The sequence below is a fragment of the Amycolatopsis sp. NPDC049688 genome (assembly GCF_040674975.1).
Lineage (GTDB): Bacteria > Actinomycetota > Actinomycetes > Mycobacteriales > Pseudonocardiaceae > Amycolatopsis.
Genome location: NZ_JBFANY010000019.1, coordinates 1 through 112,765 on the forward strand (window position 1 = coordinate 1; position 112,765 = coordinate 112,765).

Here is a 112,765-nt window from a genome sequence, read left to right on the forward strand (position 1 = left end):
CTTGCCCACCCCGTCGCTCTTCCTCTCGCGCCCCCCCCCCCGCCGCCGCCCGCGCGGGGGGGGGTTTGGGTTAGGGCGAGTCAGAACCCGCCTTACCACTCCCGAGGCCGCGGCCGGGTGGATCGCCACGGTCGCGGCCTTCACCGAAAGAGTCACCGCCGAGCCGGGCTCGAGGGCGAGCTCGGCCACGGCGGCCGGGGTGAGGTCGGCGGTGAGGCCGTGGGCCCAGCCGTCGCCCTCGGCCCGGAGGCGGATCACCGGCCCGTGCGGCTCCAGGGCCGCGACGACGGCGTCGGTCGTGTTGCGCGGGCTGCCGCGGTGCTCGCCGTCGTGCGGGTAGACGGCGACGGCGTTCGGCGGGAACACCGCCACCGCGGATTCGCCCGGCACGACGTCGTCCGCCGGGAGGCCGCTGACCACCTCGCCGGACGCCGTCCGCAGCCCCTCCGGGACCGCCGTGCCGGCGACGAGGTTGAGCCCGGCGATCCGCGCGGTGAACGCCGTCCGCGGTGCCGAAAGCACCTCACGGGTCGGGCCGCGTTCGACGACGCGGCCGTCGTTCAGCACCGCGACGTGGTCGGCGAGCGCGAGCGCGTCCAGCGGGTCGTGCGTGACCAGCACGGTCGTCGGCCCGGTTTTCAGCACCCGCCGCAGCAGTCCGCGGATAGCCGGGGCCGCGTCGACGTCGAGGGCGGCGAACGGCTCGTCGAGCAGCAGCAGGTCCGGTTCGGCGGCCAAGGCCCTGGCGATCGCGACGCGCTGGGCCTGGCCGCCGGACAGCTGCCCCGGCCGCCGGCCGGCCAGCGGAACGGCGTCCACTTCGGCCAGCCAGTAGAAGGCGCGCTCCCGGGCGGCGCGGCGGCCGGCGCCGGTCGAGCGCGGCGAGAAGGCGACGTTGTCCGCCGCCGAGAGGTGCGGGAAGAGCAGCGCGTCCTGGGACAGCAGCCCGATCCCCCGGCGGTGTGGCGGCACGCCGGCCAGCGCGCGGCCCGAGACGGTGATCTCCGCCGACGCCGGCGTGATCAGCCCGGCGAGACAGCCCAGGACCGTCGACTTGCCCGAGCCGTTGGGGCCGAGCAGGGCGAGCACGTGGCCGGTGGGCACGTCGAGGTCGACGTCGAGGGAGAACGAGCCGCGGACGGCGGTGATCCGGGCGGTCAGGCTCACCGCAGGCCGCCTTCCCACGAGCGCGGCCGCGCGACGGCGATCACGGCGACCGCCACGACGATGAGCAGCAGGGACAGCGCGACGGCGCTGTCGATGTCCACTTCGGCCTGCGTGTAGACCTCGAGCGGCAGGGTGCGGGTGACGTCTTCGAGGCTGCCGGCGAAGGTGATCGTCGCGCCGAACTCGCCGAGCGCGCGGGCGAAGCTGAGCACGACGCCGGAGCCCAGTGCGGGCAGCAGCAGCGGGAGCGTGACCCGGCGGAAGACGGTCCACGGGCGCGCGCCGAGCGTCGCGGCGACCTGTTCGTACCGGTCGCCGGACCCGCGCAGCGCGCCTTCGAGGCTGACCACGAGGAACGGCATGGCGACGAACGTCTGCGCGATGACCACGGCGGTCGTGGTGAACGGGACGGACTCCCCGGTCAGCGTCGTGATCAGCATGCCGAGGAAGCCCTTGCGGCCGAGCAGGTAGAGCAGCGCGAGCCCGCCGACGACCGGCGGCAGCACCAGGGGCAGCAGCACGACCGAGCGCAGCAGCCGGACGCCCCGGAACCGGGCCCTGGCGAGCACGACGGCCAGCGGCACGCCGAGCAGCACGCAGGTCAGGGTGGACAACGCGGCCGTGAGGAGCGACAGCCGCAGCGCGTGCCACGACGACGGCGTGGCGATCAGCGACGGCAGCCGCGTCAGGTCCGAGCGCACCAGCAGGCCGACGACCGGCAGCACGACGAGGGCCAGCGCGAGGGTGGCCGGGACGGCGAGCACCCACGGAACGCGCGAGCGGCCGGCCGGGACGGATCCCGGCCGGCCGCTCGCGACACGCCTACTGCGCAGGGCCGAACCCGACCTTCGTCAGCTCGGTCTTGCCCTCGGCGCCGAGGACGAAGTCGTCGAACTCCTTGGCCAGCGCGCTCTGGCCGCCCTTGACCACGGCGATCGGGTAGCTGTTGATCGCCTGGGTGGCCTCCGGGAAGTCGACCTTCTCGACCTTGCCGGCGGACGACGTCGTGTCGGTGACGTAGACCAGGCCCGCGTCGGCGTCGCCGGAGGCGACCTTGTTCAGGACCTGCTTGACGTCCTGCTCCTCGCTCTTCGGCTTGAGCGTGACGCCGGTGGCCGTCTCCACCTTCTTGGCCGCCGCACCGCACGGCACCTGCGGGGCGCAGGTGATCACGGTCAGGCCCGGCTTGTTCAGGTCCGCGAAGGACTTGATGCCCTTGGGGTTGCCCGGCGCGACCGCGATGGCGAGCTTGTTGGTCGCGAAGACCGTCGGCTGGCCGTCGATCACGCCAGCCTGGACGGCCTTGTCCATGTTGGCCTGGTCGGCGGAGGCAAAGACGTCGGCCTTCGCGCCGTTGGTCAGCTGCTGGACCAGGGCGGACGAACCCTGGAAGCTGAACTTCACGCTGGTGCCGGGGTGCTTGGCCTCGAACTCCTTGCCGAGCGCGGTGAACGACTCGGTGAGCGACGCGGCGGCGAACACGGTCAGCGTGCCGCCACCACCGGCGTTGCCGGCCCCCTTGGGCGCGGGCGCGGTGACGGACGACCCGCCGGTCTGCGTGCTGGGCTCGTCCGAGCTGCTGCACGCGCCCGCGAAGAGGGCAACGGCCGCCACGGCGAGAGCGAGCTTCTTCATCTACTTCCTTCCGGTGTCTCCACCACAACAGTGGTCGCTTTGACCACCGCGACCGCGAGCACGCCGGGGCGCAGGCCCAGCTCGCGGACGGCTTCGGTACTCATCAGGGACACCACGCGGTGCCCCCCGCACTGCAGTTCCACCTGCGCCATCACCTTGTCGGCGATGACCTCGGTGACCAGCCCCACGAACCTATTGCGGGCCGACCGGCCGACCGCCGAGGGGTCGTCGGGGGCGGCGGCCTGCGCCCGGGCGAACCCGGCGAGCTGGGCGCCGTCGACGACCTTGCGGCCGGCGGCGTCGTCGGTCGCGGTTAGCTGCCCCGCGCGCACCCACCTCCGGACGGTGTCGTCGCTGACCCCGAGGAGGCGCGCGGCCTCGGACAACCGAAATTGCGGCATGCCGCAGAGATTATCTCCGCAGTTGAGGAAACGCTACGCGGGGCGCGAATTGTCCATGACTTCGGCGCGCAGCTCTTCGAGCATGACATTCTGATAACGCTCGATCACTTTTCGCTCGGCCGGGGAGAACTGGGCGAGCAGGTCGCGAAGGGCCCCGAAGGCCGACTCGAAGAGCGGGGCGAAGCGCTCGGCCGCCCCCGGCACCACCTCGACGAGGACCTTGCGGCGGTCGTGCGGGTCACGCACCCGGCGCACCAGCCCGACCTTCTCCAGCCGGTCGACCACGCCGGTGACAGCGCCGGTCGACAGGCCCGTCAGCTCGGCGATCCGGCCCGCGGTGAGCGGGCCGCCGGCCTGGATGACCAGGTCGAACGTCTTGTGGTCGGTGCCGGACAGGCCCATCCGCTCGGCGATCCTGGCGTGCCGCAGGACGGTGAACGTGCTGCCCGCGCGGCCCAGTTCCGCGAACCGGAAGAGCTCCTCTTCCGTGACCGGGTAAGTCTTTTCCGTCACAAGCCCTCGTTAGTTCGGCGGCTGAACCACTCACTGCGCAAAGTATCCTAGAGAAGAGGCCGGTTCGCCCGTTCCGGAGCTACTCTGGGCGTAATGACGGCAGTGGATCTCGGGTTTCCTCGCGTCCCCGGCACACGAGGGTCATCTCGCGTGCCCAGGCCCGCGAACCCGCACCTCATCGACACCTTCGGCCGGGTGGCCACCGATCTCCGGGTCTCCCTGACCGATCGGTGCAACCTGCGCTGCACCTACTGCATGCCCGCCGAGGGCCTCGACTGGATGCCCGGCGAGCAGGTGCTGACCGACGACGAGCTGGTCCGGCTGATGCGGATCGCCGTCGAGCAGCTCGGGATCACCGACATCCGGCTCACCGGCGGGGAACCGCTGCTGCGGCCGGGCCTCGAAGACCTCGTCGCGCAGATCACGGCACTGTCGCCGCGGCCGCGGTTGTCCATGACCACCAACGGGATCGGGCTCGCCCGGCGGGCCGCGGGCCTCGCCGAGGCGGGGCTGAACCGGATCAACGTCTCGCTCGACACCGTCGACCCCGAGACGTTCAAGACGATCACCCGCCGCGACCGGCTCTCGCACGTGATCGCCGGTCTCGCGGCGGCGCGGGACGCCGGGATGGCGCCGGTGAAGGTCAACGCCGTGCTGATCCGCGGGCTCAACGAGACCGAGGCCGTGCCGCTGCTGAAATTCTGCCTCGCCGAGGGCTACCACCTGCGGTTCATCGAGCAGATGCCGCTGGACGCCCAGCACGGCTGGAACCGCGGCGAGATGATCACCGCGTCCGAGATCCTCTCGATGCTTTCGGCCTCCTTCGAGCTGACGCCGGCCTCGGAGGCGCGCGGCGGGGCGCCCGCCGAGCGCTGGCTGGTCGACGGCGGCCCCGGCGACGTCGGCGTGATCGCGTCGGTGACCCGGCCGTTCTGCTCGGCCTGCGAGCGGACGCGGCTGACGGCCGACGGGGCGGTTCGCTCCTGCCTGTTCAGCAACGACGAGACGGATCTGCGATCCCTCGTGCGCGCGGGCGCGCGCGATGAGGAGGTGGCGGACGCCTGGCGGGCGACGATGTGGGGCAAGCTCGCCGGCCACGAGATCAACGACGCCGGATTCGCACAGCCGATCCGGCCGATGAGCGCGATCGGCGGTTGAGATGGGTCCCGTGACCATCGTGGTGCGGTACTTCGCGGCGGCCCGCGCCGCCGCGGGGACGGAAGAGGAGAAGGTACAGCTCCCCGACGGCGCAACGGTCGCCGACGCGGTGGCCGAGCTGCGCCGCCGCCACGCCGAGCGTCTGCCGCGGATCCTGGACGCGGTCAGCTACCTGCTGGACGGGGTGGCGGTCCGCGACCTGAGCCGCCCCCTGACGGACGGCGCCGAGCTCGACGTCCTCCCCCCCTTCGCCGGCGGCTGACCCACCCCACCCTCCCCGCTCTCGTACCTAGTCGGACGACACGCGCACCTGGACGGTCGGCCCGCGTCCCCGAAGGGTCGACTCGCGTCCCCAGACGGTCAGTCCGCGTGCCTGAAGGGTCGAATCACGTGATTGGCGGGTCGACTCACGTGATTGGCGGGTCGACTCACGTGATTGGCGGGTCGACACGGCGCCGGGGCGCCCGCCGCAGCGTGTCGACCCTCTGATCACGTGTGTCGACCCTCTGATCACGCGTGTTGACCTCCTGATCACGTGAGTCGGCTCTCTGATCACGTGGGCTGACTGGCCGGGGACGCGGGCCGACTGGCTGGGGACGCGGGCTGACCGTTCAGGTACGCCCTGCCCCTTGGGGGATGGGGGTGGGCCGTCCGGTGGAGGGGGCGGGAGTTCGTTCTTCCTGTATCTCGGTGACCGCTCGGGTACGGCGGCCGACCGCTCGGCGACCGGCTTTCCGGGGTCTCGGCGTGGCGCGTCACCGGTTCCGGGTTTTCGCGGGAAGCTGGTCGCGGCCGGGCACCACCCGTCCGGTGACCTGTTTCACCTGGTCCGGCGCCCGGCGTCGGACCCGGGGAGCGATGGCGGCCACCGGCGTCGCTCCGGGCGTGGCCGCAAACCCCTCGAACAGGTGGGACTACTGTGACTCCCGGGGCAGGTGGGGCAGGATTGTCAAGTCTGGCGCCGTCCCGCCGGTGGCCATAAGATGCGCGCTTCAATCGCGATCCGGACGTCACGAATGGTCCATTCGCTACGCGAAACACGTGATGCAAGCCTCACGATCCGTGTTTTATCTCGGCCAGGAAACGGGCAGATAACGGCCCGCTGACCTGCGCAAACACCGGTATCGGAGGGGGTTGCGTGTCGTTACTGTGACGTAGGTCACGCCCCGAATAATTTCCGATCACGGCCATCGTTACGTACCGTCGCTTTTCGGTTGGCCCCGACCGACCGCGCAAGACCGGGAATCCGTAGCGCCTAGCCCTGTCCGACGGATCCCCGGACCCATACCCCGAGCGAAAGCATTTCCGGACAGGGACGAGGGGACGAAGATGACGCGCCGTGCGTCGGACTCGTCTGCCGGTCTGAGACGGCCGGCGCCAGGACCCCGATCCTGACCCTCACCACCGAGTCGTAGGCGCTGGAAAACCGAGATGCATTCAAATGTCTTACCGAGGCAAGCACCGCAAGATGTCCGCTGCCACCCGCACCGTCGCTCGCGTCGCCATCGCGGGCATTGCGGTCGGCGCGCCCCTCGCGATCGCCGCGACCCCCGCGTCGGCGACCAACTGGGACGCCATCGCGCAGTGTGAGAGCAGCGGCAACTGGAACACCAACACCGGCAACGGCTACTACGGCGGCCTGCAGTTCTCGCAGAGCACCTGGAAGGCCTACGGCGGTTCCGGCAGCGCGGCGAACGCTTCCCGCGAGGAGCAGATCGCCGTGGCCGAGCGTGTCCTGCAGGGTCAGGGCATCGGCGCGTGGCCGGTCTGTGGCAAGAAGGGCGGCAGCGGTTCGTCGGCCCCCAAGGCCACCGGCAAGGTCACCAAGAAGGTGACCCCGAAGAAGAGCACCTCCGCGCCCGCCCCGAAGAAGGCGGCCCCGGTGGCCCAGGCGGCCCCGGTGGCGACCGGCGTGAGCGGCTCCAACCCGGCCGGTGACTACACCGTCGTGGCGGGCGACACCCTGTCCAAGATCGCCAAGCAGTTCAACGTCCAGGGCGGCTACCAGAAGCTGCAGGAGCTGAACGCGAAGTACATCCCGAACGCGGACCTGATCCTCGTCGGGCAGAAGATCGCCACCAAGTGACGATCACGCAGTGATGCGCGAGTCCGGCCTCGAGCCGTGACCTGAAAGGGCTCCCACCGCCGATCCCCCGGGCGGTGGGAGCCCTTCACGCGTTCCACGGCGAGGTGCAGGGGCCGCGCAGGTCCAGGCGCCGTCAGGGCGAGTTGACCCACTCGTCCGTGCCGTCGGTGAAGTGCTGGTGCTTCCACACCGGCAGGCGCGCCTTGACCTCGTCCACCAGCTCCGAGCACGCCGAGAACGCCTGGCCGCGGTGCTCCGCCGCCACCGCGCACGCCAGGGCCACGTCGCCGATCGTCAACGCGCCCAGGCGGTGGCTCACCGCCACCGCTCGGACTCCCGTCCAGCGGGCCGACAGGTCCGCCACCACCTCCGCGATCACCTGGCCCGCGCTCGGGTGGCCTTCGTACGTCAGGTCCCGGACGCCCTTGCCGCCGTCGTGGTCGCGGACCACCCCCGAGAACGTCACCACCGCGCCCGCCGCGTCGTCCTCGACCAGGCGGGCGTGCTCCTCCACCGACAGCGGCTCCTCGGTCACCACCGCCCGCGCCACGCGCACCTCAGCGCGCGGAGAGACCCGCGGGTGGTCGCCGCCCGCCAGCTGGTCCACCGCGTGCTCCAGGATGCCCTCCAGCACGCCCAGACCGTCCCTGACGCCGCCGCTGGAGCCCGGGAGGTTCACCACCAGGGTCCGCCCCGCCACGCCCGCCACACCGCGCGACAGCACCGCCGTCGGCACCTTCGGCAGGCCCGCCGCGCGGATCGCGTCCGCCACGCCCGGGAGCTCGTGGTCCAGGACCGCGCGGGTGACGTCCGGGGTGCGGTCGGTCGGCGAGATGCCGGTGCCGCCCGTCGTGAGCACCACCGCGACGCCGTCGGCCAGCGCGGCCCGCAGCGCCACGCCCACCGGGTCGCCGTCCTCGACGACGACCGGCGACGGCACGTCGTACCCGCGTTCGGTCAGCCAGGCCGTGATCACCGGGCCCGTCTTGTCTTCGTAGACGCCCTTCGCGGCGCGGTTGGACGCCACGATCACGCGCGCGGTGCGCTTCACGGCCGCTCCCACGTTCCGGTCTTGCCGCCGTCCTTGCGGAGCAGGCGGACCTCGTCCAGGGTCGCCGCCGGGTCGACGGCCTTGATCATGTCGTGCAGGGTCAGCCCGGCGACCGCCACCGCGGTCAGCGCCTCCATCTCGACGCCGGTGACGTCGGTGGTCTTCGCCGTCGCGCGGATGCCCACCTCGGCCTCGCCGAGGGTGAACTCGACCTTGACCCCGGACAGCGCGATCTGGTGGCACAGCGGGATCAGCTCGGGCACCCGCTTGGCGCCCATGATCCCGGCGATCCGGGCGGTGGCGAGCGCATCACCCTTCGGGAGGCCGTCGGTGGCCAGCAGCCGGAGCACCTCGGCGGTGGTCCGCACGGTGCCGGCGGCGAGCGCGGTGCGCGCGGTCGCGGTCTTGCCGGAGACGTCGACCATCCGGGCGGCGCCGGTTTCGTCGACGTGGCTGAGTTCACTCACGTCCCGAGGCTACTTCCGGCGCCGGGCCGAGGCGGGCCGGGGCTGCTGCACCTCGGTGATCGTCGCGGTCCCCGCGACCGGCGATCGTTCGTGCATGGTGATCGAGTCCCCTGGGGCCAGGTGACGCCAGTTCGGCGGCACGAGCGGGGCGAGGCGGACGGAGCCCTGTCCACCGGGCTCGAGGGCGGGGGCGAACTCGACCCAGATCCGCGCGACGTGCAGGTCACCGCGCCCTCCGGCGACAGACCGGCCGAGGGCCCACATCGGCCGCAGCTGCCCCTCCCCGGGAACCGGGGTGCGACGGCCGCCCGCTTCGGGGGCGACCAGCCGGAGGTCGGCCCGGATGATGCCGTGGCGGGTTTCCCAGCCCCGCCACTGGCACCAGGCGACCTTCCGGTGGAGGAACAGCTGCCGGGCGGCCTCCTCGAGGAGCTCCCAGTATTCGACGGTCTGCCACCGGACGCCGCCGAAGTCCTCGAGGATGTCGAGCGCGAACTCCCAGTCGTCTTGGCGGAGACAGTCGTGCACGTCGGCGGCCCCGAACCCGGCGCCGCTCCGGGCGTCGTCCGGGACGAGGCCGGCGGCGCGCCGGAGCAGCTCGGTGGTGTCCATGAGCCGATGCCCGGCTCAGCGCTCGGCGAGCACCGCCTTCCGGACCGCCTCCGCCACGGCCGGCGCCACCGCGCTGTCGAACACGCTCGGCACGATGAACGACGCGTTCAGCTTGCCGTTGTCCACCACGTCCGCGATCGCGTCGGCCGCCGCCAGGAGCATCGAGTCGTCGATGTTGTGCGCGTGGGCGTCCAGCAGCCCGCGGAACACGCCCGGGAACGCCAGGACGTTGTTGATCTGGTTCGGGAAGTCGCTGCGGCCCGTCGCCACCACCGCGGCGTGCTTCTGGGCCTCCAGGGGGTCGATCTCCGGGTCGGGGTTCGCCAGCGCGAAGACCACCGCGTCGGACTTCATCGTCGCCACCTGCTCGGCGCCGAACAGGTTGGGCGCCGACACGCCGATGAACACGTCCGCGCCCGCCAGAGCCTCGTGCAGCGTGCCGCTGATCTGCTCCTTGTTCGTGTGCGAGGCGATCCACGCCAGGTTGTCGTCGAGGTTGCCGCGGGCCGAGTGGACGATCCCGTCGATGTCCGCCGCCACGATGTCGCCCGGGTTCTTGTGCAGCAGCAGGCGGATGATCGCCGAACCGGCCGCGCCGACGCCGCTGACCACGATCTTGCAGTCCTCGATGTTCTTGCCCACCACGCGCAGCGCGTTGCGCAGCGCCGCGACCACCACGATCGCCGTGCCGTGCTGGTCGTCGTGGAACACCGGGATGTCCAGCTGCTCGCGCAGCCGCTTCTCGATCTCGAAGCAGCGGGGCGCGGCGATGTCCTCGAGGTTGATGCCCGCGTACACCGGGGCCAGCGCCTTGGCGATCATGATGATCTCTTCGGTGTCCTGGGTGTCCAGGCAGACCGGCCACGCGTCGACGTCGGCGAACTTCTTGAACAGCGCCGCCTTGCCCTCCATCACCGGCAGCGCCGCGGCGGGGCCGATGTTGCCGAGGCCGAGCACCGCGGACCCGTCCGTCAGCACCGCGACGGTGTTGCGCTTGATGGTCAGCCGGCGCGCGTCCTCGGGGTTGGCGGCGATCGCCTGGCAGACCCGGGCGACACCCGGGGTGTAGGCGCGGGAGAGGTCGTCACGGTTGCGGAGCGCGACCTTCGGGGTGACCTCGATCTTGCCGCCGAGGTGGATCAGGAACGTCCGGTCGGAGACCTTGCGGACCCGGACACCGGGCAGCGAGTCCAGCGTCTGCGTGATGTCGTTCGCGTGGTTCTCCGACAGCGCGTTGGCGCTGATGTCGACCACGATCGAGTCGGAGTGGGACTCGACGACGTCGAACGCGGTCAGCACGCCGCCGACGCGCCCCACCGCCGTGGTCAGGTCACCGGCCGCGGTGGACGAGGCCGGGGCCTCGACCCGGACGGTGATCGAATATCCGGGACCGGGAACCGGCATGGCACTTACCCCCGCATGGGAAAGGTGGCTGGGACGGGAGGGAACCTACTCCCGTGACCGCCCTCACGAGGGGCCGATACCGGTACTGACCAGTAACTCTGCCGCTGGAACCGGTCAGCGGTTGATCTCGGTCTCCGGGTGCACGTAGGGCACCGTGTCGAGGGGGAAGGTGATGTCACCGAACGGCGACAGCGCGCCCTGGCGGTCGGACGCGAGCTCGGTCACGGGGTGCTCGCCGTCCTCGCCCGGCCAGGTCGGGTCGATGCCCTTGTGCTTCTTCTCACCCTTGGCCACAACGTCCTCCACAGCCGCACGACGGTCTTACGGGGACAGTCTGCCTGAGGCCGGGCAGTCCGGCGCAACCGCCCGGTACCCTGGTCTTCTATGCCCGCGACCTCTTTGGCGGACTGGCTGCGTGCGGAGTCCGACGACGCACTCGCAGAGCTGCTCCGCACGCGGCGCGACCTGTCCACGCCCCCGCCGTCCGACAGCACGGTGCTGGCCACCCGGGCCGGCACGCCGGGCTCGGTCGCGCGCGCCTGCGAGGACCTCGACACCGTCACCCTCGCCGTGCTCGAAGCCTGCCTGCTCGCCAGCGCCGACCGGGATCCGGTGCCGGTCGAAGACGTCGCCAAGCTCGTCGGGGCCGACATCAGCGGGCAGCTGGCCTGCCTGCGCGCGCGGGCGCTGGCCTGGGGCCCCGACGACGCGCTGCGCGTGCCGCCCGCCGCCCGTGAGGCGCTCGGGCCGTTCCCGGCCGGGCTGGGCGCGTCGGCGCCGTCGCTGGCCGGTGAAGACCTCGGAGCCCGGCTCGCCGAGCTGCCCGAAGACGAGCGCGGCGTGCTGAACGCCCTCGCCGCCGGGCCGCCGATCGGGCGCACCCGCGACGCCGGGCGGGACTTCTCCCTGGAGAAGGCCGAGACGCCGGTGCAGAAGCTGCTCGCCCGCGGCCTGCTGCTGCGGCGCGACGACCAGACCGTCGAGCTGCCGCGCGAGCTCGGGATCGCGCTGCGCGGCGGGGTGTTCGCGCCGGGTGCGCTCACCGAGCCCGAGCTGCCGGTCCACCCGCACCAGCCGTCCACTTTGGACGAGGCGGCGGCCGGTGAGGCGATGGAGTTCCTGCGCCACACCGAAGCCCTGCTGCGCGCGTGGTCGGCCGCTCCGCCGCCGGTGCTCAAGTCGGGCGGCCTCGGCGTGCGCGAGCTGAAGAAGCTCGCCAAGGACCTGGAGATCGACGAGACGCAGGCGGTCCTGCTGGCCGAGCTGGCCGTGGGCGCCGGGCTCGTCGCCGACAGCGAGGCGACCGTGCCCGAATGGGTGCCGACGACGCTGACCGACTCGTGGCTCGCCTCGCCGACCGCGCAGCGGTGGATGACGCTCGCCCAGGCGTGGCTGGAACTGCCGCGCCTGCCGGGGCTGGCCGGCGGCCGCGACGCCAAGGACAAGCCGATCGCGCCGCTGTCGGAGGAACTGCGCCGCCCGCTGGCGCCGGTCTCCCGGCGGCGGGTCCTCTCGGCGCTGGCCGACCTCCCGGCGGGCGCCGGGGTGAAGAGCGTCGACGAGCTCGTCGCGGTGCTCGCCTGGCGCGCCCCGCGGCGGGGCGGGCGGCTGCGGGACGAGACCGTCCGCTGGACGATGGCCGAGGCGAGTGCGCTCGGGATCGTCGGGCTGGGCGGCCTCACGACGGCGACGCGGGCCCTGCTCGCCGACGACCGGCCGGCCGCGGTCGAGGCGATCCTCGACGCGCTGCCCGCGCCGGTGGACCGCGTGCTGCTGCAGGCCGACCTGACGGTCGTCGCGCCGGGGCCGCTGGAGCCGGAGCTGGCGGCAGAGATGGCGGCGGTGGCCGACGTCGAGTCGGCGGGGCACGCGACGGTCTACCGGATCACCGAAGGCTCGGTGCGGCGGGCGCTGGACACCGGGCGCACGGCCGACGAGCTGCACGCGCTGTTCAAGGCCAAGTCGGCGACCCCGGTGCCACAGGGCCTGAGCTACCTGGTCGACGACGTCGCCCGGCGGCACGGGCGGCTGCGCGGCGGCACGGCGGCGTCCTTCCTGCGGTGCGACGACGAGGCGTTGCTGGCCGAGGTCCTGGCCCACCCGGTCGCGGCCGAGCACGCCCTGCGGCTGATCGCGCCGACGGTCGTGATCAGCCCGGACCCGCTGCACGAGGTCCTGGCGGGCCTGCGCGGCGCCGGTTTCGCGCCGGCGGCGGAGGGCCCGGACGGCCGGGTGGTCGACATCCGGCCCGGCGGCCGCCGGCTGCCGGCGAAGGCCCGGGCGGCCCGCCGCAGCCCCGGCGAGCAGGCGGTGCTGACCGAGGACCAGGCGGCCCGGATCGTCTCCAACCTCCGCGCGGGTGACGCGGCGACGGCCCGGCGGCGGGGTTCGGCGGTACGAGCGCCGGTCGGCGGCGGCGCGGACACGTCGGCGACGCTCGAGCTGCTGTCCCGGGCCACCCTCGAACGCCGTGAGGTCTGGATCGGGTTCGTGGACTCGAAGGGGACGGCGAGCCAGCGCGTGGTCCGGCCGGTCCGCGTCGGCGGCGGGGTCCTCGAAGGCGACAACAACGAGCGGTATTCCCTCCACCGCATTACCTCCGCAGCGCTCGTGGAGGATTGACCGCCGCCGGATCCGGTGAATCCCCGCCCGGCCGGGCGGGCAGGTGGTAAGCCTGATCCATGAAGTGGGGAACGCGCGTGACCGCGGTGGCGGCCGCGACCGTCGTGGCGGGAGCGGCAACAGCCGCCACGGCCGACGCCGCCGGGCCGCCGGTCTACTCGAAGTACACCGTCACGGGGTCCACGCACATCGCGAAGCCGGGCGCCGACCTGGACCTCGGGCCCGGGAAGTTCGACATGTACACGCTGATCGGGCCGTACACCTTCACCGGCACCTTCACGCTGCCGTCGGCGAAGGTCACCCGGTCGGTGCCGGGGGTCGGCCGGGTGAGCGGCACCGTCACGTTCGGCCCCGGCCACGCCGAGGGGTCGGTCTTCAGCGGCTTCTCCGGCTCAGCCACCTGGCCGGTGGCGATCTCCGACGTCCGCGTCAACGGCGTCCCGTTCGACGTCGGCCCGGACTGCGGCACGGCCGAGCCGGTGACGACCAAGCTCACGTCGGACGACTTCGCCGGGGGCAACGGCGGCGGCCGCCTCGAATCGACCTACGAGATCGGCGCCTTCGAGAACTGCGGCGCGGCGACGCCGCTGATCAACGGGTTCGTGCCGGGCCCGGGCAACACCCTCGCCCTCGACCTCGCCGGTTAGAGCGCGCGCAGGCCGGCCAGGACGCGTTCCATGAACTCGCGGGACGACCGGTCGCCGAGGATCAGCTCGGTCTGGTGGATCAGCACCAGGCCGATGTCGGCCATGTCGCCGACCAGCACCTTCACCACGCCCAGCGGCAGCCGCAGGTGCGCGGCGATCTCCGCCACGGACCGGGTGTCCAGGCACAGGTCGCAGATCCGGCGGTGCTCGACCGAGCGGACCCCGCGGTAGCGGCGCCCGTCGTCGGACGTCGAGACCAGGGCCTCCAGCGCCAGGTTGTGGTCGGACCGGGTGCGCCCGCCCGTGCGGGTGTACGGGCGGACCCGCGAGTTGACGACGGGCACCGGGCTCGCGACACGGGCGCGCTCGTTCCAGGGCGGCTCTTCCCACGCCTCCGGCTGCGGGACCCAGCGGGTCTCCGGGTCCGGCGGGGGCGTCCAGTCGGCCGGCGGTGGCGCCCAGGCGGGCGGCGGCGCGGCCTGCGACCGCGGGGCGGGCGGGCGGGGCGCCGGCGGCCGGGGAGCCGGGTGGCGCGGCGGAGCGGCCGGGCGCGCACCCCGCGGCGGGGTCCACGCCGGCTCCAGCGGCGGGGGTTCCGGCTGGTAGGCCTCCTCGTCCTGCCACTCCGGCTCGACGGGGTCGTAGCCGTCGTCGGCGTACTCACGCGCGGCCGTCCCCGGGTAGACCGGCGGCTCCGGACGGGCGTAACCGTTCTCGGCGTACTCACGCCCAGCCGTCCCCGGATAGCCCGACGGCTCCGGGCGGGCGTAACCGTTCTCGGCGTACTCACGCCCAGCCGTCCCCGGATAGCCCGGCGGCTCCGGACGGGCGTAACCGTCGTCGGCGTACTCCGCCGAACGCCGGGCGGAGTAGCCCGTGGGCCGGGCGTAGTCGTCTCCGGTGAATCCCTGCGGCCGGCCGGTGGCCTCGGGGGCGGCGTACTCCTCGCCCTCGTCGGCCGACGAGCCCCACTCGCGGGTGTCCTCGTCGGTGTACCCCTGCGCGTCCGGCTTCGGCCGCGACGGCTTGCGCTTGGGCATGATCATCGACAGCGTCGACATGTCGAACTTGCTGGGCGAATCGAAACCCTCGCGCTCGGTGCCGCGGTGCAGTGCGTCCCAGCCGCTGGAGTCAGGATCGTCGAATCCCGAAATCCTCATCTCGTCCTACCCACGCACGCCGCCCTGGAGCTGCGCGCGCAACTCGGGGGTGATCTGCTGGCCGACCCGCTCGACGAGCAGGGTCATCTCGTAGGCGACCGTGCCGATGTCGCACGTCGGCGCGGCCAGCACCGCCAGCGACGAACCATCCGAAACCGACATCAGGAACAGGTAACCGCGCTCCATCTCGACCACGGTCTGGTTGACACCGCCCGCCTCGAAGCAGCGCGCGGCCCCCGCCGTCAGGCTGATCAGCCCGGAGGCGACCGCCGACAGCTGCTCGGCACGTTCCTGGGGCAGCCCTTCCGACGGCGCCAGGAGCAGCCCGTCCGCGGACACCAGAACGGCGTGCGCGGCGCCGGGCACCCGGCGCACGAAGTCCGTGATGAGCCAGCCGAATGTGCCCTGGCCGGAAGCCGTCACTACTGCTCCTCCTTGCTCGTGCGGCGCCGCGCGCCGCACCCCGGAGCGCCCGGCACGGCCGGTCGGCGACGCCACGGTAAAGCGTATTCGCACCACCGGCGGTGTCGAGCCCGCCACCGGCAGGCCGCTGCGCACCCTACGTGTGCAGACGGCCTTGTTCCGCGCCGACCCGGCCCGCGACCCCGGTCCGCACGTCACTCCGCGGCGTCGCCCGTGATCCGCACCGACACACTGTCGGTGCAGGTCAGAGCCCGTGGCAGCGACCCGGATGGGTGAGGTTGCCCCGGATGGCCGCAGGCAAAACCCACCGGATCTTCCTTCGGACGGGGGTAGCACTCCCCGAAGTGGGTGAAGCACGCGGAGTTCACTCCAACGGCCGCATCCGGCTCCGGGCGTCATGGGCTAGCCCGCGCGCAACGCCGTATCGTGCGCGATCGCGTGCTGGACGACCGAGATCAGCACCTGCTTCGCGGACTCCCGCTCGCGCGCGTCGCACGCCATGATCGGGACCGACGGCGCGATGGTGAGCGCGTGCCGGACGTCCTCGATCTGGTGGTGCAGCAGCCGGTCGAAGCAGTTGATGGCCACGACGTAGGGCAGCTTCCGGTTCTCGAAGAAGTCGATCGAGGGGAACGCGTCGGCGAGCCGCCGCGTGTCCACCAGCACGACCGCCCCGATGGCACCGACCGCGAGGTCGTCCCACATGAACCAGAACCGGTGCTGACCCGGGGTGCCGAACACGTACAGCACCAGGTCCGAGTCCAGCGAGATGCGCCCGAAGTCCATCGCCACGGTCGTGGTGGTCTTGTTGGGCGTGGCCGAGGTGTCGTCGTGCCCGACGCTCGCCTCGGTCATCATGGCCTCGGTGGTCAGCGGGTCGATCTCGGAGATCGCCCCGACCAGCGTTGTCTTCCCCGAACCGAACCCGCCGGCGACCACGATCTTGGCCGACGAGGTCGGACCCGTCACCTGCGGCGCGTTCGCGTCGGAGTCAAATTCTCCGAAGCCCACTGAGCACCCTTTCCATGAACTCGATACTCGGGCGGTCGCCCACGGTCGGGCTGCTGGAGTGCACCAGCACCAGCCCGAGGCCCGCCACGTCACCAATCAACACGCGCACCACGCCGAGCGGCAGGCGCAGCAGCGCCGCCACCTCGGCCACCGACCTGGTGTCGAGGCACAGGTCGCAGATCGACCGGTGCTCGGGCACCCGGACCCGGTCGAGCATCCGGCCCTGTTCGCTCGTCGAAATCAGCGCCTCGATCGCCAGGTCGAGGGTCGCCTTCGTCCGGCCCCGGGTCCGGAAGTACGGCCGGACCAGACCCGAGGTCTCCATCTCGGTCGGCGCCGGCGCGTCGACGTACTCCTGGTGGGCCTGCTGCGGCAGCGCCGCGGCCAGCTCACCCGAGTCCGGGCCCGCCCCGAAGTCGCGCTCGGTCGTGTACGCCGCGAAGTCACGCGCGTCGTACAGCGGCCCGCTCGACCCGCCGAACAGCTCCGCGCCCGGACCGCCGAGCAGGCGGTCACGGTACTCGGTGCCGCCGGCGATCGGCCGCAGCGGCTCCTGCCCGGCATTGCTGTCGGTCAGCCAGTTCGGCGGCTCCCGCACCGGGTCGCTGTCGGAGGCCTGCACCCGCCGCGCCCGCCACTCCCGGTCGACGCGGTCCCGGAACGACTGCCAGTCCTCCCGGCCGCCGTCCGCCTGCTCGGACCACCCACCGGAGAAGTCGTCACCGAGCCGGCCATCACCCCTCAAGCGCCCGTCGTCCACGGCTCTCTCCTCGGTTCCCAGGTCCTCAGCGGCGGACGGCCGCGCCCTGCAGTTGCGCCCGCATCTCCGGAGTCAGCTGCTGGCCGACCCGCTCCACCAGCAAGGTCATCTCGTAGACGACCAGGCCGATGTCACTCTCCGGCGACCCCAGGACCGCCAGGCACGAACCGTCGGAAACCGACATGAGGAAGAGGAAACCGTTGGCCATTTCGACCACGGTCTGCGCCACCGTGCCGCCTTCGAACACCTTGGCCGCACCGCGCGCGAGGCTGGTCAGCCCCGACGCCACCGCCGCCAGCTGGTCGGCCCGGTCCTTCGGCAGGCCACGCGAAGCCGCCAGGAGCAGGCCGTCGGCCGACACCACGACCGCGTGGGCCGCGCCGGGCACCCGGTGCACGAAATCCGTGATCAGCCAAGCGAAGCTGCCGGCATTGTTCGCCTTGGCATGCGCCTGGCCGTTCGGCTGCGCGGAGCCACCCGGCTGCATTGCACCCGCCCGTGTCACTTTCACTCCTCACTGCTGTCTGTGGTGTGGCCACTCACCGGGACCTCATCGCCCGGTCGCTCCTTCAACGCGTGCCGTCCCGAGGTGTAGCCACGTTGGAAGCTTGCCATCCGGCTCCGCGCCGCGGACGCGGAGCGGGTGATCGCACCCGTTCCGGGCATTCCTGCCGTGGCGTCCGCGAAGTTGTTCTGGGCCGGTGCCTCGGGCGTGGAGCTGGGGCTGCTGATCGATCCCGGCACCAGGTAGGCGTTCGGGATGCGCTTGGGCAGCCCGGCCGGGGTGATCTCCTCGTTCTTGGACTCCAGCAGCGACTGCGCCGCCTGCCAGCCGTCGTCGGAGGCGCTGTGCCAGCCGTCGTCGGGCGGGAGGAGCGGGTGCCGGGTCGCGGCGGTCGGCTGGAGCTCGTCCCGGGGCGCCTCGGCGACCGGCGCGGCCGGCACCGCCGGCTCGTCGGAGCCGGTGAGCGGCGGCAGGTTCGGGTCGTCGCCCTCGCCCTGCGGGGCCACCGGGTCGGCCGCCGAGTCGTCGCCTTCACTGAACCAGCGTGACAGCACCGACTGGTAGATCGGCAACCGCCGGGTCGGTACGTCGTCTTCGAGGGCCGACGAACCGACCTCGGCGACGGGCGCCGGCGGTGGCGGAGGCGGCTCCTCCGGCGGGACGAACTTCGGCTCCCGCTTGGGCAGCACCAGCGGCGCGAACTGCGTGTCACCGGCCCGCGAGCTGGCCCCGTCGCCGTTCGACGACGGCGTCAGCGGCGCCAGGTCCTCGGCGGTCGGCCAGGCCGGCGTCTCCGGCTTCGGCAGCTCCGGCGACAGGAACGGGCCCGCCGCGCGGCCGCCGCTGACCAGGTCGTCCAGGCTGATCGGCTGGTCGAGCGGGACCAGGCCGCCCTGGTTCGCCACGGGTTCGTGCACCGGCGGCGGGGGCGGGGGTGCCGACGGCGGCGGCGGTGTCTGCGCGAACGTCTGCGTCTGGTCGAAGTCGGACCGGGCGGCCGGGATCGGGATGCTCGGCAGCGACATCGACGTCTCGGACCGGTTCGCCGGCGGCGGCGTCTGCTGCCGCTGCATGCCCGGGCGGAGCTGGGTCAGCAGCTCGGCCGGGACGACGACCCGGGCGATCACGCCACCCTCGATGTCCTCGTTCTCGCGCAGCCGGACCTCGATGCCGTGGCGCTTGGCCAGCCGCGAAACCACGTACAGGCCCATTCGCCGGGTCACCGACACGTCCAGGTCCGGCGGGTCGGCCAGGCGCGCGTTGACCTCGGCCAGCCGCTCCTCGCTCATGCCGACACCGTGGTCGGTGACCTGGATGGCCAGCGCCTTGCGGCGGGTGACCACGGCCCGCACGATGACCTTCGTCTCCGGCTCGGAGAAGTAGGTCGCGTTGTCGAGCAGCTCGGCGAGGACGTGCACGAGGTCGTGGATCGCCAGGCCCTGGACCGCGACGTCGGGCACGATGCCGACCTCGATCCGGGCGTACTGCTCGATCTCCGACACCGCGGCGCCGATGACGTCGGCGGCGGGCACCGGCTTGGGCACCGACTTCGCCAGGCCGGCACCGGAGAGCACCAGCAGGGACTCACCGTTGCGCCGCAGCCGCGTCGCGAGGTGGTCGAGCTCGAACAGGCTGGCCAAGTGGTCCGGGTCCTGCTCGTCGGCTTCCAGCCGGTCGATGACGCCGAGCTGGCGTTCCACCAGCCGCTGCGACCGGCGGGACAGGTTCACGAAGATGCCGTTGACGTTCTCGCGCAGGAGGGCCTGCTCGGCGGCCATCTTGACGGCCTGTTCGTGGACGATGTCGAACGACCGCGCGACCTCGCCGATCTCGTCGCGGGAGGTGACGGGCACCGGCTGGACGGCCTTCTTGGAGGCGCCGACCGGGTCCGGGTCGTCGAGGATCGCCTGCACGGTTTCCGGCAGCCGCGTGTAGGCGACGTCCAGCGCGCTCTTCCGCAGCACCCGCAGCGGGCGCAGCATCAGGCGGGCGACGATGAGCATCAGCGCGATCGCGGCGGCCAGCGCGGCGAGCACGCCGGCACCGCCGAGCCAGGCCGAGTTGACCGCCGCCGTGGCGAGGTCGTCGGCGCGGGTCTTCAGCTGGGCCAGCAGGTTCGACTCGACCGCGTGCAGCTTGTCGGCCGACACGGTGCTGTCCTTGCCGAGCGCGGTGGTGTCGATGCTCGGCGGGTCGTTCTGCTGGGCCAGCGAGAACGCGTTGGTCTGGATCCGGCGGCGGTCGTCGACCTCCGGGCCGGAGTAGGTGTCGTTGTAGAGCTGGCGCTGGTCGTCGTCGGCGTTCGCGAGGAACGCCGCGACCGAGGCGTCCGCGCTGGAGGCCGACGCGTGCGTCTGGTCCAGGAGGTCGCCGGGGAAGACGCCGCGGAACGCGGCGATCTGCAGCTGGGCGTCGGCGCGGGTGGTGAACTCCTTGGCCTCGCTGATCGCCTGCGTGCTGGTGCCGAGGCGCAGCACGTCCCGGTCGGTGACCGCGGTGGTCACCTCGCGGCCGAGCTCGATGAGCGAGTCGAGGATGCCCGAGTAGGCCGTCAGCACCGTGATGTCGGGGAGGCCGCTCTGGGCGTTGAACGCCGCCCGCAGCGGCCGCAGCGCGTCGAGGCGCTGGAGACCGCGGGTGTAGCGGTCCTTGGTCGCCTGGTCGTCGTACTGGAGGCTGCCCGCCGCGTTGCGCAGGTCCGAGACCTCGCGGTCGACCTTGGCGATCTGCGCGTCGAGGCCGGTCTGCAGCAGCTGGTTGCTCGACGCGATCCGCGCGACCGCGAGGGACCGCTCGTTCTGCAGCTCGTGCACCACTGTGGTGACCTTGACGGCGAACGCGACCTGGTCGGCGGTGCGCTGGAACTCGGCCGCCTCCCGGGCGTCGTCGACCACGCGCAGCGCCCCCAGCGCGAGCGCGGTCAGCGTCGGGATGATCAGGACGGCGGCCAGCTTGGAGCGCAGCCGCCAGTCGCGCATGCCGGAGAAGAACCCGGCCTTCCTGCCCGGACTCTCACCGGGTGACTGCGCAGGGGCCCCTCCCACCCCCGCGGTGTCTTCGTTCGGCACCGCCGCACCACCATCATCGTTCGTGCTCGTGAAGCCCTGGTCGGTCCAGCGCCCGCCAGGGCGCATCGCGTTCTCCTCAGTCACTCGTCTGCACGCTCCCGGCGCTCCGGCGCTCCGGCCGATCGGAAGGAGCGCAGCGCAAGACGCTACCCGTACGGGTGAAAAGATCGTCTTCGGCGGGCGTTCCTGAACCCCGTCCGGCCGGACGGAATCGGTTCAGCTCGAGCATCACGGTCGGGTCCCTGCGCTGGTCTTGCATCGTCTGTTGGTCCGGCCTAGCCCACCGGCGCGGCGGCTGTGGCCGGCCGGGCAGTGGCCAGTGCGGGGAAGTTTCTCTCAGGAAAAGCACAGCCTGTCCTGGTAAACCGAAGGTCGGTTGGCTCGGCCATCCAGGCACTCTCTCTCACTACATCGGAGGTTGTTACCTCCCCGCAGGTGCAGAGGGTAGCGAACGCCCGGGGAAGATGTAACCCTCCCGACTCGACCCGCTCGATGTTGCACAGCGTTCGCTCAGCCGACACACAGCTGGTCATCCCCGATTCCGAACCTGCCCCCTACGCTGGGTGAACCGTTACGGCGAGTGGAGCAGTGGGTCTAGACCAGAGGCCGCGAGAGTGACGTGCGCCACTCTATCCGGTAGTGATTCCACCCATTGTGAGCAAGCTGTCACGTTCTCTACAGTGGCCCGCGTGGTTCCGAGAATGAGTCACGCACTTCCACTGAAATCGGTTCCCCAACCGTCACTTTTCTTCAAGGAGCAGGCCTTGCTTGGAAACGCCATGAGCAGTGGCCGGGTTCGCACTCGCCGCGCCGCGCTCGGGCTCGCCCTCACCGTCGCAGCCGCCACGGCCCTCACCGGCTGCAGTGCGCTCGGCTCGGACAGCTCGAACGCCTCGTCGAACGGGGGCGGCCTGGAGAAGTCGAAGATCAAGGTCTCCATCATGCCGACCACGGACCTGGCCCCGTTCTGGCTGGCCCTGGACGGCGGCTACTTCAAGGCCGAAGGCCTCGAGGTCGAGCAGATCATCGCCAAGAGCGGCCAGGAGTCGATGCAGAAGTCGACGTCCGGCGAGGCCGACATCGCCCTCTCGACCTACACGCCGTTCTTCGTGGCCAAGAGCAAGGGCGCCGCGGACATCCAGCTCGTCGCCGACGGCACGTCGGTGAACGCGAAGAGCAACGCCATCGTCACGGTGCCGACCTCGAACGTGAAGACGGTCAACGACCTGGCCGGCAAGCGGATCGCGATCACGGCCAAGAACACCGCGTCGGACATCCTCACCAAGTCCGTCATGAAGGACCACGGCGTCGACTTCAGCACCGTCCAGTGGACCCTGGTCGCGCTGCCGAACATGGCGGCGGCGCTGAAGGACAACCAGGTGGACGCGGCCTACATGCCGGAGCCGATGCTCTCGCAGGCGGCGAAGACGGTCGGCGCGACACCGGTCATCGACATCAACACCGGGGCCAGCCAGGACTTCCCGCTGACCGGCTACGGCGCGACGACCAAGTGGGTGCAGGCCAACCCGAAGACCCTCGCGGCCTTCCAGCGCGCGATGAAGAAGGCGACCGCCGACGCGATCAACGACCGGTCGAAGGTCGAGCCGCTGCTGGTCAAGTACGCGAAGATCGACGAGGACACGGCCAAGCTGCTCACCCTGCCCGGCTACGGCTCCACCCTGGACGCCCGGCGCCTCCAGCGCGTGCCCGACCTGCTGCTGCAGATGGGGGTCATCACCAGCAAGGTCGACGCCGCGCCGATGATCGCCCCCCAGGCGACCAACTGACCGCACTGACGTGAAGAAACTGCTCCGCGGCCTGGCCGGCCTGGTCGGCTTCCTCCTGCTCTGGGAGGTCGTCGTCCAGGTCGGCCTGGTCAGTAAGACGTTCACCCCGCCGCCGAGCGTCGTCCTGGTCACCGTCTGGGACCTGCTGGGCGACCCCGAGTTCGTCCGCGACATCGTCGCCACCATGCTGGCCTGGCTGATCGCCATCGCCATCGCGATCGTCGTCGGCGTCCCCGCCGGGCTGCTGCTGGGCAGCGTCCCGGCGCTGCGCTCGGCCACCTCCGCGATCGTCGAGTTCCTCCGGCCGATCCCGGTCACCGCGCTGATCCCCCTGGTGCTGCTGGTGATCGGCTCCGGCCCCGAAGCGAAGATCACCCTCGCGGTGTACGCCTCCCTGTGGCCGATCATGTTCAACACGATCTACGGCATGGGCGAGATCGACCCGGTGCTGATGGAAACCGCCCGCGCGTGCGGGACCAGCCGGTTCCGCCTCCTGTCGTCGGTCGCGCTGCCGCAGACCGCGCCGTTCGTCTTCACCGGCGTCCGGCTGTCGGCGACCATCTCCCTGATCGCCGTCGTCAGCGTCGAGTTCCTGGCCGGTTCCCAGCTCGGGCTGGGCAGCTTCGTCCTGGTCGCCAGCACCGGTTCGGTCCGGTTCGACCTGGTGCTGGCCGGCACGGTGGTCGCGGGCACGCTGGGCTACCTGATCAACGAAGGGCTCGAACAGCTCGGCCGGCGGCTGTTCCGCTGGAGCACGGTGGACCGGGAGGCGATCGGATGACCGCGGCGACTCTGACGGGCCGGGTCGGCAGGCGGGCCGCGCGCGGTGCGGCCACGATCGTCCGCAACTGGCTGCTGTTCGCGATCCTCGTGGTCGTCTGGGAGTTCGCCGCCCGCGCGGGCGGCAGCAAGTACTTCCCGCCGCCGAGCGAGATCGCGCCGGCGGCGGCGAAGCTGTGGTTCACCGGGCCGGCGTCGCACCTGTTCCTCACCGACGTGGTGTTCGACAACGTGTTCCCCAGCCTCGGCCGGACGCTCGGCGGGTGGGCCCTGGCCGCGCTCGTCGGCATCCTCCTCGGCGTGCTGCTCGGCCGGTCGGACACGGCGATGGACTACGTCGGCCCGCTGTTCGCGTTCTTCCGCTCGATCCCGCCGCCCACGCTGATCCCGGTGTTCGTGGTGCTGTTCGGGCTGAGCGCGGGGATGCAGACCGGGTCGATCATCTTCGGTGCGGTGTGGCCGGTGCTGCTCAACGCCGTCGACGGTGTCCGCTCGGTCGACCAGGTGAAGGTGGAGACGGCTCGTTCGTTCCGCACGCCCAAGCGGTACTGGGTCGGCATGGTGGTGCTGCCGGCGGCGGCGCCGAAGATCTTCGCCGGCATGCGGGTGAGCCTGTCGATCGCCCTGCTGCTGATGGTCGTGTCCGAACTGGTCGGCGCCAACTTCGGCATCGGCCGGTCGCTGCTGAACGCCCAGCAGGACTTCGACTTCCCGATCATGTGGTCGTGGCTGGTGCTGCTCGGGATCCTCGGCTACGTCTTCAACACGATCTTCCTGGCCGCGGAACGGCGGGTGCTGGCCTGGCAGCCGGCCCGCCTCGGCCGCGGCTGACGCCCGGAAAGGCCTCTCCCCCATGTCAACCATGCTCGAAGTGTCCGGCCTCAGCCACACGTACGGCAGCGGCGCGAAGGCGCACACCGCGGTGAAGGAACTGACCTTCACCGTCGAGGCCGGGCAGCTGGCCAGCATCGTCGGCCCGTCCGGGTGCGGGAAGTCGACGCTGCTGCGCTGCATCGCCGGGCTGACCCCCTCGACCGAGGGCACGGTGAGCCTGCACGGCGACCGCGTCAACGGCGTGCCGGACGACCTCGCCGTCGTGTTCCAGGACTACAGCCGGTCGCTGTTCCCGTGGCTTTCGGTGCAGAAGAACGTCGAATTCCCGTTGCGGTGGCGGCCGGTTTCGCGCGCGGAACGGCGGTCACGGGCCGCGGAGGCCCTGGAGCAGGTCGGCCTGTCCGGCGTCGGCGGCAAGTTCCCGTGGCAGCTGTCCGGCGGCATGCAGCAGCGGGTGTCGATCGCCCGCGCGCTGGCCAGCCGCCCGGCCCTGCTGCTGATGGACGAGCCGTTCGCCTCGGTCGACGCCCAGACGCGGTTCGAGCTGGAGGACCTGACCCGGCGCGTGCAGCGGGAGCAGGGCAGCACGATCCTGGTGGTCACGCACGACATCGACGAGAGCGTCTACCTGTCCGACCGGGTGCTGGTGCTGTCGAAGTCGCCGGCGTCGATCGTGGCGGACCTGCCGGTCGGGCTGCCCGCCGCGCGGGACCAGATCACCACGCGCGAGTCGGCGGAGTTCGTGACGCTGCGCGGCGAAGTGGCGCGGCTGCTGCACGGCGGCACCCCGGAGGAGGCCGCCACGGCCGCGTCCGACGCCGCCGAGTGGGAGCTGGCCGAGCACGCCTCGGACGACGTCCGGCAAGCCAAGACCCGCAGCTAGAGTCCACTGTGGACGCCCGGCGGCCGTGCTGGCCGCCGGGCGTTTTTCAGTACAGGGACTTCGTCGACGCGACGACCCGGACGTGCACCAGCGTCGGCCGCGGGTCGGACAGCGCTGCCGTGAGGCCGGGGACCAGGTCGGCGGGCTCGGTGATCGTCACGCCATGGCAGCCCATGCTCTCCGCCAGCGCGGCGAACCCGATGCCACCCAGCTCGGTGCCCGGCAGCTTCTCGCCGCCGATGGCGTCGCCGAGGATGCGGACCGCCGCGTACTCGGAGTTGTCCAGGATGACGAACGTGACCGGCAGTTCCCGGCGCGCGGCCGTCCAGAGGGCCTGGATGCCGTACATGCTCGAGCCGTCGCCGATGACGCCGACGACCTTGCGGTCCGGCCGGGCGAGCGCGGCGCCGACCACGCCGGGGATGCCGTAGCCGAGGGTGCCGCTGGCCATCGTCAGGAACCCGGTGTCGGTGGCCGTGATCGGCAGGTGGTCGTGCAGGACCCCGCGGTGGCTGGGCGCTTCTTCGACCACGATGGCGTTGTCCGGCAACAGGTCCGCGAGCGTCGAATAGACGAGCTCACCGGTCAGCTGCTCGCCGCTGGGTTTCGCGGGACGCTTCCGCGGGGCGGGCGCGGGCCGGCTGCTGCGCTCGACGACGTTGAGCAGCGCGCGGACGCCCAGCTTCGGCGTGGCACGGATGCCGGTGCCTTCGAAGGCGCGCGCGAGGACCTGCTCGTCGTCGCTGACGATGAACAGCGGCGGCAGCGGGGTTTCCCCGCGCCCGCGGTCGACGTGGTAGGTGAAGGCGGGCGCGCCGAGCACGAGGACGAGGTCGTGGCGAGCCAGCGCATCGGCGACGGCACCGCGTTCGGGGTCGAGAAACCCTTGGAACAGCGGGTGGTCCTCGGGGAACGAGCACCGGTAGGCCATCGGCGCGACCCACACGGCGGCGTTGAGCCGTTCGGCGAGCGCCACGGTTTCGGGCACGGCCGAGTCCTGGTCGACGGCACCCCCGACGACGATCGCCGGCCGCTCGGCGGCTTCCAGTGCGGTGTTGAGCTCGTCGACGGACTCGGGATCGGGCGCGAAGCCCCGGATCCGCGGGCGCGAGACGATGGGCCGTTCGGTGGTGGCGGACCAGTCATCGGCAGGGACGGAAACGAAAACCGGCCCGGGCGGCCCCTGCGTGGCGACGTGGTAGGCCCGCGCAAGCGCGGCCGGGACGTCCTCGGCGGAGGCGGGCTCGACGGCCCACTTCACGTACGGCTTGGGGAATTCGGGCGCATCCATGGCCCCGAGAAAGGGCTCGTGCGGGATGAGCGAACGAATCTGCTGCCCGGCGACGACGATCATCGGCGTCCGGTTGCGGTAGGCGGTGAAGAGGCTCCCGAGCCCGTGCCCGACCCCGCCGGCGGAGTGCAGGTTGACCAGGACGGCCTTGCGGGTGGCCTGGGCATAGGCATCCGCCATCGCGACGACGGCGGATTCCTGCAGGCCCAGGACGTAGTCGAAGTCATCGGGCCAGTCGGTGAGGAACGGCACCTCGGTGGTGCCGGGGTTGCCGAACACCGTGGTGAGGCCGAGTTCGCGGAGGAGTTCGCGGGTGGCGTCCAGCACCGTGCGCTTGATCATGCGGACAGGTTAACGCTTAGCCTTGCGAAGGAAAGCCCCCCAAGCGGCCGAACTGACGGTGAGAGTGCCGCCGGTGCGGTCCTTGGTGTCGCGGATTCGCGACACGGGCCCGAGATTCACCTCGACACAGTTGGTCTCGTCGGTGTAGCTCGACTTCCGCCACTCGCGCATCTCACTCCAGTTCGGCGATCACCCCCCGGATGAGGGCGAGCGATTCCTGCTCACCCAATGCCAGGGCCGACATGGCTTCCGCCGCCGCACGGTAGGCGACCACGTGATCCCCATCGTAGACATGGGCACTGCCACGGATGTGCTCGATGTGCACCACCGACGGCAGGTGGGCGAAGTCGAAGATCACGAAGTGCCCGTACAACCCCAGGTGGTACCCGGCGCCGGTGGGCACCACCCGGATGGTGATGTTGCGCGGCTGCGCCGCGCGCAACAACAGGTGGAACTGTTCGGCCAGCACCGCGGGCTCGGCAATGCGCCGCCGGAACGCCTCCTCGCCGAGGAAGAGCCTGAGCACCAGCGGATGAGGGCGGCTGAGCACCTCGCGCCGCCGCAACCGGATCGCCACCTGCTGCTCGACCACCCGGGGCGGAAGCCGGTGCGCGGCCAGGATCGCCTCGGCATAGGCGGGGGTCTGCAGGAGCCCGGGCACCACGAAGGGCTCCCAGTTGACCATCTCCGTTGCGGTGCGCTCGTACTCGGCATAGGTCGAGACCGCGGGCGAAATACCGGGGGTGGTCCGTTCGAGCCAGTTGGGCTCGCGGGCGTTCCGCGCCAGCTCCAGCAACCGTTTCCGCTCCACCGGCTCGACCCGCAGCGCCCCGAGCAGCAGCGCCACCTGCTCGATCTGGGGCACGCGGGTCCCGCTCTCCCAGTGCGAGAGATCCTGCGCGCTCACCCTGGCCATCCGCGCCAGCTCGCGCACACCCAGCTTCCGCGCCGTCCTCGCCGCGCGGATGCCGAAGCCCAGCGCGCGAGACCTGGGGGTCGCTACAAGTGTTGCCATGGAAGCATTCTGTCACCGGGCACCGACAAAAACGGCCGACGGGGCCGTAGCGAATCCGCTACGGCCCCGCCATCCTCAGCCGATCAGGCCGGACAGGCCGCTTCCCTTGAACGAACCCCAGCCCGTGACCTGGTCATACCCGGTCCCTGCACTGAACCCGGTCGTCCCGTGCAGCGTGTTGTTGCCCGTCGTCACGTCGTGGAAGCCCGTTCCGTACGACGTCCCGTTCCCGATCGAGTAGAACTTCGGGTTCAGGTTGCCCAGCGCCGCTCCGTGCACCTGGTTCTGCAGCGTCGCGAACGCCGCCCACAGCGGGGCCGCGCCCGAGGTTCCGCCCACCGTTCCCCAGCTTCCCGCGCTGTAGATGTAGTACCCCGACGTCGGGGACGCGTCCGCCGAGACGTCCGGGACCTTGCGGTACGTCGTGCTCTGCGAGGACTGCCACGAAGGCGCCGTGAACACCGTCGAGATGCCGCCGCCCGTCGAACCGCCGCTGTTGCCGTCGTTCCACGTCGTTTCGCTGCTGTAGCCGTTCGCCGACGTCACCGTCAGCTTCGTGCCGCCCACGCCCGTCACGTTCGGGCTCGAGGCCGGGAAGTCCACGCCGCGGGCCGTCGAACCGGTCTGGCGGTAGCAGTCCGTCGTGCCGTCGTCGCCTGCCGCCGCGAAGTAGGAAATACCCTCCGCCGTGCCCGTGGCGATCGCGCTGCTGACGCTCTTCGCCGCGCTCGAACCTTCGGCGGATTCGCAGGCGCCCCAGGAGATCGAGACGACGTCGACCGTCGCGTCCGAGGCGATCTTCTGGTACATCACCAGTTCGCCCGCGCTCGAGTTCGGCGCCTCGTACACGTAGTCGTTGGCCGCCGCCGCGAGGGCGTGCACGACCTCGATGTCGAGTTCGACCTCGATCTGGCCGTCGCCCGGGGAGGAGTCGTAGTTCGCGCCGCTGACGCCGACCGTCGTCACCGAACCCGCCGACAGGCCGTACGTGCTGTCGTACTTGGTGATGTTGGACTTCTGGTAGCCGTCGAACTCGACGAACCCGACGTTCACGCCGCGGCCCGTCGCCGACAGGCCGCTGGTGCCGTAGGCCGTCTTGAGCACCGGCGGCGTCACGGACTTGACGATGTTCGGCTGGGCGAGCGGCTTCGACGCATGCGTCCGGACCGCGTGGTTGTCGAGGCCGACGACGTTGCCCACGACGTCCGACACGCTCGCGGGCACCGCCGGCGCGGCGTCGTTGGCGAAGAAGTCGCGTCCGGACACCTTGTCGTGGTAGGTCCCGATCCGGGTGCGGAACGCCGATTCCAGCCGCGCCGCCGAGCCGGTGAACGTGACCGCCTGACGGTTCCCGGAAACCTCGATCCCGGTGGCACCCGCTTTCCCGAGGAATGAGACGACCTTGTCGACATCGGCCTGGGTCGGGCCGAACTCGGCATTGAACTGCGCCGGAGTCAGGAAGTGGTGGTATTGCGGTGATGCGGGGTTCTGGACGTCGGCGAGGAACTTTTCCAGCGCCTGCTGGTTGTGCAGTTTCAAGGAGAGCGCCGCGGTGATCGGCCGGTCGGCCGCGACGTCGCCGGTGCGGTCGCTGTTGACCAGCGGCGCGGCGTTGTCGGCCAGCGTGACCAGGGGTTCCGGCGCGGCGGCGGCCGGGACGGCCACGGCGAGGCCGAGCAACGCCGGCAGCGGCACGGCGGCCGCGACGAGCTTGCGCAAGCGCATGGGGGGATTTCCTCTCGGCGGTGGGGACCGGGCCTGCGCGGAATGTTCGCCGCAGGTTGCCGAGAAGCATAAGAAGACGCGATCACGCCGAGAACCTACTTTTGTCTGAGCTTCGGCGGATCCCATTTTCGTTTTTTCGAACTGTTTACTTTTTGATGATCATTCGATTATCGTCGGAGAATGCCGGAGATCGTCGATGCGGTCCACGATCTCCTGCGCGTCCGCGTTGCCGGAGAACCGGCCGGCGGCCTCCGAAAGCGGGTGCAGCCGCTGCCGCACCCGCGGCGACCGCAGCGCACCGGCCAGCTCGACCGCCTCCTCGCCGACGGTGGCGGCGACGTCGAGGTCACCGTCCAGCGCGTGCACGGTGGCCAGCCAGATCAGCGTCAGCGAGCGGCTGCGCGTCATGCTGCGCGGGTACCCCTCGATCGCCGCGGCGAGGGCGGGGATACCGTCGCGGCCGTGGCGGATGTCGACCACCTGGGCCAGCTCCCCGTGCACCGTGCCGACCATCGCCGCCATGTCCGCCGGCCCGAAGAACGCGGCCCACGGCGACGGTTCGCGTCCCGCCGCCTCGACGAACTCCTCGCGGGCGCGGCGCAGGTAGGTCAGCGCGCCGGTGACGTCGGCCTTCTTGGCGTGCGCCCACGCCTGGTTGGCCGACAGGATCGCCTGGGCGAGCTTCGAGTGGGCCAGCAACGCCGCCTCCCGGCCCCGCGCGAACTCCACCAGAGCCGCGTCGACGGCGCCGTAGTGCAGGTGCAGCCGTCCGATGCGGTACCGGATGTTGGCCTGCAGGTCGTCGTTCCCGGCCTCGACCGCCAGTTCCAGCGCCCGCGCGAACGCCTCCAGCGCGGCGGCCGGGCGGTCCTGGTCGAAGTTCGTCCAGCCGGCCAGGTTGAACAGGTCGGCGACGGCGGTGTAGAGCCGCGCCTGGACCACGGCCTTCGTCACGCCGTCCAGCAGGGCCACCGCGGCGGGCAACCGCGACTCCACGGCCACCCGGCACGAGCCACCGCCGTAGCGGTAGTCCAGCGCCCTCAGCTCGGCGACGACGTCTTCGAGCCGGCGCACGTCGGCGAGGCCCACCCGCGCGCCCTGCCGTTCGTCCCGTCCTCCACTGCCGGTCATGGCAGCCCTCCGTCCGTAGAGAGCTGCCGATCGGGCAGCTCCGCTCATTCCCCGCCGGGCCAGGCCGGAGCCCGCTCCTTCGAGGGACTGGCACCGGGCAGCACCCCGGTGGCGGTCAGCACCACGCCCGTGGCGGTTTCCGCGATCTTGACGACGGCCAGCAGCCCGGTCAGGGCCAGTGAGCCGCCGAGCCCCAGTTTCGCGAATTCGTCTTCGGAGGTTTCGGTTCCGCGTTGCCGCGGTATCGTGCCGGTCACGATTCCGCCTTCCGGCTTGCCGCTGAGACGTTCGGGCGATATCCGCGGGGAATCAGCCACTCCCAGGCGACAGAAAGCCGCCGGATGGCCGAACTCCTGGCTTCCTGCTGTCCTCGCAACGAGTTCTCGAACTGAATACGCGCGCACACGGCGCCGCCTCCTGCACTTGCAGATCGATTGCTGAAGATCGCCCTGATCACGAAATGCGGGACAACCGTAGCCAGCCGATCGCCCCGAAATCAGCCACCAACCAGGTCATACCTGGAATCGCCTGTGCAGCCGCACGCGCGGTTCCGGTCACGACTCTGCACCGGGCGGATGCAATTTCGTCGCGCCGGATCGAACGTGCCGCGGGCACGCGAAAACATCGGCGGAAATCGATTTACTCCGCCGATGTCACGGAATACCGCGGCTTCGGTCAGTCCTTGACGAGCTCGACCCAGGTCCGCACGGTGCCGGCGTCGACCGGGGCCTGCCAGCCGCCCGGCCGCACCGCGCTCCCGACGTGGAACCCGCGCACGCCGCCCGCGCGCAGGAGGTGGACCTGCTGGGCACGCAGGCCGCCGCCGACGAGCAGTTCCGGCCCGCTCTCGCGCTGCGCGAGCCGCTGCAGCACGGAAAGCCCGCTGGCGACGCCGTTCGGGTGGCCGGCGGCCAGCACGGTGTCGCACCCGAGGGCCGCCAGCTGGTCGTACGCGCGCACCGGGTCGCGGGTGCGGTCGATGGCGCGGTGGAACGTCCAGGGCAGGCCGTCGACCTCCTTGATCAGCGCTTCGCAGGCGTCGAGGTCGATCTCGCTGTCGACGTTGAGGAAGCCGAAGACGAACTCGCGCGCACCGGCGTCGATCAGCCGGGCGGTGTCCGCGCGCAGCCCTTCGAGGTCGCCGACGGCGAAGGAACCGTTGTCCCGCAACATGACCCGCACCGGCAGGTCGGTCGCCGAGAGCACGTCACGCAGGGTTTCCACCGACGGCGTCAGGCCGTCCTGCGCCATGTCCGCAACCAGTTCGAGGCGGTCGGCCCCGCCCGCCTGCGCACCTTCGGCGTCCGCCGCGTCCAGCGCGATCACTTCCAGCAGGGGCGTCTTCGAGCTCATGCCTCAATCCGTTTCACTGGTTCCGGGTGTCGTCTCCCCTCGCATGACGCCCTCGCCGGAAGCCGCCTTGAAGGCTCGTCATCCGCTCGCGCACCGCTTCCGGGGAAAGAGAGAGTATCGGCCGCTGCTCCGGCACCGCTCCCGGGCCAGCCGCGGAATCGACGGTCTGCAGGAACGGCCAGGTGTCCTCCGCGCCGTCCTCCTGCTCCAGCTCGGCCGGGGTGGGCCATTCGTACGAAGGCTCGGGTGCGGGCGGCGGAGCGACCGGGGTCAGCCGCGGTTCGGTGTCCTCGTCGTCCGGGTTCACCCCGCCGGTTTCACGCGAAAGGGGTGCAGCCGCGCCGTCCCGTGGCAGCAGCGGCGGCGGGGCCGCCGCGGGTTCGGGCCGGCGGATCGGCGGCGGGGGTGGTGGCGGAGCCGGCTGGGGTTCGCGGACCGGCGGCGAGGACAGCGCCGGCGAGGCCGAGGCCGGCTCGCGATCGTGGCCCGGCGGCGAGGGCGGCGGCGGCAAGGCCGAAGCCGGCTCGGGATCGTGGACCGGCGACTGCGGGGCGAGCGCGTGCCGCGGCAGCGGCCCGGCCGGGCGCGCCTGCTCGGCGACCGGGCGCGGCTCCGCCGGCTTGCGCGGCTGCTCGGGCGCGGCGGAGGCGTCGAACCAGCGGGACAGGACGTCGCGGTAGGCGGGCATCCGCTCGGTCGGGGCGTCGAGGTCCAGGTGGGCCTCGGCGTCCACGGTCGGCCACTCCGGCGCGTGGTCGCGGGCCACCACCGGCGCGCGGCGCGGCGGGCCGGCCTCGATCGACGGCGGCGACAGCTCTTCCGGCTCCGGCTCCGGTTCGGGTTCCGGCGAGGTCAGCGGCGCGAGCGGCGCCAGCAGCTCGGGTTCCGGGGCCGCGGGCGGCTCGGCCGGCGGGGGCGGGGCGGGCATCGGCGGCAGCTCGACGATCAGCGCGGCGGGCACCAGCACGGTCGCGACCAGCCCGGATTCCGCGCCCGCGCTGAGGCTGACGTCGATGTGGTGGCGCGTGGCCAGCGTCGCGACGACGAACAGGCCCATCCGCCGTGACACCTCGACGTCGACGTCCGGCGGGTGCGCCAGCCGCTCGTTGGTGCGGTCGATCTCGGCCTGCGGCATGCCGGCGCCGTGGTCGATGATCTCGATCTGCCAGTCGCCGTCGTGGGTTTCGGCGCTGGCGACGGTGACCGGCGAGTCGCCGGAGTAGCGGGTCGCGTTCTCCAGCAGCTCCGAAACGACGTGCACGAGGTCGTTGACCGCCTCGCCGCGGACCGCGACCTGCGGCGCCGGGCCGAGTTCGATGCGCTGGTAGTGCTCGACCTCCGACAGCGCGGCGCCGATGATCTCGTCGGCCGCGACCGGGCCGGCGTCCTCACGCGCCGAGTCTTGGCCGGAGAGGACCAGCAGGTTTTCGCTGTTGCGCCGCATCCGCGTCGCGAGGTGGTCGAGTTCGAACAGCCCGGCGAGGGTGTCCGGGTCCTGCTCGTCGGCCTCCATCCGGTCGAGTACCGACAGCTGCCGTTCGACGAGGTCCTGGCTGCGCTGCGAGAGGTTGACGAACATCGCGTTGACGTTCTCGCGCAGCATCGCCTGTTCGCCGGCGAGCCGGACGGCCTCGCCGTGCACCGCGTCGAACGCGCGCGCCACCTGCCCGAGCTCTTCGCGGGTGAACACCGGCACGGGCGCGACGGCGAGCCGTTTCCGCAGGTTCTCCGGCGCCGGTTCGGGATCGGTGAGCAGGTTCTGCACGGCCGCGGGCAGCCGGTGCTCGGCGACCTCCAGTGCCGTCCGGCGCAGGATCCGCAAGGGCCGCAACAGGGAGCGCGCGATGACCACCGACAGCACGCCCGCGACGAGCAGGACGCCGAGCACCACGCCGCCGTCCCAGAGCGCGGCCGTGCGGGCCTGGGCCGCCAGCGTGTCCGTGCGTTCCTGCAACTGGACCAGCAGCGCCTGCTGCACCTGGTGGGCGAGGTTGACCGTGTGGGTCGCCGAGGTGTCCCACTGGTTCGGGTCCAGACCCGAGAGGTTCTGGCCGTTTTCGGTGCGGGTGAGCGCGGATTCGACCATGTCGTTGCCGATGTCGACGACCAGGCCGATCACCGTGTCGTCGAACATCCGCTGCTGGTCGGGGGTGGCGAAGGTGCGGTAGTCGCTGCGCGCGGCGGCGAGCTCGGCTTCGGCGCCGAGCAGCGCGCGCGTGCGGTCGCGGTTGAGGGTTCCCTCGGCGAGCGCTTCGGCCATCACCGCGCGCTTGACCGACATCTGGTCCTTGATCCGGGCCAGCGCGTTGCCCGCCAGCCGCATCCGCGCGAGTTCGGGGTCGGAGACGTCGGCGGCGGCGGAGTCGCTGATGTCGAGCAGGCCGGAGATCAGCTCGCTGTAGGAGCGCAGCACGGCGTCGGCGGGGAACGCCGAATGCTCCGCGGAAAACCGCAGGCCACCGAGCACGCGCAGCCGGTCGTCGGTCTGCTGCAGGCTTTCCGCGGCCTTCGCGTCGAGCCGCGGCCGGCTTTCGGCCAGCGTCCGCTCGAAGGCGCCGATGGCCTGGTCAACGCGGTTGCGCTGGGCGGTGAGCTCGGTGGTGTCGCCCTGCCGGTTCTGCGCGACGAACCGGACGGTGAGGTCGCGCTCGCGTTGCAGCTCGTGCAAGGCTTCGGCGACCGTGCTGTCGACCCGGCCACGCGTGGCGAACTCGGCGAGCTGCCGGGCGTCTCTCAGATCGGAACTGATCCGCAGGCCGACGAGCGCGATCACGGCCAGTGCCGGGATGAGGAGGACGGCGAAGAGCTTCGTGCCGAGACGCCAGTTCCGCAGCCGCCAGCGGCCGCCCGCCGGACGCGGATCCGCCGCGTCGCCGCCCTTGCGGGGACGCTTGTCGCGACGGGTCACCTGGTTTCCTTTTCCGCCGCGGGCGGGAACCCGCGGATCGAACGACACCTCGAACCTACTGAACGGTAGCCCGCCCCATGAAGATCCGAAAGCCGCGCTGGCACGATACGGCCCTGCCCGCGATCGTATGGGGCGCGGACCATACGATCCAGCACGAGAACCAGATTCTCGCGGTAGGTGAAGGTTCATGAACAGACGCGGACCGATGATTCCGCTGGTAGCGGCGCTCCTGGCGACCGCGGGCTGCAGCGTGTTCTCGTCCGGCTCCGCGACCGCCCCGCCCCCGCTGGAACGGACCACCCTGCGCGTCGGTGTGGGCAACGCCATCGACACGGCCCCGCTGCGGATCGCCGTCGCGGCCGGCAAGTTCGGGTCCGCGGGGCTGACCGTGCGGCTCGTCGAGCTCGGCGCCGACGACGGGCTCGCGAAGCTGACCTCCGGCGACCTCGACGTCACCTTCGCCTCGGACATCGCGATGTTCCGCGCCGCGGCCGGCGGGACGGCGTTGCAGCTGCAGGGCGAGGCGTACACGTCCGGCCCGAACACGATGGCGCTGGTCACGCTGCCCGACTCGGACTACACCGTGCCGACGGCGAAGCGGGCGCCCAAGATCGCGGTGAACACCCTCGACGACGTCGGTTCGCTCGTCGCGCGTTCGGTGCTGGGCACCGCGGGCGTCGACGAGAGCAAGATCAAGTTCCAGGCGGTGCCGTTCGACCGGATGCCGCAGGCGCTGCAGGCGGGCGACGCGGACGCGGCGCTGATGATCGAGCCGTACATCACCCGCGCCGAGAAGGACCTCGGCGCGCACATCCTCGCCGACGGCGCCCGCGGCTCGACGCTCGACTTCCCGCTGTCCGGCTACGCGGCGGCCAAGCCGTTCGCGCAGGCCAACCCGCGGACGCTCTCGGCGTTCCGCACCGCGCTCGGCGCGGCCCAGCAGAGCGCGACGGACCCGGCGATCGTGCGCGACGCGCTGCCGAAGTTCTCCGACATCGACACGACGACGGCCGCGCTGATCTCGCTGGGGTCGTACCCGGCGTCGCTCAACGGCATCCGGCTGCAGCGCGTCGCCGACCTGATGCACAACTCCGGCCTGCTGGACAACCGGCTCGACGTCCAGGGCCTGCTCCCCGGCAAAGCCGGATATTAGCTACCGCCAAACTTGCACCTGGTCTACTTTTGCACTCAGTCTACTTGAGGAGTGCTCAATGACCGACGTCCTGATCGCCGGAGCCGGCCCCACCGGGCTGATGCTGGCCGCCGAACTCGCCCTGGCCGGGGTTTCCGTGACCGTGCTCGACCGCCGTGCGGGGCCGGGCCTGCCGCGGCCGGTCGGCCTGCAGCCCCGCACCGCCGAGCTCCTGGACCTGCGTGGCCTGAGCCCGGCCGACCAGGTGATCGACGGGCCGAGCGGGCACTTCGCCGGGTTGCCCGTGGCGCTCGACCACGGCGTCTGGCAGACCCGGCACCCGCGGGTGCTCAACCGGACGCAGGACGACGTCGAGGCGATGCTGGCCGCGCACGCGGTGAAGCAGGGGGCCGTGCTGCGGCGGGGGCACGAGGTGACCTCGGTCGGCACCGACGCGGACGGCGTCACGGTCGACGGGCTCCGGGCGCGGTGGCTGGTGGCCTGCGACGGCGCGCACAGCACCGTCCGGCGGCTGCTCGGCGTGCCGTTCCCCGGCCGCACGGAGACCTACGTCGCCACCCTCGCGCACATCCGCCTCGCCGCCGCGTCCGACCTGGTCCCGGCACGAGCCGCGCACTTCAGCCAGGTCACGCGGCAGGTCGAGGGCTACTGGTCGATGCTCACCCCGCTCGACGACGGCGGCCACCGGTTCGTCTTCGGGACCACAGCGGACCAGCCGGGGCGTGACGCACCCGTGTCGGACACCGAAGTCACCGAAGCGCTGACGGCCCTGTACGGCGCCGAGACGCGCCTGGGCGAGGTGTACGGCGCTTCGCGGTTCAACGACTCGACGCGGCAGCTGACGCAGTACCGGCACGGCCGGGTCCTGTTCGCCGGCGACGCCGCGCACATCCACCCGCCGCTCGGCGGCCAGGGGCTCAACCTGGGTGTCCAGGACGCGATGAACCTCGGCTGGAAGCTGGCCGCGACGGTCCGCGGCACCGCGCCGGCCGGGCTGCTGGACACCTACCACGCCGAACGCCACCCGGCCGCCGCGCGCGTCCTGCGGCACACGGCGGCGCAGCGCGTGTTCACCGCCCCGGGGCGCAGCGAGAACGTCGAGGCCCTGCGCGAGATCGTCGTCGACCTCATGCGGCTGCCCGACGCGAACCGCTACTTCAGCGGGCTGCTGTCCGGCCTCGGCCTGGACTACCCCGGCGCCCACCGCGTCCCCGACCTGGACCTGACGACGGCGGCCGGGCCCACGCGGCTCTCGGCGTTGCTGCACGGCGGCCGCGGGCTGCTGCTCGACCTCGGCGACCACGCGACGCCGCCCGGGTTCACCGGCCAGGTCGACATCGTGCGCGCGGCCACCGCCGGGGAGTACCGCGGGCGGCTGCTGCTCGTCCGGCCGGACGGGTACGCCGTCGACCCGGCCGCGCTGACCAGGTGGTTCGGCTAGATGTTCTCGCCCGGCGGCAGCAGGCACACCACGCGGGCCGGCGGACCGTAGTAGACCCGCACGTCGTCGGCGTTTTCGCAGGCCTCCCCGTGGCTGTAGCCGTCGACCACCTGGGCGCGTTCCTTCGCCGCCGGGTCGGTGCAGCTCACCTTGGCGATCGTGGCCTCGTCGTCGACGTCGCGGAGGCAGTCGCCGGTGCGGACGTTCAGGGCGAGGCAGAGGGTCCGCCCGGCGCCGGAACCGGCCGAGGTCCGGAACCGCACGTAGCCGTCGGAGGGACAGGTCAGGGTGCTGCTGTAGGACCGGTCGACCTGGTAGGTCGCGTCGACCGCGGTGCAACCGACGCGGTGGTAGGCGAGCTTGCCGGCGGCTTCGCGCGTCAAGTACAGGCAGTCGCCTTCCGACGGCGGGCCGCTGCGGATGGCCCAGGAGATGCCCAGCGCGCCCAGCGAACCCAGGCCCAGCGCCGCGACGACGCACGCGATCAGCGTGATCTTCACCTTCGTGGTGAACCAGTGCGGGATCGGCTGGTGCCCCGGCGCCGGCGGCATCGGCGGCGGTGGTGCCGCGTAGTCCGGCGACCGGAACGGGTTGTCGTCGAACGGTGGTGTGGTCAACGTGCCTCCCAGTGATCCCCTCGGCACCTCGGCCACCGGCGGACCCGCGACGGGAGCGGGCCGGAGCGAGGCACGTATAACAGTAGTTGTGACTGATGGCCCGCTGATCGTCCAGTCCGACAAGACCGTGCTCCTGGAGGTCGACCACCCCCAGGCCGATGACGCGCGCATCGCGATCGCGCCGTTCGCGGAGCTGGAACGGGCGCCGGAGCACGTGCACACCTACCGGATCACGCCGCTGGCGTTGTGGAACGCGCGCGCCGCGGGCCACGACGCCGAGCAGGTCGTCGACGCGCTGACGACGTACTCGCGGTTCCCGGTGCCGCAGCCGCTGCTGATCGACGTCGTCGACGTGATGGGCCGGTTCGGGCGGCTGCAGATCGCCAACCACCCGGCGCACGGGCTGGTGATGTCGACCACCGACCGCGCGGTGCTGGCCGAGGTCGTCCGGAACAAGAAGATCAGCCCGATGCTCGGCGCCCGGATCGACGAGGACACGGTCATCGTGCACCCGTCGGAGCGCGGGCGGCTGAAGCAGGCGCTGCTGAAGGTCGGCTGGCCGGCCGAGGACCTCGCCGGGTACGTCGACGGCGAAGCGCACCCGATCGCCCTCGACGAGAGCGACTGGCAGCTGCGCGACTACCAGCGTCAGGCGGCGGAGGCGTTCTGGGCGGGCGGCTCGGGCGTCGTCGTGCTGCCGTGCGGCGCCGGGAAGACGATGGTCGGCGCGGCGGCGATGGCCAAGGCCGAGGCCACGACCTTGATCCTGGTGACGAACACGGTCGCCGGCCGGCAGTGGAAGCGCGAGCTGATCGCGCGGACGTCGCTGACCGAGGAGGAGATCGGCGAGTACTCCGGGGAGAAGAAGGAGATCCGGCCGGTCACCATCGCCACCTACCAGGTGATCACGCGCAAGACCAAGGGCGAGTACAAGCACCTGGAGCTGTTCGACTCCCGCGACTGGGGCCTGGTCGTCTACGACGAGGTCCACCTGCTGCCGGCGCCGGTGTTCCGGATGACGGCGGACCTGCAGTCCCGCCGCCGGCTCGGCCTGACCGCGACGCTGGTCCGCGAGGACGGCCGTGAGGGCGACGTGTTCTCGCTGATCGGGCCGAAGCGCTACGACGTCCCGTGGCGCGACATCGAGGCGCAGGGCTGGATCGCCCCGGCGGAGTGCACCGAGGTCCGCGTCACGCTGACCGACGCCGAACGCCTCGAGTACGCGACGGCCGAGGCCGACGAGCGGTACAAGCTGGCGGCGACGGCGATGACGAAGACGCCGGTGATCAAGTCGATCGTGGCCAAGCACGCGGGCGAGCCGACGCTGGTCATCGGCGCGTACCTGGACCAGCTGGAGATGCTCGGCGACGAGCTCGACGCCCCGGTGATCCAGGGCGCGACCCGCAACAAGGAGCGCGAGGAGCTGTTCGACAAGTTCCGCCGCGGCGAGATCCGGACGCTCGTGGTGTCGAAGGTGGCGAACTTCTCGATCGACCTGCCCGAGGCGTCGGTGGCGATCCAGATCTCGGGCACGTTCGGCTCGCGGCAGGAGGAGGCCCAGCGCCTCGGCCGGCTCCTGCGTCCCAAGGGCGACGGCAGGCAGGCGCACTTCTACTCGATCGTCTCGCGCGACACGGTGGACACGGAGTACGCGGCGCACCGGCAGCGGTTCCTGGCGGAGCAGGGGTACGCGTACCACATCGTGGACGCGGACGACCTGCTCCGGCCGCTCTGACCCGGCAGCACAGGTGCGGGCCACGCCCCCTCGGCGTGGCCCGCACCTCACCCCCGGCCGGTCAGTAGTCCGTCAGCTGGAAATCCCCGGCCCCGCCGGTCTGCTCGACCCAGGCGCCGTACGGGCCGCCGTCCTTCACCGTCAGGGAACCGTCCGTGCGCAGCGCGCCCACCCGGCCCGTCGGGGCGTCGACCTCGATCTTGGCCGCGCCGGAGAGCTGGTTGATCCAGCCCGCGTACAGGTTGCCCTGCTTGACCGAGGCGAGGCCGTCGGCGAACACCACACCCAGGTAGTCGCCGGACAGGTCGACCTGCTTCACGCCCGAGGCCTGCTCGACCCAGGTGCCGTACAGGCCGCCCTCCTTGACCGTCAGCGAACCGTCGGTGCGCACCACCGCGATCCGGCCGGTGCTCGCGTCCAGCTCGACGTCGGCGCCGCCGGACAGCTCGCCGACCCAGCCCGCGTACAGGTTGCCCTGCTTGGCGAACACCGCGCCGTTGTTGTCGACGACGGCGATGTAGTCGCCCGAGAGCTCGACTTCCTTGGCGTTGTTGGTTTCCTCGACCCAGCCGCCCTGCAGGCCGCCTTCCTTGACCGCGACCGTGCCGTCGGTGCGCAGCACGCCGATGCGGCCGGCCGCCGACTCCAGCGCGAAGTCCTTGACGTTGTTCGCCTGCAGGACCCACTCCTGGTACAGGTTGCCCTGCTTGACGTAGAGGTCTCCGCCGGCGGTGAGCACGCCGACCATGTCACCGTGCACCTCGGACTTGACGATGCCGCCGCCGTGCACGGCGGTCCAGCCCGCGTAGAGGTTGCCTTCCTTCACCTGCACCGAGCTGTCCTTGAACAGCACGCCCAGGCGCGGGGTGACCGGCTTCGCGGGATCGGTCAGGCCGACCGGGCTGACGAACGCCGAGATCGGCTGGCCGGCGATGGACTGGCCGACCCGGCCGGGCCCGGTGAAGTACTCGACGCTGGTGGTGCCGGGGCCGCCGTTGCCCCAGTTGCCGTTGATCGTGCGGATGGTGCCGTCGGCGTTGACCGTGTCGACCATCGCGACGTGCTCGGCGTAGCCGTTGCCCTGGTAGCGGAAGACGACCGCGTCCCCGACCTGCGGCACGTAACCGGGGTCGGTGTGCAGCGTGCCCTTCTGCTGGCCGTACAGGTAGAAGCTGCCCGCGGCCGCCGTCAGCCGGTCGGTGTTGAGGTTCCGGTTGCCCCACACCCATCTGACGAAGTCGGCGCACCACGCCCACTGCATCCGGCAGCTGTCCATGAACCCGACCCCGCCGAGGCTGTTCGTGCTGCAGGTCTGCTTGTGCAGGTTGGCGGCGGCGAGGTCGCGGACGTCGGTCCGCGAATCGGCGTCGGCGGGAACGGCGCCCAGCAGGGCGAGGACGGCGGTGGCGAGGACGGTCGTGGTGGCGCGCTTGAGCGACATGACGTTCTCCTTCGGAAGCAACGGATTCAGCGGGTGCAGTTGACGGCGCCGTCGGCGACGGGCAGCGAGCCGCCGTTGAAGTAGGCGAGGGCCTTCTTGTAGTCCGCGCACCGGTTGAGCGACTCGGTCGGGTCGAGGCGGTAGGAGTACCCGATCGCCCGGCCCACGGCGCCCATGTCGTAGTTGTCGGCGGCGGCGTTGATGTTGTGGGAGGTCCAGTACCAGCGGGCGATCTTGGCGCTCCAGTCGAGCGTGGCGGCGTCGTCCGGGTGGCCGAGGAAGTCGTGGCCGAGAGCGGCGCCGGCGGACTGGTAGTTGAAGTCGTTGGTCAGCTGGATGAACCCGCGGCCGCGATAGACCTCGGTGTTGCCGGCTTCACCGGCGTTGTAGCGGAAACCGCTTTCGTGCTTGAGCGTGGCGAGCAGCGCGGCCTTGCGGCTCGGCGTGGTGATGCCCCCGGCCGTCATCTCGGCGTTGAGGCTCGGCAGCCCGGCCGCGACGGTGTCGGTGGCGTAGGTGGAACCGTAGACGGCGGTGATGTCGGCCAGCGAGACCTGGCCGCCGCCCGCGGTGGTGCCGGCGGCGGCGAGGGCCAGCTGCTGGACGCCGCCGGTCTGCTCGACCCACGTCCCGTAGAGGCCGCCGTCCTTGACCGTGACGCTGCCGTCGGTGCGCAGCACGCCGATGCGGTCACCGGCGATCTGCAGGCTTGCGGCGCCGGGCAGCTGGTTCACCCAGGACGCGTAGAGGTTGCCCTCCTTGACCGTCGCGAGCCCGTTGTCGAGCACGACGCCGATGCGGCTGCCGGACAGCTTCAGCTGCTTGACGCCGGAAACCTCCTCGACCCAGTTCGACCAGAGGTTGGACTCCTTGACGGCCACCGTCCCGTCGGTGCGCAGCACACCGATCCGGTCCGCGGAGAGCTCGAGGTCGGCGACCGAGCCCAGCTGGTCCACCCACGGCGAGTAGAGGTTGCCCTCCTTGACCGTCGCCAGGCCGTTGTCGAACACCACGCCGACGCGGTCCGGGGTCAGCTCCAGGTCCTTGACGCCGCTGGTCTGCTCGACCCAGGCCGCGCTCAGGGTGCCGTCCTTGACCGCGGCGGTGCCGTCGTTGCGCACCACGCCGATCCGGTTGCCCGCGAGCCGGAAGTCGCGGACGTCGCCGGCTTCTTCCACCCAGTCGGTCCACAGGTTGCCCTCTTTGACGAAGACCTTCGAGTCGGCGGTCAGCACGCCGATCCGGTCGCCGGCGATCTCGAACTTCTTCACCCCGGTCATCTCGTCGACCCAGGAGGCGTAGAGGTTGCCTTCCTTGACCGACAGCTTGCCGCCGGCCAGCACGCCGATGCGCTGCGCACCCGGCGGGAGTTCCCCGGCGGACGCGGCCGTCTGCAGGCCGCCGAGAGCGATCCCCGCGACGAGCGCCGCGGTGGCGGCCCGGCCCAGCGTCTTCTTGAGCGTGGACATGGTTGTTCCCTTCTTCACCGTGGGAGAGATCCGTGTGCCCCGAGGGCCCTGTGCCCCTGCGTCCTCCTCGGGACGGGAAGAAGCTTCTCCCGCCGGGATCAAAGAAACCTGAAGGTTCTTTTCCGGCCGTTGACCAGCGGAAACGCTTCGGTCAGCGGCTGCCGGACGGAGAACTTTCAGCCGGGTTTGAGAGCCGGAGCACCGGCCGGGGCTCCCGCGCTTCCCGGCTGCCGTGCAGCCGGAAGAGGCCCGCGGCCTCCGTCCACGCCGCTTCGGCGGCGGCGGTCTCGCCGAGGGCGTCGAGCGTCGTGGCGAGATCACGCAGGGCGCGCGCCCGCCACACCGGGAGCATGAGCGCGTCCCACCACTGGACCGACCGCGCGAGGTGGGCGCGCGCGTCGAGGAACCGCCCGGCGGCCAGCTCCAGCTCGCCGAGGGTGCGCAGCATCAGGCCCTGGCCGAAGCCGTCCTGCATCTCGTGGCAGGTGGCGAGGCATTCGAGCATCGCCTCGCGCACCTCCTCGCCGCGGCCCTGGCGGATGCGGACCTTGGCGAGCGCCTGCACGGCGTAGGCGGACATCAGCGGGTCGTCGGCGGTGCGCAGCAGGTCCACCGCCTCCTGGCTGCACCGGGCCGCCTCGGCGAGCCGTCCGGCGGCGCGGTGCACGAGGCTCACCGAGCGCAGGGCGAGCGCACGGCTGCTGTGGTCGCCACTCGCCGTGTAGCCGGCCACGGCGAGTTCGGCGGCGACCAGGGCCTCGTCGAGCTCGCCCTGTTCGGTGCGGACGCGGCCGAGTCCGTGCAGCGCCTGGATCTCCGCCTGCTTCTCGCCCAGCTCCCGCAGCACGGGCAGGGCGAGGTCGAGCGAGTGCCGCGCCTGGGCGAACTGGCCGTACTCGCACTGGACGACGCTGAGGTCCAGCCGGCTCAGCGCCTGCCCGCGCCGGTCGCCGTCCAGCTCGCAGGCGGCGAGGGCCTGCTCGTGGTAGGCGATCGACTCGTCGAAGCGGTCCTGCTCGTAGCGCAGCCAGCCGAGCCCCGACAGCAGCCGCGCCTCACCGGTGCGGTCGCCGGTCCGGCGGGCGGCCGCGAGCGCGGCGTTGTGCGTGCGCCACCACTGCCCGAAGAGGTTGCGCACGGCGAACACCGACGAGCACAGCGCCGCGGCCAGCCGGGTGGCGACGTCGGTGAGGTCCAGTCCGCTGACCCGCTCGACCACGCCGACCAAGCCGGTCTGCTCCGCGTCGAACCACGCCTCCGGTTCGGCCAGGATCTCGTCGATCCGGTCGGTCGTCAGGTACCGGGCGAGCAGGCTGTCCCCGTCGGGCACGTGCGGCGCCCGCCGTCCGGCGAGCTCGACGAGGCCGAGCCAGCATTCGGCGGCCCGGCCGGCCGACGCCCTGATCTCGTCCGCGGTTTCCTCGGCTTCGCCGCGTTCACGGGCGAAGGCGCGCGTCAGATCGTGGATCCGGTAGCGCAGCGCACCACCATCGTCGTCCACAGTGGACACATCGAGCAGCTGCGCGTCGACGAGCCGCTCGACCAGTTCCTCGGCTTCGTGGGCGTCGCAGTCGAGCAGGGGCGCCACCACCCACGCGCCGAACGACGAGACGTCGAGGAGGCCGAGCCGGCGCAACGCCGTCCGCTCGCGGTCGTCCAGGTCGTCGTAGCTGAGCGCGAAACTGCCGCGCACCTCGAGGTCCCCGAGGGTGAGCTCCTGCAGGATCCGGTGCTGCACGCGGAGGCGCTCGGTGAGCCTGCCGACCTTCCACCGCGGCCGGGCCGCGAGCCGCGCACCAGCGATCCGCACGGCGAGCGGCAGGTTGCCGCACAGGCGCACCATCTCGCGGGCGGCCTCGGGCTCCTCCGCCACCCGGGCGTCACCGACGACCCGGCCCAGCAGGGTCAGCGCTTCGGCCTCGTCCAGCACGGGCAGGTGCAGGTGGGACGCGCCACCGAACGCGCCGAGCCGCTCCCGGCTCGTCACCAGCGCCGCGCAGGTGTGGCCGCCGGGCAGCAGCGGGCGGACCTGGCGTTCGTCGGAAGCGTCGTCGAGCACCACGAGGATGCGCCGGTCGGCGAGCAGCGTGCGGTAGAGCTGGGCGCGTTCCTCCAGCCGGACGGGGAGGTCCGCCTCCGGCACGCCCAGCGCGCGCAGGAACCCCGCCAGCACCTCGGCCGGATCGGCACGGACGGCCTGCACCCCGCGCAGCGAGGCGTAGAGCTGGCCGTCGGGGAACCGCTCCCGGACGCGGTGCGCGACGTGCGCGGCGACAGTGCTCTTGCCCGCACCGGGCTTGCCGTAGACCGCGCACAGCCGTGACCCGGCGGCCTCTTCGGACAATCGCCGGGCCAGCTCCGCCACCTCGTGCGCGCGGCCGGTGAAGTCGGCGATGTCGAACGGGAGCTGGCTCGGCACCGGGACGCGCAGGCCGGCTCCGGGCCGCGACGCCGGCGTCCCGGGCTCGTCGCGCAGGACCCGCTCGTGGGCGGCGAGCAGCACCGGGCCGGGTTCCAGGCCGAGTTCGCCGAGCAGCGTCTTCCGCCCGTCCTGGTAGCAGGCGAGCGCGTCGGCCCGGCGGCCGCTCTGGTGCAGGGCGAGCATGAGCTGGGCGCGCAGCCGTTCCCGCAGCGGGTGTTCGGCGACGGCCGAGGTCAGTTCCGGGACCAGCGACTCGCCCCCGCCGGTCTCGAGCTCGACGTCGACGCGGTCCTCCAGCGCCGCGACCCGCAGCTCAGCCAGCCGGGCGCGCTCGTTTTCCGCCCACATGCCCTGCGTGCCGCCGAGCGCAGTCCCCCGCCACACCGCGAGCGCCTGCCGGAGATGCGCGACCGCTCGCCCGGGCTCCCCGGCCGCCCTGGCCCGGCGGCCGGCCGACACCTCCCGGACGAAGGTGTGCAGGTCGACCTGGTCGAGATCGACGGCCAGCCGGTAACCGCCCCCGCTGCGCGCGATCACCTCGGGATCCCCGCCGTTGGCCAGCGCCCGGCGCAGGGTGGAGACGTAGGTGTAGACGGCGGCGCGGGCCTGTTCCGGCGGCTCTTCGCCCCAGATCGCGTCGATCAGCTGCTCCAGCGGGACGACGTGCCCCGCGTTCACGGCCAGCAGCGCCAGCAGGGTGCGCGGCTTGGGACCGCCGAGCCCGGCCGCGGTCCCCGCGACCACCACCTCGACCGGGCCGAGCACGTGGAACTCCATACACCCCCCCTCGTTCCTTGAGAGCCTGGCAACCGGGCACCGGCTAAGCAAGATCCGCACAGGTGACCGGTCTGTCGGGTTCGTCTCGTGTCGGCTGCGCCACCCCTTCGGCGCAGTGGCGTGTCTCAGGAACATCTTGTGTCACAGGAGCCCCAGCAGCGCGTTGACCTGCAGTTTTACTAATTCACTCGAACGGATGAGCGGCCGAAACGCTGGAAATTGTCGGGCCCTCGAACTACTGTTCGAGGTGCAGGAACCGAACACAAGTTCGAGGGGACGTCCATGACGATCGCACCGCTCCGCCCCGGTACGCCCGCACCGCCGGTCCAGACGCTGCCACCGGGGTCGTGGCACGGCCGGCTGTGGGTGTCCGACCTGCCGCTGACCCGGCCCGAGCGCTACCTCGGCTGCGTGGCCGAGTTCGAGCGGTCGGGCCTGTGGCCGGTGCTGATCCCCCACGACCAGCGTTTCGCGGCGAACGGCGAGGACTGGATCGACGACCGCGGCCGTCTGGCCCCGGCGGGCCACCGAGTGGCCACGGCGGACCCGGCGGGAGCCCTGTCCCGCTGGTGGGACGGTTCGTGCTGCGACGGCGCGTGCCTTCGCCCGTTCGGCGCCCGGTTCCCGGGTCTGGCCAAACGCAGCCCCCGCCGCTCGGACCCCTTGGCCGAGGCGGGCAACACGGGCTCGATCCTGGCCAACCGCGCCCCCCACCGGCTCGGCCTGGTCCAGACCGAGCGCCCGGCGGACATCCCGGCCCTGCTGGGCTGGACAGGCATGATCAAGTGCACGGACCAGGTGGCAGAGCTGTCGGCGGTGCTGAGGAGCTGGGAGGACCGCTTCGGCGCAACGCTGGTGGTGCTGGGATTCGACGCCATCGAGCTGTCGGTGGCGGCGCCGCCGAGGAACCAGGCCCGGGCGTTGACGGTGGCTGCGGAGCACCGGGCATTTTGCTTGCCCACGTTCGCGGGGCAGCCGGGAAATCTGCGGGAGTACGCGTCCGGGCTGGTTCAGACGCGGCATTGGCGGTTTTCCTGGGCTTGAGGGTGGTTGGCCAGGCTCCCGGCCGGAGGCGGGGCCCGCGGAAGCCGAGGGTGGCGGCCGCCGAGGGTTGCGGCCACTCGCCGGCAAGCGGCGCCCCGCCACGACCCGGCGACCCCGCACCCCACGCAGCGAGCCCCAGCCCCAGCCCCAGCCCCAGCAGCGAGCGGAGCCCTACCCACCCAAAGCAGCTGGGTGGTCATCCCGTCGCCTGAGGCCGTCAAATCACTTTGAGCCGGGCCCGCAACCCCCAGCGCAACGCGAGAGAACAGCCCAACCTTGCGGGCCCGGCTCAAAGTGATAGGCCTCAATCAGGCGACGGGATGACCACCCAGCGACCCACAGCACAAGCCGAGGGACCAAGCAAAACCAGAGGCCATCCCAGAGCCTGCCCGTCCGGCGAGGACAATCTCTTCACCAAACCACCTCGAACCAGGACAAGAGTCCGCAAAACCAGGACAGCTGTCCCAAAGTTTGACCGCCGAACCGAACGGGAATCACCCCCCGCGGAAAGGCGGTGAGGGCGATCGCCGAGATCCGGATCGGCACCTCCGGGTGGCGCTACACACCCTGGCGAGGGGTCTTCTACCCACCCAAGCTCGCCCAGCGCCGGGAGCTCGAATACCTCTCCCGGCGCATGAACGCCGTGGAGATCAACGGCTCCTTCTACTCCCTCCAGCGCCCCGAGCGCTACCGAGCCTGGTCCGACGAAACCCCCGCCGACTTCGTCTTCGCCGTCAAAGGCGGCCGCTTCATCACGCACATGAAGCAGCTCCGAGACGTCGAGACCGCGCTCGCCAACTTCTACGCCTCCGGCGTCCTCGCGCTCGGAGCGAAACTCGGTCCCTTCCTCTGGCAACTCCCACCCCGCCTGGCGTTCGACCCCGACCGCCTCGTCAACTTCTTCGCCCTCCTGCCCCGAACCACCACCGACGCCGCCCAGCTCGCCACGAAACACGACGACAAGCTGAAAGCCCCGCCGTACCTCGAAGCCGGCCCGGAACGACCCCTGCGGCACGCCCTCGAAGTCCGGCACCCCAGCTTCGACCAGCCCGCCGCGAAGAAGCTCCTCGAGGAACACAACATCGCCCTCGTCGTCGCCGACACCGCCGGGAAGTGGCCGTTCCTCGAAGACCAGACCGCCGACTTCACCTACATCCGGCTGCACGGCGACGAAGAACTCTACGTCAGCGGCTACTCCGACCGGGCCCTGCGGACCTGGGCCGACAAGATCCGGACCTGGCACGACGGCGGCCGCCGGGACGTGCACGTCTACTTCGACAACGACGTCAAAGTCGAGGCGCCCCGGAACGCCGAATGCCTCGCCGATCTGCTCGGGGTGGCTCCGCCCACCAGGCAGTGAGCGCCGCCGGCCAAGCCGGGGCGGTGGCATGATCGGTGCCGATGAAGGTCTACGCGATCCCCCTGCGCACCCGGTTCCGCGGCATCACCGTCCGTGAAGGGGTCCTGCTGCGCGGCCCGGCGGGCTGGGGCGAGTTCTGCCCGTTCGCCGACTACTCCGACGCCGAGAGCGTGCCGTGGCTGCGGGCGGCGCTGGAGGCGGCCGAAGCCGGCTGGCCCGCGCCGGTCCGTGACCGGGTCGAGGTCAACACGACGGTGCCGGTGGTCGGGCCGGAGCAGGCGTACGAGCTGGTCCGCGGCTCCGGCTGCCGGACGGCCAAGGTGAAGGTGGCCGACCCGCGCGTCTCGCTGACCGACGACTGCGCGCGGGTGGAGGCGGTCCGCGCGGCGCTCGGCCCGGACGGCGCCATCCGCGTCGACGCCAACATGGCCTGGGACGTCGACACGGCGGTGCGGGCGATCACCGACCTCGACAAGGCGGCCGACGGCCTGGAGTACGCGGAACAGCCGTGCCCGTCGATCGAGGAGCTGGCCGCGGTGCGGCGCCGGGTGGGCGTCCGGATCGCCGCCGACGAGTCGATCCGCCGGGCGGAGGACCCGCTGAAGGTGGCGGTCGCCGGCGCGGCGGACATCGCGGTCCTGAAGGTCTCCCCGCTCGGCGGCGTGCGGCGCGCGCTGGAGGTGGCCGAGGCGTGCGGGCTGCCGTGCGTGGTGTCGTCGGCGGTGGAGACGAGCGTGGGCCTGGCGGCCGGACTGGCGTTGGCGGGCGCGCTGCCGTCGCTGGAATTCGCTTGTGGACTCGGCACGATTTCGTTGCTGGAAGGCGACATCACCACCGACCCGCTGTCCCCTGTAGACGGATACCTGCCGGTTCCGCGGACGGCACCGGACCCCACGGACGCGTACCCGGCCACGCCCGAAGTAGCGGCGGCGTGGGACAACCGCCTCGCCCGGGTGCGCGCGCTCGCCTGACCCCGATGGCGAAGTTCAGGGTCGGGGTCGGGGCCGTTCCGGATGTGGTCAGGGTGCCCCCGGCGCCAGTATTGAGCCATGACGAACAGCGTGTACACCCCGGAAACCACCAAGAAGCTCCGCCGCAGCCGGACCGACAAGATGCTCACCGGCGTCTGCGGCGGCTGGGCCACCTACCTCGGCATCGACGCCAACGTCCTGCGCATCGGCCTGGTCGCCGCCGTGTTCCTCTCGGTCGGCATCGCCATCCCGGTCTACGTCGCCGCCGCCATCCTGACGCCGGAAGAGGACTCCTGAACCGGGGCGGGCCCCGGTTCACAGGGGGAACCGGAGCCCGCCCGCTGACGGGGGTGCACGAAAGGAACGGCCCGGGCGCCAGGGGACGCCCGGGCCGTTCGGCCGAAGCGGCTGAGCCGAGCGGCCCAAATGCGCGGCGCGGATCCCGTTCGAGGGGTTAGGGTTCGCGCTCGTGGATCAAGGGAGCAGAACGGCCGCGAAGGTCGTCGTCGGCGTCCTCGGCGGGCTGTACCTGATCGCCGGGCTCGGCCTGACCGCCTACGCCGCGTTCCTCACGCTCGACGAACCCGGCAGCCGGTCCGCCACCAAGGTCGTGCTCTACGCCGCCGCCGCGTTCGCGATCTGGGTGCTGCTGACCGGCATCGGCGCGGTCGTCCTCGCGATGGAAGCGGAAGAAGCGAGCACGGCCTGGCTCGGGGGCCTCTTCGTGCTCGCGCTCGGCGTCGTCACCGTCGGCGCCTTCGCCGTCTGGTTCTTCACCAAGCCATAGCCAGCGCCCATAAAGAAAGCCCGGCCCGCCGAAGCGGACCGGGCTTTCCGGTGAAGCGGCAGAACTCAGAAGTCCATGCCACCCATGCCACCGGACGGGTCGGCGGGAGCGGCCGAAGCCTTCTCCGGCTTGTCCGCCACGACGGCCTCGGTGGTCAGGAACAGCGCCGCGATGGACGCGGCGTTCTGCAGCGCGGAGCGGGTGACCTTCGTCGGGTCCGGCACGCCGGCGGCGAGCAGGTCCTCGTAGACACCCGTGGCGGCGTTGAGGCCGTGACCCTGCGGCAGGCCCTTGACCTTCTCCACCACGACGCCGCCCTCGAGGCCGGCGTTGATCGCGATCTGCTTGAGCGGGGCCTCGACGGCCACCTTGACGATGTTGGCGCCAGTGGCCTCGTCGCCCTCGAGCTTCAGGCCCGCGAACGCGGCCTCGGCGGCCTGGATCAGGGCCACGCCACCACCGGCGACGATGCCCTCTTCCACGGCGGCCTTCGCGTTGCGCACCGCGTCCTCGATGCGGTGCTTGCGCTCCTTGAGCTCGACCTCGGTCGCGGCGCCGGCCTTGATGACGGCCACGCCGCCGGCCAGCTTCGCGAGCCGCTCCTGCAGCTTCTCGCGGTCGTAGTCCGAGTCCGAGTTCTCGATCTCGGCGCGGATCTGGTTGACGCGACCCTGGATCTGGTCGGCGTCGCCCGCACCCTCGACGATGGTCGTCTCGTCCTTGGTGATGACGGCCTTGCGGGCCTTGCCCAGCAGGGACAGGTCCGCGTTCTCCAGCTTGAGGCCGACGTCCTCGGAGATGACCTGGCCACCGGTCAGGATCGCGATGTCCTGCAGGATCGCCTTGCGGCGGTCACCGAAGCCCGGGGCCTTGACGGCGACGGACTTGAAGGTGCCGCGCATCTTGTTGACGATGAGGGTGGCCAGGGCCTCGCCCTCGACGTCCTCGGCGATGATCAGCAGCGGCTTGCCGGACTGGATGACCTTCTCCAGCAGCGGCAGCACGTCCTTGACGGTGGAGATCTTGGAGCCGAAGAGGAGGATGTACGGGTCCTCGAGCTCGGCTTCCTGACGCTCCGGGTCGGTCACGAAGTAACCGGAGATGTAGCCCTTGTCGAAGCGCATGCCCTCGGTGAGCTCGAGCTCGAGGCCGAAGGTGTTGCTCTCCTCGACAGTGACGACGCCTTCCTTGCCGACCTTGTCCAGCGCCTCGGCGATGAGCTCGCCGATGGTGCGGTCCGCGGCCGAGATCGAGGCGGTAGCAGCGATCTGCTCCTTGGTCTCGATCTGCACGGCGGCCTTGTGCAGCTGCTCGGTGACGGCCTCGACGGCCGCCTCGATGCCACGCTTCAGGCTGATCGGGTCGGCGCCGGCGGCGACGTTGCGCAGGCCCTCGCGCACGAGCGCCTGGGCGAGCACGGTGGCGGTGGTGGTGCCGTCACCCGCGACGTCGTCGGTCTTCTTGGCAACTTCCTTGACGAGCTCGGCCCCGATCTTCTCCCACGGGTCCTCGAGCTCGATCTCCTTGGCGATGGAGACACCGTCGTTGGTGATGGTCGGCGCGCCCCACTTCTTTTCGAGCACGACGTTCCGGCCCCGCGGGCCGAGGGTCACCTTGACGGCTTCGGCGAGGGTGTTCAAGCCGCGCTCGAGACCGCGGCGGGCGTCCTCGTCGAACGCGATCAGTTTGGCCATTGCGGTGTGGTCCTCCGGTATTGGGCGCAGCCGCCGCGCTGTCTGTCTGCAGCGGCGGCAGCAGGACTCTTCCTCGGCCAGGCTCGGTGCCCGCGACGGACGACTGGACCCGGGTGGGGGTTCAGCCTCACCGTCCCGACCTTTGGCACTCGACGGCGTCGAGTGCCAAGTTCGTGTTTAGCACTCTCGGGGGGAGAGTGCAAGAAGCCCAGCTCAAGGTGGCCCGGATTCAGTTACCCGGCTTGATGCTGATCGACGTCGGCGGGGCGTTGAGCGACGACGCCGGGTTGGTCTGCGAGCTGCTGCCCGGCCCGACCGGGATCTCCGGGGCCGTCGTCTGGGTGCCGCCCCCGCCGCTGCCGCCGTCGCCGAACAGGAAGATCGCGCCCACGACCAGGCCGGCCACGACCACCAGGCCGAGGACGACGAAGATCCACTTCTTGCCGCCGCTGCTCTTCGGCTGGTGGAACGCGCCCGCGCCGCCCGCGGGCATCGGGGGGCGCAGCCGCATCGGGTCCTGGCCGTAGCCCGGCGGCGGCATGCCCGGCATGCCCTGCTGCTGCGGGTAGCCGTACCCCGGCGGCGGGCCCTGCGGCGGCATCCCGGGCGGCGGCCCCTGCGGCGCGCCCTGCTGGGGGTAGCCGTAACTCTGAGGTGGCAGGCCCGGCGGCGGGCCTTGCGGGCCCTGCGGTCCGGGGCCCGGGCCGTAGCCGGGCTGCTGCTGTCCTCCGTACGGGTGCACGGGGGCCCCCTCTCCCTGCGGTGCGCTGTTCTGGTGCGGCCCCTGTTGTACCTGACCAGGACGCTGCGGCGCGGGGATTCCGCCCGAATGGGACCCGGGCGGGCCGGGCGGGGTGTCGGACGTCGCCAGCGGGCCGAGCGCGCGGCGGGCGGCCGCGATCATCTCGACGCAGCTGGGGTAGCGGTCGGCCGGGTTCTTGGCCATGCCGCGGCGGATCACCTCGTCGATCGACGGCGGCAGGGCGACGGCGCGCGAGATCGCGGGTGGCTCGCCGTTGAGGTGTCCCTTGATCACTGTCGGGACGTCGCCCTTGAACGGCGGGCTGCCGGTGAGGCAGGCGTAGAGGACGCACGTCAGCGCGTACTGGTCGGTCCGCCCGTCCAGCGGCTCTCCGCGCAGGTGCTCCGGCGCCGCGTACGTGGGCGAGCCGAGGAAGTCGCCGCCGCGCGTCCGGTGCCCGGTCGCGCCGCGGCGCGTCAGCCCGAAGTCGGCGACGTACACGTGCTCGCGCGACGTCTCCTTCTTCGTCACGAGCACGTTCGCCGGCTTGACGTCGAGGTGGACCAGACCACGGTTGTGCAGCGTGTCGAGGGCGTCCGCGACCTGGTCGAGCATCGTCAGGGCGCGCGCGGGCGCGATCGGTCCCCCCGAGATCAACGCGGCGAGATCGCCGCCGTCGACCATCCGCATGGCGATGTAGAGCATGCCGTCGAGCTCGCCGAAGTCGTACAGCGGCACGACGTTGGCGTGGTCGATCGCGGAGGTGTTGCGTGCCTCGTCGACGAACCGTTCGCGGAACTCGGCGTCGGCTCCGAGGTGGTCACCGATGACCTTCAGGGCCACCTTGCGGCCGAGCCGCACGTCGGTGGCCTTGTAGGTCACGCTCATGCCGCCCTTGCCGAGCACCCCGTCGATGCGGTAGTTGCCCAGCCGGCGACCGGTGAGGTCCCCCGACACGTCGCCTGTCACGCCCGCAGCCTAACGCCCCTGGTTCGGCGCCTGCCGGGGGTTCACCGATCAGCGGCGGGGTGTGTTACGAAACCTTCCGTACATCGGCTGCCTGGCTACGACCATCGCGGCCGGACTGCACTTCGAACTCGACCCGGTCGCCCTCGTCCAGGGTGCGGAATCCTTCGGACTGGATGGCCGAATAGTGGACGAACACGTCCGGCCCCTCCGTGGATTCGATGAACCCGTAGCCCTTTTCCGAGTTGAACCATTTGACGGTGCCGACAGCCACGGCGCCCTCCCTCAGCACAAAGGATCCGCTGGCCCGAGCGGATGCCAGCGGCGGAGTGCCAATCACGCTACCGTAATTATTTCCCTCGGCAATGGGCAATTCGTCCGAAGATCACGAACCCGAAAGGCGTCGGTTCCGCGCGTGCACGAGCACCGTCCCGGGACCCGCGAAGTCGACCGCGAGCCCTTCGCCGGTGCGCAGTGACTGCGGCCCGCCCGGATCGAGGGCCCGCAGCCGGCACTGCACGGTGTCCGGGTAGGCCAGCAGGTAGTCCGGCCGGACGGTGACCAGCTCGCCCTTGCCGAGCTCGAACGCGTCCACCGGGCCGGGCGCGGCCAGCACGAGCGGGCCGGTTCCGCTGTAGTGCTCCAGGAACCCCGAATCGGCGCCGAAGAGCTGCTGCAGCGGCACCCACCCGGTGTCGTGCCGGACCGACGAAGGTCGCACCAGCACGGCGTCGCGGTGCACCGACCAGCCCGTGCCGCCGCCGAGTTCGAGCGGGTAGACGTCGCCGGGGCGCAGCGGCGCGAAGTCGATCCAGCCGCCGTCGGAGGGCGCGGTGTAGACGGCCGTCGTGCTCTTGCCCGCCCGGACACCGCCGCGGCCGGCCGGGGTCTCGGTGACGCCGAACCGGCTGGCGAGCAGGGTTTCCGGCGCGGCCCGCACGGCCTCGCCCGGGTCCAGCAGGACGCGGGCGACGCCGAAGACCGGCGTGTGCCGGGTCTGGACACGCATCAGCGCGACGGAACGTGGGAGACGATCCAGTTCACCAGCGCGGACGGGTTGCGCGTCTGCGTCATGATCTGGCCGGGGCCGACGAAGTCGAACACGAGCCCTTCGCCGCTCTTCATCGACTGGATGATGCCCTGCGCGACCTTCCGGATCTGGTACTGCACAGTGTCGGCGTACGCGACGACGTGCCCGGTGTCGATGGTCACCATCTCGCCCTGCTGCAGCGTGATGGTCTCGACCGCGCCGTAGCAGGAGACGAGCAGCTGGCCCTGGCCGGTGGCGTGGGTCAGGAAGCCGCCCTCGCCGCCCATCAGGTTCTTCATCCCGCCCCACTTGGTCTCCGTCTGCACGCCGTGCGACGACGCGAGCCAGCAGCCGCGGGTGACGGCCCAGCCGGTCCGGCCGTCGAGGGTGATCACCTGGATGTCGCCGGGCAGGTTGGCGGCGACGTCGACCCAGCCGCCGTTCTGCGGCGCGGTGAAGGTGGAGATGAAGAAGGACTCGCCGGAGAGGAACGCGCGGCCGAGGCCCTTCATGATCCCGCCCTGCGCCTGCGACTGCACCTGCACGCCGTAACTGGTGGCCATCATCGCGCCGGACTCGACCTGGCACGGCTCGCCGGGCGCCAGCATCAGCCGGGCGACGGCGAACGAGGGCTGTTGACGGATTCCGACCTGCATGCTTTCTCCCCTGTGGCGTGCGCTTGTCGGGGCAGAGTCTTGCATGCGCCCGAAACCCGGGGAGGATGGTCCGGTGATCTCCGTCGACGACTACCGCGACCGGGTTGCCGCGCTCCTCGGCACCGCTCCCGCGACCGCCCTGCCCCTCGCCGCCGCGGCCGGTCTCGTCCTGGCCGAGGACGTGACGGCGACCGTGTCCCTGCCGCCCTTCGACAACTCCGCGATGGACGGCTACGCGGTCCGCGCGGCGGACGTCACAGCACCCGTGACGCTCCCGGTCGCCGACGACATCCCGGCCGGCCGGGTCGACGTGCAGCCGCTGGAGCCGGGCACCGCGCACCGGATCATGACCGGCGCGCCGCTGCCGCCGGGCGCGGACGCCGTCGTGATGGTCGAAGACACCGACGGCGGCACGGAAACGGTGACCATTTCGGCGCCCGCCCGCGAAGGCGCGCACATCCGCCGGACCGGCGAGGACGTCGTCGAAGGCAGCGTCGCCCTGCACGCGGGCACCGTGCTGGGCCACGCCCAGCTGGGCCTGGCGGCCGCGGTCGGGCTCGCCGAGGTGCGGGTGCACCGGCCGCTGCGGGTGCTGGTGGCCTCGACCGGCACCGAGCTGATCGACGCCCCGGCCCCGCTGCGCCACGGCCAGATCTACGAGTCCAACAGCGTGATGCTCGCGGCGGCGATCCGCGGTCTCGGCTGCGAGGTCGACGTGGTCCGCAGCGTCGTCGACGACGTCGAGGAGTTCCGCAAGGTCATCGAGCCGAAGCTGGCCGGTGCCGACCTGCTGGTGACGTCCGGTGGCGTCAGCGCAGGCGCGTACGAAGTGGTGAAGGACGCGCTGACCGGCCAGGGCGTCGAGTTCGCGAAGGTCGCGATGCAGCCGGGCGGGCCCCAGGGCTGCGGGCGCTGGCAGGGCGTGCCCGTGGTGACGCTGCCCGGCAACCCGGTCAGCGTGCTCGTGTCGTTCGAGGCGTTCCTGCGCCCGGCGATCCTGACCGCGCTGGGCCACACCGACGTCTCCCGGCGCCGGGTGCGGGCCCGGCTGACCGAGGAGATGCCCTCGCCCGCCGGGCGCCGCCAGTACCGCCGGGGCGTGTTCACCCCGTCCGACCGGGAGGTCACCGGGATCGTCGGGCCGCGCGGCGGGCCCGGCTCGCACCTGCTCGGCGCGTTCACCCAGGCGAACTGCCTGATCGTGCTGCCGGAGGACGTCACGACGGCAGCGGTTGGGGAAGAGGTGGACGTCCTGCTGCTCTGACCGGGAAGTCCCGCAGCTTCCGGTACGGCGCCAGCAGCGGCAGCGCGATGATGAGCACTCCCGAGGCCACCCACAACGTCTCCCGGACGCCGATCGCTTCGCCCAGCGTGCCCCCTAGTACCCCGGCCAGCGGGATCGTGCCGTACGCGACGAGCGAGGCGCTCGAGGTGATCCGGCCGAACAGCTCGGGCGGGCAGTACTGCTGCCGGAACGTCGTGGTCAGCACGTTCGAGGCGACGACGCCGGCGCAGACGCCGAAGACCGCGAGCACGAACAGCGCCAGTCCCCACCCGGGACCGCTCAGCGGGCCGAGCAGCATCATCGGGGCCGCGAAGATCTCGCAGAGCAGGAACGCCCTCGCGGCGCCGAAATGCGCGCCGAGCCGCCGGGCCAGCGCCGCGCCGAGCACCCCGCCGGCCGCGGCCAGCGCCAGGACCAGGCCCACCAGCCCGGGGCCGGCGCCGAGCGTGCGGGACAGGAAGACGATCTGGATGGAGCTGTACCCGCTGAGCGCGAGGTTCGAGACGGCGGCGAAGGTCATCATCGACCGCAGGTAGCGGTCCCCGGCGACGAACCGCAGGCCCTCGGCGATCTGGGTGCGCAGCGGCGTGCGCTCGGCCACGGCCGGGGTCTCCCGCGCCCGGATCGCGCGCACGCAGAGCACCGAAACCCCGAAGCTGATCGCGTCCGCGAGGATGCCGCTGACCGGGCCGAACAGCTGGGCCAGCAGCCCGGCCAGCCCCGGCCCGGCGACCTGCGTCGCGGATTCGCTGCCGTGCAGCTTCGCGTTCCCTTCGAGGAGTTCGCCGTCCTCGACGAGCGCCGGGAGGTACGCGCGGTAGGCGAGGGTGAAGAACACCTTCGCGAAGCCGCCGAGCAGGGCCGCGGCCAGCAGGTACGGCATGGTCAGCAGCCTGGAGACGGCGGCGAGCGGGACGCTGCCGAACACCGCCATCGAGACGGTGTTGCAGACCAGCATGACCGGCCGCTTCGGCAGCCGGTCCACCCAGGCGCCGGCGGGCAGGCCCACGATCAGCCACGGCAGCCAGGCCGCCGCCGTCAGCAGCGCGACTTCGAAGGTGCTCGCCTGCAGCGTGACCACCGCGACCAGCGGCAACGCCGTGCTCGCGACCATGCTGCCGAGCATGCTGGTGGTCTCGCCGGTCCAGAGCAGCCGGAAGTCCCTGTTCCCCCAGAGCCCCTTCACGGCCGGCCCAGCGACGCTCGCGCGGCGAAGAAGACCGGGCGGCGCTCGACGCCGTCGCCGGGCGGGGTCCGGTCGCGGTACTCGGCGAGCATGGCGACGATCCGGTCGTTCAGCTCGTCCAGTTCGGCGATCGACAGCCGCGCCCAGCCGTCGACGCTGAACAGCGCGCCACGCCACTGCGGGGGGTAGGTGTCCCGGGTGGCGAGCCATTCGCGGGCCATCGTGTGCTGGTAGTCGAGGGTCAGCGCCTCGGCGGTTTCGGCGACCGGGTCGCCGGGGAAGTCCTGCGCGCCCCACTTGATCGCGCTCGAAGTACGCCGCCACCAGCGTTCCCGCCGGTCACGGGCCAGCTCCGGCGCCTCCTCGACGAGTTCGCTGGCCGCCAGCACCTTGAGGTGGTGGCTGATGTTCCCGACCGCCTGATCGGTTCGCGCCGCCAGCGCCGACGCCGTCGCGGGGCCGTCGAGGTGCAGCAGGTCCAGCAGCCGCCGCCGCAGGGGGTGCGCGATGGCCGCGAGCGCTTTCGAGTCGCGGATCTCCCGGACGTTCTTCTCTTCCATGATGCACAAGAGTAGTTGTACAAGAGTTCTTGTGCAATGTCTCTTGTGCATCTGCTCGCGTAAGCTTCCGCCATGGGTTTCGTCGCATGGGTGATCTTCGGCGCGATCGTCGGCTGGGCCGCGAACCTGGTCGTCGGCGGGCGGTCGCGGCAGCGGCAGGGCTGCCTGATCAGCGTGCTCGTCGGGATCGTCGGCGCGGCTCTGGGCGGCCTGATCTACCGGCTCGCGACCGGCCAGGCGAAGACGTTCGACTTCGACTTCCCCAGCTTCGGCGTGGCCATCCTCGGCGCCGTCGTGCTGCTGGCGATCCTCCGGCTGATCAGCGGGCGCACCCGGCGTCCGAGTGACCGTTGGTAACTTTTACGTCGGCGAACAGTGATCAAGGGGCCGCCGGCCGCTAGACTCTTCCCTCACGCGCATCTCCCGGTGGCCGGGTGCGTGCGCCGTCGGGGGGCGGATGCACCCGGCCCCGTTTCCCCGCCTCGATGACGACGTCGACCGCGCGCACGGGGTCGACGAGCGGCGGCACGGGGACCTCGTCGATCTCCTGACGCCACGCGCCCAGGAGCTCGCGAAGCCGGGCTTCGGCAAGATCGCGGCGGTCGGTCATCGATCCTCACAGGTCTCGCGGGCCAGCGCCCCGAACGGCGGCAACTACTCAGTGTCGTCGCCGAAATCGACTTTGCGTTACGAGCGGTCGATCATTCCCACCCGCCGCGGTGACCCCCTCCCGGAGGAGCCGGGGTGGGGCGCACGGACACCCTCACCTGGGGCAGCGGTAGCGTGGTGGCGCCCGCCGGACCTCCGGCACCCACCATTCTTCCGACACGAAACCAGGGGACCCGACCATGAGCGGCACCCGGCCGGAGCCCGCCGGCAACCCAGTCGCGCACGCCCTCCAGCTCGCCCGCGAGACGCTGCCGCCGATGCACCCCGCGGGTCGCCCGTTCGTGGCGGGCGGCGTCGCCGCGACGCTGCTGGCCCGCCGGTTCTCCAAGCGCCTCGGCCTCGTCGGGGCACTGGCGACGGTGGCGACGGCCGCGTTCTTCCGCGAGCCGAAGCGTGTCCCGCCGCCGCGTGACGGTGTCGCGCTGGCCTCGGCCGACGGTCTCGTGTCGCTGATCGAGGAAGCCGTGCCGCCCGCCGAGCTGGGCCTGCCCGCCGAGCCGCGGATGCGGGTTTCGGTGTTCCTCTCGGTGTTCGACGTGCACGTCCAGCGCGTGCCGGCGAACGGCGTGATCGAGCGCGTGGCCTACCGGCCCGGCAAGTTCCTCTCCGCCGACCTGGACAAGGCCAGCGACGACAACGAGCGCAACTCCGTGCTGATGCGCACCGAAGACGGCCACGAGCTCGTCGTCGTGCAGATCGCCGGGCTGGTCGCGCGCCGCATCCTGTGCGAGATCCGCGAGGGTGACAAGGTCGGGGCCGCATCGACGTACGGCATCATCCGGTTCGGCTCCCGGGTCGACCTCTACCTCCCGCCGGGCTCGACGGTGCTGGTCAGCAAGGGCCAGCGCACGGTCGGCGGCGAGACCGTGATCGCCGAACTCCCCGCCACGCCTTCGGAAGGCTGATCGATGGTCCGCGTGACCACGCCGGGCGTCCGGCTGCTCCCGAACGCCATCACCGTGCTGGCGCTGTGCGCGGGCCTGTCGGCCGTGCAGTTCGCGCTGACCAGGAACTACGGGATGGCGATCGCCTCGATCGGCATCGCGGCAGTGCTCGACAGCCTGGACGGCCGGATCGCGCGTCTCCTGGACGCGACGTCGAAGATGGGCGCCGAGCTGGACTCGCTGTCCGACGGCATCTCGTTCGGCGTCGCGCCGGCGCTGGTGATCTACGTGTGGCAGACCGGCGCGGACCGGATCGGCTGGGTGGCGTCGCTGATCTTCGCCGTCTGCATGATCCTGCGGCTGGCCCGGTTCAACACGCTGCTCGACGACACCGAACAGCCGCCGTACGCGAGCGAGTTCTTCGTCGGCGTCCCGGCGCCGGCGGGCGGCCTGCTGGCGATGCTGCCGCTGGTGGCGTACCTGCAGTGGGGTTCGGGGTGGTGGTCGTCGCAGTACGTCGTGTGGGCGTGGACGATCGCGATCGCGGCGCTGCTGATCAGCCGCATCCCGACGCTGTCGCTGAAGACGGTCAAGGCGCCGGCCAAGGCGATCGCGCCGCTGCTGATCGGCGTCGCCCTGCTGGCCGCGGCGATCATCCAGTTCCCGCTGGTCGCGCTGGTCGCGGCGATGATCCTGTACCTGGCGCACATCCCGTACTCGATCCACCGGCACCGCTGGCTGGCCGCGCACCCGGAGGCCTGGACGGTCCCGCCGAGCGAGCGCCGCGCGATCCGCCGGGCCCGCTCCCCCCGCCGCCTCGGCCTGCGCCGACCGCTGCGCCGCCGGGTGGCGGGCGCGGCGATGCGCGCGGTCCGCCTCCCCCGCGAGACGGCCCGCACCCCCCGCGTCACCTCGGAAAACGGCCAGCGCCGCCGCACCTGGCGCCAGATCGGCCTCCGCCGCAAGTAAGCCGTGTCGACCCCCCAATCACGCGTGTCGACCTCCCAATCACGCGTGTCGGTTCCCCGATCACGCGAGTCACGCCTCCGATCACGCCGACCCCGTGATCGACGGGTCGACACGCGTGATTGAAGGGTCAACTCGCGTGATTGCCGGGGCGACACGGGGGCGGGGCTCGCTAGGGTGAACGGCGTGAGCCACCCGCAGATCACGCTGACCGTCCGGCACACGCCGTCCGCGCTGGACACGCGCCGGGGCGTCGTCCGGCTGCATCCCGAAGTCCTCGATGCGCTCGGCCTGCGGGCCTGGGACGCCGTGCACCTCACCGGGGCGCGGGTCAGCGCCGCACTCGCCGCGCCCGCCGACGACACCGGCGTGCCCGGCATCTTGCTCACCGACGACGTCACCATGTCGAACCTGGGCGTCACCGAGGGCTCGGAGGTCGTGGTCGCGCCGGCCGAGGTCGCGGCCGCGAAGACGGTGACCGTGGCCGGGTCGCGGCTGGCCAGCGTCTCGGTCAGCCCGCACATGCTGCGGCTCGCGCTGATCGGCAAGGTCCTCACCGTCGGCGACGCCGTTTCGCTGCTGCCGCAGGACCTCGCGCCGTCGCCGGGGTCGGACCCGGCCGGCCTGCGCGGCCAGCTGTCCCGCGCGATCGGCGCCACCTGGACGAACGAGCTGCTGACCGTCACCGCCACCGAGCCCGCCGGCACCGTCGCGGTTGGACCGTCCACAGTGGTCACCTGGCGGGACGGCGCGCGGCCGGCACCCGCCGGCTCCGCCGCGCCCCGGACGGCGACCGCGCTGGTGCGCACCTCCGCCGTCACCGCGGCCGAGGAGTGGATCGACGCGGAGATCGTCGAGGACGAGGTCACCGCCGAAGAGGAGCCGGCCCTGCCGCTGGCCGACCTGATCGGCGCCGAAGCCGCCGCGCGCAAGCTCGGCGAGTGGTTCGACCTCGCCTTCCACCGGCCCGAGCTGCTGGCCCGGCTCGGCGCGCCCGCCCACCTCGGCGTCCTGCTGTCCGGCCCCGAGGGTGTCGGCAAGTCGACACTCGTGCGGTCGGTGGCCCACGACGCCGACATCAAGATTATCCCGCTGGCCGCGCCGAACCTCGCGGTGCTGGACCCGAACGTCGCCGTCGCGCGCCTGCGCGAGGCCATCCACGCCGCCGAAGGCCCGTCGGTCCTCCTGCTCACCGACGTCGACGCCCTGCTGCCCGCGGCCACGCCGCCGCCGGTCGCCACCGTCGTGCTGGAGGAACTGAGGTCAGCCCTCAAACGCGAGCGCTTCGCCGTCGTCGCGACGACAGCCCGCGCGGAGTCCGCCGACCCGCGGCTGCGCTCGGCGGACCTGCTGGACCGCGAGCTCGGCTTGGCCCTCCCGGACGCGAAAACCCGCCGTGAGCTGCTGAACGTCCTGCTCCGCGACGTCCCGCTCGACCAGGGCATCGACTGCGGTGTCCTCGCCGAGCGGACGCCGGGCTTCGTCGCGGCGGACCTGATCGCGCTGCGCCGGGACGCCGCGCTGCGAGCCGCGCTGCGCCAGCGCGACACCGACGAGCCGCGCATCTCGCAGCAGGACCTGCTGGACGCGCTGGCCACCGTCCGCCCGGTCTCGATGTCCACTTCGGACAACCTGGCCACCGGCGGGCTGACCCTGGACGACGTCGGGAACATGGTCGACGTCAAGCAGTCCCTCACCGAAGCCGTGCTGTGGCCGCTGCGGTACCCGGACTCGTTCGCCCGGCTCGGCGTCGAGCCGCCGCGCGGGGTGCTGCTGTACGGGCCGCCCGGCGGCGGCAAGACGTTCCTCGTGCGGGCGCTGGCCGGCACCGGCGCGCTGAACGTCTTCGCGGTCAAGGGCGCCGAGCTGATGGACAAGTGGGTCGGCGAGTCCGAACGCGCGGTGCGCGAACTGTTCCGCCGGGCCGCGGAGGCCGCGCCCGCGCTGATCTTCCTGGACGAGATCGACGCGCTGGCCCCGCGCCGCGGCCAGTCGTCCGACTCGGGCGTCGCCGACCGGGTGGTCGCCGCGCTGCTCACCGAACTCGACGGCGTCGAGCCGATGCGCGAAGTCGTCGTCCTGGGCGCGACGAACCGGCCGGAGCTGGTCGACCCGGCGCTGCTGCGGCCGGGACGGCTCGAGCGCCGCGTCTACGTGCCGCCGCCGGACGCCGAGGCCCGCGCGGCGATCCTCGCGGCCAGCTCGAAGAACACCCCGCTGGCCGGGGACGTCGACCTCGCCGCGGTGGCGTCCACTCTGGACGGTTACTCGGCCGCCGACTGCGCGGCGCTGATCCGCGAAGCGGCGTTGACGGCGATGCGCGAGTCGCTGGAGGCCCACGAAGTCACGGCGGCGCACCTGGAGACGGCGAGGAAGACGGTCCGGCCGAGCCTCGACCCGGCCCAGCTGGCGGCCCTCGAGGCTTACGCGAAGGCCCAGACCGGCGAATGAAAAAAGGCGGCCGTCACCTCGACGGCCGCCTTTTTCCGGAAGTTCAGCTGCCCTTGTGGCCGCTCTGGTATTCCTTCGTCACGATGACGATCACCCCGGGGCTCGCGCTCTGGATGCCTTCGAAGCGGGGCTCGGCCTTGATGCCGAACTCCTGCGCGAGCTGCTTGGCCGCGGCTTCCTCGTCGGTGCCCGGGCGGTAGTACGCCGTCGTCGTCGGGATGATGCCCTGGGAGTAGTTGCTGACCTCGTTGACGTTCCAGCCCGCGCCGCGGAAGTCCTCCGCCGCCCGGTCCGCCAAGCCCTTGATCGTCGAGTTGTTGAACACCCGGACGGTCACCCACTTGTTGGACGCCTGCTGGTCACCACCCGGCTGACCGGGCTGCCCCGGCTGCCCCGGGGCGGTCGAGCCCGGCCCGCCGGGGGCCGGCGAGGTCGGCGACGGCGTGGGCGACGAAGAGCCGGCCGTGGTCGAGGTCGACGGCGGTGTCGCGGAAGAAGACGTCGAAGGCGGCACCGAGGACGAGCCCGGCTGCGTCGGCGTCCCGCTCGGCCCGGCCTCGTTCGATCCGTCGCCACCGCCCAGCGCGGTGATCCCGCCGATGACTGCGGCGATGATCGCCACCCCGACCAACGCGACGCCCGCGGCCTTCATCGGCCGGGACATGCCCGAAAAAACGCTCATTTCAGTTCGATCCCCAGTCGCCGGGCACCTCGCTTGCGCTGGCGGGCGGCACGCGTCTTGCGCAACCGCTTCACCAGCATCGGGTCGGCTTCGATCGCCTCCGGCTTCTCCAGCAGCTTGTTGAGCAGCTGGTAGTAGCGCGTGGCAGACAGGTCGAAGCGTTCGCGGATGGCGTTCTCCTTCGCCCCGGCGTGCCGCCACCACTGACGCTCGAAAGCGAGGATCTCGACCTCGCGTTCGGTCAGGCCGGGCACGGGCTTCGGCGGCGACGGCTGCGGCTCAGCCATCGACTCCGCGGCGTCCATCCGAGTCCCTCTCAATCGGGCGTCCTGGCGATTCAGACCTAGCTCTTCCGCGGGCGCCATTCAACCACGGAAGCACGCACCGACGTGGGCATCGACGTCGGCGCGTCACGGTCTGATGCAGGTCTACCAGAGGGGTCCGACTAAACTGGCTCGCCGTGACCATCCACCCCATCGTGATCGCCGGCGAACCCGTGCTGCACCAGCCGACTCGGGAGATCACCGAGTTCGACGAGAAGCTGCGCACGCTCGTGGACGACATGTTCGAGACGATGTACGCCGCCGAGGGCGTCGGCCTCGCGGCCAACCAGATCGGCCTCGACCTGCGGGTGTTCGTCTACGACTGCCCGGACGACGAGGGCGTGCGCCACAAGGGCGTCGTCGTCAACCCGAAGCTGGAGACGTCGGAGATCCCGGAGACCATGCCGGACCCGGACGACGACTGGGAGGGCTGCCTCTCGGCGCCCGGCGAGTCGTACCCGACGGGCCGCGCGAAGTGGGCGAAGGTGACCGGCGCCGACCTCGACGGCAACCCGATCGAGGTCGAGGGCACCGGCTACTTCGCGCGCTGCCTGCAGCACGAAACCGATCACCTGGACGGGTACATCTACCTGGACCGCCTGGTCGGCCGGCACGCCCGCGCGGCGAAGAAGATGCTGAAGCACAACAAATGGGGTGTCCCGGGCAACAAGTGGCTGCCCCCGCGCACCCCCGAGGACGACGGCGCCGTCATTTGAACCCGCGAAGGGCCCCTCGCGCACGAGGGGCCCTTCGTCGTTTCAAGAGTGGTCAGCAGCCGAGGAAGTGGCAGCGGACGACGCGAGGCGTCTCCAGCACCGAGCCCGCCTTGACGTCCCAGGCGAGCCGGACGTACTGGGCGTGCGTCCAGGCCAGCGGGGTCGCCGACGTGTTCGGCGTGCCGGCCGGGAAGCCGGTCTGCCCGGACGGCGGGTTCTCGTCCCACACCTGCTCCGGCATGGTCTCCGCCGAGCTGCTCACCCGGCCGAGGTCACGCAGCCGCCGCGCGGCCGACGCCGGATCGCCGAGCGTCAGCTCGTACTCGCCGCGCTCGCCGGCGAGCAGCGGCCACAGCCGCCCGAACGTCGTACGGCTCTCGGCCGGGAACGTGTAGTCCCACGGCGAACCGTCGGCCTGCTCGCCGTAGCCGTCCTTCGTGTAGCGGTGCCAGAACTGGCCGGTCGGCGTGGTGAAGGCGATGTCCTTGTCGGTCACGCGCACGCTGTTGCGGATCACCGGGTCGTCGGCGCGGTAGATGCCGAGCCGGACCAGGTCGAGGAAGCCCGCGTCGGTGACTGCGCGCTGGTCCATCGTCACGCTCGAGTTGCCGAGGTTGTACGTCGTCCCGTTGTTCGCGTTGGCGTCCTTGGTGAGCCGGACGAAGTACGGGTCCTTCGACAGCGGCCCGTTCGTGGTGATCGTCTGCTTCGGCAGGTCGGCCTTCATCTTGTCGGCCGCGGCGAGGTACCGCGCCGCGTCGGCCGCGGCACCGTTGTGCGAAGCGAGGTCGGCGGCGCAGACGAGCCCGGCGATCACCGAGGCGATGGTCGACGGGGACCAGCCGTCCTGCTCCTCCCAGCGTTCCTGCTGGGTGTACGGCGACGCCTGCCCGTTCGGCCCGCGATAACCCAGAATGAAGTCGGCGGCCTTGCGGACGCCGGGCCACAGGTCGGTCCGGCCGAGCTGCTGGGCCAGCACGATCGGGAACGCGGTCTCGTCGAGCTGGATCGACGTCCAGTACGGGACGCCGTCGACGCGGCTGTTCTGCGGCATGTGCCCGTCGGCCTGCTGCTGCGTGCCGAACATGTAGGACACCGCGCGGTTCGCCGCCGCCGTGTCGCCGCCGGCGGCGAGGCCGGTCGCGATCTGGTAGAGGTCACGCGGCCAGACGAGGTGGTAGGTCCCGGACGGCGACCATTCGGGGTCGTTGTTCCCGAACCGCCACGGCATGCTCGGCGACGCGATGAAGGCACCCGGGTGGTGCTTGTCCTCGCTGGCGGCGAGCGTCAGCATCGACGCCCGGTAGAGGTCGCGCTCGGCGTCGGTCTTCAGCGACGACGGCGGCTTGCTGATCCCCCGCAGGTACTGCTGCCAGCCGCGGTCGTACGCGCGCGTGATTTCGCGGACGCCGCGTCGCTGCGACGCCTGCGCGCTGGCGAGCGCGTCGGCGGCCTTCGCACCCATGCCGAGGGCGAGGGTGACGTGCCGGTGGCGGAGACCGTCGGCGTCCGTCTGCCCGGTCAGCACGACGTTGCCCTTCCCCGCGGTGTCGTACTGCGCCAGCTTGAAGGTCTTCGCGAGCTGCGTGTTCCCGTCGGACGCGCCCGCGTAGCCGACGCTGGTCTTCGTGAACGCGGGTTTCGCGGTGAGCGCGGCCGCGTTCGTGGCGTCCTGCGCGGTGACGGCGTCACCGCGGCGGGCGGCCGAGTCGTCGGAGCCGTCGTTGGTCAGGTCCGGGTCGGCGACCGCGTAGAGCTGGTAGGGCCGCCCGGTCAGCGACTGGAAGTCGACGTCCACCAGCACCGTCGTGGCGGCCGGGTCGGTGACGTAGGTCTTGCGCAGCCGCCAGCGGTGCTGGTCGTCGGTGATGGTCTGCTCGTAGGTCAGGCTGTCGTCGTCGGTGCGCCGCACCTGCTGGGACTTCGCCGAGTAGTCGGTGACGGCGAAGCTGCGGCCGTCCGTGACGACGAAGTTCAGCGAGCGGACACTGGGCGTCGACAGGTCCGGGTAGTAGACCTCGGACATCTGGCCGCCCTGGAGGGTGAACCAGACGTTGCTCGACCGGTCGCGGGCCGTGCCGAACCCGGTCTTGTTCGCGGGCAGCCAGCTGGGATGGGCCCCGGGCGCGCCGGGAGCCTCGCCCTGAGCCGCCGCGGTCGCCGGGACCAGGCCGGTGACCAGCACCCCGGCGAGGGCGCCGAAGATGAGTTTTCGCATATCAACCCCACAGAAGATCGCTTCTGCACCGTTACAGAAGCGACTTGGGAGTCTGCCGCCGATCCTTCACCGGCGCATGGTCCGATCCGGTGAACCACTGACCGTCACTGGTCCGGTGAACCGGTTCACGGACAGCGAACGTCCCGGGCCGATTTCCGGGCGCAGAATTGTAGTACCTGCAACGCTGTAATCGAGGTACGCATGGACGAGGCCATGGACGCCTACTCGCGCGCGGTCAGCACCGTCGCCGCGACCGTCACCCCGCACGTCGCCGGGGTGCAGCTCGCGCGCGGGAGCGGTTCCGCCGTCGTCTTCGCCGAGGACGGGCACCTGCTCACCAACGCCCACGTCGTCAGCGACCACCGGCGCGGCGTCGCCACCTTCGCCGACGGGAGCGAAGTGCCGTTCGACGTCGTCGGCGCCGATCCGCTGTCCGACCTCGCCGTGCTGCGGGCGCGCGGCGAGACGCCGTCGGCCGCCGTGCTCGGGGACGCCGACGGGCTCGTCGTCGGGCAGCTCGTCGTGGCCATCGGGAGCCCGCTCGGCTTCTCCGGCACCGTCACCGCGGGCGTGGTCAGCGCGCTCGGCCGGGCGCTGCCGGTGCGGCAGGGGCGCACGACCCGCGTGATCGAGGACGTCATCCAGACCGACGCCGCGCTCAACCCGGGCAACTCCGGCGGCGCGCTCGCCGACTCCACCGGGCGGGTCGTCGGCGTCAACACCGCCGTCGCCGGGATCGGGCTCGGGCTCGCCGTGCCGATCAACGCGACCACGCGGCGGATCATCGACACGCTCGTCGTCGAAGGCCGGGTGCGGCGGGCGTACCTCGGCGTGGTCGGCGTGCCCGCGCCACTGCCGGACGACGTCGCCGAGCGCACCGGGCAGCGCGCCGGGCTGCGGGTGCACGAAGTCGTGTCCGGCGGCCCGGCCGACCGGGCGGGCCTGCGCGCCGGCGACCTCGTGCTGACGGTCGGGCGCACCCACGTCTCGGACGCCCAGGGCATCCAGCGGCAGCTGTTCGCGGAAGTGATCGGCACCCCGCTGCCGATCACCGTGCTGCGCAACGGGGCCATGGTCGACGTCTACGCCACTCCGGCGGAGTTGGTCGGGTGACTTGAGTATCGCGCTCCGGCGTGGCATGGTCGGTGGCACAACACCAACGCGGGAGCTCGCGCCATGGCGGGCTGAGAGGGTGACTGGGGTTCTCCCGGTGTCACCGACCGCATGAACCTGACCGGGTAATGCCGGCGTAGGGAGTGAAAGTCGTTGACGGCTTTGGAAGAGAATGCTGCCCTGAACGTCACGACCGGGCCGATCACCGGCTCGCGCAAGGTGTACCACCAGACCGAATCCGGGCTGCGGGTCCCCGCGCGCCGGATCGATCTGTCCAACGGAGAACACTTCGACGTCTACGACACTTCGGGCCCGTACACGGATCCCGAAGTCACCATCGACGTCCACAGTGGACTGCACCGGCTGCGCGCCGGCTGGGCCGACGGGCGCGAGCACAACACCCAGCTCGGCTGGGCCAAACAGGGCGTCATCACCCGCGAAATGGAGTACATCGCAGCGCGCGAACGGGTTTCACCCGAATTCGTGCGCGACGAGGTGGCCCGCGGGCGGGCGGTGATCCCGGTCAACCGCAAGCACCCCGAGTCCGAGCCGATGATCATCGGCAAGAACTTCCTGGTGAAGATCAACGCCAACATGGGCAACTCGGCCGTCTGGTCGTCGGTCGAGGAAGAGGTCGACAAGATGGTGTGGGCGACCCGCTGGGGCGCCGACACGATCATGGACCTGTCCACCGGCAAGCGGATCCACGAGACGCGGGAGTGGATCATCCGCAACTCGCCGGTCCCGGTCGGCACCGTGCCGATCTACCAGGCGCTCGAAAAGGTCAACGGGGAACCGGAAAAGCTGTCGTGGGAGGTGTACCGCGACACCATCGTCGAACAGTGCGAACAGGGTGTCGACTACGTCACCGTGCACGCCGGCGTGCTGCTGCGCTACATCCCGCTGACCGCGCGGCGCGTCACCGGGATCGTCAGCCGGGGCGGGTCGATCATGGCCGCGTGGTGCCTGGCGCACCACCAGGAGTCCTTTCTGTACACGCACTTCGAGGAGCTCTGCGAGATCCTCCGGCAGTACGACGTCACGTTCTCCCTCGGCGACGGCCTGCGTCCGGGGTCCATTGCGGACGCCAACGACCGCGCCCAGTTCGCCGAGCTCGAAACCCTCGGCGAGCTGACGCACATCGCGCGTTCGCACGACGTCCAGGTGATGATCGAGGGTCCCGGTCACGTGCCGATGCACAAGATCAAGGAGAACGTGGAGCTCGAGGAAAAGCTCTGCGGCGAAGCGCCGTTCTACACCCTCGGTCCACTCGCGACGGACATCGCCCCGGCGTACGACCACATCACGTCGGCCATCGGCGCGGCCCAGATCGGCTGGTACGGCACGGCGATGCTGTGTTACGTGACGCCGAAGGAGCACCTTGGCCTGCCCAACCGCGACGACGTCAAGACCGGCGTGATCACGTACAAGATCGCCGCCCACGCCGCGGACCTGGCCAAGGGGCACAAGTACGCGCAGGAGTGGGACGACGAGCTGTCCAAGGCGCGCTTCGAGTTCCGCTGGAACGACCAGTTCAACCTGTCACTGGACCCGGACACCGCCCGCTCGTTCCACGACGAGACGCTGCCGGCCGAGCCGGCCAAGACCGCGCACTTCTGCTCGATGTGCGGCCCGAAGTTCTGCTCGATGCGGATCACCCAGGACGTCCGCAAGTACGCGGAGGAACACGGTCTGTCCACTGTGGAGGCGATCGAGGCCGGCATGGCTTCGAAGTCGGCCGAGTTCACCGAGTCCGGTGGCCAGGTCTACCTGCCGGTGGTCCAGCCGTGACACCGAGGACCGCCCTCACCATCGCCGGATCGGACTCCGGCGGTGGTGCGGGCATCCAGGCCGACCTGCGGACGTTCTTCGCGAACGGGGTCCACGGTCTGGTCGCGCTGACGGCGGTCACCGTGCAGAACTCCCTGGGCGTGCAGGGCTTCACGGAGATCCCGGCCGACGTCGTCACCGCGCAGATCAAGGCGGTGGCGTCGGACATGGGCGTCAACGCGGCGAAGACCGGGATGCTGGCGACGGCGGAGATCATCCGGGCGGTGGCGAAGACCCTGGACGAAGTCGGGCCGTTCCCGTTCGTGGTCGACCCGGTGGCGGCTTCGATGACGGGACACTCGCTCCTGCGTGAGGACGCCCTGGAGGCGATCCGCACGGAGCTGTTCCCGCGCGCGACGCTGATCACCCCGAACCTGGACGAGGTCCGGCTGCTGACCGGGGTGAATGTCGTGGACCCGGCTTCCCAGCGCGAGGCGGCGGAGGCGTTGCTGGCCTTCGGCTCGCAGTGGGTCCTGGTGAAGGGCGGCCACATGCAGGGCACGGAAGACTGCGTGGACCTGCTGTCGGACGGCCGCGAGTACATCTCCCTCAGCGGACCGCGCTACGTCACCGAGAACACCCACGGCGGCGGCGACACCCTGGCGTCGGCGATCACGGCATCGCTCGCGAAGGGCGCCTCGGTGCCGGACGCGGTGGCGGCGGGCAAGAGGTTCATCGAGCGGTGCGTCGCGGAGTCCTACCCGCTGGGCGCGGGCGTGGGCCCGGTTTCGCCGTTCTGGGTGCTCGACAAGGACTAGCGGACCGGTTCCAGCTCCCGGCCGTCGTACTCCTCGCGGGCCGTGCGGATGCGGCCGAAGTTGGCCTGCGACCAGTTGCTCAGCGCGATCAGGTGCGCGCCCACCTCCGCGCCCATCTCCGTCAGCGCGTACTCCACCGTCGGTGGCGTGGTCGGGTAGACCGTGCGCGTCACGAAGCCGTCGCGCTCCAGCTGGCGGAGGTTCTGGGTCAGCATCTTCTGGCTGATCCCGTCGACCGCGCGGCGCAGCTCGCCGAAGCGGTGCGGGCCGCGGGCCAGTGCGCCCAGGACGAGGGCCGTCCACTTGTTGGCCAGCAGATCCAGCACGTCCCGGCACGGGCAGTTGCGGAGGTACACATCCCAGGGTCCGCCCTGGTCACAGGTGGTATCCATCAGGTACCTACTATACCGATAAGTGCCTTCTGGCGAAAAGTGACCGGCGATCCGAGGATGGAGGCGACCCCGAAGCAGAAGGAGTGAAGCAATGCGCATCGTGACCCAGCAGGCCCTCGGCGGACCGGAGGTGCTCCGCGTCACCGAGGCACCGCGCCCCGAACCCGGGCCGACGGAGGTCCTGGTGCGGGTGCGGGCCGCCGGGATCAACCCGGTCGACTGGAAGGTGCGGCGCGGTGGCGGGTTCCTTGGCGAGCCGCCGTTCACCGTCGGGTGGGACGTCGCCGGCGTCGTCGAACAGGCCGGCTTCGGCGCGACCGGCGTCCAGGAGGGCGACGAGGTCCTCGGCATGCCGTGGTTCCCGCGCCCGGCCAACGCCTACGCCGAATACGTCACCGCACCCTCGCGGCACTTCGTGCGCAAGCCCGCCGGGCTGTCGTTCGCCGAGGCCGCCGCGCTGCCCCTGGCCGGGCTGACCGCGTGGCAGGGACTCGTCGACGTCGCCGATGTCCACAAGGGACAACGCGCGTTCGTCGACGCCGCCGCGGGCGGGGTCGGGCACCTCGCCGTGCAGATCGCCAAGGCGCGCGGTGCGCACGTCATCGGCACGGCCAGCGCGAAGAAGCACGAATTCCTGCGCGAGCTCGGCGTCGACGAACCGATCGACTACCACGACGAAGGCGCGACCGCGTCCGATGTGGACGTCTACTTCGGACTCGTCGGCGAGGAGAGCGACCTGCGCTGGCTGCCCGCCATCAAGGAGGGCGGCCTCCTGATCGGCGTGCCCAGCGGGGTCGGCGACCGGGTCGAAAAGGCCGCCGAAGCCAGGAACGTGCGGACCAGGAGGATCCTCGTCGAACCCGACCGCGGCGGGCTGACCGGCCTCGTCGACCTGATCGAAGCCGGTCAGCTGAAGGTCCGCGTCGAGCGGACCTTCCCGCTGGAAGACGTCGCCAAGGCGCACGAGCTCGGCGAATCGGGCCGCGTCTCCGGCAAGCTCGTGCTGACCGTCTAACCCCGCGCGAGCACCTGGGGCAGCACCGTCGTGAGCCCGGTCCAGTCCGAGGTGACCACCGACGCGTGCTGCTTCGCCAGGTCGGCGACGCGCTGGTTGGCCTGGTCGACCGTGGGGTTGTGGGCGTCGATGGCCGGGGCGACGTTCTGCCCGTCGGTCATCACGACGTAGTAGTGGTTGGCGTCGTACCACCACGGACCGGTCTGGGTCACCCACGCGTTCGCGTCGCCGTCGAAGACGACGAACCACGGCTTGAGGTCGGCGGTGTACTTGTCCCGCGGGTCACCGCCGGCCGCGCCGTGCACGGTCGGGAAGATGTTCGCGTCACCGAGCTTGCCCGCGTTCTTGAGCCCCACCAGGTAGCGCGCGTACTCGACGTCGGTGTGCAGCGTGTCGGTCGGGTTCCCCTCCTCGACCGTGCCCGGGATGATCTCGGTGATCACCCGCCCCCGCAACGCGTCCACGGACGGCCAGTTGTCCGCCTTGGCCGCGTCGTCGAGCGTGGCGTAGCCGCCGAGGAGCTCGGCCGGGCGGAAGGCGACGCTGCCGAGGTGCGAACGGAACGTGGCGTCCAGCTCGTCCGGGCCCAGGCCGGTGTTGTCGGAGAAGCCGGTCTTCATCTCCAGTTTCAAAGTGATCGGCGTGTGCCCGGGGTGGGCGGCCAGCCAGATCCGGATGTCGTCGAGGCAGTACTCCAGGTTCTTGTTCGTGCCGCCGGAGTACAGCTGCGACGCCGAAGTCGCCGCGACGCAGTTGTTGTTGTTCCCCAACGGGTTCGAGTGGCTGACCTTCCACTCGTGGGTGAAGAAGTCCGGCCAGACGTCGAGCTCGATCAGCGACGACCCGGCGTCGAGCGCCTGGGCGAGGTAGCCGTACGCCGCCGGGTCGTAGGTGTTGTGCACGCCGACGGTCGTGACGTGGGAAAGCTTGGGACTGTCGGCGTTGGCGGCGGTCGCCCCGGAGAGCGTGAGCGCGGCCGTGAGGAGTGCCACCGAGAAGAGCTTCATCCAGGCTCCTTCGAACGTGAGTAACGTTCACAATGTCCCACCGTGGTTGACTGTTGATGAAGCAAAAGAGGCTGATTGGCCTAGACCAGAAGTCGGGAAACCACCATGACGACGAGCCTTCCGACGGCGTTGACCATCGCCGGGTCGGACTCCGGCGGCGCCGCCGGGCTGCAGGCGGACCTGCGCACGTTCCTGACCTGCGGCGTGCACGGCCTGGTCGCGGTCACCGCGGTCACCGTGCAGAACACCCTGGGCGTGCACGACCGCGCCGACCTGCCGCCGCACATCGTGGCCGGCCAGATCGAGGCCGTGGCGGCGGACATGGGCGTCGGCGCGGCGAAGACCGGCATGCTGGCTTCGGCCGAGATCATCCACGCCGTCGCGGCGGCGTGTGACAAGGCGGGCATCGGCCGGGACGAAGAGATCCCGTTCGTCGTCGACCCGGTGGCGGCGTCGATGCACGGCCACCCGCTGTTCGACGAGGCGGGGCTGCACGCCCTGCGCGACGAGCTCCTGCCGCGCGCGACCGTGCTGACGCCGAACCTCGACGAGGTCCGCCTGCTCACCGGGATGACGGTGACCGACCGCGAGGGCATGCACACCGCGGCGGTCGTGCTGCACCGGATGGGCCCGAAGTACGTCCTGGTCAAGAGCGGCCACCTCCAGGCCGACCCGGAGTGCGTGGACCTGCTCTTCGACGGCTCGACGTTCGTGGAGCTCCCGGGCAAGCGCTACTCGACCCCGCACACGCACGGCGCGGGCGACACGATGGCGTCGGCACTCACGGCGGGCCTGGCGAAGGGGATGCCGGTGGTCGAGGCCGCGCGCTACGGCAAGTGGTTCGTCTCGCACGCGGTCGAGCACGCGTACCCGATGGGCGCGAAGGTCGGCCCGGTCTCGGCCTTCTGGCGGCTGGCTCCCGAGGAGCGCTGAGCACGTGTCCGGTTACCGTCCCTGCGTTTGCTGATCCTTGGCCAAGCGGCAGCGGGTAGCTCAGTCGTCCGCGATCAGGGCTTCGAGGGCCGGGATCGCCGCCGTCAGGGCTTCGCGGTGCTCGGGCGAGAGCCGGTCGAGCCGGCGGTTCAGCTCCTGCACGCGCGTCGACCGGACGCCGGAGACGAGCCGCTCGCCCTCTTCGGTCGCCTTCGCCAGCCACGCCCGGCGGTCGACCGGGTCGGACTCCCGGCTGACGTACCCGGCCTCGACCAGTGACGCGATGATCCGCGACATGGTCGCCGCGGCCACCCCCTCCTTGGCCGCGAGGTCACCGAGCCGGAGCTGGCCCGCGTGGACCAGCGTCGCCAGCGCCGAGATGGCGCCGTGGCCCGGCCCCGGCACACCGGCCTGCCGCAGTGACCGGGACAGCCTGCCCACGGCGAGGTACAACCTGCCCGAGACGTCCTGGACCGATGTGCTCGTCACGGCTGGCTCCTTCTGCCCTGTGCCCCGGAAATGCCGTCCACCTTACGGGCTGGCGGTGCACACTCGGCGTGAAGGCGCCCTGGTTCACCGGGGTGGACTCGACGCCTGAGCCCAGAAACGCTGCGGCACCCGCCCGGCGCCCCGGGCCAGGTGACCGGCGACGACGGCGGAGCGCATCGCCGCGGCCATCCGCTCGGGATCGGCGGCCCGGGTGACCGCGGTCGACAGCAGGACGGCGGCGCAGCCGAGCTCCATGGCGAGGGTCGCGTCCGACGCCGTGCCGATCCCGGCGTCCAGGATGACCGGGACACCCGCCCGCGACACGATGAGCTCGATGTTGTGCGGATTCCGGATCCCGAGCCCGGTGCCGATCGGCGCGCCCAGCGGCATCACCGCGGCGCAGCCGGCCTCCTCCAGGCGCAGCGCGAGCACCGGGTCGTCGTTCGTGTAGGCGAACACGGTGAACCCGTCGGCGGCCAGCCGTTCGGCGGCGTCGAGGGTTTCGATCGGGTCCGGCAGCAGCGTCCGGTCGTCGGCGTGCACCTCGAGCTTGACCAGGTCGGTTTCCAGGGCCTCCCGCGCGAGCTGGGCGGTGAGCACGGCTTCGGCGGCCGTCCGGCAGCCCGCCGTGTTCGGCAGCAGCTCGATGCCGAGCCGCTTGAGCAGTTCGATGACGCCGGAGCCGCCTTCGGCGTCGGCGCGGCGCATGGCAACGGTGGTCAGCTCGGTGCCGGACGCCACCAGCGCGCGTTCCAGCACGGCCAGGTTGGCCGCGCCGCCGGTGCCGATGATCAGCCGGGACGTCAGCTTGGTCGTGCCGATGACCAGGGGTTCTTCGTCCACTTCAGCCTCCCTGGACCGCGGTGAGCACGTCGAGGACCGCACCCTTGGGCACGGTGGTGGCCGCCCAGTCGGCGCGGCGGACGACGACGCCGTCGACCGCGACCGCGATCCCGGGCCGTTGCCCGCCGGTGGCGTCGAGGACGTCGGCGACGGTGGCGTCGTCGGGGAACGCCGTCCACTCGCCGTTGAGCTTGATCTCCATCACACGTGCTCCTTCCGGTGCAGGCGGGCGGGGGACGCGGCCGCGGTGCCGTCCGGCGGCTCGTCCCCCTCGAGCCAGGCGACCACGGCGTCCGCGGTCACCGGGGCCATCAGCAGGCCGTTGCGGTGGTGCCCGGTCGCGGCGAAAACCCCGCCGTCCAAGGCACCGAGGTACGGCAGCGCGTCCCGGCTGCCGGCCCGCAGGCCCGCGGCGGTCTCGGCCAGTTCGTACTCGGTGATCGCGGGGAAGACGCGTTCGGCGCCTTCGAGCAGCTCACGCACCCCGCGGGCGGTGACGGCCCGGTCGAACCCGGCCTCGTACTGGGTGGCGCCGAGGACGAGCTCGGCGTCACCGCGCGGGACGAGGTAGATCGGGCGGCCTTCGACGACGGCCCGGACGGTGTGCGCAGGCGGCGGCAGGCAGCCGCGGCGGGCCTTGAGCCGGAGGATTTCGCCCTTGAGCGGGCGGACGGCGTCGGCGAGCAGCGGGTGCAGGCGCCCGGTCCAGGCGCCCGCGGCGAGGACGACGGCTTCGGCGTCCGGGAGTTCTTCGACGCGCTCTCGCACGAACCGGACGTTTCGCCGGTGGCACGCCGCGTATAGGGCTTGCAGGAGTTTCCGGTTGTCCACGGCCAGGTCGCCGGGCACGTGCAGTCCGCTTCGGACGGATCCGAGGCCCGGTTCGAGCCGTTTGGCTCCCCGGCCGGTGAGCCGCTCGGCCGCGCGGCCGAGTTCGTGCAGGTGGGCCGCCAGGATGTCGAGGTAGCCGGCGTCGGCGCTGTCGAAGGCGACGACGAGCGTCCCGTGCCCGGCCAGCCCCGGATCGAAGCCCTCTTCCCGCAGGTCACGCGCGAAATCCGGCCACCGTTTCAGCGACTCCTCACCGAGGCGGAGGACGTCCTCCTCGCCGGGCCACGCCTCGGTGACGGGCGCGAGCATGCCGCCGGCCAGCCAGGACGCACCGCCGCGGGCGGGTTCGGGGTCGTACAGGGTGACCTGGTGGTTTTTCGCGGCGGCGCGCCACGCGGCGGCGAGGCCGATCACGCCGCCGCCCACCACAGCCAGGTTCGTCATGGAATCACGCTCCCTGCGCCGGCATGACCCGGATCAGGTTCCACGGTCGGAGCGGCAGCTCCCTCTCAGCCCGTGCCTCGGGCTCCCGTGCGGACACCTCCACCTTAACGGGCGGGGTACGGTCGCCGCTATGCCCGCCCTCTCCGGTGACAAGATCCGCGCCCGCCTCGACTCGGCGCGCCTGTACCTCTGCACGGACGCCCGCACCTCGCGTGGGGACCTGGCCGCCTTCGCCGACGCGGCCCTGGCCGGCGGCGTCGACATCGTCCAGCTGCGCGACAAGACCGGCGCCCTGGAGGCGGCCGGCGAGATCGCGGCGCTGGAGGTGCTGGCGGAGGCGTGCGCCCGGCACGGCGCGTTGCTGTCGGTGAACGACCGCGCCGACGTGGCGCTGGCGGTGGGTGCCGACGTGCTGCACCTGGGCCAGGACGACATCCCGGTGCCACTGGCCCGCCGCATCCTGGGCGACGACGTCGTGATCGGCCGTTCGACGCATTCGCTCGACCAGGCGCTCGCCGCGGCCGCGGAGCCCGGCGTGGACTACTTCTGCACGGGCCCGTGCTGGCCGACGCCGACCAAGCCGGGCCGCCCGGCCCCGGGCCTGGACCTGGTGCGCGCGACGGCGGCCTGGGCGCCGGACCGGCCGTGGTTCGCCATCGGCGGCATCGACGAGCCCCGGCTCCCCTCGGTGCTGGAAGCCGGGGCGTCACGGATCGTCGTGGTCCGGGCGATCACCGAAGCCGAGGATCCCGAGGCCGCGGCGCGGGAGCTGCGGGCCCGGCTGCCCTGATCACGGGGTCGGCGTCGTTGCCGCGCCCTTGCTGGTCGGCGGGGTCGCCGTGGTCGCCGGCGCCGAGGTCGACGGCTGCTCGGTCGTCGTGCTCGGGGTGGTCGTCGGGGTCTCGGACGACGTCGTCGGTGCCGTCGAGGTCTGCGACGGCGTGGTCGTCGTCTCCGTCGGGGAGACCTGAGTGTCGTCCGTGCTGGTCGGAACGGTGGTCGACGGGGTCGGCTTCGAGCGGCCCGAGTCGCCGAAGATCTTGCCGATGCTCGCGCCCGTCCCGCCGCCGATCTGGGTGCCCGTCGCCGACTCGAAGCCGACGATCGAGAGGATCGCCACCGCGAACGCCGCCAGGCTCGTGCCGATGACCAACGGCCAGCGCAGCTTCTTGAGCCGCGCGGACAGCGCGGGCGCCGTCGTGGGCTTCTCCAGCTGGACCGTCGGCTGCTCGGTGATGTCGACCGCGGGCCCGCGCCGCCGGATGCCCGACGTCGCCAGCTGACGCGCCTTGAGCGCCGCCGCGCGGGTGCGCTCCAGCGAGCGCAGGTACAGCTCGCTGCCGACCGTCGACACCACGCTCGCCACGCCGGCGCCGATCACCGTGCCCGCCACGCCCAGTGTCGAGCCGAGCAGCGCCGCGGTCACCGCCGCCAGCGCCGCTGCCAGTACCTGCGCGATCCGCAGGCCCGACTTCTCTTCCTTCTTCTCCTCTGCCGAAGCCGCTACGTTCTCCTTGCTCATGATCCCGATCTAGGTAGTCCGTGTTCTCCCCTGTCCAACGCTTAAGGCGCGTGAGGCACTCCCCTCGTTGCCGCAGCGTGAGGAGGACCACTTCGTCTGTCCATAATAGACACTCCAGTCCGGACGTTTTCTTGACATACTCGGCACATGGAACTGGTGACGATCTCTGACATCGAGGCCGCCGCGAAGCGCGTCGCCGATGTCGCCGTGCGCACGCCCCTGTTGCCCCAGACCTGGGATCCCCGCGGAACCCTGTGGCTCAAACCCGAAAACCTGCAACCGGTCGGGGCGTTCAAGGTGCGCGGCGCGTTCAACGCCATCGCCACCCTGGACGACGCGACCCGCGCCCGCGGCGTCATCGCGTACTCCAGCGGCAACCACGCGCAGGCAGTCGCGTACGCCGCGCAGCGGTACGGAGTGCCCGCAGTGATCGTCGTACCGGACGTCACGCCGCGGATCAAGGTCGAAGCCACCCGGTCGTACGGCGCCGAGGTGATCGAGGTGCCGATCGGCGAGCACGAGGGCAAAGCGCGTGAACTGGCCGCCGAACGCGGGCTGACCCTCGTCCCGCCCTTCGACCACGCGGCCATCATCGCCGGGCAGGGCACGGCCGGCCTGGAGATCGCCGAGGACCTGCCGGACGTCGACGTGGTGCTGGTCCCGGTCAGCGGCGGCGGGCTGGCGGCCGGCGTCGGCACGGCGATCCGGGCCCGCTGCCCGCGGGCGCGCGTGATCGGCGTCGAGCCCGCGCTGGCCGCGGACGCCGCCGACAGCCTCCAGCGGGGTGAGCTGGTCCGCTGGCCGCAGGCCGACCGCGCCAAGACGATCGCCGACGGCCTGCGGTCCCAGCCGTCCGAGTTGACCTTCGCCCACCTGCGGGAAGTCGTCGACGGGATGGTGACGGTCACCGAGGACGAGATCCGCGAGGCGGTCCGCGTCCTGGCCCGCAAGGCCCGGCTGGTGGCCGAGCCCAGCGGCGCGGTGACGACGGCGGCGTACCTGTCCCACGCCGGCGAGCTGCCGCCGGGCAAGACGGTCGCCCTCGTCTCGGGCGGCAACGCCGACCCGGCGCTGTTCGCCGAGATCCTCGCGGGCTAGGAGCCGGCGACCGGGGTCCCGCCGCCGCGGATGTGCGTCGGCGGGCCCTCGACACCGCAGTGGTAGCACTCGCCCAGGTGCGGACACTCGTCGTCCGGCTTGGCCGTCTCCGGCGGGGCCAGGACGCCGTTGTGGATGCCCAGCGCGATCAGGCCGCCGGCGATCGCCAACGCCGCGCAGATGACCAGCGCCGTCCGCCAGCCGGCCGTCAGCGCGACCGGGTCCGCGTACGCCTCGCCGGTCAGCCCGGCCGCCGCCGGCAGCACCGCGACCGCCAGCAGGCCTCCTGACCGGGCGATGGCGTTGTTGACGCCGGACGCGACACCGGCGTACCGGTCCGGGGCCGCGGCGAGCACCGTCGCGGTCACCGGGGCCACCACCGTCGCCAGGCCCAGGCCGAACACGACCACCGCAGGCAGCACCGTCCCGAGGTAGGACGCGCCGGGCGCGATGCGCAGCATCAGCAGCATCCCGATGCCGACCACGATCGGGCCGACCACCAGCTGCGTCCGCGGTCCGATGCGCTGGGCGAGCGCGCCGGAGCGGCCCGAGAGCAGCAGCATGATGACCGTCAGCGGCAGCCCGGCCAGCCCGGACGCGGTCGGCGAGTAGCCGAGCGAGACCTGCAGCTGCATGACCAGCAGCATCATCACCCCGCCGAGCGCGGCGTAGACGACGAACGTCAGCGCGTTCGAGAGGGTGAACGTGCGGTCGCGGAACAGCGACGGTGGCACGAGCGGCTCGTGCGAGCGGTGCTGGACGGCGACGAACGCGGCCAGCCCCGCGATCCCCAGCAGGCCCGCGACCAGCACGATCGGGTCGCCGACGCCGCGGGCGGGCGCCTCCACCAGCGCCCCGGTGATCCCCGCGAGGCCGAGGGCGCCGAGGGCCGCGGCGCCGAAGTCCGGGTGCCCGGTGGCGTCCGGATCACGGGATTCCGGGACGAACCTGCGCGCCATGAGCACCACGGCGACCGCGATCGGCACGTTGATCAGGAACGCCAGCCGCCACGACCACACCTGCACGAGGAAGCCCCCGAGCAGCGGCCCGGCGGCGGCCGCGATGCCGCCGAGGCCGGACCAGGCGCCGATCGCGCGGGCGCGGGCGTCGTGCGCGAAGGACGCCTGGAGGATCGCCAGCGACCCCGGCGTCAGGAGCGCGCCGCCGATGCCCTGCAGGATCCGGGTGGCGACGAGCATCTCGGTGGACTGCGCCGCGGCGCACAGGCCGGAGGCGACGCCGAACCAGACGACGCCGACGAGGTACATCCGGCGCCGGCCGTACCGGTCGCCGAGCGAGCCCGCGACGAGGATCAGCGCGGCCAGGGCCAGCATGTAGCCGTCGAGGATCCACTGGAGCCCCGCTACGGAGGCGTCGAGCTCGGCGCCGATGCGGGGCAGGGCGACGTTGACGATGGTGCCGTCGAGCATCGCCATGCCCGATCCGAGGATCGTGGTGGTGAGCACGCCGCGAGCGGCGTGCGTCCCCCATCGGATACCGGTGTCTTCCGTGGCAGTCACGTGCTCACTCCACCGCGCCCGGAGATCCCCGTCAACCGCGCCCTACGGCAGCAGCGTCGTCACGAACTTGTAGCGGTCGCCGCGGTAGACCGAGCGGGCGAACTCGACCGGCTTGCCGTCGGTGGCGAACGAATGACGGGTCAGCATCAGCACCGGCATGCCGACGTCCGCGCCGAGCATCTCCGCTTCCTGCGGACCCGCCAGCGACGTCTCGATCGTCTCTTCCGCGCGCTCGAGTTCGACGCCGTAGTGCTCGCGCAGAACGGCGTACAACGAACCGCCGGCCGAGACGTGCTTGCGCAGCCCGCGGAACCGGCCGAGCGGGAGGTGCGTCGTTTCGAGCGCCATCGGCTGCGAGTCCGCCAGTCGAAGGCGTCGAAGGCGAAGGATTTTCGCGCCGGTCCGGATTCCGAGCAGCTTCGCGAGGTCGCCCTCGACCGGCATTTCCTCGACTTCCAACAGTTTCGACGACGGCTTCAGGCCCTGCTTGCGCATGTCCTCGGTGTAGGAGGACAGCTGCAGCCGCTGCGCGAGCTTCGGCTCGGCCGCGAAAGTGCCCTTGCCCTGCACCCGGTGCAGCCGCCCCTCGGCGGTCAGGTCGGCCAGCGCCTGGCGCACGGTGGTGCGGGAGACCGTGAACTCCCCGGCGAGCGCGCGTTCGGTCGGGATCGGCGACCCCGGCGGCAGCACGTCCAGCAGATCGAGGAGGTGCTGTTTCAACGCCCAGTACTTGGGCTCGCGCTGCCCGCGCATCCCGGCGACGGCGGCCGCCTCGCCCGTGGTGGTGGTCTCCAACATGCCCGGCTCCCTATGCCTTCCCTCATCGCACGCCACGTCCCCGTAAGAAACGTACCCTTTTCCCCAAACGCGCCGCCCCTATAACATTGGTCTAGACCTGACCGACGCCGCCTGAGTCCGGTACATAATGCCGGAGGTGGAGAGGAAAATGATGACCGAACAACGGCCCGGCGAGCACATGGCCGCGGAGATCGCCCAGCAGCCGGACGTCCTGGCCGGACTGGTGGCGCGTCAGGCGGAAATCGCCGAAGTGGCGGAAAAGATCTCACAACGCCCGCCGCGGTTCGCTTTGCTCGCCGCGCGTGGATCGAGCGACCACGCAGCGTTGTACGCGAAGTACCTGATCGAGGTACTCCTCGGCCTTCCGGCCGGTCTGGTCTCCCCGTCCACGGCCACGCTGTACGGCGCGCGGCCGGACCTGCGGGACGTGCTCTTCGTCACGGTGAGCCAGAGCGGCGGCTCGCCTGACCTGATCGAGGTCACCGAAACGGCGCGGCGCCAGGGCGCGCTGACCGTCTCGGTCACCAACACCCCGGACTCGCCGCTGCGGGCGGCGTCCGAACTCGGCGTCGACATCGGCGCGGGCCTCGAGAAGGCCGTCGCCGCCACCAAGACGTACTCGGCGACGCTGATGGCGCTGTACCTGCTGATCGACGCGGTGCGCGGCGGCAAGGCGGCCGACGCCGAGAAGATCGGCGAGCTGGCGCAGCAGACGCTGGACGGCGCCGACGAGGGCGTGCAGCGCGCGGTGGACCGGTACCGGTTCGTGAACCGGGTGCTCACCGCCGCCCGGGGCTACTCGTACGCGACCGCGCTGGAGGCGTCGCTCAAGCTCGCCGAGACGAGCTACCTTGCGGCCCGCGCGTACAGCGGCGCGGACCTGCTCCACGGCCCGGTCGCGGCGGTCGACGACCAGACCGCGGTCCTCGCGGTGACCAGCGCCGGGCACGGTGCCGAGGCGATGCGCGAGGTCATCGACGCCGTCGGCAAGCGCGGCGCGGACGTCGTCGCGGTCGGCTCGGCGTCGGCGGAGACGCCGGCGGCGCTGCGCATCGACGTGCCGCAGACCGTCGAGGAGCTGGCGCCGATCCTGGAGATCCTGCCGATCCAGCGGATCGCGCTCGGCCTGTCGCTGGCCCGCGGCGGCGACCCGGACAGCCCGCGCGGCCTGCTGAAGGTGACCAAGACCCGGTGAGCTTCGCGATCGGCGTCGACGCCGGCGGCACGTCGACCAGGGCCGCACTGGTCGACGCCGCCGGCGCGGTGCTGGGCGTCGGGCGCGGCGAAGGCGCCAACCCCAACGCGCACCCGCCGGAGGTCGCCGCGGGCCGGGTCGCCGAGGCGATCACCGCGGCGCTCGGCACCCGCGACCCCGGCGCCGTGCGGGCGTGCGTCGTCGGCATGGCCGGGGTCAGCAAGCTGAGCGACGAGAGCGTGGGCGCGGTCTTCGACGCGGCGTGGACGCGAATCGGTCTCACGTGTGCCGTCCGGACGGTCGCCGACGCCGAAGTGGCGTACGCGTCGGCGACCTCGGCGCCGGACGGGACGGTCCTGGTCGCCGGCACCGGTTCGATCGCCGGCCGGATCCGGAAGCGGCGGCTCGCGGGAACCACCGGCGGCTACGGCTGGCTGCTCGGCGACGAAGGATCCGCGTTCTGGCTCGGCCGCGAGGCCGTTCGCTCCACTTTGGAGGCACTCGGCCGCGGGCGGCCGCTCGACGGGCTCCCGTCGGCGGTGCTCGCCGCCGCGCTCGGACCGTCCGCTTTGGACGTCCGGACCGACGCCGGCCGGCTCGCAGCGTCCCGCGCGTTGATCACCGCGGCCAACGCCGAGGCGCCGGTGCGGCTCGCCCGGTTCGCCCCGCTGGTGAGCGCGGCGCACGACGCGGGCGAGCCCGCGGCCCGGGAGATCGTCACCCGCGCGGCCGAGCTTCTGGTCGCGAACGCGCTCGCGGCGCGCGAGCCCGGCGAGTCGACCCCGGTCGTGCTCGTCGGCTCGGTGCTCACCGGAACGAGCCCGGTCGGCGCACTCGTCCGCCGCCGTCTGGCCGATCTCGAGGTGCTGACCAGCTCCGATGGCGTGCTCGGGGCGGCCTGGCTGGCCGCCGTGGACGCCTTCGGCGAGGGCACGCCGCGCCCCCCGGCGTGAGGATCTCGAGCAAAACGCGGCGCAAAGCCGCGAAAACGTCGACTGAACCCGGGTAGTCCGGGTACCGTAGGCAGTGGCCCCCGGACCCTCCCCCCTCGCCGGGGGCCGCCTTATGCCCCGGGTACGTCGTCGGAGCGGGTTTCGGGCGCCAGGCGCAGGCCGGGATGCTCCGGCGGCAACGCCCGGTAGAGCACCCAGCCACTCACCGCGACGGTCAGCGCGACCAGCGGCCACGACAGCACCGTGCGGGCCACGCCGAGCGCGATCACCTGGCCGGACCACCACAGCAGGCCGTAGACGGCCACGCGCAGCGTGTACTGGCCGAACACCCAGACCCAGCTGGCCCGCGAGTACGCCTTCAGCAGGGCCGGGTCACGGCGCCAGCGCGTCTTCTGGCCCAGCAGCAGGCCGACGACGACGCCGAGCAGCGGCCAGCGCACGACGATGCTGGCCGCCCACAGCAGCGCGCTGGCCACATTGGACATCAGCTGCAGCAGGAAGAAGTCCTGCGCGCGGCCGGTGTGCAGGGCGATGAGAGCGGCCGCGACGACGGCGGCCAGGCTGACGACCAGCGCGCGCACCTTGCCGCCGCGGGCGTACCGGTAGATCCCGAGCGCGACGGCGACCGCGATGGCGGCGCCGGCGCCCCAGGCGACGGACTGCCCGGCCGCGAGCCAGCCGGCGACGAAACCGACGGGCGGGATGCTGGCGTCGAGGGCGCCCCGGCGGCCGCCGAGGATCTGCGCGAGCGACTCACGGGGTTCTCCGGACACGTGTCCAGCCTGCCGGATCCGGTCCGGGACGCCCCGGGCAGGGAGATTTTCGCCACATCGGGGCCCCTGTTTGTGTCCGAGTGTGCTGTTTCACGGCATGCCGAAGGTGAAGACTACGTAATAGAGAGGCGCAGAAGGCCGACAAGATAAGACACTGTTACCGCTGGCTGAACGCCCGTGGTGGCGGCGGGGGTGGCACCCCGATGCTTAGTTGAGGTGTACAACTACATGTCGGGGTGTGTTCGGTCGCAGGATCTCGCAGGATGGGAAGGGGACCCACGTGTTCGGATTCGACAGCTATGTAGCCCTCGGTGACAGCTTCACCGAGGGGCTCAACGACGCCCTGCCGGACGGGTCCTTCCGCGGCTGGGCGGACCGGCTCGCGGAAATGCTGGCGGGCGGCGAGCCGGGCTTCCGGTACGCGAACCTGTCCCTGCGCGGCAAGATGCTCGACGAGATCCTGGACGAGCAGCTGCCGATCGCCCTGGAGCTGAAGCCGGACCTGGTCACGCTGTGTGCGGGCGGCAACGACATCATCGTGCCGGGCGCGGACGTCGACGCGGTTGCGCTGCGCCTGGAGGAGGGCGTCGCGAAGCTGCGCGAGGCGGGCATCCCGGTGCTGATGTTCAACGGCCCGGACACGAAGGTGCTGTCGGTGATGTCGGTCCTGCGCGGCAAGGTGGCGATCTACAACACGCACCTGTGGGCGATCGCGGAGCGCTACGGAGCCCGCATCGTCGACTTGTGGACCATGGGCCCGCTGCACGACCGCCGCGCGTGGAGCGACGACCGGTTGCACTTCTCGCCGGACGCCCACCGGCGGATCGCGTTGAAGGCGGCGGAGGTGCTGGGGATCCCGGTGGAGGCGGACTGGCGGGAGCCCTGGCCCGTGGAGGCGGTGCCTTCGCGGTGGCTCGACTCGCGGCGGTCGGACCTGACGTGGACGAAGGTGCACCTGCTGCCGTGGATCCGGCGGCAGATCCGGGGTGAGTCGATGGGGGACGGGTTGTCGCCGAAGCGGCCGAAGCTGGCGCCGTTGGTGCCGTTGGATGTGCTCGAGGTGCCGGACGGCGCTCAGCAGCAGGCCAGCTGAGGGTTCAGGTCGCGGCTGCGGTCGGGTTCGGCTGCTCCGCTCGCCGGGTCCTCCGCGCGCCGGACTCCTCGGGCTGCGCCCCCGGTATCCAGCCTATCCGCCACCTCCGACAGAAAGTGCCCGACCGATCACAGCCCCTCAAGTTGTCCACATGTCGACTTACCTGGGGACAACTTGTGGATCGCCACCCGGATTCAGGTCGCCAACCCGCTGCACCCGGCTTACAGTCCCCTTATGTCCGGTGGTCAGCGGTGGATCCTCGGGGTCCCGATCGCGGTGCTGGTCACAGCACTGCTGGCGGGGGTCGCCACCTGGGCTCAGTCCGGGAGCATGGAACGCGACCTCACCGCGCGGGCGCAGACCGCGCTCTTCGAAGCCGGGTTGCCCACCGGGGATGTCCGGTTCGACGGGCGGGATGCCACCCTCAGCGGCTTCCCACCCGAGCAAGCCCTGCGAGCCCTCGAAGTCGTCCAGGGCGTCGATGGTGTGCGGGCCGCCAAGGTCAACGGTGATGTGACCCCCGTTGCGCCGGCGAGCACCAGCGCGAGCCCGACGACGAGCACCCCCACCACCAGCAGCAGCCCGCCGCCGACCACCAGCACCACCGCGCCGCCGCCGACCGACAAGGCCGGGGTTCAGGCCGAGATCGACCGGATGCTCACCGAAGCTCCCATCAGCTTCGAACCGGACTCCGCGCGGCTCACCGCCGACGGGACCCAGGCCGCCCGCAGCATCGCGATCGCCCTGGCCAAGGCGCCCGCCGGTTTCCGGTACCGCGTCACCGGGCACGCCGCACCGGGGCCCGGCGGGGAAAGCTCCGCCCTGAAGCTCTCCCGGGACCGCGCCCGGGCCGTCGCGCGGATCCTCACCGGCAACGGGCTGGCCGTCAGCCGCGTGACCTACCGGGGGCTGGGCGACACCCGGCCGGCCACCGGTGGCGAAGAAGACCGGCGCGTCGAAATCACAGTCGTCTAAGGGGTGATGGCAGATGGTGTGGCTGTTCGGGCAGATCTGGCTGTGGCTGATCGTCGCCTTCGCCCTCGGTGCGCTCACCTCGTGGCTGCTCCAGCGGGCCACGCGGAGACCGCGGCCGGAACCCGAGCCCGAACCACAGTACGAACCGCAGTACGAACCGGAGCCGCCGCCACCGCCGCTGTCGGCCGAGCAGACGCAGTTCATCCCCGCCGCCTGGGCGCAGCACCCGCCGGAGCCGCGGCCACCCGCCGCCGACGAACCCGAGCCCGTGGGTCACCGCGAAGGGCACCTGCCGCTGCCGCCGCAACGCGGCGCGGACGCCGAAGACTGGCCCGCCGAAGACGAACCCGCCTGGCCCGAGTCCGAAGAGGCCACCCCGCAGTGGCCGCACCAGCCTGGGCGCGGTGCCTGACACCCATCCTGGTAAGTTCGGCTACGCACTGTGAGCGCGCAAGGAAAAGGGCTGAGAAGGGGGTGGCGTGGCGCTCCCCCATTGGACGTCGCAGCAGGTCCTGCCACCGGGCCGGCACGCGGGCGACCTCGCCGACGTCTACGAACGCCTGGTCTTCGACGCCCCGCACCAGAACGAGCGCGAGATCCTGTTCAGCGCGCTCAACAGCTACCTCGGCGTCGCCCGGCGGATCATCCCGTCCGGCCGCGCCTGGATCGGCGGCGAGCTCATCACCCGGACGGCCCACCCGCCGCAGAGCCTCGACGTCGTCCTCATCCCGGACGAATGGGGCGCCCTCAAGCGGCTCGACGGCGCCGGCCGGTCCGCGCTCTACGGCCTGCTCACGCTGCGCGGCGTGATCGTCGGGCAGCCGGCGATGTACCTCGATCAGGTGCAGCCGGTCGGGGGCATGCTGGACGGCTTCCTGTGCCGCCCCGGCGACGAGGACGTGTGGGCCGAGGTCTGGGCCGAAGGCGGCAGGGGCTACCCGGAGATGATCTGGTGAGGAACGAGTTCCGGCGCATCGCCGACGAAATCCCCGGCGGCACGTGGCTGGACGACCTGGCCCGCGCCTCGGCGATGGCGGCCAACGCGAAGTTCGAGCGGACGTCCCGCTCGCCGCTGCTGCACGTCTCGGTGATCGGCGAGCAGACCATCGACGCCTACACGTTCTCCGACATCAGCCGCGCCCTGCAGGACGCGACGGCGAAGATCGGGCACATCATCCGGAACCCCTCCGGCGAGGTCACCCAGGTCCAGCAGACCGACCGGGACAAGGCGCCGCTGATCCAGCGCGGCCAGGCGGGCAACGCCATCTTCTTCGGCTTCCCTGAGCCGGTGGCCGACGACGCCCTGATCGTCGACGGCATCGAGACGCTGTCCGAGCGCGCGGTCAAGGAACTGTGCGACTTCCTGCCGGCGAACGGCTCGGACGACGGCGCGCTCGACGCCGTGCTGCTGCAGCGCGACACCGTCCGCAACGCGGTCAGCGACATCGTCAACGCCGTCGCGAAGAACGCGGGCATCGGGATGGCGCTGACCCCGACCGCGGGCGAACAGGTCACCCGCAGCATGACCACCGAGCAGGCCCGGATCCTGCAGGGCAGCCTCCGCGAGTCCCGCGAAGAGGTCGGCTACGAGACGGTCCGCGGGCGGCTCGACGGCGTCCGCACCCGGCGGCGGATCTTCTACCTCGACCGCGAGTCGGGCGGCACGATCCAGGGCGCGGTGGCGCCGGACCTGCTCGACCAGATCAAGGAGAACCTCGACCGCCCGGTGACCGCCCGGTTGCGTGTCGTGCGCACGACGACGATCGACGGCCGCCGCGGCCGGCCCGTCTTCGAACTCCTCGAAATCACCCCGGAAGTCAGTCTTTTCGACTGAGAAGTCCGGTATGCGACTTTGGTCTTGAACGCTGTGACCTACGGTCGTCGTAGGCCTCACAGTGGTGCCGGGATGTCCGTACGGTATTTACGATACCCGCTGCGAGGTCGGCAAAGACCGCGCCGAACAGTGGGAACTCCGACATTCTTCCCATTGATCATCGGGCCACGCCATGCCCGCGATGTCAGGAAATATCGATACCTGACCCGAAATGGTGGGACAATGACTTTTTCCAGAATGTAACAATTTCGTTCGGGGCCACACTTATGGGTTAACGTCGTCGCACTCCCACCCGAAGGGGTCCGCATGATGACCGACCCGCAGTACCCGCAGGCCGCCGCGCGCCACGGAAGACCCGCGCCGCCGGTGACGGCCACGGAGCGTCGTCGAGCCAACGCGAAGTCCGGACGGAACATCCTGGCCATCGTCGGCCTGCTGCTCGCCGTGGCCGCCCTGATCGTCACGTTCATCCCGGATGTCGAGTTCGTGGCGTGGCCGCTGGGCGGGCTCGGGCTGGTCCTGGCGATCGCCGGGCTGGTCCAGGCCAAGAAGGGCGCGGCGGGCGACCACGGGCTGGCGCTCACCGCCACCGGCGTCTCGGTGGCAGCGTTGCTCACGACGGCCGGGATGCTGCTGTACTCGACCTTCTTCAGCGGCGGCGAGTCCGGGCTCCACCTGCCCGCGGTGGCCGGCGACAAGCACGCCGTGACGTTCCAGGTCACCTCGGCCGGGGGCGCTACGGTCCGCTACGGCAGCCTCAACGACCAGCGCACCGAGAACGCGCCCGCGAGCACCGACGCCTGGCTGGGCAAAGCCTCGTACAACAATGGCTCGTACCTGTTGACGCTCACCGCGGACACGCGAAATGCGGATGTCACCAACGAAATCAAGTGCGCCATTCTGGTCGACGGCAAGAAGGTCGCGGAAAACACCGGGACGACGATCGCGCTCTGCACGGCGAACGTGGGCTGAGCCGCCTGGCGACCGGCCGGCCTACCCCCATCTCGGCCGGCCGGGCCGCCACGAGCCGCTCCTGGCGGCTCCCGGCCCCGCCGCGGTTTCCCGCGCGGGGCCCGGCACCGGCGTCTCCGCCTGCCCCTCCCCTAGGGCTCAGCCGGCACCGCCGAACCTACGCGGACACCGCCCGCGGCCACTAAGAATCCACTAAGGATTCAGCGCACGGGCCCCCGCCGTGACCCATTCGCAACCCGAGCCGGAAAACCGGGAAACGTCTTACTGGAGATCGGCGAGTTCGGCACGGACTTCACCGACGAGCTTCGGGTGCACCCGCTCGTAAATGCGCACGCACAACGCCAGTTGTTCCCGCGCGCCGTCGATGTCGCCGCGGGCGCGAAGCACCCGGCCCAGCGTCAGCCGCAGCGCGCCCTCGCGCGCGACGAACCCGCGGCTGATCGCCAGGTCGATTCCCTCCCAGACGTCCCGCTCGGCCGCCTCGGCGTCCCCGGCCCGCAGGCTGAGCTCGGCCAGCCGGTCCAGCGCGACGACGACCCGGTCGTCGTCGCCGAGTTCGCGGTCGATCCGCAGGCCGGCGCGCTGGTGGGCGATCGCGTCGGCGAGCCGGCCCGCCCGCTTCTCCGCCTGCGCGCAGCTGCTGAGCGCCTGCCCCCGCAAGGTGACGTCGGGAGCCTCCCCCACGGCCTTCGTGAGCCGCTCGATGGCCTTCTCGTGCTCGCCGAGCCGGCTCAGCGCGCGTCCGACGTGCAGGTCCGCCGACGTGCCCAGCCGCCGGTCGGCCAGCGGTCCGGCGAGCTCCGCGGCCCGTTCGGCGTCCGCGAGCCCGAACCCCGGCAGCTCGAAGGTCAGCGCGATCTCGCACCGCGCGAGCCGCAGCCAGCACTGCCCCGCGACGTCGCCCGCGGCTTCGGCGGCGGCGACGCCGAGGTCGGCGGTGCGCGTCCACTCGTCCAGCAACGGGCAGGCGACCCGGTAGGTGTGCCCGAGCCGGGCCAGCCGCCAGACGTCGTCGTAGCGGCCCGCGGCGTACGCGGCGTCGAGCACCGCGAGCAGGTTCGGCCACTCCGCGGCGAACCAGTCGTGCGCCTCGTCGTGGCCGCGCAGCGGGGGCATCGCGTCGTCGGCGAGCACGTTCGAGAAGTCGAGCGGGTCGGCGACCCGGCCCAGCCGGCGCCGCGCCCGGTCGGCCACCGCCTGGTAGTAGCGGATCGTCCAGCCCAGCGCCTCGTCGCGGTCCTTCTCCCCGAGCTCCTGCTCGACGAGCTCCCGCAGGTACAGGCAGACGAGGTCGTGCGGCACGAAGACGTCCCGCTCGGTTTCGGCGATGAGGTTGTGCGCGGCCAGCGCGCGCAGCCGCCGCCGGGCCTCGGCCACCGGGATCTGCGCGACCGCGGCCATCAGGTGCGGCCCGACCAGCACCCCGGGGATCGCGCCCAGCTGCAGGAACGTCTCGGCGATCTCGCCGGGCAGGCCGCGGAAGGAGACGTCGAACGCCGCGCGCACGCTGTCGTCGGCGCCGTCGACCTGCAGCCCCGCCAGCCGGGTGCGTTCGTTGCCGAGCTCGTCGACGAGCTCCTCCGCGGTCCGCTGCGCGCTCGCCGAGAGCCGTGCGCCCGCGATCCGCAGTGCGAGCGGGAGGTAGCCGCACAGCCGCGCGAGGGCGTGGTTCAGGCTTGCCGGGCCGGCGAGCTCCTCGATGAGCTGGACGGCGTCGTCGGGGGCGAGGGTGCCGAGGACGCGCTGCTTGGCCGCGTTCGACACGGTGAGCCCGTCGAGGCGCGACCGGCTGGTCACCACGGTCATCGTCCGCGCGCTCGGCGGCAGCAGCGGGCGCACCTGCTCGGCGGTGCGGGCGTCGTCGAGCAGCACCAGCATCCGCCGCCCGGCGATCAGGGACCGGTAGAGCGCGACGCGTTCGTGCAGCAGCTCCGGGATCTTCGCGGTGTCGACGCCGAGGCCGAGCAGGAACTGCGTGAGCAGCTCGGCCGGCTCCAGCGGCGGGTGGTGCGGGTCGAAGCCGCGCAGCGACGCGAACAGCACGCCGTCCGGGAACCGGGAGGCGACCCGGTGCGCCCACCACACGACCAGCGTGCTCTTGCCGACGCCGGCGGTTCCGGTGACCACGGCGATCGTCGGCTCCCCGGCTTCGACCCGGGTGACCAGGCCGTCGAGCCAGGCCAGCTCCTCAGCGCGCCCGGCCAGGCTGGGCACCGCGGCGGGCAGCTGGGAAATCGCTTTCGCCGGCTCGCTGCCGGTGGCCGGGGCGACGACGTTGCGGGCCGGGAGGTCGTCGTTGAGCACCCGTTCGTGCAGCCAGCGCAGCTCGGCGCCGGGCTCGACGCCGAGAGTGCCCAGCGTCGCGCGGGAGACGGTCCGGTACAGCTCGAGCGCGTCCCCGCGGCGGCCGGCGTGGTACAGCGCCCGCATCAGCTGCCCGGCGGTCCGCTCGGCCAGCGGATCGGCCCGGACGATCGGGCTGAGCTCGACGATCAGCTCCGCGTGCCGGCCGAGTTCGAGGTCGGCGTCGACGCGGGCACCGTGCACGGCGAGGCGGAGGTCCTCCAGCTCGGGGGCCTGCAGGGAGTCGGGCACCCCGCCCAGCGCGGGACCCTGCCACAGCGCGAGCGCTTCGGCGAGCAGCGCGGCCGCGACCTCCGGCGTGGCCACCGACGCGCGGTCCAGCAGCGTGCGCGCCCGGTGGACGTCGATCCGGTCGGGCTCGATGTCCAGCCGGTAGCCCGGCGGGGTGGTGAGGATGCTCGGGCCGTCGAGCCCGCGCAGGATCCGGCGCAGGTGCGAGACGTTGCCGTGGACGATGGTGCGGGCGGTCGCGGGCGGGTCGTGCCCCCACAGCGCGTCGATGATCTCGTCGAGCGCGACGACCTTGCCGGGCTTGAGCGCCAGCAGCGCGAGCAGTCCGCGGACGCCGGGCCCGCCGATCGGGACGGGGTCGTCGCCGTGGAACAGCTGGACGGGCCCGAGCAGCTGGAGTCGGGTCCGGGCCATGCGCGCGCCCACCTCCCCGGTTCCACGGTGTGCCGGCGTCGCCCCCGCCGGGAAAGTCAACCTACCGTGATCGGCGGACGGCGAATACCACCCGGCCGGGCCGGGACCAGGACGTTTCGTAGCGCTGCGGAATCCGCAGCACCGGCGTCCCGGCCGTACGGCATCCACCGGCCTACCCGACCGGACGACACGCGTACCCCGGCGGACGACACGGCGCACCCGGCCGGGTCGTGCGTGTCGTCCATCCGGGTACGCGAGTCGGCCACGTGGGTACGCGTGTCGTCCGGCGGGGTACGGACATGACACGACCCCGTACCACCGGTCCCGATCCGGTGGTACGGGGTCGTGCTGAAACTTCCGGCCGGGCCGCCAGGGGGCCGGTCCGCCCGTCGTCGCCGTGGACGACCGGGCGGGTGTGCTCACCCCGAGCGAAGCACCCGCCGCCGGTCGTCCGCGAAGACGTGTTGCGCGGACCACACGCCCGCGCGGTGGTCGACACGGTAACAAAGCGCACCGGGCCGGTCACGGGCGGGTCTCACCAACGCCGGAGTCAACCGGGCAAAACTCCCATACGGCTCAGCGTTTGATGGGCGTCGAGTCGCGGCCGGCGATGAACGCGGGCCGCGGCGCGCTCGCCGCGAACGGCTCCTGCAGGGCGTTGTCCACGCTGTTGAACACCAGGAAGATGTTCGAGCGCGGGTACGGGGTGATGTTGTTCCCGGAGCCGTGCATGATGTTCGAGTCGAACCACAGGGCCGAGCCCGCCTGGCCGGTGAACTGGTCGATGCCGTGCTCGGCCGCCAGCTTCGTGATGTCGTCTTCGCTGGGCACGCCCACCCGCTGGTCCTTGAGCGAGCTCTTGTAGTTGTCGTCGGGCGTCTCGCCGGCGCACTGGACGAACGTCCGGTGCGAGCCCGGCATGATCATCAGGCCGCCGTTGAACGGGTGGTTGTCGGTCAGCGCGATGGAGCAGCTGACCGCGCGCGGCGACGGCATGCCGTCCTCCGCGTGCCAGGTTTCGAAGTCCGAGTGCCAGTAGAACCCGGTGCCCTTGAAGCCGGGCATGTAGTTGACGCGGCTCTGGTGGATGTACACCTCGGAGCCGAGCAGCTGCCGCGCTCGGTCCAGCACGCGCGGGTCGCGCACCAGCTCGGCGATCAGGTCCGAAATCTCGTGGACGTCGAAGATCGACCGGACCTCACCGGTCTTCGCCTCGGTGATCACCCGCTCGTCCCGGGCGAGCTCCCGGTCGGAGGACAGCCGCACCAGCTCCTGCCAGTAGGTCTGCACCTCGCCGACCGACAGCATGCCGTCGACCACGGTGTAGCCCTTGGTCTCGTGGTTCGCCAGCGTGGCGGCGTCGATCGGGCCGTCGGCTTCGGTACCCCACACGGTGGGGTGCACGCGCGGCAGATGCGCCGGCGTACCGGTGATCCGGGTCGGGTACCGGTCGTCGACCCGGGTGTCCGTCAGCGTCACGGGCTTCGCCTCCTGTTCCTCTCCGGTCCTCACTCGGTGATCAGCGGGTACACGCCGTTTTCGTCGTGCACCTCGCGGCCGGTCACCGGGGGGTTGAACACGCACACGCACTTGATCTCGGTCTTCGGGCGGACCTGGTGCTTGTCGTGGTCGTTGAGCAGGTAGAGCGTGCCGGGCTTGAGCTCGTACACCTTGCCGGTGGCCAGGTCCTCGATCTCGCCTTCACCCGAGGTGATGAACACCGCCTCGATGTGGTTGGCGTACCAGAAGTCGTTGACCGTCCCCGCGTAGAGCGTGGTCTCGTGCACCGAGAAGCCGACGCCCTCCTTGGCGAGGATGATCCGCTTGCTGCGCCAGTTCTCGGTCTTGATGTCGGCGTCGGTGTCGGTGATCTCGTCGAGCGTGCGGACGAGCACGGTGAACTCCTTACTTGGTCAGGACGGCCTTGATGGATTCGTCGATGATCGACAGGCCCTGCGTGAGCTCGTCGTCGGTCAGCGTGAGCGGCGGCAGCAGCTTCATGACTTCGCCGTCGGGGCCGGAGGTTTCCATCAGCAGGCCGCGCGCGAACGCTTCGGCGCAGACGCGTCCGGCGAGGTCGCCGTTCGCGAATTCGATCCCGCGCGCCAGGCCGCGGCCCTTGGCGACCAGGTTCGCCTCCGGGTAGGCCTCGGCGATGCCGGAGAACGCGGTGGCGATGCGCTCGCCCTTCGCCTTGGTCGACTTCTCGAGCGCGTCGTCGCTCCAGTAGACGTCGATCGCTTCCTTGGCGGTGACGAACGCCGGGCTGATCCCGCGGAAGGTGCCGTTGTGCTCGCCCGGCTCCCAGACGTCGAGTTCCGGCTTGATGAGCGTCAGCGCCATCGGGATGCCGTAGCCGCTGATGGACTTCGACAGGCAGACGATGTCCGGCGTGATCCCGGCGTCCTCGAAGGAGAAGAACGGGCCGGTGCGGCCGCAGCCCATCTGGACGTCGTCGAGGATCAGCAGGATGTTGTGGCGCTTGCAGAGGTCGTCGAGCCCCTTCAGCCACTCCAGGCGCGCCGCGTTGATGCCGCCCTCGCCCTGGACGCCTTCGACGATCACCGCGGCCGGCTCGTTGAGCCCGCTGCCGGAATCTTCCAGGAGCTTTTCGAAGTACAGGAAGTCCGGCATCGCGCCGTCGAAGTACTTGTCGTACGGCATCGGGGTGGCGTGCACCAGCGGAACGCCGGCACCGCCGCGCTTCATCGAGTTGCCGGTGACCGACAGCGCGCCCAGCGTCATGCCGTGGAAGGCGTTGGTGAAGTTGATGACCGACTCGCGGCCGGTGACCTTGCGAGCCAGCTTCAGCGCGGCCTCGACGGCGTTCGCGCCACCCGGGCCCGGGAACACGACCTTGTAGTTCAGGTTGCGGGGGTCGAGGACCTTGTCGCGGAAGGTCTGCAGGAAGTCGCGCTTGGCCACGGTGAACATGTCCAGCGCGTGGGTGACGCCGTCGCGCTGGATGTAGTCGATGAGCGCCTGCTTCAGCTGCGGGTTGTTGTGCCCGTAGTTCAGCGCGCCGGCCCCGGCGAAGAAGTCCAGATAGGGCTTCCCGCTTTCGTCGTAGAGATGGCTGCCCTGCGCCCGGTCGAACACGACCGGCCAGCCGCGGCTGTAGCTGCGTACTTCGGATTCGAGCTCTTCGAAGATGCTCATGTGTTTCTTTCTCTCCTAATCGCCCGGATTCGCCGGCGCGGTCAGCGGACCGATGCGGTAAAGCTCTTCGGGCAGGTGCCCCGCTTCGGGGAAATCCGCCCCGTCGAAGAGCACACTGGTTTCCACGGCGGCGTTCCACCGCTTCGCGAACGACGTGAACAGCCCGATGGACGCCTCGTTGTCCGGGGTGATGGTGGTCTCGAGGTAACGCACGCCCTCGCCGACCAGGCGCGTGTACAGCGTGTCGAGCAGGGCCCCGGCCAGGCCCTTTCCGCGCTGGGACGCGTCGACGGCAACCTGCCAGACGAGCGCCGCGTCGGGCTCGTCCGGTCTGCGGTAGGCGATGACGAAACCGACCGCCCTGCCATCCTCACGCGCGACGACCGAAGACTCGGCGAAATCGCGGCACCACAGCATGTATGCGTACGGCGAGTTGAGATCGAGCTTGGCGGAATCACGCGCGATTCGCCACAGCTCCGCGCCGTCCGCCTTGGTCGGGGATTCGATCAAGTGCGTTACGGACATACTCAGGAAACGTAACAGAGATTTTTCCGCATGCCAGCGACGCAGCTCACGACCCCCGCGATGACCTGCGACGACTCCGAGTACCCGGTGAGCAGTCACACAAACATGTTTGGAGTGGACGGTGCCTGGGCAAAACGCCCGCGGCGGATCGCTCAGCGTGAGCGTCCGGCGACGGCCTTCTGCGCGCGGCGGTGGCCGAGGCGGCGCACGATCGCGCTCAGCGGCATCACGACCGCGGGCAGGATCAGCAGCCCGGACACCACCAGCCACCACACGGCACCCTCGCCGCGCCGCCAGCCCTCGACCACCGAACCGAGCCAGCCGAAGAACGGGCGGGCCAGCGGGGGCAGGAACGCGGCCAGCAGCAGCGCCGCGACGACCAGCGCGCCCAGTGCCGCGAACGCCGACCGCACCTTGTGGCCGGTCGTGAGCAGCGCCGTCGCCAGGTAGACGACCGCGCCCGCCAGGACCGGAAGGCCGATCCACTGCAGGACGGCGCCGCCATTGCTGCCGATCACCAGCCCGGCCAGCAGCGCCAGCGCACCGGCCACGAGCGAGCCCGCCGTGCCGAGCCGGGACGCGCCCTGCGAAACCCGCGCCGTGCTCCTGGCGACCGTCCGCAGGATGCCCGCGACGGTCCGCGGCCAGCCACCGGGCAGCCGGAACGCGACCGTCCCGGCGTTGACCGTGGCGGCGCCGAGCGCGACCAGGGTCCGGGTCAGCCGCGCGGTGCCCTGCTCGCCGGCGAGCTTCTCGGCCGAGACGCGGCAGGCCTGGAACTGGGCCTGAGCGGCGGCCACGTCGACCCGGGGCTGCTCCTCGGCCAGCGCCTTCTCGATGCCCGGGCGGTCTTCGGCGTCGAAGCGCGCCGCGAGCGTGACGACCGGGAGTTCCTCCGCGGCGATCGCTTCCTGCCGCCCGCGGGCCAGCACCATCGCCGTCACCGGCATGCTGATTGGGCGTTCGGCGTCCGGCTCGTCCACCGGATCGAGGTCGGCGTCGAGGCCGAGGAAGGCGAGTTCGGCCGTGAGCTGGTCGCGCAGCTGCCCCGCCTCGGCCGGCGTGCAGCGGTCGCGCTCGTCCGGTTTGCGCCAGCCCGGCTTCAGCACGTTGAGAAGCTCGTCGCGGAACCGGTCCCGGCCCACGACGTCTCGCAGCGTTTCGAGGCGGACCGGGTCGAGCAGGCACTGGACCAGCCAGCCCGCGCCGTCGATGCGGCCCCACATCCAGTCGCTGGCCCGCCACGACGCTTTGTAGAAGGCGCCGAAGTAGCTCGCCTGCATGCCGGTCAGCTTGTCCCACGACCGGCGCCGCGTCATGTCCAGCAACGTCCGTGAATCGGCGCTGACCTGCACGAGGTCGACCCGCTGGTCGACCGACGGCGCCTGCGCGAGCAGCCCGCGCGTCGCCACGTGCAGGGTGAGCAGCCGGGACTGGACGACGTCGTCCGGCACGTCGGGGGTGAGCGCGAGCCAGTCCAGCAGGGTGGTGACCGTCCCGGCGTCGTCCCCGGCAGCCAGCGCGCGCAACGTCGGCGCCGCGGCACGCAGGCCCGCGACCACCTTCGGCCACGCCTCGGCGACGGCGGCCGAGCGGCCGAGCCCGGCCCACTCCGCGGCGAGCTCGCCGATCCACCCCTCCAGGGTGCTGCTCGCCCCGGGCGCGGGGTGCGCGGCGACCCACTGTGCGAGCCGCACCCCGCGGCCGGACGTCCGGCGCGCTTCGTGCAGCTCGGCGCGCGCGTCGTTGAGCGCCTGCGCCTGGGTGCCGTCCGGCCGGAGCCGGAAGCCGGCGTTGACCAGCTGCAGGCCGGTCGCGACGGCGTCGTCGAGCGCGGTCGTCCGGTAGCCGACGAGGTCGGCCACCGAGAGGCTGGCGGCGGGCGGCGTGGCCGGGACGCCGGTGCTCAGCCCGCCCACCGCGATCGCGCGCAGCTGCTGCGACATCCCGGACGCCCACTCGCGGTCCGGGGTGTCCGCATCGGACATCGCGTACCGCCGGGCGGCGGCCCGCACCAGCTCGGCGGCGTCCTCCGCGGTCCGGCGCTCGAGGTAGGCGGCGGCGATCCGCGCGTCGACGAGGCACTCCGGACCGCCGCGCAGGCCCAGCGCGGCCAGCGACACCCGGGTGTCACGCGCGCGGAGCACGGCGTCGTTGTGCCGGGTCAGGTCGTCGAGCTCGGCGCTGATCGACTGGCTCATCACGGTGTTGACGACCTTGGCCATCGCCCCCGACAGCAGCGGCGGGGCCGCCGGATCGCACTCGACGGCGTCGGTTTCGCCTTCGCCGGTCGGCACCACGTAGAGCAGCAGGCGGCGGACGTCCACGCTCGACGTGCGTTCGAAGATCTCGCGCAGCGCCGGGCGCAGCGGCTTGTTGAGCAGCACCCCGCCGTCGGTCAGCCAGTGCGACCGGGTCAGCTCCGTGTACGGCGTCATGTCGGGGTGCAGGCGGTCGGCACCCCCGGTGCCGATCGGCATCCGGGACAGCTCGAACGCGCCGGGGAAGGACGCGGTGGAGCGGGCCGCCAGCGCGAGCGGCCCCTCCACCCCGGACGTCCACAGTGGACCACAGAACCGGAAGAGCATCCGGTGTTCGGTGTCCCGCACCAGGTTCCCCAGCGCGTCGTCGAACCGGGTGGTCTCGCCGTCGATCATGGTGCCGGTGAGCAGCACGGTGATGTCGGGCTCTTCGGGCGGCGGCGAGCCCTGGGCGGTGATCTGCCGCAGCGCCCGTTCGACGTCACCGAGCAGCACGCGGTCGCCGTCGAGCACCGACCGCGGCTGCGGCTCCCGCGCGTCCCGGACCAGGTTCTCCAGCGAGCCGGTGCTGATCCAGGTGTCCCGCAGCACCTGCGGCGTGGAGCCGAAGGCTTCGGCGAGGCCCAGGCAGGCGGCGTTGATCCCGCCGGCGCTGGTGCCGGTGAGGACGTCGATGGAGACGCTCGCCCGCAGCACGTCGAGCAGGCCGCGGTAGAGACCGGGTTCGGTCCCGGGGTCGCGCCGCGACTCGCGGAGCAGCTGCGACGTCTCGGTGGCGACCCCGCCCATCCAGATGGCCAGGCTGGCCCCGCCCACCATGGTCATCGCGAGGCGGATTTCCTGCTGCCACGGTTCCGCGGCCTCGGGCATGGGAGTCTCCCGTCTTCCTGACGCAGAGTAGAGGCGACAGGTGAGCGCGGGGATACATGCGGACGGGCGGCCGTTCGGGTGGGGTTGTTCATCCGCTCAGCCGCCTGCGGTGACGACCACCTTGCCGAACTGGCCGTTCGCCTCGAGGTAGCGGTGCGCCGCGGCGATGCCGTCGAGGTCGAACGTCCGGTCCACGCGCGGCCGGAACGTCCCCGCCCGGACCCCGGCCCGCACGAAGTGCCCGGCGCGGGCCAGGCGGGCCGGGTCCAGCGTGAGGTCGAAGGCGTTGAACAGCCGCATGGTCGGCACGAACCACAGCGGGAACGGCGTTTCCTTCGTGTCGAGGGCGCCGTAGACGACGAGCGTCCCGCCCTTGGCGGTGGCCGCGGCGAGCTTGCGGACGCCTTCGCCGGCAACAGCGTCGAAGACGAACTCCGCGCCCCGGCCGCCGGTGATTTCGAGCGTGCGTGCGGTGACGTCCTCGTCGTCGGTGACGATGACGTGCGCGGCACCGGCGTCCTCGAGACGTGCCTTTTTGGCGGCGGTGCGCGTGACGGCGACGGGGACGGCACCGATGTGGTTGGCGACGTCGATGGCCACCAGCCCGACGCTGCTCGAAGCGGCGGTGATCAGCACGAAGTCACCGGGCCGCACGTGCCCTTCGTCGACGAGCGCGCCGTACGCGGTGAGGAACGGCCCCCACAGCGCGACGGTTTCGGCGGCGTCGAGCCCTTCCGGACGCCGGAGGACGGCGGACGCCGGGACGATCGCCGCTTCGCCGTAGACGCCGTAGTCGCGCATCGAGAAGCCGGCCACGGTGCTGACGGCGTCGCCGACCGCGAAGCCGGAGACACCGTCGCCGAGGGCTTCGACGATCCCGGAGGCGGAGTAGCCGAGCTTGGCGGGGAACGTGCCGGGGCGTTCGAAGTAGGTGCCGGAGCGGAACATCGCCTCGGCCCGGTTGCGCGCAGCGGCATCGGCCCGCAGGCGGGCCCCACCGCTCCCAGGGGGACGTCCCAAGTCCAGTTTACCGCCGCTGACCGACGAAACAGCTTTAATGTTCGGTCAGGCCATTACTTGTCCACATCGGCGACCTGCTGTGGACAATCGCGTTCGCGGCGAGCACGAACGCTCGAAGCCGCCGATCCCGCGGAGCGTCCCTCCGGCCGAGGTGTGCCCCTCCCCGGGGGCACGGACCTGGTGGGCGGCAAGTGGGCGATCCGCGTCCTGGTCCAGCTCGGTTCGGGACCCGCCGGTCCCGCGAACTGAAGAAGGCACCAGGCAGCGTGGCAGATGCTGTCGCTGGCTTTGCGCGGCCTGGAGCGCAACGGCTTGGTGACCGGAGGGTTCCGCCGCGGGTGGAGTACACGATGACGGCGCACGCGGCGGAGCTGGACGAGCCCCTGCACGCGTTGTCGGCGTGGGCGGCGAAACACCGGTCGAAGGTCGCCGAGGCGCGGCAAGCCTTCGACTTCGCCTAAGCCGCCAGGTGCTCCAAAACCAGCACCTGCGCCTCACCGACCGCGAAGCCCAGCACCGCGCCCGTCGCGATCAGAATCCACTCGTCCTGCTCGAACGCCGGTCGCAGCAGCCTTTCGAACTCCCGCGGTGACAGCTCCTTCATCTTCGACACCAGCACGTTCCGGATGTCCATCGCGTCCGCCGCGTAGTCCTCGATGTACCGCATCGTCTCCGGCAACCGGGACATGATCCGGGACGCGATCGCCAGTTTCATGTCCTGGTACTTCCGGCTGCCCACCGCGAACACCAGCAGCGGCTTCGCCACGCTCCCCAGCTCGCGGTCGAGCTGGCGCTGGATCAGCGCCAGCACCCGGTCCGACAGGGGCCCGTGCAGGATCGCCTCGATGACGTTGTGCGGGGTGATGATCTCCTTCGCGATCAACGACCCGTACGCCTCCGCGACCTCCGCGCGCCGCTTCAGGAACAACCCCTGCCACTGCACGCCGAAGTACCTGCGCGGCTCGATCGGGTAGAAGATCATCCGCAGCGCCAGCCAGTCCGTGAACCAGCCGGTGAACAGGCCGAAGACCGGCATGATCGGCGGGAACTTGAACAGCACCCACGCCACCATCTGGACCACGCCGATCGCGCCGCCGAACACCAGGCCGGAGCGCGCGATGAACCTGAACTCGCGGTCACCCGCCTCCTGGAAGATCCGGTTCAGCAGCCGTTTGTCCTTGACCAGGCTGGTGACCACCATGCCCTTGAGGTCGAACACACTGTCCACATCGGACTTGATCAGATCGAGCACGGCGGCGACCATCCGGGGCGACTCGTGCTGGACGCGCTGGATCACCAGCCGCCGCACCCGCTCCGGCAACGACTCCCACAGCCCCGGCCGATAGGCCGCCGCCACCTCGCGGACGATGTCCTCGACTCCGGCCAGCAGCGGTATTTCGATCTCCTTGGCGATCCGGGACGCGTCGAGCCGCTCGACCACCTCGGCCGGCTCGATCAGCTGCTCGGTCATGGTGTCGCAGGCGATGCTCGCCATCCGGGCCGCGCGCTTCGGCACGATGCCCTGCCAGCCCAAAAACGGCCGGACGCCGATGAACTCCACCGGCTGGAACATCATCCGGATCGCGACCAGCTTGGTGCCGTAGCCGATCAGCGCCGCGACGACCGGGATCGACACGTAGAGGGGCCAGTGCTGCGCGAAGTCGGCGAGGATGCCGCCGAAGAAGGCCCCCATCCCGCTAACCGAGGCTCGGGTCGCAGGCCTGCCAGAACTGCGCGCCGAGGCGCGAGACGTGGATCGTCCGCCGGACGAACTTCGCGCGCCGGACGTGCTTCTCCGCGTCGCGCACGGTCTCGTCGGTCAGCAGGATCTCGTACTGCGTCTCCAGGGACGGCACCTCCTCGTCGAGGTCGACGAGGCCGAGACCGATCAGCCGGGTGACGTAGCCGGGCACCTGGTCCGGCAGCGACACCCCGGCCGCCTTGCCGACCGTCGAGGCGTTGCGCAGCACGACCCGGCCGTTGCCGCCGAGGCCGGTCCGCTCGACGACGTCGACGGCGGGGAACGGCGAGCCGTCGGACAGCGCGGACAGGATGCGGGCTTCGTCCGGGGTCAGCTGGCGCAGGATGATCGCGTAGAAGTACTCGCGGGCACGCTCGCGGCCGAAGCCGATGGAGTGGTTGAGCAGTTCGGCCATCGCCGCCCGCAGCGGCTCGGCGTGGTTGTCGCGGGCCGGCACGAGCGTCACGGTGGCTTCGACGGCGGCAGGCCGGTTCATCGCCGACGCCGCGGTCAGTGCCGCGTGGTACGGGTCGTCGACCTCGTCGAGCCGGCGGCGCAGCTCGGTCAGCAGCTGCCGCTCGACCTGCCGCACGCTGCGTTCGGCGGTCTCGACGCCGGGGAGCTTGCGGCCGAGCGCGAAGCCGGTTCGCGCGGCCCAGCCGGCGAGCTGGCCGGCGCGGCGGGCCAAGTCGGCCACCTCGTCCGCGGTGCCCCGGCCGTTCGGTCGCTCTGCGTTCACCGGTGGACTCCCCTCTGCTTACGCGGCTGATGCTACCTGCGGGTAGGCCGAACGGAGGTGTGATGACCGGCATCATGTGGTCATGAGTCCGACGCGCTGGGGCCCGCCGATCGACGTCCTCCCGTACTTCTCGAAGGAAGAACAAGCGCTGATGACGCTGCTCGGTGCGCTGACCGAGGAGGACTGGACGCGGCCGACCATGTGCACCGGCTGGACGGTCAAGGACATCGCCGCCCACCTGCTGGGCGACAAGGTCGGCCGGCTGTCCCGTGGCCGCGACGGGCACGCGGCGGATTCCCCCCGTCCGGGTGAGGCGTTCCCCCGGTTCATCGACCGGATCAACGAGGAGTGGGTCGTCGCCTGCCGCCGGCTCTCGACCGACGTCCTGCTCACCATGCTGTACGAGTTCATGGGCCAGACGACGGAGTACTGGGCGCAGCTGGACCTCGACACGCCCGGCATGCCGGTGAGCTGGGCCGGCGACGAGCCGGCGCCGCGCTGGCTGGACGCGGCCCGCGACTACTCCGAGTTCTGGGTCCACCACGTGCAGATCCGCGAGGCCCTCGAGCACACGCCGCTGGAGGCGGAGTACGCCGAGCCGATCGCGGACACGTTCATCCGGGCGCTGCCGCACACCCTGCGTGACGTCGACGCGCGCGTCGGCAAGCAGGTCGGCTACACCGTCACCGGCCACGGCCGGTGGTACGCCCGCCGCGAGCGCGACGGCTGGGTGCTGGACCGCGGCGCCCCGCCGTCCCGCACCCCGCTGGCGACGGTGACGACGGACCTCGACACGTTCTGGCGGCTCTGCACCCGCAACGCCGCGAACCTCGACGGCGTCCGGACGACCGGGGACGAAAGCGTTTGCGCGCAGGTCCTGACGATGACGTCGATCATCGTCTGAGGCTCAGCGGCGGCGCGCCTGCTTCCGCAGCTGCAGGATCCGCGCCCCGCCGATCAGGGCGACCAGCGCCGCCCCGCCGATCGCCGAGAACAGCATGGCGATGGCCAGCGGCAGGCTGCCTTCGGCGCCGAAGAAATGCACCGTCGCCGGGTCGAGGTTCTGCAGGATGAAGACCAGCAGGACGGCCAGGACCAGCAGGCCGGCGATGACCGCGACCCAGGTGCCGCTGATCCGCGTCGGCCGGGTCTTGCCCGTGGACCTGGCCGGTGCCGGCCGCACCGGCGTCACCTCCTCCGCGCCCGGCCGGACGTCGCCGGCCCGCAGCTCGGCTGGTTCCAGGGCGCCTTCGGGCAGGTCGGGACGGGTGGGACCGGTGGGGCGGTCGGCCGCGCCCCCGCGCGCGTGCGTCATCTACCCAGTGTCCGTCCGGCGCGCGGGGAGCGCCGCCTCAAACCCCCTAACGGGCGAAGCCGTCGACCTCCCGCAGGACGCGCAGCGTGTTCTTGCCGGCCAGCTTCGCGCAGTCGTCCTCACTCCACCCGCGCTCGAGCAGCGCGGCGAACAACACCGGGTACTTGGACGTGTCCTCCAGCCCCTCCGGCAGCGAGGCGACCCCGTCGTAGTCGCCGCCGAGGCCGATGTGGTCGATGCCGGCGACCTCGCGGGCGTGTTCCACGTGCGCGACGACGTCTTCGACGGTGGCCAGCGGCTTGGGCGGGCCGTCCCATTCCTTCACGAACGCCCCGCGCTGGGCGAGGTTCCGGTACTCCTGCCCGGCCTCGGTCATCGCGGCCTCGAGGCGTTCGTTCCAGGCGGCGACCTTCGGCGAGACGAACGCGGGCACGAAGGTGATCATCGCGACCCCGCCGTTGCCCGGCAGCTGGGCGAGGACGTCGTCGGGGACGTTGCGGGGGTGGTCGTTCACGGCGATGCAGGACGAGTGGCTGAAGATCACCGGCACCGAGCTGATCTCGATGGCCGCCCGCATGGTCGACGGCGCGACGTGCGACAGGTCGACCATCATGCCGATCTTGTTCATCTCGCGGACGACCTCGCGGCCGAACTCGGTGAGCCCGCCGTGGGCGGGTTCGTCGGTGCCGGAGTCGGCCCAGGTGGTGTTGAAGTTGTGCGTCAGCGTCATGTAGCGGACGCCGAGCCGGCGCAGGATCCGCAGCACCCCGAGGGACTCGGCGATGCTGTGGCCGCCCTCGGCCCCGAGCAGCGACGCGATCCGGCCGTCGGCGAAGGCGGCCTCGGCCTCGTCGGCGGTGGTGACCAGGCGCAGCCGGTCGGGGTAGCGCTCGGCCAGCTGGTGGACGACTTCGATCTGCTCCAGGACGGCGGTCACGGCGCTGTGGCCCTCGAACTCGCAGGGCACGTACACGGACCAGAACTGCATGCCGAGCTTCCCGTCGGCGAGCTTCGGGAAGTCGGTGTGCAGGGCGGGCTGCCGGACCGTCAGGTCCAGCGACGCGGCCGCCTCGACCGGGTTCGGGCCACCGTGCTGCCGCAGCTCCCACGGCAGGTCGTTGTGCCCGTCGGCGAGGATGACCGCGTCCAGCAGTTTGGTAGCACGCTGTAGTGCCTCGTTAGTCATCGCCCGATCGTAGGGACGCCCGGTATATGGTTCGTACAAACGCCCTGACATCTTCTCCGGAAGAAGTAATCCGGCGAGGTGTTGCGGTAAAGTGCGGTCCGTGGACACCGACGACGACGAGATCGTCACCTGGTGGGGCCTGGTCATCGAGGGTTACCTGGCCACCCAGGACAGGCTGATGGGCGAGATCGCCGACCGCTTCGGGCTCGCGCCGGCGTCGTTCGACATCCTGCTGCGGCTGGTCCGCTCGCCCGAGCACCGGATGCCGATGACCCGCCTGGCCACGGAGGCCGCGCTGTCCAGCGGCGGCTTCACGAAGGTGGCGGACCGCCTGGTGGCCGCCGACCTGATCTGCCGCATCCCGAGCCCCGACGACCGCCGCGTCACGTTCGCGTCCCTGACCGAGCACGGCCTCGAGGTGGCGAACCAGGCCCGCGCGGCCGCCGCGGACATCCTGCGGCGCATCGTGCTGACCCCGCTGGGTGACGACGCACCCGCACTCGCCGAAGCCATGCGGACACTCCGGGCGTTCAACGAACGGCGTTGAAAAAGTCGAGGTCACGGCGGTGCCCGCGGGGGCGCACCATGAGAACCATGCTGACCGAATCGACCATCACGACGATGCTTCCGGTGACCGACAGTGAACGTGCCGGCCGCTTCTACACGGACTCTCTCGGCCTGAAGCAGGTGGGGAAGGGCGAAGACGGGACGCTCTACTTCGCGGCGGGCGCGGGCGCGATCGGCCTCCGCCCGATGCCGGCCGGCGCGCAGAGCGAAAACACGGCACTGAGTTTCGAAGTCAGCGACCTCGAAACCGAGGTCACGACGCTGGAGAACCGCGGCGTGCGGTTCCAGGACTTCGAGATGGAGGGCCTGAAGACGGTCGCCCACATCGCCGAGATGGGCCAGGAACGAGCAGCGTGGTTCAACGACTCCGAGGGCAACGTCCTGTGCCTGCACCAGGTGCTGACCTGACCTCTGGGGGCGCGGGGGTGCCGTCGTCTCACCGGCACCCCCGCGTGCGAACCGCTACGCCAGCGACGGCATCAGCTTGACCGCGTTCCCCGACAGCACCCCGCTCAGCACGTCCTCCGGCCACCCCAGCCCCGACAGCGCCCGGACGTTCCCGGCCACCGAAGGCACGCCAGGCCAGTCCGTGCCGAACACGAACTTCCCGGCCAGCCGGGTCAGGTCGAACCGCCGGTAGTACTCCGGCAGCTTCTTCGGCGGCAGCCCGGCGAGGTCGAGCCAGACGTTGTCCCTGGCCAGCGCGAGGAACGCCGCCACGTCGTACCACCAGCCGCGGCCGCCGTGGGCGAAGACGAACTGCAGGGCCGGGAAGTCCTCGACCACGTCGGACAGCAGCTCGGGGTTGCCGAAACTGGTGCGGGAGCCGGGAAAGCTCGACGTTCCCGAGTGGAGGATCACCGGCACCCCGCGGTCGAGGCACAGCTGGTAGACCGGGTACAGCTCCTTGTCCGCCGGCGAAAACGCGCCGTGCACCGGGTGGATCTTCAGCGCCACCGCGCCCAGGTCCAGCTGGCGCGAAACCTCCGCCGCCGCCGGGTGGTGCAGGTACGGGTTGACGTTCGCGACCAGCCGGAACCGCTCCGGGTTGTGCGCCACCAGCGGCAGGTTGTCCTCGATCGGCTGGATCCCGGTCGCCCGCGGGCTGTACTCGCAGAACAACAGGACCCGGTCGACGCCTTCGGCCTCCATCAGCTCGTCCATCGCCGCGGGGACGACCTCCCCCGAAGGGGAATACACCGAGCGCCACGGGTACGAGCCCGCGAAGTCGTGCGCCCACTGCAGCCACGCGGGTTTGAGCGTCGGCAGCCGCGGCGCGTGGACGTGCGCGTCGACCACGAAGTGCCCGTCGATCATGGGTGCGGCGCCACCGCCCGCAGCACGTCACGGACCTGTTCGCGGATGACGTTGCGGCGGATCTTGCCGGTCGCCGTCTTCGGCAGCTCGGCCAGCTCGACCACCCCGCGCGGGCGCTTGAACGCCGCCAGGCCCTCGCGGCAGAACTCGATCAGCTCGTCCGGGTCGACGGCGAACCCGGGGGCGGGCACCACGCACGCCACCGGCTTGTCGAGCCCGTCGGCGTCCGGTGCGGCGACGACCGCGACCTCCGCCACCGCCGGGTGCTGCCGCAGCCGTTCCTCCACTTCGGACGGTGACACCCAGATGCCGCCCGCTTTCAGCATGTCCCCGAACCGGCCGAGACAGCTGTACGTCCCGTCCTCGTTGCGCACGTAACTGTCACCGGTCCGCAGCCATTCGCCCTGGAACACGAGCTTCGTCGCGTCGTAGCGGGCCCAGTACCCGGTCGCCGTCGACGGCCCGGACACGAACAGCTCGCCCGGCTGCCCGGGCGTGTCGATCACCGCGCCCGCTTCGTCGCGGATCTGCAGGGAGTACCCCGGCACGGCGACGCCGGTGGTGCCCGGCCGCACGGTGCCGGGCTGGTTGGACAGGAAGATGTGCAGGGCCTCGGTCGACCCGATGCCGTCGAGGATTTCCAGCCCGAAGCGGGCGCGGAACCGTTCGAACAGCGACGCCGGCAGCGGCTCGCCGGCCGAAACCGCGTACCGCACCGAAGCGAACGAGTCGTCCGGGACGTCGCTGGCGAGCAGCGCCGCGTAGAACGTCGGAACCGCGAAGAACAGCGACGGCTGCTCTTCGCGAGCGCGTCTCGCGAACAACGCGGGCGTCGGACGCGAAGGCTCGAGCAGTGTCGTGCCGCCCGCGCCGAGCGGGAAGAAGCACGAGTTCCCCAGCCCGTAGGCGAAGAACAGCTTGGGCACCGACAGGAACCGGTCCGCCGCCGACGTCGCCAGCACGCCGCGGGCGTAGGTCTCGCAGACCGCGCGGATGCTCGCGTGCCGGTGCATCGCGCCCTTCGGCTGCCCGGTCGTGCCGGAGGTGTACAGCCACAACGCGGGCGAGTCCTCCCACGTCCGGCCGTCGCGGAACTCGCCGTCCAGTTCGGACCACCGGTGGGTGCGGACGCCGTCCGGGACCCCCGCCGCGTCGGACCGGTCGAGCAGCACGTCGGTGACCTCGGGGGCGAGGCCGAGCGCGGTCACCGCCTGTTCGGCGAACTCCCCGGACACGCACAGCACGCGCGCCCGCGAGTCGGCCAGCATCTTGCCCAGCTCCAGCCCGGTGACCATGGTCGACACCGGGACGGCGACCGCGCCGGCCAGCATCGCGCCGAGGATGCCGGTGAGCAGCTCGACGTCGTCGACCATGCAGAACATGACCCGTTCCTCGGGCCGCACGCCGAGCTCGGTGAGCCCGCCGGCGACGCGCCGGGACTCGGCGGCGAGCTCGGCGTAGGTGAGGGTGCGGCGGGGCGACACGACCGCGGTCGCGTCCGGGTGCCCGGCCCGCAGCAGGTACTCCGCGGCATTGAACCCTGTCGCCACCAGGCCTCCTACGTGAGGTACACGTACTCGTAGTCGATGGGCTTGCCGTTGATGCCCTGCCGCGGCGGCGCCACCCAGCTCGCGATCTTCCCCCGCTCGTACACCGGGCGCATCAGCGAGCGGACGAACGTGAGGTCTTCGGTCGTGGGCAGCCACTTGCGTTTGCCTGCCTCCCAGGTCGCCTCGTCGACGATGGTCCCGTCGGGAGTGACGTGGTGGCCGGAGTTTATGCCCACTTCGCGGTTGAAGCCAGGGTGCGGCAGGCGGAACGCGAAGTCGATGCCGGCGTCGGCGAGGATCCGGTTCCAGCGCTTCACGCCGGTCTGGCAGTCCGCCACGTACTCGCTGCGCAGGTCGAGGTTGAGCAGCAGGATCGCCTGCTGCTCTTCGGTCGTCCAGGTGCCGTCGCCGTTCGGCCGCTCCAGCGTGCGGGCGTCGTCGGTGAGCTTGTGGTCGTCCTTGCGGCGGGTTTCCTGCCAGCGGCCCTTGAGCCCGGCGGTGTAGTAGTTCGCCGCGTTCGTCGACGTCTCGCTGCCGAACAGGTCGAGCGAAACGGTGTAGTGGAAGTTGATGTACCGCTGGATGACGTCCAGCGGGATGCCGCCGTGCGGGCCGATGTCGAGCGTGTCGTGCTCGCGGATCAGCTCCGCGCTGCGGGTCACCACGCGGTCGACGCCGGTGGTGCCGACCATCATGTGGTGCGCTTCCTCCTTGAGCATGAACTCGCAGGTGCGCGAGAGCGGGTCGAAGGAGCTTTCCTTGAGCGTGCCGAGCTGGTACTTCCCGTCGCGGTCGGTGAAGTAGGTGAACATGTAGAAGGCCAGCCAGTCGGCGGTTTCCTCGTTGAACGCGCCGAGGATCCGCGGCGCGTCGGGGCTACCCGAGTTGCGCAGCAGCAGTCCTTCGGCCTCGTCACGGCCTTCGCGGCCGAAGTAGGCGTGCAGCAGGTACACCATCGCCCACAGGTGACGGCCTTCTTCGACGTTGACCTGGAACAGGTTCCGCAGGTCGTACAGGCTCGGCGCGGTGAGACCGAGGAGTTTCTGCTGCTCGACCGACGCCGGTTCGGTGTCGCCCTGGATGACGATCAGCCGCTGCAGGTCGGCGCGGTATTCGCCGGGGACCTGCTGCCAGACCGGCTCGCCCTTGTGCTCGCCGAAGGCGATCCGGCGGTCGGGGTCGCGCTCGGCGAGGAAGATGCCCCAGCGGTAGTCGGGGACGTTGACGTGGTCGAAGTGCGCCCAGCCTTCGCGGCCCACGCTGACGGCGGTGCGCAGGTAGACGCCGTGGGTTTCCAGCGTCGGGCCCATTTCGCCCCACCAGTGCAGGAACTTCGGCTGCCAGCCTTCCAGAGCCCGCTGCAGCCTGCGGTCTTCGGAGAGGTTGACGTTGTTGGGGATCTTGGCGTCGTAGTCGATTTTCTCGGGCATCTGCGCTAGACCCGCTTCCTGTCGAAGACGGCCTTCTGCCCCGTACCGTATCGGCGCAGCGCGCCTTCCGGCCCGGATGCGTTCGGGCGGGTGAAAATCCAGTTCTGCCAAGCCGCCAGCCGGCCGAAGATCTTGGTCTCGATGGTCTCGGGGCCGACGAACCGGTGGTTGGCCTCCATGCCCGTGAGCGCGTCCGGGGACAGCGACGCGCGGCCTTCGAGGGCGATCCGGATCTCGTCCTCCCAGTCGAGGTCGTCCGGGGCGTCGGTGACCAGGCCGAGTTCGACGGCTTCGGCGGCGCTCAGCGCGCGGTTCTTCTCGCGCGCCAGCCAGGTGAGGTGGTCGTCGTCGCCGTAGAACCGGGTCTGCAGGCGGGTCAGGCCGTTGCCCATCGGGAACGCGCCGAAGTTGGCTTCGGTGAGCCTGATCGACGCGCGTTCGTCGGAGTCTTCGTCGTCGATCGGCGGGCCGTCCAGGATGTACTGGCGGTCGGCGGCCAGCGCGATTTCCAGCAGCGCGCCGGCGAAGCAGCTGCCGGGTTCGATGAGGGCGATCAGGCTGCGGCTGGTGACGTCGAGGCGCTTGAGCGTGCGCTTGAAGTAGTGCGTGATCTCGTTGGCCAGCCAGTCCTTGCCGCCGAGCACGGCCTGCTCGTGCGCCAGGACCTTCTCGGGGTCGCCCTGGGTCTTGAGGATCCACGTGCCGGCTTCGACCTCGTTGGTGCGCAGCCGCAGGATGGCGTCGTCCAGCTCGCGGGTCATGGCGAGGAGCCAGCCGTTCGCACCTTCTTCGTGCAGGTCGCCGGGGTCGGTTTCGGGCCCCTTGATGGTGATGGTGACCTGGTCCTTGGCGACCTCCGTGTCGACATGGCGATGTTCGAGCGGGGTCAGCTCGATGCCTTGGTCACCCTGCTTCTCGGAGCGGCGGGCGATTTCCCGCGCCTTTTCCAGGACCTTCTCGCGGAAGTCCTGGCGCGGCACCAGTTCGTCGACCAGGCGCCAGTCGACCGCCGTCTTGCCCTTGACGCCGTCGGGGCGCGTGGCGAAGACGTCGGCGAGGTCCCGGCGCACCCGTCGTTTGTCGACGACCCGGGTGAGGCCGCCGGTGCCGGGCAGCACGCCGAGCAGGGGGACCTCCGGCAGCGCGACCGTCGAGGAGTTGTCGTCGATCAGGAAGATCTTTTCGCAGGCCAGCGCGATTTCGTAGCCACCGCCGGCGCAGGTGCCGTTGACCGCGGCCACGTAGACCTGGCCGGAGTGCTCGGTGGCGTCCTCCATCCCGTTGCGGGTCTCGTTGGTGAACTTGCAGAAGTTGACCTTCCAGTGGTGCTCCGACGCGGCGAGCATCCGGATGTTCGCGCCGGCGCAGAACACCTTGTCCTTCGCGCTGGTCACGATGACCACCCGCACCTCGGGGTGCTCGAACCGCAGCCGCTGCGTGGCGTCGTAGAGCTCGATGTCGACCCCGAGGTCGTAGGAGTTGAGCTTGAGCTCGTAGCCCGGGACCAGGCCGCCCTGCTCGTCGACATCCAGCTCCAGCCAGGCCACCTCCCCGTCGATCCGGAGGCGCCAGTGGCGGTACTCGTCGGGACGGCGGTCGAAGGCAACCGGTGTGGTGGTGGTCACTCACCCGATTGTCTACACGAGTCAGACGGAGGTCAATGTTGTGTAGAAAGTTGATCTCGCGTGGTCACCCGGTTGAGCGTGGCCCAGGCCCAGGTGAGGAACGCCCACAGGGCCAGCCCGGCCACGGCGTCGGTGAAGATCGTGGCGAACCAGAACGCCGGAATCTGCGGGACGCCGGCCAGGAAATGACCCAGCGTCACGATTCCGGTCAGGGAGTAGACCAGCAGGAACACGAGCGCCCTCGGGTACCGGCCTTGCGCATACGCGCGGTAGCCGAGCCAGCCGGCCGTCGTGAGCAGCACCCAGACGACAGCGACCGCGATGCCCGCCGCGGTCGCCGGGACGCCCGGCAGCTGCGGGTAGTCCGTGACGCGGATGGCGTTGTGCGCGTAGTGCAGTGTCGTGCTGAGCAGCGAAAAGCCGAGGATCACCCGCAGTACCGGCAGTCCCTTGTCCATCATCGCCCCCGATTTGATAGATCGCTCTAGCGACGGTAGCGCCCCGGTGTCGTGAGTGGCAAGGCGCGTTCCCACGCGCCTTGCCACTCACGACCCGGGTCAGACGAGGTCGATGCGGTGCTGGACCACCGGGTAGCCCGCCTTCGCGAACGCCTTCGCCATCGGGACGTTGCCGACGTCGGTGCCCGCGACGATCCGGTCCGAGCCGTACCCGGCGAGGTCGTGCGTGGCCTCGACCAGCAGGTCGTAGGCGTAGCCGTGGCCTCGGTGCTCCGGCACCACGGCGACGTAGCCGATCACCGGGTCGTAGACGTTGCGGCTCGGCAGGGTCAGGCCGACCAGCTCGCCTTCGGGCGTGTACGCCAGCCGCCACCACTCTCGCGGCCCCGGCATCCACTTCATGATGTCGAGGTCCTCCTGCGCGGCCGCGTCGATGCCGTGCTCCTCGACGGTTTTCCGCACGTGCGCGTCGAGGCTGCCGACGTGCACCCGTTTGAAGACGTCGAGGATGACGTCGTCGTCCGGCTCCGGCCGGAAGTCGAGCCGGCCGGGCTTCTCCGGCAGGCCGTTCTCCGGCGTCCAGCGGAAGCGGTAGCGCTCGACGAGCTTGCGGTAGCCCGC

Annotated in this window: 107 protein-coding genes and 2 riboswitches (1 of these 109 cut by a window edge); of the genes, 41 read left to right on the forward strand and 66 right to left on the reverse strand. The window is 71.5% G+C overall.

Annotated elements, in window-relative coordinates:
• The 5 genes from AB0J55_RS38880 to AB0J55_RS38900 form a co-directional block, all read right to left on the reverse strand.
• A partial coding sequence (locus tag AB0J55_RS38880; RefSeq protein WP_364260701.1) for an ATP-binding cassette domain-containing protein occupies positions 1-1,167 on the reverse strand: 1,167 nt, incomplete at its 3' end.
• Complete coding sequence (locus AB0J55_RS38885) at positions 1,164-1,931, reverse strand: ABC transporter permease (RefSeq protein ID WP_364260704.1); 768 nt, start codon at positions 1,929-1,931, stop codon at positions 1,164-1,166. The genes AB0J55_RS38880 and AB0J55_RS38885, both read right to left, overlap by 4 nt.
• Positions 1,932-1,989: 58 nt before the next feature.
• A complete protein-coding gene (gene modA / locus AB0J55_RS38890; protein ID WP_364260707.1) occupies positions 1,990-2,802 on the reverse strand; it encodes a molybdate ABC transporter substrate-binding protein in 813 nt (270 codons plus the stop codon).
• The gene (locus AB0J55_RS38895; RefSeq protein ID WP_364260710.1) at positions 2,799-3,203 is read right to left on the reverse strand and encodes a TOBE domain-containing protein; all 405 of its coding nucleotides are present in this window, start codon (positions 3,201-3,203) and stop codon (positions 2,799-2,801) included. Before AB0J55_RS38895 ends, modA begins: the two co-directional genes overlap by 4 nt.
• A gap of 33 nt (positions 3,204-3,236) precedes the next feature.
• Positions 3,237-3,716: a MarR family transcriptional regulator gene (locus tag AB0J55_RS38900; protein WP_364260713.1), complete on the reverse strand. Its 480-nt coding sequence runs from the start codon at positions 3,714-3,716 to the stop codon at positions 3,237-3,239.
• Positions 3,717-3,866: 150 nt separating this feature from the next.
• Here AB0J55_RS38900 and moaA point away from each other — a divergent pair, with 150 nt between their 5' ends.
• From moaA to AB0J55_RS38915, 3 genes are all read left to right on the forward strand, one after another.
• On the forward strand, positions 3,867-4,874 hold the full coding sequence (moaA, locus tag AB0J55_RS38905; RefSeq protein ID WP_364260716.1) for a GTP 3',8-cyclase MoaA: 1,008 nt from the start codon (positions 3,867-3,869) through the stop codon (positions 4,872-4,874).
• Position 4,875: 1 nt separating this feature from the next.
• Positions 4,876-5,136: a MoaD/ThiS family protein gene (locus AB0J55_RS38910; protein ID WP_364260719.1), complete on the forward strand. Its 261-nt coding sequence runs from the start codon at positions 4,876-4,878 to the stop codon at positions 5,134-5,136.
• A 1,179-nt stretch (positions 5,137-6,315) separates the two neighbouring features.
• The gene (locus AB0J55_RS38915) at positions 6,316-6,960 is read left to right on the forward strand and encodes a transglycosylase family protein (protein ID WP_364260722.1); all 645 of its coding nucleotides are present in this window, start codon (positions 6,316-6,318) and stop codon (positions 6,958-6,960) included.
• 133 nt (positions 6,961-7,093) lie between these two features.
• On the opposite strand, the gene AB0J55_RS38920 is transcribed toward AB0J55_RS38915, so the two are convergent.
• The 5 genes from AB0J55_RS38920 to AB0J55_RS38940 form a co-directional block, all read right to left on the reverse strand.
• Positions 7,094-8,011 (reverse strand): molybdenum cofactor biosynthesis protein MoaE, encoded by a 918-nt coding sequence (locus AB0J55_RS38920; RefSeq protein ID WP_364260725.1) that lies wholly within the window; start codon positions 8,009-8,011, stop codon positions 7,094-7,096.
• Complete coding sequence (gene moaC / locus AB0J55_RS38925; protein ID WP_086852742.1) at positions 8,008-8,478, reverse strand: cyclic pyranopterin monophosphate synthase MoaC; 471 nt, start codon at positions 8,476-8,478, stop codon at positions 8,008-8,010. The genes AB0J55_RS38920 and moaC overlap by 4 nt, the downstream gene beginning before the upstream one ends.
• A 9-nt stretch (positions 8,479-8,487) precedes the next feature.
• Positions 8,488-9,090 carry a hypothetical protein gene (locus tag AB0J55_RS38930; protein ID WP_364260729.1) on the reverse strand — a complete coding sequence of 201 codons (603 nt, stop codon included), beginning with the start codon at positions 9,088-9,090 and terminating at the stop codon, positions 8,488-8,490.
• 15 nt (positions 9,091-9,105) lie between these two features.
• Positions 9,106-10,494, reverse strand: coding sequence for an NAD-dependent malic enzyme (locus tag AB0J55_RS38935; RefSeq protein ID WP_364260732.1), 1,389 nt, complete (start codon positions 10,492-10,494; stop codon positions 9,106-9,108).
• A 114-nt stretch (positions 10,495-10,608) separates the two neighbouring features.
• Positions 10,609-10,788: a hypothetical protein gene (locus AB0J55_RS38940; RefSeq protein ID WP_091318522.1), complete on the reverse strand. Its 180-nt coding sequence runs from the start codon at positions 10,786-10,788 to the stop codon at positions 10,609-10,611.
• A gap of 90 nt (positions 10,789-10,878) precedes the next feature.
• On the opposite strand from AB0J55_RS38940, the gene AB0J55_RS38945 reads away from it, so the two are divergent.
• Both AB0J55_RS38945 and AB0J55_RS38950 read left to right on the forward strand, forming a co-directional pair.
• A complete protein-coding gene (locus AB0J55_RS38945) occupies positions 10,879-13,116 on the forward strand; it encodes a helicase-associated domain-containing protein (protein WP_364260735.1) in 2,238 nt (745 codons plus the stop codon).
• A gap of 59 nt (positions 13,117-13,175) precedes the next feature.
• Positions 13,176-13,763 carry a hypothetical protein gene (locus tag AB0J55_RS38950; protein WP_364260738.1) on the forward strand — a complete coding sequence of 196 codons (588 nt, stop codon included), beginning with the start codon at positions 13,176-13,178 and terminating at the stop codon, positions 13,761-13,763.
• Here AB0J55_RS38950 and AB0J55_RS38955 read toward each other — a convergent pair.
• The 6 genes from AB0J55_RS38955 to AB0J55_RS38980 all read right to left on the reverse strand — a co-directional run bounded on the left by AB0J55_RS38955 (position 13,760) and on the right by AB0J55_RS38980 (position 20,756).
• Entirely contained in the window at positions 13,760-14,347 is a 588-nt protein-coding gene (locus AB0J55_RS38955) for a DUF742 domain-containing protein (protein ID WP_364261174.1), read from the reverse strand. The two genes, AB0J55_RS38950 and AB0J55_RS38955, sit on opposite strands and share 4 nt — an antisense overlap.
• 582 nt (positions 14,348-14,929) lie before the next feature.
• The gene (locus AB0J55_RS38960; protein ID WP_003085368.1) at positions 14,930-15,346 is read right to left on the reverse strand and encodes a roadblock/LC7 domain-containing protein; all 417 of its coding nucleotides are present in this window, start codon (positions 15,344-15,346) and stop codon (positions 14,930-14,932) included.
• Positions 15,347-15,748: 402 nt separating this feature from the next.
• Positions 15,749-16,357 (reverse strand): ATP/GTP-binding protein, encoded by a 609-nt coding sequence (locus AB0J55_RS38965; RefSeq protein ID WP_003085371.1) that lies wholly within the window; start codon positions 16,355-16,357, stop codon positions 15,749-15,751.
• A complete protein-coding gene (locus AB0J55_RS38970; protein ID WP_364260742.1) occupies positions 16,338-17,117 on the reverse strand; it encodes a DUF742 domain-containing protein in 780 nt (259 codons plus the stop codon). The genes AB0J55_RS38965 and AB0J55_RS38970 overlap by 20 nt, the downstream gene beginning before the upstream one ends.
• Positions 17,118-17,142: 25 nt before the next feature.
• The gene (locus AB0J55_RS38975) at positions 17,143-17,604 is read right to left on the reverse strand and encodes a roadblock/LC7 domain-containing protein (RefSeq protein WP_003085376.1); all 462 of its coding nucleotides are present in this window, start codon (positions 17,602-17,604) and stop codon (positions 17,143-17,145) included.
• Positions 17,605-17,624: 20 nt separating this feature from the next.
• A complete protein-coding gene (locus tag AB0J55_RS38980; RefSeq protein ID WP_364260745.1) occupies positions 17,625-20,756 on the reverse strand; it encodes a nitrate- and nitrite sensing domain-containing protein in 3,132 nt (1,043 codons plus the stop codon).
• Between the two features lie 713 nt (positions 20,757-21,469).
• On the opposite strand from AB0J55_RS38980, the gene AB0J55_RS38985 reads away from it, so the two are divergent.
• Genes AB0J55_RS38985 through AB0J55_RS39000 form a run of 4 tightly spaced genes read left to right on the forward strand, consistent with a single transcriptional unit; the run spans position 21,470 to position 24,974 of the window.
• Positions 21,470-22,477, forward strand: a complete 1,008-nt coding sequence (locus AB0J55_RS38985) for an ABC transporter substrate-binding protein (protein WP_364260747.1) — start codon at positions 21,470-21,472, stop codon at positions 22,475-22,477.
• A 10-nt stretch (positions 22,478-22,487) separates the two neighbouring features.
• Complete coding sequence (locus tag AB0J55_RS38990; protein WP_364260750.1) at positions 22,488-23,258, forward strand: ABC transporter permease; 771 nt, start codon at positions 22,488-22,490, stop codon at positions 23,256-23,258.
• Positions 23,255-24,088, forward strand: coding sequence for an ABC transporter permease (locus AB0J55_RS38995; RefSeq protein WP_364260753.1), 834 nt, complete (start codon positions 23,255-23,257; stop codon positions 24,086-24,088). Before AB0J55_RS38990 ends, AB0J55_RS38995 begins: the two co-directional genes overlap by 4 nt.
• 22 nt (positions 24,089-24,110) lie before the next feature.
• Positions 24,111-24,974 (forward strand): ABC transporter ATP-binding protein, encoded by an 864-nt coding sequence (locus AB0J55_RS39000; protein WP_364260756.1) that lies wholly within the window; start codon positions 24,111-24,113, stop codon positions 24,972-24,974.
• Positions 24,975-25,020: 46 nt separating this feature from the next.
• On the opposite strand, the gene mdlC is transcribed toward AB0J55_RS39000, so the two are convergent.
• The 8 genes from mdlC to AB0J55_RS39040 all read right to left on the reverse strand — a co-directional run bounded on the left by mdlC (position 25,021) and on the right by AB0J55_RS39040 (position 34,739).
• Positions 25,021-26,607, reverse strand: coding sequence for a benzoylformate decarboxylase (gene mdlC / locus AB0J55_RS39005; RefSeq protein ID WP_364260759.1), 1,587 nt, complete (start codon positions 26,605-26,607; stop codon positions 25,021-25,023).
• A gap of 9 nt (positions 26,608-26,616) precedes the next feature.
• Positions 26,617-26,778: a DUF397 domain-containing protein gene (locus AB0J55_RS39010; protein WP_364260762.1), complete on the reverse strand. Its 162-nt coding sequence runs from the start codon at positions 26,776-26,778 to the stop codon at positions 26,617-26,619.
• A gap of 1 nt (position 26,779) precedes the next feature.
• Positions 26,780-27,622, reverse strand: coding sequence for a helix-turn-helix transcriptional regulator (locus AB0J55_RS39015; protein WP_364260765.1), 843 nt, complete (start codon positions 27,620-27,622; stop codon positions 26,780-26,782).
• A 75-nt stretch (positions 27,623-27,697) separates the two neighbouring features.
• Entirely contained in the window at positions 27,698-29,347 is a 1,650-nt protein-coding gene (locus AB0J55_RS39020) for a S53 family serine peptidase (RefSeq protein WP_364260768.1), read from the reverse strand.
• 159 nt (positions 29,348-29,506) lie between these two features.
• Positions 29,507-30,478, reverse strand: coding sequence for a hypothetical protein (locus AB0J55_RS39025; RefSeq protein WP_364260771.1), 972 nt, complete (start codon positions 30,476-30,478; stop codon positions 29,507-29,509).
• A gap of 44 nt (positions 30,479-30,522) precedes the next feature.
• The gene (locus AB0J55_RS39030) at positions 30,523-30,735 is read right to left on the reverse strand and encodes a hypothetical protein (RefSeq protein ID WP_003085407.1); all 213 of its coding nucleotides are present in this window, start codon (positions 30,733-30,735) and stop codon (positions 30,523-30,525) included.
• 418 nt (positions 30,736-31,153) lie between these two features.
• The gene (locus tag AB0J55_RS39035) at positions 31,154-31,831 is read right to left on the reverse strand and encodes a copper homeostasis protein CutC (RefSeq protein ID WP_364260774.1); all 678 of its coding nucleotides are present in this window, start codon (positions 31,829-31,831) and stop codon (positions 31,154-31,156) included.
• 13 nt (positions 31,832-31,844) lie between these two features.
• The gene (locus AB0J55_RS39040; RefSeq protein ID WP_364260777.1) at positions 31,845-34,739 is read right to left on the reverse strand and encodes a nitrate- and nitrite sensing domain-containing protein; all 2,895 of its coding nucleotides are present in this window, start codon (positions 34,737-34,739) and stop codon (positions 31,845-31,847) included.
• Between the two features lie 187 nt (positions 34,740-34,926).
• On the opposite strand from AB0J55_RS39040, the gene AB0J55_RS39045 reads away from it, so the two are divergent.
• On the forward strand, positions 34,927-35,892 hold the full coding sequence (locus AB0J55_RS39045) for an ABC transporter substrate-binding protein (protein WP_364260781.1): 966 nt from the start codon (positions 34,927-34,929) through the stop codon (positions 35,890-35,892).
• Between the two features lie 58 nt (positions 35,893-35,950).
• Positions 35,951-37,333, forward strand: a complete 1,383-nt coding sequence (locus tag AB0J55_RS39050) for an FAD-dependent oxidoreductase (protein ID WP_364260784.1) — start codon at positions 35,951-35,953, stop codon at positions 37,331-37,333.
• Here the strand turns inward: AB0J55_RS39050 and AB0J55_RS39055 are convergent.
• On the reverse strand, positions 37,330-37,950 hold the full coding sequence (locus tag AB0J55_RS39055; protein ID WP_364260787.1) for a hypothetical protein: 621 nt from the start codon (positions 37,948-37,950) through the stop codon (positions 37,330-37,332). The genes AB0J55_RS39050 and AB0J55_RS39055 overlap by 4 nt on opposite strands.
• Positions 37,951-38,038: 88 nt before the next feature.
• Between AB0J55_RS39055 and AB0J55_RS39060 the strand changes: the two genes are divergently transcribed.
• A complete protein-coding gene (locus AB0J55_RS39060) occupies positions 38,039-39,685 on the forward strand; it encodes a DNA repair helicase XPB (protein WP_364260790.1) in 1,647 nt (548 codons plus the stop codon).
• A 61-nt stretch (positions 39,686-39,746) separates the two neighbouring features.
• On the opposite strand, the gene AB0J55_RS39065 is transcribed toward AB0J55_RS39060, so the two are convergent.
• From AB0J55_RS39065 to AB0J55_RS39075, 3 genes are all read right to left on the reverse strand, one after another.
• Positions 39,747-41,126 (reverse strand): CHAP domain-containing protein, encoded by a 1,380-nt coding sequence (locus AB0J55_RS39065; RefSeq protein ID WP_364260793.1) that lies wholly within the window; start codon positions 41,124-41,126, stop codon positions 39,747-39,749.
• 26 nt (positions 41,127-41,152) lie between these two features.
• Positions 41,153-42,595 carry a glycoside hydrolase family 19 protein gene (locus AB0J55_RS39070; protein WP_364260796.1) on the reverse strand — a complete coding sequence of 481 codons (1,443 nt, stop codon included), beginning with the start codon at positions 42,593-42,595 and terminating at the stop codon, positions 41,153-41,155.
• A gap of 151 nt (positions 42,596-42,746) precedes the next feature.
• Positions 42,747-45,794, reverse strand: coding sequence for a BTAD domain-containing putative transcriptional regulator (locus tag AB0J55_RS39075; RefSeq protein WP_364260799.1), 3,048 nt, complete (start codon positions 45,792-45,794; stop codon positions 42,747-42,749).
• 282 nt (positions 45,795-46,076) lie between these two features.
• On the opposite strand from AB0J55_RS39075, the gene AB0J55_RS39080 reads away from it, so the two are divergent.
• The 5 genes from AB0J55_RS39080 to AB0J55_RS39100 all read left to right on the forward strand — a co-directional run bounded on the left by AB0J55_RS39080 (position 46,077) and on the right by AB0J55_RS39100 (position 49,956).
• Positions 46,077-46,838: a DUF4253 domain-containing protein gene (locus AB0J55_RS39080; RefSeq protein ID WP_364260802.1), complete on the forward strand. Its 762-nt coding sequence runs from the start codon at positions 46,077-46,079 to the stop codon at positions 46,836-46,838.
• Between the two features lie 514 nt (positions 46,839-47,352).
• Positions 47,353-48,198 (forward strand): DUF72 domain-containing protein, encoded by an 846-nt coding sequence (locus AB0J55_RS39085; RefSeq protein ID WP_364260805.1) that lies wholly within the window; start codon positions 47,353-47,355, stop codon positions 48,196-48,198.
• A gap of 41 nt (positions 48,199-48,239) precedes the next feature.
• Positions 48,240-49,169, forward strand: coding sequence for an o-succinylbenzoate synthase (locus AB0J55_RS39090; protein WP_364260808.1), 930 nt, complete (start codon positions 48,240-48,242; stop codon positions 49,167-49,169).
• A gap of 78 nt (positions 49,170-49,247) precedes the next feature.
• Positions 49,248-49,466, forward strand: a complete 219-nt coding sequence (locus AB0J55_RS39095; protein WP_364260810.1) for a PspC domain-containing protein — start codon at positions 49,248-49,250, stop codon at positions 49,464-49,466.
• A gap of 172 nt (positions 49,467-49,638) precedes the next feature.
• Positions 49,639-49,956, forward strand: a complete 318-nt coding sequence (locus AB0J55_RS39100) for a hypothetical protein (protein WP_364260813.1) — start codon at positions 49,639-49,641, stop codon at positions 49,954-49,956.
• 65 nt (positions 49,957-50,021) lie between these two features.
• Here AB0J55_RS39100 and groL read toward each other — a convergent pair whose 3' ends face one another.
• The 5 genes from groL to AB0J55_RS39125 form a co-directional block, all read right to left on the reverse strand.
• Positions 50,022-51,650, reverse strand: a complete 1,629-nt coding sequence (groL, locus tag AB0J55_RS39105; protein ID WP_086857657.1) for a chaperonin GroEL — start codon at positions 51,648-51,650, stop codon at positions 50,022-50,024.
• A gap of 229 nt (positions 51,651-51,879) precedes the next feature.
• A complete protein-coding gene (locus AB0J55_RS39110; RefSeq protein WP_364260816.1) occupies positions 51,880-53,361 on the reverse strand; it encodes a serine/threonine-protein kinase in 1,482 nt (493 codons plus the stop codon).
• A 64-nt stretch (positions 53,362-53,425) separates the two neighbouring features.
• Positions 53,426-53,632: a cold-shock protein gene (locus AB0J55_RS39115; RefSeq protein WP_003085446.1), complete on the reverse strand. Its 207-nt coding sequence runs from the start codon at positions 53,630-53,632 to the stop codon at positions 53,426-53,428.
• Between the two features lie 111 nt (positions 53,633-53,743).
• Positions 53,744-54,367, reverse strand: coding sequence for an AIM24 family protein (locus AB0J55_RS39120; protein WP_360276473.1), 624 nt, complete (start codon positions 54,365-54,367; stop codon positions 53,744-53,746).
• On the reverse strand, positions 54,367-55,044 hold the full coding sequence (locus tag AB0J55_RS39125) for a TIGR00266 family protein (RefSeq protein ID WP_003085451.1): 678 nt from the start codon (positions 55,042-55,044) through the stop codon (positions 54,367-54,369). The genes AB0J55_RS39120 and AB0J55_RS39125 overlap by 1 nt, the downstream gene beginning before the upstream one ends.
• Positions 55,045-55,117: 73 nt before the next feature.
• Here AB0J55_RS39125 and glp point away from each other — a divergent pair, with 73 nt between their 5' ends.
• Positions 55,118-56,308: a gephyrin-like molybdotransferase Glp gene (gene glp, locus AB0J55_RS39130; protein ID WP_364260820.1), complete on the forward strand. Its 1,191-nt coding sequence runs from the start codon at positions 55,118-55,120 to the stop codon at positions 56,306-56,308.
• On the opposite strand, the gene AB0J55_RS39135 is transcribed toward glp, so the two are convergent.
• Both AB0J55_RS39135 and AB0J55_RS39140 read right to left on the reverse strand, forming a co-directional pair.
• A complete protein-coding gene (locus AB0J55_RS39135; protein ID WP_364260823.1) occupies positions 56,262-57,515 on the reverse strand; it encodes an MFS transporter in 1,254 nt (417 codons plus the stop codon). The genes glp and AB0J55_RS39135 overlap by 47 nt on opposite strands.
• Complete coding sequence (locus AB0J55_RS39140; protein WP_364261178.1) at positions 57,512-58,078, reverse strand: helix-turn-helix domain-containing protein; 567 nt, start codon at positions 58,076-58,078, stop codon at positions 57,512-57,514. Before AB0J55_RS39140 ends, AB0J55_RS39135 begins: the two co-directional genes overlap by 4 nt.
• 69 nt (positions 58,079-58,147) lie before the next feature.
• Here AB0J55_RS39140 and AB0J55_RS39145 point away from each other — a divergent pair, with 69 nt between their 5' ends.
• Positions 58,148-58,432 (forward strand): GlsB/YeaQ/YmgE family stress response membrane protein, encoded by a 285-nt coding sequence (locus AB0J55_RS39145; protein ID WP_364260826.1) that lies wholly within the window; start codon positions 58,148-58,150, stop codon positions 58,430-58,432.
• 40 nt (positions 58,433-58,472) lie between these two features.
• Here the strand turns inward: AB0J55_RS39145 and AB0J55_RS39150 are convergent, their stop codons facing one another.
• Complete coding sequence (locus tag AB0J55_RS39150; protein WP_364260829.1) at positions 58,473-58,685, reverse strand: hypothetical protein; 213 nt, start codon at positions 58,683-58,685, stop codon at positions 58,473-58,475.
• Between the two features lie 238 nt (positions 58,686-58,923).
• On the opposite strand from AB0J55_RS39150, the gene AB0J55_RS39155 reads away from it, so the two are divergent.
• From AB0J55_RS39155 to AB0J55_RS39165, 3 genes are all read left to right on the forward strand, one after another.
• A complete protein-coding gene (locus AB0J55_RS39155) occupies positions 58,924-59,649 on the forward strand; it encodes a phosphatidylserine decarboxylase (protein ID WP_364260832.1) in 726 nt (241 codons plus the stop codon).
• Positions 59,650-59,652: 3 nt separating this feature from the next.
• Positions 59,653-60,597, forward strand: coding sequence for a CDP-diacylglycerol--serine O-phosphatidyltransferase (pssA, locus tag AB0J55_RS39160; RefSeq protein ID WP_364260835.1), 945 nt, complete (start codon positions 59,653-59,655; stop codon positions 60,595-60,597).
• A 183-nt stretch (positions 60,598-60,780) separates the two neighbouring features.
• Positions 60,781-63,045 carry an AAA family ATPase gene (locus AB0J55_RS39165; protein ID WP_364260838.1) on the forward strand — a complete coding sequence of 755 codons (2,265 nt, stop codon included), beginning with the start codon at positions 60,781-60,783 and terminating at the stop codon, positions 63,043-63,045.
• A gap of 43 nt (positions 63,046-63,088) precedes the next feature.
• Here the strand turns inward: AB0J55_RS39165 and AB0J55_RS39170 are convergent, their stop codons facing one another.
• Together AB0J55_RS39170 and AB0J55_RS39175 are read right to left on the reverse strand one after the other, a co-directional pair.
• On the reverse strand, positions 63,089-63,727 hold the full coding sequence (locus AB0J55_RS39170; RefSeq protein WP_364260841.1) for a LytR C-terminal domain-containing protein: 639 nt from the start codon (positions 63,725-63,727) through the stop codon (positions 63,089-63,091).
• Positions 63,724-64,032 carry a DUF3263 domain-containing protein gene (locus AB0J55_RS39175; RefSeq protein WP_003101701.1) on the reverse strand — a complete coding sequence of 103 codons (309 nt, stop codon included), beginning with the start codon at positions 64,030-64,032 and terminating at the stop codon, positions 63,724-63,726. The genes AB0J55_RS39170 and AB0J55_RS39175 overlap by 4 nt, the downstream gene beginning before the upstream one ends.
• 155 nt (positions 64,033-64,187) lie before the next feature.
• Here AB0J55_RS39175 and AB0J55_RS39180 point away from each other — a divergent pair, with 155 nt between their 5' ends.
• The gene (locus AB0J55_RS39180; RefSeq protein WP_364260844.1) at positions 64,188-64,766 is read left to right on the forward strand and encodes a peptide deformylase; all 579 of its coding nucleotides are present in this window, start codon (positions 64,188-64,190) and stop codon (positions 64,764-64,766) included.
• 52 nt (positions 64,767-64,818) lie between these two features.
• Here AB0J55_RS39180 and AB0J55_RS39185 read toward each other — a convergent pair whose 3' ends face one another.
• The gene (locus AB0J55_RS39185) at positions 64,819-66,984 is read right to left on the reverse strand and encodes a glycoside hydrolase family 15 protein (RefSeq protein WP_364260847.1); all 2,166 of its coding nucleotides are present in this window, start codon (positions 66,982-66,984) and stop codon (positions 64,819-64,821) included.
• A gap of 201 nt (positions 66,985-67,185) precedes the next feature.
• Between AB0J55_RS39185 and AB0J55_RS39190 the strand changes: the two genes are divergently transcribed.
• The 3 genes from AB0J55_RS39190 (at position 67,186) to thiD (AB0J55_RS39200) (ending at position 70,685) form a co-directional block, all read left to right on the forward strand.
• Positions 67,186-68,097, forward strand: a complete 912-nt coding sequence (locus AB0J55_RS39190) for a trypsin-like peptidase domain-containing protein (RefSeq protein ID WP_364260850.1) — start codon at positions 67,186-67,188, stop codon at positions 68,095-68,097.
• A gap of 38 nt (positions 68,098-68,135) precedes the next feature.
• Positions 68,136-68,257, forward strand: a riboswitch (TPP riboswitch).
• The gene (thiC, locus tag AB0J55_RS39195; RefSeq protein ID WP_364260853.1) at positions 68,251-69,888 is read left to right on the forward strand and encodes a phosphomethylpyrimidine synthase ThiC; all 1,638 of its coding nucleotides are present in this window, start codon (positions 68,251-68,253) and stop codon (positions 69,886-69,888) included. It overlaps the preceding riboswitch by 7 nt.
• Entirely contained in the window at positions 69,885-70,685 is an 801-nt protein-coding gene (gene thiD, locus AB0J55_RS39200; protein ID WP_364260856.1) for a bifunctional hydroxymethylpyrimidine kinase/phosphomethylpyrimidine kinase, read from the forward strand. The genes thiC and thiD (AB0J55_RS39200) overlap by 4 nt, the downstream gene beginning before the upstream one ends.
• Here thiD (AB0J55_RS39200) and AB0J55_RS39205 read toward each other — a convergent pair.
• On the reverse strand, positions 70,682-71,077 hold the full coding sequence (locus AB0J55_RS39205; protein ID WP_364260859.1) for a helix-turn-helix domain-containing protein: 396 nt from the start codon (positions 71,075-71,077) through the stop codon (positions 70,682-70,684). The genes thiD (AB0J55_RS39200) and AB0J55_RS39205 overlap by 4 nt on opposite strands.
• A 91-nt stretch (positions 71,078-71,168) precedes the next feature.
• On the opposite strand from AB0J55_RS39205, the gene AB0J55_RS39210 reads away from it, so the two are divergent.
• Positions 71,169-72,092, forward strand: a complete 924-nt coding sequence (locus AB0J55_RS39210) for an NADP-dependent oxidoreductase (RefSeq protein WP_364260862.1) — start codon at positions 71,169-71,171, stop codon at positions 72,090-72,092.
• On the opposite strand, the gene AB0J55_RS39215 is transcribed toward AB0J55_RS39210, so the two are convergent.
• The gene (locus AB0J55_RS39215) at positions 72,089-73,099 is read right to left on the reverse strand and encodes a phosphatidylinositol-specific phospholipase C domain-containing protein (RefSeq protein ID WP_364260866.1); all 1,011 of its coding nucleotides are present in this window, start codon (positions 73,097-73,099) and stop codon (positions 72,089-72,091) included. The genes AB0J55_RS39210 and AB0J55_RS39215 overlap by 4 nt on opposite strands.
• Before the next feature lie 105 nt (positions 73,100-73,204).
• Here AB0J55_RS39215 and thiD (AB0J55_RS39220) point away from each other — a divergent pair, with 105 nt between their 5' ends.
• Positions 73,205-74,032, forward strand: coding sequence for a bifunctional hydroxymethylpyrimidine kinase/phosphomethylpyrimidine kinase (thiD, locus tag AB0J55_RS39220; RefSeq protein WP_364260869.1), 828 nt, complete (start codon positions 73,205-73,207; stop codon positions 74,030-74,032).
• Between the two features lie 60 nt (positions 74,033-74,092).
• Here thiD (AB0J55_RS39220) and AB0J55_RS39225 read toward each other — a convergent pair whose 3' ends face one another.
• The 4 genes from AB0J55_RS39225 to thiO form a co-directional block, all read right to left on the reverse strand.
• Positions 74,093-74,521, reverse strand: coding sequence for a MarR family transcriptional regulator (locus AB0J55_RS39225; RefSeq protein WP_003101725.1), 429 nt, complete (start codon positions 74,519-74,521; stop codon positions 74,093-74,095).
• Between the two features lie 84 nt (positions 74,522-74,605).
• Entirely contained in the window at positions 74,606-75,364 is a 759-nt protein-coding gene (locus tag AB0J55_RS39230; RefSeq protein ID WP_364260872.1) for a thiazole synthase, read from the reverse strand.
• A 1-nt stretch (position 75,365) separates the two neighbouring features.
• Entirely contained in the window at positions 75,366-75,566 is a 201-nt protein-coding gene (gene thiS, locus AB0J55_RS39235; protein ID WP_364260875.1) for a sulfur carrier protein ThiS, read from the reverse strand.
• Positions 75,566-76,639 (reverse strand): glycine oxidase ThiO, encoded by a 1,074-nt coding sequence (gene thiO / locus AB0J55_RS39240; RefSeq protein WP_364260878.1) that lies wholly within the window; start codon positions 76,637-76,639, stop codon positions 75,566-75,568. Before thiO ends, thiS begins: the two co-directional genes overlap by 1 nt.
• A riboswitch (TPP riboswitch) is annotated at positions 76,633-76,738 on the reverse strand. Its footprint overlaps the gene before it by 7 nt.
• A gap of 31 nt (positions 76,739-76,769) precedes the next feature.
• On the opposite strand from thiO, the gene thiE reads away from it, so the two are divergent.
• The gene (thiE, locus tag AB0J55_RS39245) at positions 76,770-77,429 is read left to right on the forward strand and encodes a thiamine phosphate synthase (protein ID WP_364260881.1); all 660 of its coding nucleotides are present in this window, start codon (positions 76,770-76,772) and stop codon (positions 77,427-77,429) included.
• On the opposite strand, the gene AB0J55_RS39250 is transcribed toward thiE, so the two are convergent.
• On the reverse strand, positions 77,430-78,161 hold the full coding sequence (locus AB0J55_RS39250) for a hypothetical protein (protein ID WP_364260884.1): 732 nt from the start codon (positions 78,159-78,161) through the stop codon (positions 77,430-77,432).
• 147 nt (positions 78,162-78,308) lie between these two features.
• Between AB0J55_RS39250 and AB0J55_RS39255 the strand changes: the two genes are divergently transcribed.
• The gene (locus AB0J55_RS39255; RefSeq protein WP_364260887.1) at positions 78,309-79,259 is read left to right on the forward strand and encodes a threonine/serine dehydratase; all 951 of its coding nucleotides are present in this window, start codon (positions 78,309-78,311) and stop codon (positions 79,257-79,259) included.
• Here the strand turns inward: AB0J55_RS39255 and AB0J55_RS39260 are convergent.
• Both AB0J55_RS39260 and AB0J55_RS39265 read right to left on the reverse strand, forming a co-directional pair.
• Complete coding sequence (locus AB0J55_RS39260) at positions 79,256-80,779, reverse strand: MFS transporter (RefSeq protein WP_364260890.1); 1,524 nt, start codon at positions 80,777-80,779, stop codon at positions 79,256-79,258. The genes AB0J55_RS39255 and AB0J55_RS39260 overlap by 4 nt on opposite strands.
• 42 nt (positions 80,780-80,821) lie before the next feature.
• Entirely contained in the window at positions 80,822-81,577 is a 756-nt protein-coding gene (locus AB0J55_RS39265) for a GntR family transcriptional regulator (RefSeq protein ID WP_003071595.1), read from the reverse strand.
• Between the two features lie 148 nt (positions 81,578-81,725).
• Between AB0J55_RS39265 and AB0J55_RS39270 the strand changes: the two genes are divergently transcribed.
• Together AB0J55_RS39270 and AB0J55_RS39275 are read left to right on the forward strand one after the other, a co-directional pair.
• On the forward strand, positions 81,726-82,772 hold the full coding sequence (locus tag AB0J55_RS39270) for an SIS domain-containing protein (RefSeq protein ID WP_364260894.1): 1,047 nt from the start codon (positions 81,726-81,728) through the stop codon (positions 82,770-82,772).
• Entirely contained in the window at positions 82,769-83,725 is a 957-nt protein-coding gene (locus AB0J55_RS39275; protein ID WP_364260897.1) for a BadF/BadG/BcrA/BcrD ATPase family protein, read from the forward strand. The genes AB0J55_RS39270 and AB0J55_RS39275 overlap by 4 nt, the downstream gene beginning before the upstream one ends.
• 110 nt (positions 83,726-83,835) lie before the next feature.
• Here AB0J55_RS39275 and AB0J55_RS39280 read toward each other — a convergent pair whose 3' ends face one another.
• Positions 83,836-84,498, reverse strand: a complete 663-nt coding sequence (locus AB0J55_RS39280) for a DUF3159 domain-containing protein (protein ID WP_364260900.1) — start codon at positions 84,496-84,498, stop codon at positions 83,836-83,838.
• 280 nt (positions 84,499-84,778) lie between these two features.
• Between AB0J55_RS39280 and AB0J55_RS39285 the strand changes: the two genes are divergently transcribed.
• From AB0J55_RS39285 to AB0J55_RS39310, 6 genes are all read left to right on the forward strand, one after another.
• Complete coding sequence (locus AB0J55_RS39285) at positions 84,779-85,591, forward strand: SGNH/GDSL hydrolase family protein (RefSeq protein WP_364260903.1); 813 nt, start codon at positions 84,779-84,781, stop codon at positions 85,589-85,591.
• A 234-nt stretch (positions 85,592-85,825) separates the two neighbouring features.
• Positions 85,826-86,566, forward strand: coding sequence for an OmpA family protein (locus AB0J55_RS39290; protein ID WP_364260906.1), 741 nt, complete (start codon positions 85,826-85,828; stop codon positions 86,564-86,566).
• A 13-nt stretch (positions 86,567-86,579) separates the two neighbouring features.
• Positions 86,580-86,978, forward strand: coding sequence for a hypothetical protein (locus tag AB0J55_RS39295; RefSeq protein WP_364260909.1), 399 nt, complete (start codon positions 86,580-86,582; stop codon positions 86,976-86,978).
• A 67-nt stretch (positions 86,979-87,045) separates the two neighbouring features.
• A complete protein-coding gene (locus tag AB0J55_RS39300; RefSeq protein ID WP_364260912.1) occupies positions 87,046-87,522 on the forward strand; it encodes a hypothetical protein in 477 nt (158 codons plus the stop codon).
• Positions 87,519-88,400 (forward strand): hypothetical protein, encoded by an 882-nt coding sequence (locus AB0J55_RS39305; protein WP_003071616.1) that lies wholly within the window; start codon positions 87,519-87,521, stop codon positions 88,398-88,400. The genes AB0J55_RS39300 and AB0J55_RS39305 overlap by 4 nt, the downstream gene beginning before the upstream one ends.
• Before the next feature lie 306 nt (positions 88,401-88,706).
• Positions 88,707-89,372, forward strand: coding sequence for a DUF4190 domain-containing protein (locus AB0J55_RS39310; RefSeq protein WP_364260916.1), 666 nt, complete (start codon positions 88,707-88,709; stop codon positions 89,370-89,372).
• A 261-nt stretch (positions 89,373-89,633) separates the two neighbouring features.
• Here the strand turns inward: AB0J55_RS39310 and AB0J55_RS39315 are convergent, their stop codons facing one another.
• The 9 genes from AB0J55_RS39315 to AB0J55_RS39355 form a co-directional block, all read right to left on the reverse strand.
• On the reverse strand, positions 89,634-92,381 hold the full coding sequence (locus tag AB0J55_RS39315) for a BTAD domain-containing putative transcriptional regulator (protein WP_364260919.1): 2,748 nt from the start codon (positions 92,379-92,381) through the stop codon (positions 89,634-89,636).
• Positions 92,382-92,957: 576 nt separating this feature from the next.
• Positions 92,958-93,860: an ectoine hydroxylase gene (thpD, locus tag AB0J55_RS39320; RefSeq protein ID WP_364260922.1), complete on the reverse strand. Its 903-nt coding sequence runs from the start codon at positions 93,858-93,860 to the stop codon at positions 92,958-92,960.
• A gap of 29 nt (positions 93,861-93,889) precedes the next feature.
• Positions 93,890-94,276: an ectoine synthase gene (locus tag AB0J55_RS39325; RefSeq protein ID WP_310968817.1), complete on the reverse strand. Its 387-nt coding sequence runs from the start codon at positions 94,274-94,276 to the stop codon at positions 93,890-93,892.
• A gap of 10 nt (positions 94,277-94,286) precedes the next feature.
• Positions 94,287-95,540 (reverse strand): diaminobutyrate--2-oxoglutarate transaminase, encoded by a 1,254-nt coding sequence (gene ectB / locus AB0J55_RS39330; protein ID WP_364260925.1) that lies wholly within the window; start codon positions 95,538-95,540, stop codon positions 94,287-94,289.
• Positions 95,541-95,555: 15 nt separating this feature from the next.
• Complete coding sequence (gene ectA / locus AB0J55_RS39335; RefSeq protein ID WP_364260928.1) at positions 95,556-96,065, reverse strand: diaminobutyrate acetyltransferase; 510 nt, start codon at positions 96,063-96,065, stop codon at positions 95,556-95,558.
• 152 nt (positions 96,066-96,217) lie between these two features.
• Positions 96,218-99,196, reverse strand: a complete 2,979-nt coding sequence (locus tag AB0J55_RS39340; RefSeq protein ID WP_364260931.1) for a patatin-like protein — start codon at positions 99,194-99,196, stop codon at positions 96,218-96,220.
• A 96-nt stretch (positions 99,197-99,292) separates the two neighbouring features.
• Positions 99,293-100,216, reverse strand: a complete 924-nt coding sequence (locus tag AB0J55_RS39345) for a zinc-dependent alcohol dehydrogenase family protein (RefSeq protein WP_364260934.1) — start codon at positions 100,214-100,216, stop codon at positions 99,293-99,295.
• Between the two features lie 457 nt (positions 100,217-100,673).
• Entirely contained in the window at positions 100,674-101,909 is a 1,236-nt protein-coding gene (locus tag AB0J55_RS39350; RefSeq protein WP_364260937.1) for a DUF445 domain-containing protein, read from the reverse strand.
• Between the two features lie 4 nt (positions 101,910-101,913).
• Positions 101,914-102,696: an Abi-alpha family protein gene (locus AB0J55_RS39355; protein WP_364260940.1), complete on the reverse strand. Its 783-nt coding sequence runs from the start codon at positions 102,694-102,696 to the stop codon at positions 101,914-101,916.
• 82 nt (positions 102,697-102,778) lie between these two features.
• On the opposite strand from AB0J55_RS39355, the gene AB0J55_RS39360 reads away from it, so the two are divergent.
• Positions 102,779-103,600: a maleylpyruvate isomerase family mycothiol-dependent enzyme gene (locus AB0J55_RS39360; protein WP_364260943.1), complete on the forward strand. Its 822-nt coding sequence runs from the start codon at positions 102,779-102,781 to the stop codon at positions 103,598-103,600.
• Positions 103,601-103,603: 3 nt separating this feature from the next.
• Here AB0J55_RS39360 and AB0J55_RS39365 read toward each other — a convergent pair whose 3' ends face one another.
• Together AB0J55_RS39365 and AB0J55_RS39370 are read right to left on the reverse strand one after the other, a co-directional pair.
• On the reverse strand, positions 103,604-104,011 hold the full coding sequence (locus AB0J55_RS39365) for a lipopolysaccharide assembly protein LapA domain-containing protein (RefSeq protein WP_364260946.1): 408 nt from the start codon (positions 104,009-104,011) through the stop codon (positions 103,604-103,606).
• Positions 104,012-104,057: 46 nt separating this feature from the next.
• Positions 104,058-105,197 carry a dipeptidase gene (locus tag AB0J55_RS39370; protein WP_364260949.1) on the reverse strand — a complete coding sequence of 380 codons (1,140 nt, stop codon included), beginning with the start codon at positions 105,195-105,197 and terminating at the stop codon, positions 104,058-104,060.
• Positions 105,198-105,297: 100 nt separating this feature from the next.
• On the opposite strand from AB0J55_RS39370, the gene AB0J55_RS39375 reads away from it, so the two are divergent.
• Both AB0J55_RS39375 and AB0J55_RS39380 read left to right on the forward strand, forming a co-directional pair.
• Positions 105,298-105,744, forward strand: a complete 447-nt coding sequence (locus AB0J55_RS39375) for a MarR family transcriptional regulator (protein ID WP_364260952.1) — start codon at positions 105,298-105,300, stop codon at positions 105,742-105,744.
• A gap of 47 nt (positions 105,745-105,791) precedes the next feature.
• Positions 105,792-106,172, forward strand: coding sequence for a VOC family protein (locus AB0J55_RS39380; protein ID WP_364260955.1), 381 nt, complete (start codon positions 105,792-105,794; stop codon positions 106,170-106,172).
• 54 nt (positions 106,173-106,226) lie between these two features.
• Here AB0J55_RS39380 and AB0J55_RS39385 read toward each other — a convergent pair whose 3' ends face one another.
• The 6 genes from AB0J55_RS39385 to AB0J55_RS39410 form a co-directional block, all read right to left on the reverse strand.
• A complete protein-coding gene (locus AB0J55_RS39385; RefSeq protein WP_364260958.1) occupies positions 106,227-107,081 on the reverse strand; it encodes an amidohydrolase family protein in 855 nt (284 codons plus the stop codon).
• On the reverse strand, positions 107,078-108,631 hold the full coding sequence (locus AB0J55_RS39390) for a benzoate-CoA ligase family protein (protein WP_364260961.1): 1,554 nt from the start codon (positions 108,629-108,631) through the stop codon (positions 107,078-107,080). Before AB0J55_RS39390 ends, AB0J55_RS39385 begins: the two co-directional genes overlap by 4 nt.
• A gap of 8 nt (positions 108,632-108,639) precedes the next feature.
• Positions 108,640-110,061 (reverse strand): benzoyl-CoA 2,3-epoxidase subunit BoxB, encoded by a 1,422-nt coding sequence (gene boxB, locus AB0J55_RS39395; RefSeq protein WP_364260964.1) that lies wholly within the window; start codon positions 110,059-110,061, stop codon positions 108,640-108,642.
• A 5-nt stretch (positions 110,062-110,066) separates the two neighbouring features.
• Positions 110,067-111,686, reverse strand: a complete 1,620-nt coding sequence (gene boxC / locus AB0J55_RS39400) for a 2,3-epoxybenzoyl-CoA dihydrolase (protein WP_364260967.1) — start codon at positions 111,684-111,686, stop codon at positions 110,067-110,069.
• A 32-nt stretch (positions 111,687-111,718) separates the two neighbouring features.
• Complete coding sequence (locus AB0J55_RS39405; RefSeq protein ID WP_364261181.1) at positions 111,719-112,144, reverse strand: hypothetical protein; 426 nt, start codon at positions 112,142-112,144, stop codon at positions 111,719-111,721.
• Positions 112,145-112,243: 99 nt separating this feature from the next.
• A protein-coding gene (locus AB0J55_RS39410; protein WP_364260970.1) for a GNAT family N-acetyltransferase crosses the window boundary here: on the reverse strand, positions 112,244-112,765 show its 3' portion. 381 nt of this gene lie beyond the right edge of the window; only the last 522 of its 903 coding nucleotides appear in the window; its start codon lies off the right edge, out of view — the gene reads right to left on this strand; its stop codon occupies positions 112,244-112,246.

Excerpts from the sequence above, each read along its gene's own strand:
- modA (WP_364260707.1), bottom strand. The coding sequence starts at position 2,802 with ATGAAGAAGCTCGCTCTCGCCGTGGCGGCCGTTGCCCTCTTCGCGGGC.
- AB0J55_RS38895 (WP_364260710.1), bottom strand. The coding sequence starts at position 3,203 with ATGCCGCAATTTCGGTTGTCCGAGGCCGCGCGCCTCCTCGGGGTCAGC.
- AB0J55_RS38910 (WP_364260719.1), top strand. The coding sequence starts at position 4,876 with ATGGGTCCCGTGACCATCGTGGTGCGGTACTTCGCGGCGGCCCGCGCC.
- AB0J55_RS38915 (WP_364260722.1), top strand. The coding sequence starts at position 6,316 with ATGTCTTACCGAGGCAAGCACCGCAAGATGTCCGCTGCCACCCGCACC.
- AB0J55_RS38930 (WP_364260729.1), bottom strand. The coding sequence starts at position 9,090 with ATGGACACCACCGAGCTGCTCCGGCGCGCCGCCGGCCTCGTCCCGGAC.
- AB0J55_RS38935 (WP_364260732.1), bottom strand. The coding sequence starts at position 10,494 with ATGCCGGTTCCCGGTCCCGGATATTCGATCACCGTCCGGGTCGAGGCC.
- AB0J55_RS38945 (WP_364260735.1), top strand. The coding sequence starts at position 10,879 with ATGCCCGCGACCTCTTTGGCGGACTGGCTGCGTGCGGAGTCCGACGAC.
- AB0J55_RS38950 (WP_364260738.1), top strand. The coding sequence starts at position 13,176 with ATGAAGTGGGGAACGCGCGTGACCGCGGTGGCGGCCGCGACCGTCGTG.
- AB0J55_RS38975 (WP_003085376.1), bottom strand. The coding sequence starts at position 17,604 with ATGCAGCCGGGTGGCTCCGCGCAGCCGAACGGCCAGGCGCATGCCAAG.
- AB0J55_RS38980 (WP_364260745.1), bottom strand. The coding sequence starts at position 20,756 with ATGCGCCCTGGCGGGCGCTGGACCGACCAGGGCTTCACGAGCACGAAC.
- AB0J55_RS38985 (WP_364260747.1), top strand. The coding sequence starts at position 21,470 with ATGAGCAGTGGCCGGGTTCGCACTCGCCGCGCCGCGCTCGGGCTCGCC.
- AB0J55_RS38995 (WP_364260753.1), top strand. The coding sequence starts at position 23,255 with ATGACCGCGGCGACTCTGACGGGCCGGGTCGGCAGGCGGGCCGCGCGC.
- AB0J55_RS39000 (WP_364260756.1), top strand. The coding sequence starts at position 24,111 with ATGTCAACCATGCTCGAAGTGTCCGGCCTCAGCCACACGTACGGCAGC.
- mdlC (WP_364260759.1), bottom strand. The coding sequence starts at position 26,607 with ATGATCAAGCGCACGGTGCTGGACGCCACCCGCGAACTCCTCCGCGAA.
- AB0J55_RS39010 (WP_364260762.1), bottom strand. The coding sequence starts at position 26,778 with ATGCGCGAGTGGCGGAAGTCGAGCTACACCGACGAGACCAACTGTGTC.
- AB0J55_RS39015 (WP_364260765.1), bottom strand. The coding sequence starts at position 27,622 with ATGGCAACACTTGTAGCGACCCCCAGGTCTCGCGCGCTGGGCTTCGGC.
- AB0J55_RS39020 (WP_364260768.1), bottom strand. The coding sequence starts at position 29,347 with ATGCGCTTGCGCAAGCTCGTCGCGGCCGCCGTGCCGCTGCCGGCGTTG.
- AB0J55_RS39025 (WP_364260771.1), bottom strand. The coding sequence starts at position 30,478 with ATGACCGGCAGTGGAGGACGGGACGAACGGCAGGGCGCGCGGGTGGGC.
- AB0J55_RS39035 (WP_364260774.1), bottom strand. The coding sequence starts at position 31,831 with ATGAGCTCGAAGACGCCCCTGCTGGAAGTGATCGCGCTGGACGCGGCG.
- AB0J55_RS39045 (WP_364260781.1), top strand. The coding sequence starts at position 34,927 with ATGAACAGACGCGGACCGATGATTCCGCTGGTAGCGGCGCTCCTGGCG.
- AB0J55_RS39050 (WP_364260784.1), top strand. The coding sequence starts at position 35,951 with ATGACCGACGTCCTGATCGCCGGAGCCGGCCCCACCGGGCTGATGCTG.
- AB0J55_RS39065 (WP_364260793.1), bottom strand. The coding sequence starts at position 41,126 with ATGTCGCTCAAGCGCGCCACCACGACCGTCCTCGCCACCGCCGTCCTC.
- AB0J55_RS39070 (WP_364260796.1), bottom strand. The coding sequence starts at position 42,595 with ATGTCCACGCTCAAGAAGACGCTGGGCCGGGCCGCCACCGCGGCGCTC.
- AB0J55_RS39075 (WP_364260799.1), bottom strand. The coding sequence starts at position 45,794 with ATGGAGTTCCACGTGCTCGGCCCGGTCGAGGTGGTGGTCGCGGGGACC.
- AB0J55_RS39080 (WP_364260802.1), top strand. The coding sequence starts at position 46,077 with ATGACGATCGCACCGCTCCGCCCCGGTACGCCCGCACCGCCGGTCCAG.
- AB0J55_RS39090 (WP_364260808.1), top strand. The coding sequence starts at position 48,240 with ATGAAGGTCTACGCGATCCCCCTGCGCACCCGGTTCCGCGGCATCACC.
- AB0J55_RS39095 (WP_364260810.1), top strand. The coding sequence starts at position 49,248 with ATGACGAACAGCGTGTACACCCCGGAAACCACCAAGAAGCTCCGCCGC.
- groL (WP_086857657.1), bottom strand. The coding sequence starts at position 51,650 with ATGGCCAAACTGATCGCGTTCGACGAGGACGCCCGCCGCGGTCTCGAG.
- AB0J55_RS39120 (WP_360276473.1), bottom strand. The coding sequence starts at position 54,367 with ATGCGTGTCCAGACCCGGCACACGCCGGTCTTCGGCGTCGCCCGCGTC.
- AB0J55_RS39125 (WP_003085451.1), bottom strand. The coding sequence starts at position 55,044 with ATGCAGGTCGGAATCCGTCAACAGCCCTCGTTCGCCGTCGCCCGGCTG.
- AB0J55_RS39145 (WP_364260826.1), top strand. The coding sequence starts at position 58,148 with ATGGGTTTCGTCGCATGGGTGATCTTCGGCGCGATCGTCGGCTGGGCC.
- AB0J55_RS39150 (WP_364260829.1), bottom strand. The coding sequence starts at position 58,685 with ATGACCGACCGCCGCGATCTTGCCGAAGCCCGGCTTCGCGAGCTCCTG.
- AB0J55_RS39155 (WP_364260832.1), top strand. The coding sequence starts at position 58,924 with ATGAGCGGCACCCGGCCGGAGCCCGCCGGCAACCCAGTCGCGCACGCC.
- pssA (WP_364260835.1), top strand. The coding sequence starts at position 59,653 with ATGGTCCGCGTGACCACGCCGGGCGTCCGGCTGCTCCCGAACGCCATC.
- AB0J55_RS39170 (WP_364260841.1), bottom strand. The coding sequence starts at position 63,727 with ATGAGCGTTTTTTCGGGCATGTCCCGGCCGATGAAGGCCGCGGGCGTC.
- AB0J55_RS39175 (WP_003101701.1), bottom strand. The coding sequence starts at position 64,032 with ATGGACGCCGCGGAGTCGATGGCTGAGCCGCAGCCGTCGCCGCCGAAG.
- AB0J55_RS39185 (WP_364260847.1), bottom strand. The coding sequence starts at position 66,984 with ATGCGAAAACTCATCTTCGGCGCCCTCGCCGGGGTGCTGGTCACCGGC.
- AB0J55_RS39190 (WP_364260850.1), top strand. The coding sequence starts at position 67,186 with ATGGACGAGGCCATGGACGCCTACTCGCGCGCGGTCAGCACCGTCGCC.
- AB0J55_RS39205 (WP_364260859.1), bottom strand. The coding sequence starts at position 71,077 with ATGGATACCACCTGTGACCAGGGCGGACCCTGGGATGTGTACCTCCGC.
- AB0J55_RS39210 (WP_364260862.1), top strand. The coding sequence starts at position 71,169 with ATGCGCATCGTGACCCAGCAGGCCCTCGGCGGACCGGAGGTGCTCCGC.
- AB0J55_RS39215 (WP_364260866.1), bottom strand. The coding sequence starts at position 73,099 with ATGAAGCTCTTCTCGGTGGCACTCCTCACGGCCGCGCTCACGCTCTCC.
- thiD (WP_364260869.1), top strand. The coding sequence starts at position 73,205 with ATGACGACGAGCCTTCCGACGGCGTTGACCATCGCCGGGTCGGACTCC.
- thiS (WP_364260875.1), bottom strand. The coding sequence starts at position 75,566 with ATGGAGATCAAGCTCAACGGCGAGTGGACGGCGTTCCCCGACGACGCC.
- thiO (WP_364260878.1), bottom strand. The coding sequence starts at position 76,639 with ATGACGAACCTGGCTGTGGTGGGCGGCGGCGTGATCGGCCTCGCCGCC.
- thiE (WP_364260881.1), top strand. The coding sequence starts at position 76,770 with ATGCCCGCCCTCTCCGGTGACAAGATCCGCGCCCGCCTCGACTCGGCG.
- AB0J55_RS39250 (WP_364260884.1), bottom strand. The coding sequence starts at position 78,161 with ATGAGCAAGGAGAACGTAGCGGCTTCGGCAGAGGAGAAGAAGGAAGAG.
- AB0J55_RS39255 (WP_364260887.1), top strand. The coding sequence starts at position 78,309 with ATGGAACTGGTGACGATCTCTGACATCGAGGCCGCCGCGAAGCGCGTC.
- AB0J55_RS39265 (WP_003071595.1), bottom strand. The coding sequence starts at position 81,577 with ATGTTGGAGACCACCACCACGGGCGAGGCGGCCGCCGTCGCCGGGATG.
- AB0J55_RS39270 (WP_364260894.1), top strand. The coding sequence starts at position 81,726 with ATGATGACCGAACAACGGCCCGGCGAGCACATGGCCGCGGAGATCGCC.
- AB0J55_RS39290 (WP_364260906.1), top strand. The coding sequence starts at position 85,826 with ATGTCCGGTGGTCAGCGGTGGATCCTCGGGGTCCCGATCGCGGTGCTG.
- AB0J55_RS39295 (WP_364260909.1), top strand. The coding sequence starts at position 86,580 with ATGGTGTGGCTGTTCGGGCAGATCTGGCTGTGGCTGATCGTCGCCTTC.
- AB0J55_RS39310 (WP_364260916.1), top strand. The coding sequence starts at position 88,707 with ATGATGACCGACCCGCAGTACCCGCAGGCCGCCGCGCGCCACGGAAGA.
- AB0J55_RS39315 (WP_364260919.1), bottom strand. The coding sequence starts at position 92,381 with ATGGCCCGGACCCGACTCCAGCTGCTCGGGCCCGTCCAGCTGTTCCAC.
- ectB (WP_364260925.1), bottom strand. The coding sequence starts at position 95,540 with ATGAGCATCTTCGAAGAGCTCGAATCCGAAGTACGCAGCTACAGCCGC.
- ectA (WP_364260928.1), bottom strand. The coding sequence starts at position 96,065 with ATGTCCGTAACGCACTTGATCGAATCCCCGACCAAGGCGGACGGCGCG.
- AB0J55_RS39340 (WP_364260931.1), bottom strand. The coding sequence starts at position 99,196 with ATGCCCGAGGCCGCGGAACCGTGGCAGCAGGAAATCCGCCTCGCGATG.
- AB0J55_RS39350 (WP_364260937.1), bottom strand. The coding sequence starts at position 101,909 with ATGGGGGCCTTCTTCGGCGGCATCCTCGCCGACTTCGCGCAGCACTGG.
- AB0J55_RS39360 (WP_364260943.1), top strand. The coding sequence starts at position 102,779 with ATGAGTCCGACGCGCTGGGGCCCGCCGATCGACGTCCTCCCGTACTTC.
- AB0J55_RS39365 (WP_364260946.1), bottom strand. The coding sequence starts at position 104,011 with ATGACGCACGCGCGCGGGGGCGCGGCCGACCGCCCCACCGGTCCCACC.
- AB0J55_RS39370 (WP_364260949.1), bottom strand. The coding sequence starts at position 105,197 with ATGACTAACGAGGCACTACAGCGTGCTACCAAACTGCTGGACGCGGTC.
- AB0J55_RS39380 (WP_364260955.1), top strand. The coding sequence starts at position 105,792 with ATGCTGACCGAATCGACCATCACGACGATGCTTCCGGTGACCGACAGT.
- AB0J55_RS39385 (WP_364260958.1), bottom strand. The coding sequence starts at position 107,081 with ATGATCGACGGGCACTTCGTGGTCGACGCGCACGTCCACGCGCCGCGG.
- boxB (WP_364260964.1), bottom strand. The coding sequence starts at position 110,061 with ATGCCCGAGAAAATCGACTACGACGCCAAGATCCCCAACAACGTCAAC.
- AB0J55_RS39405 (WP_364261181.1), bottom strand. The coding sequence starts at position 112,144 with ATGGACAAGGGACTGCCGGTACTGCGGGTGATCCTCGGCTTTTCGCTG.